The organism is Pannonibacter phragmitetus (genome assembly GCF_050510895.1).
Lineage (GTDB): Bacteria > Pseudomonadota > Alphaproteobacteria > Rhizobiales > Stappiaceae > Pannonibacter > Pannonibacter phragmitetus_B.
Genome location: NZ_JBNINT010000001.1, coordinates 233,187 through 348,529, shown reverse-complemented (window position 1 = coordinate 348,529; position 115,343 = coordinate 233,187). Strand labels below are relative to the sequence as shown.

Genomic DNA, 115,343 nt, shown 5'->3' with positions numbered 1-115,343 from the left:
TCCGGGTCGGTTTTCACACCCGTCACATCCACGCCCTCGCGCTCCAGCTGTTCGCGGATGAAGCGGCCCATGTGCTCATCCCCCACTCGGGTAATGAGGCCAGCCTTGAGGCCAAGCCGCGCAGAACCGGCGGCAATGTTGGTGGGCGAGCCTCCGATATATTTCTGGAAGCTGCCCATATCCTCAAGACGGCCGCCCACCTGGGAGCCATAGAGATCGACCGACGACCGGCCGATGGTGATGAGATCGAGGGTCTTGCTCATCCGCGTTGGTCCTTCAGCCCGTGATTTCCGAGAGGCGCACGGCACGCCCTTCCGCGACCGACTTCAGCGCAGCTTCCGCCAGCGCCAGCGCCTTCAGCCCGTCCTCACCCGTGGTGGGCGGCACGGTGCGGTCCGTCACAGCCTTGATGAAGGCGGTGATTTCGGCGGCATAGGCTGCCGTGTAGCGGGTCATGAAGAAGTCGAGCAGCGGCGGCTTGTGATAGCCGCTAGCATCGGCCACCTCGATGTTGGCTTCGCGCAGGTTCTCTGCAGCCACCATGCCCTTGGCGCCCAGCACCTCGATGCGCTGGTCATAGCCATAGACCGCCCGGCGGGTGTTGGTGATGATCGCCTGACGGCCCGAAGCGGTGCGCAGGATGATGTTGACACTGTCAAAGTCACCGCGCTTGCCGATTTCCGGATCGACCAGAACGGAGGCAGAGGCCATCACCGTTTCCACTTCCTCGCCCAGCAGCCAGCGGGCCACGTCGAAGTCATGGATGGTCATATCGCGGAAGATGCCGCCCGAACGGGAGATATACTCATACGGAGGGGGCGAAGGATCGCGGGAGGTGATCGTCACCATCTCCACATCGCCAATGCGGCCGCTGTCGATAGTGGCCTTGAGCGCGGCGAAATGCGGATCGAAGCGGCGGTTGAAGCCGACCATCAGCGTGGCGCCGGTTTCCTTCACCGTCTTCAGGCAGTCCTTGACGCGCTGGACGTTCAGGTCCACCGGCTTTTCGCAGAAGATGCCCTTGCCGGCGCGGGCGAAGCGCTCGATCAGGTCTGCGTGGGTATCGGTCGGGGTGCAGATGATGACGGCATCCACATCCTTTGCCGCTTCAATCTCGTCGATGGTGCGGATGGAGCAGCCATGCTCCGCCGCCAGCGACTGAGCTGCCGCAGCAACGGGATCGGCCACGGCAATCAGCGTGGCTCCTTCCGTTGCGGCGATCGCCTTGGCATGGACGCGGCCAATCCGCCCTGCCCCCAATACTGCGAAACGCATTGTCATGTCGGTCTTTCCTAAATTAACCCGCAACACCTCAGATCGTGCCGCCGAGCGAACCCTCAAGTTCAGCCAGTTCCTTGCCGCCCGCCATCAGGTCCTGCAATTCTTCCGGCTTGATTTCCCCGCGTTTTGCGGTGCCCAGCGTCTTGCCACGGTTCAGCACGGTGAACCGGTCGCCCACGGCCATGGCATGGCGCACATTGTGGGTGATGAAGACGACACCAATCCCGCGCTTGCGCACCTTGTCGATGGTTGCCAGCACGTTGGAGGTCTGACGCACGCCGAGCGCGGAAGTCGGCTCGTCGAGGATCAGCACCTTGGCGCCGAAGTAGACCGCACGGGCGATGGCCACCGTCTGGCGCTCGCCGCCCGAGAGCGTGCCGACGGCCTGTTCCGGCTCGCGCAGGTGAATGCCCATGTTGGCCATTTCCTCCAGCGTCACCCGGTTTGCCTTTTCGAAGTCGATGAAGCGGAACGGGCCGAACTTCTTCTCCGGCTCACGGCCCATCCAGAAGTTCCGGGTGACCGACATCAGCGGGATCATGGCCAGATCCTGATAGACCGTGGCAATGCCTGCGCCCATGGCGTCACGCGGGCTGTTGAAGACCGTGGCGTTGCCATCCACCAGGATCTCGCCCTTGGTCGGCTTGTGCACGCCAGCCATGGTCTTGATGAAGGTGGATTTGCCGGCGCCATTGTCGCCCAGCAGGCAGTGGCATTCTCCGGCCTTCACGTCGAAGCTGACGCCAGCCAGCGCGATCACGGGGCCGAAGTGCTTTTCAATGTTGCGCAGTTCGATGAGCGGGGCGGACATCAGCGTTCTCCCGTGATCATGCGGCGGATGTAGGTGTTGAGGATCACGGCGAGGATCAGGATCGTGCCGAGGAACACCCGGAAGAGCGAGCTTTCAGCGCCCGAGAAGAAAAGGCCCTGCTGCACCACGCCGAAGATGATGGCGCCCAGCGCGGCACCGATGACCGAGCCATAGCCGCCGGTCAGCAATGCACCGCCGATGACCACGCAGATGATGGCTTCGAATTCCTTCAACAGGCCACGGTCCGCTGCAGCCGAACCGAATTCGATCACCTGGCAGGTGGCAAACACGGTGGCGCAGAAGGCGGTGAACATGAACATGAGCACCTTCACCCGGTTGACCGGCACACCCACATAGCGGGCCGCCTGCGCATCACCGCCAGAGGCGAAGATCCAGTTGCCGAACTTGGTGCGGGTGAGAAGGATGTGACCGAAGGCAACCAAAACCAGCGCCCAGACCACAAGCATCGGCACGCCTTCGACCACCGGCAGCCCGGCCTTGGGACCGGCCACAAACTTGCCGACAAGGCCGAGATCCGCGAACCAGACAAAGAGATCCTTCAGGATGACGCCGCCGAAGAGGAAGGCGAGCCAGTCGTTTGCGGCCAGTTCCTTGACGCCGCCGATGATGGTCTGGCGGGTGGTGAGGATCGACAGCCAGATGGTGAGGCCGCGCAGGATGTAGAGGAAGGCCAGCGTCACGATGAAGGATGGCAGCCCGGTCTTGATCACCAGCATGCCGTTGAGCCAGCCCAGCGCCACACAGATGACGAAGGCAGCAATGATGGCCGCCCAGATGGGCCAGCCCAGCTTGACGCTGAGAATGGCAATCACGATGCCGGCAAAGCCGATCATGGAGCCCACGGAGAGGTCGAATTCACCGGAGATCATCAGCAGGCAGGCGCCCACGGCGATGATGGCAAACTGTGCGGACACCACAGTCCAGTTCATGATGCCTTCCGGCGCAAACATGCCGGAATTGCCCGCGATCAGAAGGAAGAAAAGGAAGACCAGAACGGTGCCGGTGGTCGCACCCAGCTCGGGCCGGATCATGGCACGGCGCAGGGCCGAGACCTGCTTGATGCGCTCGTCCGTCATGAGTTGCCTCGATTTTCAGGAAACGTCAGTTGCAAGGGGCCGGGGCGCTTTCACACCGCCCCGGCCGGGGCTGGAACTTCAGCTCAGGTCAGCCGCTCAGCGGTACTGACCGGCGTACTTCTCAACCAGTGCGATGTTGTCCTTGGTGACAAAGCCCGGGCCCGAGTTGATCGAGTTGCCCGGAACGACGCCATAGCGGGCGTAGTTGGTGAGGATCACCACCGGCAGATACCCCTGCAGATAGGGCTGCTGGTCGATGGCAAAGTTGATGGTGCCAGCCTTGATGGCATTGGCGATTTCCGGCGACAGATCGAAGGTGCCGAAGAAGATCTGGCCAGCCTTGCCCGACTGTTCCAGCGCAGCGAGCGTCGGATGGGCCGAGGTGGGGCCGAGGGCGAGGATCGCACCCGTGTCCGGGTTGGTCTGCAGATAGGCCGAGACCTTGTTCTGGATTTCGGACGGATCCTGACCGGCGTCGATCATCTGGTTGCCGAGTTCCACGCCAAGAGCAGCGGCAAAGCCCTGGCAGCGCTCCACGGAGGCCGGGTTGGTGATGTAATGGTTCACACACAGGAACGACTTGGCACCGGCTGCCTTGGCCTTTTCGCCCGCGCCGAAGCCTGCGTCATATTCCGGCTGGCCCACATGCAGCAGCGCGCCAAGCTTCTTGGACTGCTCGACGGTGCCGGAGTTGATGGTGATGACCGGAATGCCCTTGGCCACCGCGTTGGAAATCGGGCCGGACAGCACGTCATAGTCAGCGATGGTGACAATGATACCGTTCGGGTTGGATGCAGCCGCCTGCTCCACGATACGGGCCATGTCGGCAAGGTCACCGGTCGGCGGGTTGCGGTATTCGACGCTGACCTTCATCTGGTCACCGGCAACGGCGATGGCATTCTTGATGGTGTTCCACCAGCTGTCACTGTCCGGCGCATGGCTGACCAGGACGAACTTTTCGCCTTCAGCAGCAGCCGGAGCAGACAGGCCAGCCACGGCGATGGCCACAGCGGCAATGGCGGTAAGCGCTTTTCTCATCATAACCTCCCAGAGTGCGGATCCGCCGGCTCCCCCGGCGGAGTCCCGGCCCGGATATGTCCGGGCTTCGGGTGTGGAATATTCATTCCATTTTGAGATTTGATGCAACAGTTTTTTTATGGTGCGGCTTTTCGTCCGGCACCAACGGCCACCGCCAGCGTGATGGCGAGCGACAGCGTCGCGGACAATGCGCGGAAGGCGCCGAAATCCACTTCAGCCACACTCAGCACCGTGGCATCCAGCTTTTGCAGAGGGCTCATCACGGTGTCGGTGATGGCGATGACGGGCACATCCTGGCTGCGGGCAAACTCAGCCAGTTCCACCGTTTCCCCGCTGTATGGCGGGAAAGTGATGGCCACCAGCGCATCCCCCGGACGGATGGCATGGCGGTGATCGAGCTTGCCCACGCCATCATGCAGAAATGCCGGAACATCCATTTTTTCAAAGGCATATGCGAGATACGAGGCCACCGGGAAGGCACGGCGCAGGCCGACGAGATGCACCATTCCGGCTTCGGAAAGGATCTTCACCGCCCGGTCCAGATTACGGCTATCGATGCTGCTGGCGAGATTTTCCAGCGACATACGCCCCGCATCAATAAACTCCGCCAATAGAGCAGAAGGACTGCCCGCGCCGCTTTCGCGCAAGTTCCTGAGCCGCGTGGCATAGTCCGGCCAGCCCTGCGCATAGGCATCACGGAAAAGGCGTTGCATCTCCGAATAACCGGAAAAGCCAAGGATCTTGCAAAATCGCATCAGCGCCGAAGGCTGGACACCGGCCGCAAGCGCCATCTCCGCTACGGTGGAGACGGCGATCCGGTCCGTATTCGCCGCCAGATATTCCGCGCATTGGCGCAGGCGTTTTGGCAGCGTTTCTGCCGCTTCCAGCAACCGGGCATGGAAGGCTTCGATGGTGCGCGGGGCCGAGGAGTGCGACATTGTTGTTTTTGCCAGTTATTTGATCCTGCTTGACAAAACAGGATAGCCGCAGGATGACATGAATGGAACAAAAATTCCATTTTGTTTCGGGAGGAATTCGATGACATTGGGGATTGGCCTGATCGGTACAGGCTTCATGGGCAAGGCGCATGCGCTTGCCTGGCGCAATGCCCGCGCCGTCATGGGCGATGTGCAGGATGTGCGGCTGGAGGTGCTGTGCGACACGCCGGAGGACAAGGCCGCCGCCTTTGCCAGCCAGTTCGGCTTTGCCCGCTCCACCGGAGACTGGCAGGCGCTGGTCAATGACCCGAAGGTGGATGTGGTGTCGATCACCACGCCAAACCGTTTCCACAAGGAGATGGCGATTGCCGCTCTGGAGGCGGGCAAGCATGTGTGGTGCGAGAAGCCGATGGGCCTGACGCTTGCGGAAGCTGAAGAGATGGCCGCCGCAGCCGCCCGCTCCGGCAAGCTTACCATGACGGGCTACAACTACACCCGCAATCCCGCCTATCGCCATGCGCAAAAGCTAGTGCAGGAAGGCCGCATTGGCCGCATCGTGCATGTACGCGGCGCGGTGGACGAGGACTATCAGGCCGACCCGGACCTGCCCTGGACCTGGCGGGCGAAGCTCGGCGAGGCGGGCCTTGGCGCGTTGGGGGATATCGGCTGTCACCTGATCAGCCTGCTCTGCGGCATCTGCGGCCCCATCGAAAGCCTCATCGCCGACATGCAGACCGTGCACGAAACCCGCCCCCTGCCCGATGGCACCGGCCGGGGCAAGGTGGAAAACGAGGATACGGCCACGGCCATCCTGCGCTTTGCCAATGGCGCGCAGGGCTCCTTCGCCGCCTCCCGCTCTGCCTGGGGGCGCAAGAACCGGCTTGGCTTCGAGATCCACGGCACCGAGGGCATGATCATCTATGATCAGGAGCGGATGAACGAGTTGCAGCTCTTCGTCAACGAGGGTCCGAAAGCCGAGCAGGGCTTCCGCACCATCCTCACCGGGCCGGACCACGATGTCTACGGCGCCTTCTGCCCTGCCCCCGGCCACCAGATCGGCTTCAACGACCTGAAAATCATCGAGGCTGCCGATTTCTTGCGCGCCATCGAAACCGGCACCCGCCCCTGGCCGGATTTCGCAGCCGCACTGGAATTCGAAAAGGTCATCCACGCTATTGCGGAAGCCGCCCGCAGCGGCACGCGGGTGAGCGTGTAAGATCAACAAAAAGGCCGGAGCAGAGTATGCTCCGGCCCATATCTTTCAGTGGCTTACAGCCCCGTCCACACTCCGCCCGCAGATGACGAGCGGATGCAGGCGCCGATGAAGCGCAGGCCGGCAAGCCCGTCACTGAGGCCCGGCAGATGATCCGGCAGGGCCACTGGCCGGCCATTGCGGGCGGCACGGATAGCAACCGCCGCCTCACGATAGATTGTCGCGAAAGCTTCGAGATAGCCCTCCGGATGGCCCGAGGGCACACGCGTTACGGCAGCCGCTGCCGGTCCCGCGCCCGCCCCGCCGCGTGTCAGCCGCCGGCGCGGCTCGCCGAAGGGGTGAACCACAGATGGTTGGGGTTCTCCTGCTCCCATTCCAGCCCGCCCTTGTCGCCATAGACGCGCAGACGCAGGCCGTTCTCGTTGCCCGGCGCAACCTGACTGGCCCAGAGCATGCCGCGTGCGCCGCCGGCAAACCGCAGCAGCACGTTGACATTGTCATCCACCCGGCGCCCCGGAACGAAGGTGCTGAGATCGGCCAGAACTTGCGAAGGGGCAAGCTGCGTCACGAAAGTGGCCAGCTGGAATGCATGAGTGCCGATGTCGCCGATGCAGCCGCCCGCGCCTGAGCGGGCCGGATCGGTGCGCCAGGAGGCCTGCTTCTGGCCGCTTTCCTCCACCGCTTCGGTCAGCCAGTCCTGCGGATATTCCACCTGCACCACGCGCAAGGTGCCAAGCTCGCCATTGGCGATCATTTCCCGCGCCTGCCGCACCATGGGATAGGCGGAATAATTGTGCGTGAGCACGAACAATCGCCCGCTTGCCTGCCCCAGCTTCACCAGCTCTTCCGCATCCTCCAGCGTGGAGGTCAGCGGCTTGTCGCAGATGACGTGGATGCCTGCATTGATAAAGGCTCGGGCCACCGGAAAATGCAGGTGGTTGGGCGTGACAATAGACACCGCCTCGATACCATCCGGCCTTGCCGCTTCCGCTATGGCCATCGCCTCAAAGCTGGCATAGCAGCGCTCCGGATCAAGCCCCAGCTCGCTGCCGGACTGGCGCGCCCGCTCCGGGTCCGAAGAGAGAGCCCCAGCCACGAGATCAAAGTCACCATCCAGCCTTGCGGCCATGCGGTGGACGGCACCGATGAAGCCGCCCTGCCCGCCGCCAACCATGCCGAGGCGCACACGGGCGCCATGTCCCGTATCGCCCCTTGCTTCAATTGCCATGTTCCCATCCTCCCTCAGCCAGCCGTTGCCGGGGCAAGGCCCAGCATGCGCCGGTTCGCGGCGTCATCCGCACCGCTGGCAGCAAAGTCATCGAAGGCCTTTTCCGTTACCCGGATGATGTGGTCTGCGATGAAAGGCGCACCTTCGGCAGCACCATCTTCCGGGTGCTTGAGGCAGCATTCCCATTCCAGCACGGCCCAGCTGTCATAGCCATGCGCCGTCAGGCGCGAGAAGACGCCGGAGAAATCCACCTGTCCGTCACCCAGCGAGCGGAAACGCCCGGCACGGTTGATCCACGGCTGATAGCCGGAATAGACGCCCTGCCGCCCGTCCGGATTGAACTCGGCGTCCTTCACGTGGAAGGCGCGGATACGCTCGTGGTAAATGTCGATGAACGCCAGATAATCGAGCTGCATCAGCACGAAATGCGAAGGGTCATAGTTGATGCAGCAGCGCGGATGCCCGCCGACACGCTCAAGGAACATCTCGAAGCTGGCACCATCGAAGATGTCTTCACCCGGGTGGATTTCGTAGCACAGGTCAACGCCCGCCTCATCATAGGCATCCAGAATGGGCCGCCAGCGCCGGGCGAGTTCGTCAAAGGCCGTCTCGATCAAGCCCGCAGGCCGCTGCGGCCAGGGATAGACATACGGCCAGGCCAGTGCGCCGGAGAAACTGACACTGGCATTGAGGCCGAGATGGCGCGAGGCCTTGGCCGCCTTCAGCATCTGATCCACCGCCCACGCCTGCCGCGCGGCCGGATTGCCATGCACCGCTGACGGGGCAAAACCATCGAATGGCACATCGTAGGCAGGATGAACGGCGACCAGCTGCCCCTGAAGATGCGTTGAAAGCTCGGTGATCTCAACGCCGGCTTCCCGGCATATGCCCGCTATGTCATCGCAATAACCAGGAGAGGCTGCGGCCTTGTCCAGATCGAACAGGCGGCTGTCCCAGGTTGGAATCTGAACCCCGCGATAGCCGAGGTCCGCCGCCCAGTTCACAATGGACTTGAGCGAGTTGAACGGCGCCGTATCCCCGGCGAACTGGGCCAGAAACAGACCCGGACCCTTCATCGTTTTCATGCGCACCTCCCGAGCGATGACAAAATCCCCTGGTCCGGCACTTCACCTGCTTGCAGGAAGAGCCGGGGTTGGCGTGCTGGAACATGTTTCTGCATTTCATCCGGCAGGGGTAACGCGGATGCAAGCCGTGGATTATCATGCTCCAGACGGCCTACCGGGCTTATGTAAACCTTTTTATTGGCGCTGTAAACATTTACAGACGCAATATTGCAAGGCATAGGTCTGGGGTTGCAGGCGCGCCGTAGAAGACTGCGGATGCGAAAGACCGGGAGCCAGCATGCAGAGCAAGACCGCCACGATCGAGGACGTTGCGCGCCTCGCCGGTGTTTCCATTGCCACCGTAAGCCGTGCACTGCACCATCCGGCAAAGGTGGCGGAAGCCACACGCAAGAAGGTGCTGGCCGCCATCGACAGCACCGGCTTTACCGCCAATGCCATGGCGCAAAGCCTGCGGCTGAAAAGCACGCGCATGATCCTCGTCATCGTGCCCGACATCGGCAACACGTTCTTCGCCAGCATCCTGCGCGGGCTGGAAGCGGTGGCGCAGCAGCGCGGCTATGGCCTGCTCATCGGCAACAGCGAAAACGATCCTGCCATCGAGGAAACCTACGTCTCCTATCTGCGTTCCGGCAAGGTGGACGGGCTGGTCCTTCTCTCCGGCCGCCTTCCCTGGCCTGCGGGCAGCATTCCGGCCAATCCGCCGCCGATGATTTCGGTCTGCGAGGAAATCGAAATGCCTGGCCTGCCCTTCATCGGCATCGACAACATGGCCGCAGCACGGCTCGCCACGGAGCATCTGATTGCTGCGGGTCACCGCCGCATTGCCTATGTGGCAGGCCCGGCCCGCAACATCCTCACGCGCCAGCGGCAGGAAGGTTATGCCGCAGCACTTGCAGCAGCCGGTATTCCGCTCGACCCCGCCCTGCTGCTGCCAGGCGATTTTTCCATCGAAAGTGGCGTCAGCGCCGCCGCCGGCATGGACAGCATGAAGGAGGCCCCGACGGCTTTCTTCTGCGCCAATGACGAGATGGCCATCGGCGTGATCATGGAACTGACCCGGCGCGGCCTGAAGGTGCCGGAAGATGTGGCGGTGATGGGCTTCGATGACATCCAGTTCTCCAGTTGCACCAATCCACCGCTGACCACCGTACGCCAGCCCCGCCGCGAGATCGGCGAGGAAGCCATGGGCGTGCTGCTGGACCTGATCGAAACCGGCACCGCTCCGGCCCTGCACCGGGTTCTGCCGGTGGAACTCATCGTGCGCGGCAGCACGGGAACACCTGACAGCGCAAGGTGACCGCGCAAGCAGACAGCAGGCACTAAGCCGCCCCACACCTATTCGCCAGCAGGCACTAAGCCGCCCTGGCCAAGCGCAGCGCGAGCCGGGCCTGTTTGCTTGCAGAGAGGCGCGTTGCCACAGGCATTTCGGCAAGCTCCCGCCCGAAACCAGAGGCTTCACCGGAGGCAATCTTTACCGCTCGTGGAGTGAGTGGACCCTGGGGGCTGCGCTTCTACATCGGGAGCACCTCAGCTGTCCGCCGCGTTGCTGCGGCCTGCCCCTTGCCGCTACATCAACCCTCCCGGTTGTCCCTCCCCAAATTTACCCTTTCAAGCGGCGCAAGCCTGTGCTATGAATTTTAATGTAAACGATTACAGAAGATCCAAAGAGACAATGAAATCGTTTCAATGGGAGGAGATCATATGAAAAAGTTTCATCGCACCCTAATGGCGACAGCGGTCTGCGTTGCCATGCCCATGGCAGGACAGGCCGCAGAGATGAAGGCGGAAGTGCTGCATTGGTGGACGTCGGGGGAGAGTCCGAAGCCATCAAGGTATTCGCGGACGCCTTCAAAGCAAAGGGTGGCGAGTGGGTGGACTCCGCCATTGCCGGTGGCCCCAACGCACGTACCGCAGGCATTAATCGCATCGTCGGTGGCAATCCCCCGACTGTGATGCAGTTCAACACCGGCCTTCAGTTCGACGAACTGGTCGCAACCGGCATGCTGAGCCCGCTGGACGAGATCGCGGAAGCCAACAAGTGGCGTGACGTTCTGCCGCCGGACATCGTGACCGCAACAACCCGTGATGGCAGCTTTTATGCGGTTCCGGTCAATATCCATGGCCAGAACTGGCTCTGGTACAATCCCGAAGCACTCGCCAAGGCCGGTGTCGAGCCGCCCAAGACCTTTGCCGAAGTGATCGCCGCAGGAACAAAGCTGCGTGAGGCAGGTATTGTGCCCTTCGGCCACGGCGGCCAGAACTGGCAGGACCATCTGCTCTTTGATGCCGTCCTGCTGGCGGAAGCGGGCAAGGACGTGTTCCACAAGGTCTATGCTGACCGCGATACGGATGCTGCAAAAAGCGAAGGCTTCCGCAAGGCTGCCGAAACTTTTGCCGCCCTGCGCGCATTGACCGACGAAGGCAGCCCCGGCCGCAACTGGAACGACACCACCAGCATGGTGATTACTGGCAAGGCGGCCATGCAGGTCATGGGCGACTGGGCCAAGGGCGAATTCACGGCGGCCGGCCTGACGGCCGGCAAGGACTTCGGCTGTACCGTCATGCCCGGCGGCTATGTGATGGGCGGTGACGTCTTCGTCTTCCCAAAAATCAGCGACAAGGGCGCCCAGGAAGCACAGGCCACCATGGCCACGCTGATGCTCGCACCCGAAACCCAGGTCACCTTCAACACGAAGAAGGGCTCGGTTCCGGTCAGACTGGATGTGGATGTGAGCGGCATGGACAGCTGCGCACAGACTGGCATGGCCGCCCTGAAAGACCCGCAACAGCAGGTGCCCAGCATCAACTTCATCGCATCGCCTGACCTTGTCGGTGCGACCCGCGATGTGGTGACCCAGTTCTGGAGCACCCCGTCCATGACCCCGGATGACTTCATCGACCGGTTCATCTCTGCGATGCAATCGGCCGGCTGAACCGGACAAGATTCCGGCGGGCTCCGGCGTGCCCAGGCATCATTGCCGGAGCCTGCAGACCGGAACTCATCAAGGGGTATGTAACCATGACCATAGCTCTACCGGCCGTCCGGCCGGAACGGGTGCGCACGCGCAGGCGGCGGAATCTGGCAGCCACGCTTGCCCTCGTTCCCACGGCACTCATCGTTCTGGTGGTCTTTGTAGGCTGCCTGCTCTGGACCATCCGCCTGTCCTTCACCAGTTCCAAGCTTCTGCCCGTTCTGGACTGGGTGGGCCTGCAGCAGTATTCTCGCCTGTTTGCCAATGAGCGCTTTCTGCTCTCGGTCGAGAATATCGCCGTCTTCGGTGTGCTCTTCATCTCCGGATGCCTGATCCTCGGCTTTTTACTGGCCGTCTTCATTGATCAGAATGTGCGCGGTGAATCCGTGTTCCGCACCATCTTCCTCTATCCCTACGCCATGTCCTTCGTGGTCACCGGCCTTGCCTGGCAGTGGTTCCTCAACCCCACGCTCGGCCTGCAGCAGATCGTCCGCGATTTCGGGTTCACCAGCTTCCAGTTCGACTGGCTCGTCAATCCGGACATGGTCATCTACACGCTGGTGATTGCGGGCCTTTGGCATGGTGCAGGCCTTGTCATGTGCATCATGCTGGCGGGCCTGCGCGGCATTGATGCCGACCTGTGGAAGGCCGCCCGCATCGACGGCATTCCCGTCTGGCGCACCTATCTTTCGGTGGTGCTGCCGCTGCTCGGGCCTATGATCGTCACAGCTGTCGTTCTGCTCGCAACGGGCGTGGTCAAACTCTACGACCTCGTTGTCGCCATGACGCTCGGCGGCCCAGGCATTGCCTCCGAAGTGCCGGCCAAGTTCGTCATGGACCACTTCTTCGAGCGCAACAACATCGGCCTCGCCACAGCCGCCGCAACGGCAATGCTCGTCGCGGTCGCCAGCGTTCTCGCCCCCTGGGTCTATGCCCGCTACATCCGTCCGCAACAGGGGAGGCACGCATGAGCCAGACCGTTGTCCCCTCGGGCTGCAAGCCCCAGCGTCTCACACTCGCCCGCGCCGGCGTCTATGCTTTCCTTGTCATCAGCGCGCTCTACTTCCTGCTGCCGCTGTGGATCATGCTCATGACCTCGCTGAAGGACATGGAGGAGATCCGGCTCGGCAGCATCCTATCCTGGCCGAATGAGCTCACCTTCGAGCCGTGGCTCCACGCCTGGTCCTCGGCCTGTACTGGCCTCGATTGCTCCGGCATCAGCACCGGCTTCTGGAACTCGCTGAAAATTCTCGTGCCGTCGGTGTTCTTCTCGGTCGCCCTGGGCGCCGTCACGGGCTACGCGCTGTCCTTTTGGCGGGTCCGCGGCGCAAACCTGATGTTCGGCATCCTGTTGATCGGCGCTTTCGTGCCCTATCAGGTGTTCCTCTATCCGCTGGTCCGGATCTTCGCCACCACCGGCATCTACAACTCGCTCCTGTGCATCGTGCTGGTTCACGTCATCTTCGGCCTGCCGCTGATGACCCTCCTGTTCCGCAACTATTATGCGGGCCTGCCCATCGAGCTGTTCAAGGCGGCGCGTGTGGATGGCGGCGGCTTCTGGACGATCTTCCTGCGGGTGATCCTGCCCATGTCGACGCCCATCATCATCGTCGCCACCATCCTGCAGGTCACCGGCATCTGGAACGACTTCCTCTTCGGCCTCACCTTCGCCGGACGGGAGAACCTGCCGATGACGGTGCAGCTCAACAACATCGTCAATTCGACCCAGGGCGAGCGCGCCTACAACGTGGACATGGCCGCAACCATGCTCACCGCACTGGTTCCGCTCGCCGTCTATTTCCTCTCGGGACGCTGGTTCGTGCGGGGCATCGCCGCCGGCGCGGTCAAGGGATAACGCCATGTCTGCTGTTTCAGTCCGTGACGTCAGTGTTGCATTCGGCCAGCACCGCGTGTTCAACGGCATGTCGCTCGATATCGAAGCCGGGGAATTCATCGTTCTCCTCGGCCCATCCGGCTGCGGCAAGTCGACCCTGCTCAACGCCATCGCCGGTCTTCTCGATATCAATGAAGGCCAGATCCACATCGGCGGGCGCAATGTTACCTGGGAAGAGCCAAAGGACCGGGGCATCGCCATGGTGTTTCAGTCCTATGCGCTCTACCCGCGCATGAGCGTGCGGGAAAACATGTCCTTCGGCCTGCGCATGGCCAAGACGCCAAAGCCCAAGATCGAGACCAAGGTCAGCCAGGCAGCGGAGATGCTGCAGATCGGTCACCTGCTCGACCGGCGGCCTGACCAGCTTTCCGGCGGCCAGCGTCAGCGCGTCGCCATCGGCCGTGCATTGGTCCGGGATGCGGATGTTTTCCTGTTCGATGAGCCCCTGTCCAATCTTGATGCGCAGCTACGCAATGAACTGCGCGTCGAGATCAAGCGCCTGCACCAGCAGATGCACAACACGACCATGATCTATGTCACCCATGACCAGATCGAGGCCCTGACGCTGGCCGACCGTATTGCCGTGATGAAGGACCAGAAGATCCAGCAGCTCGGCACCCCGGCGGAGATCTATCATCACCCGGCCAACCTCTTTGTGGCCGGTTTTGTCGGCAGCCCGCGGATGAATTTCATCGAAGGCACAGTGCAGCCCGGAGACGGCGCCCCCGTTTTCACCGCGCCGGGCATCCTACAGCCGCTGAGCCAATACCGCTTCCGCGAGCCGGTGCGCTCTCCCATGAAGGCCACACTCGGCGTGAGGCCGGAACATGTGCGCGTCAACACACCCGATGGCCAGCCGGGCTTCCGGGTCGATCTGCTGGAGACCCACGGCGCAGACAACCTGATGTGGTGCGCCAATGACAGCGTTTCGCTGCAGATCCGCCTGCCCGGCACCATCAGCTATCCGCTTGGCACCGGCGTCAGTCTCGCCTTTGACGCGGACCAGCTTTCCCTCTTTGGCGGCGAGGATGGCGAACGCCTCTGACCCTGCCCCTTATTCCCTCATCTCACTGGAGCAATCGACATGCAGGACATCATTTCCATCCAGCTTTACTCCCTGCGGGACTATGGAAACCTTGCCCGCCAATTGGAGACGCTGGCCTCAATCGGCTTCCGCCATGTGGAAACCATCGGCTCACATCTGGCCAATGCCGCTGAAACGCGCGCCCTGCTCGACCTGCATGGCATGACCGCCCCGTCGGGTCACGTCGGGCTGGCGGACTTGCGCGAACGATTCGACTGGGTGGCGGATCAGGCAGCCGCCATCGGCATTTCCCAGCTCTACATGCCCGCCGTTCCCCCGGCGAGCGCGAAGGCATGCCCGCTGACTACTGGCGCAAGCTTGGCGTGGAACTGGGCGAGATGGCCGTGCGCCTCAAGAGCCGCAACATCGACCTTGGCTATCACAACCACCATTGGGAACTGTTCCCCTGTGCCGATGGCGCAATCCCCTTTGATCTGCTGATCGAGGCTTCCGCCGGATCACCGCTGACCATCGAGGCTGATCTTGCCTGGCTGGTGCGCGGCGGTGCGGACCCGCTCGCCTGGATGGCCAAGCACAAAGACCGGCTGTCGGCCATCCACGTTAAGGACATCGCCCCACAGGGCGAGAACCTTGATGAAGACGGCTGGGCCAATGTGGGCGCAGGCACGCTGGACTGGCCGGCGCTGCATAAAGCCGCCCGCAGCCATGGCGTGCGCCTTATGGTGCTGGAACATGACAAGCCGGCCGATGCCGCAGCCTTTGCCCGCGAGAGCTACGCCTATCTCGCCGGACTTTCCGGCGAGCCCGCCAAGACTGCCCGCAGCGCCTGAAGGAACGCCCCCAAATGAAGACCATGAAACTCGGCATCATCGGCTGCGGAAACATCTCCGATGCCTATCTGACCGGAGGTGCCAGATCGCAGATCGTCTCGGTGAAGGCGGTGGCGGATCTCAATGCAGAAGCCGCCCGAGCCAAGGCGGAGGCCTATGGCGTTGAAGCCATGACCGTTGAGACCATGCTGGCCGATCCGGAAATCGAGATGATCATCAACCTGACGGTGCCGCAGGCCCATGCCGCCGTCAGCGGATCAATCCTTGCGGCCGGAAAGCACGTCTATTCCGAAAAGCCCTTTGCTGTGACCTATGCTGAAGCGAAGGAAATGGTCGCTTCAGCCGATGCCAAGGGGCTGAGGATTGGTTCGGCACCGGACACGTTCCTCGGTGCCGCCCATCAGCGCGCCCGCGAACTGATTGATGAAGGCAAGATTGGCAAGGTGGTGGGCGGTGCCGTCACCTTCGCAACGCCAGGCATGGAAATGTGGCATCCCAACCCGTTCTTCTTCTTCCAAAGGGGCGGCGGGCCGGTGCTGGATATCGGCTGCTATCCGATCACCCAGCTGGTCAATTGCCTGGGGCCAGTGGAAAGCGTCGTCGCCCATGCCTCGCGCGGGCGGGAGACGCGCGTCATCACCAGCGAGCCGCACAACGGCAAGGAACTGACGGTGGAGGTGCCGACCACGGTCAATGGCGTGCTCGCCTTCGCCAACGGCGCCAATGTCGCCTTCACCGCCTCATGGGACGTGTGGAAGCATGGGCGCAAGCCGATCGAGTTCTACGGCACGGAAGGCAGCATCCTGAACCCGGACCCAAACTTCTTCGGCGGCGAAGTTCTGCTGTCGGCCCACAACGGCGACTGGGAAGCGCAGGACATTTCGCACCTGCCCTTCGGTGCCCCCAACCGCCCATTGCGCGATGGGCGGGAGGTCGCCGACTACCGCATGGCGGGTGTCTTCGACATGGCGGCCGCCATCCGCAACGGACGGCCGCACCGGGCCAATGGCGCCCTGGCACTGCATGTGCTGGAGATCATGGAGAGCCTTGAGCGCTCCTCGGACGAAGGCCGCCGCGTCACGCTGGAAACCACTTGCGAGCGTCCGCAAGCCGTGCCGCATGGGGCTGGTGAGGCCGTATTCCTCTGAGGCTTGAAAGCAGATGCAGGGGCAGCTTGAACGGCTGCCCCTGCCCCGTCCGGCATTAGCGGAACAGCAGTACCGGCACCTTGCAGGAACGCAGCATCTGCGTCGTTGTGGAGCCGATGATGAGGCTGCGCAGACGCGAGTGGCCATAGGCGCCCATCACGAGAAGACCGATGCCATTGTGCTCGACAGCCGAGGAAATCACCAGCTCGGGGTCGCCCGGCACAATGCTGGTCAACACCTCAAAGCCTGCGGATTTCAGCTTGTCTTCGGCAACACTCAGGCTGGCTTTCTGTGCGGTGGTGGGATCGCCAGCCATGAGAAGATGGATATGCAGCCCGGAGAAAAGCGGGCTCCGGGCCATGTAGTCCACCGCCTTCACAGCACTGGGGCCGCCATCGAACGCGACGAGCACCTTCTCCACAGGACGGAAACTGCGGGCGGCGACCAGCAGCGGGCGGGACACGCTGCGGGCCAGACGCTCCAGATTGGAGCCCAGATGCAGCGTCTCGAAATCGGCTGCTTCTCCACGCTTGCCCACGACCAGCAGTTCGGCACCGGCTTCAACCCCGGTTACGGCTTCCACAACTTCACCATGGCGCAGGCGGCTGGAGACGGCGGCAACACCGCGCTCACGCACCAGCGCCTCTGCATCATCCAGAATGGCACGGCCATGTTCATGGGCCACCCGTGCCCGTTCCTCGTCCAGACGGGCCAGTTCACTCAAAAGCGCGGTACGCGCGCCCAGCGCAATGGAGCCGCTGTAGTCCGCACTGTGCACGGCCTTGCGCACCAGCACATGCACGAGGTCCACGGGCAGGCCAAGGCGGGAGGCTGCCCAGACCGCATGTTCGCAGACACTTGGCGCATAGACTGAAGCATCGAGGAGGGCAGTGATGGTTCTGGCTGTCATGGCTTTGTCCTCCATCAGTGGGCCGTCAGCTTGTCGAGCGCGCCCGGCTTATCATGCAGCGCGAGCTTGTCGACGATGGTTTCACTGGCTTCGTTAAGGCCCGTGATGGTGACGTCCGCCCCTTCCCTTCGGAACTTCATCACCACCATGTCCAGCGCCGAGACACTGGAAATGTCCCAGATGTGCGCGCGGCTGACGTCAATTGTGACCCGGTCCAGCGCCTCGCGGAAGTCAAAGGCGGAAGAAAAATCCTCGACCGAAGCAAAGAACAGCTGGCCTTCCACCACATAGGTGCGGCTGCGGCCATCGGCGGACAGCTCCGACGTGACGCGGAACAGCTGGGAGATCTTCCAGGCAAAGAAGATACCCGACAGCAACACACCCACCAGCACACCGATGGCAAGGTTATGCGTTGCCACAACACAGATGACCGTTGCCAGCATGACAATGGAGGAGCTGCGCGGATGACTGCGCAGATTGAGGATCGACGACCAGCTGAAGGTGCCGACAGAGACCATGATCATGATCGCAACCAGCGCCGGCATGGGGATCTGCTTCACCCAATCCCCCAGCGTCACGATGAGCAAGAGCAGGATGACACCGGCTGCAAAGCAGGACAGACGCCCGCGCCCGCCGGACTTCACGTTGATCATCGACTGCCCGATCATGGCGCAGCCAGCCATGCCGCCGATGAAGCCTGTGGCGAAATTGGCAAGCCCCTGACCGATGCATTCCTGATTGCGGTCCGATGGTGTGTCCGTCAGTTCATCCACGAGCTGCTGCGTGAGGAGAGATTCCAGCAGACCGACAACCGCCACCGCTGCCGAGTAAGGCAGCACGATCAGGAAGGTTTCCAGCGTCAGCGGCACATCGGGCAGCAAGAAGACAGGCAATGTGGATGGCAGCGTGCCGGTATCTCCGACGGTGCGGACATCCAGACCGAACCATATGGCAACGCCAGTCAGCACGAAGATGCAAACGAGCGGCGATGGTACGGCTTTGGTCACATACGGAAACAGATAGATGATCAGCAGGCCGGCTGCGGTCATCACATAGGTTTGCGGCGTTACACCGATGAGCTCGGGCACCTGCGCCATGAAGATGAGGATCGCCAGCGCATTGACGAAGCCTGTCATCACCGAGCGCGAGACGAAGCGCATCACGTAGCCCAGCCGCAGCAGCCCTGCGCCCACTTGCAGAACGCCGGCGAGGATCGTTGCCGCCAGCAAATATTGCAGTCCATGCTCCCTGACCAGAGAAACCATGAGCACGGCAGTTGCGGCAGTTGCCGCAGAAATCATGCCAGGCCGCCCACCTGCAAAGGCAGTGATCACGGCGATGGAGAAAGACGCATAAAGGCCGACCTTGGGGTCGACCTCCGCGATGATCGAAAAGCCAATGGCTTCGGGGATGAGGGCCAGGGCCACAAGCAGGCCCGAGAGAAGATCGGCACGAACGTTGCCGAACCACTGTTTCCGGTAAGCGGAGAGTGAAATCATGGAATATCCGTTCAGATGATCAGCGCAGGCCCGCCAGTAAAAGCCAGGCGGCCAAATGTCCTTGCATGCGCAATCATGTGAATTGTCCGGCGGATCGGCGGCCGGAAGAGCCACCCGGAATTGCACCGGGTCCTGATGACTTATGGGGTTTTACCTAACCCGGCTGACGCTGCGATGCAACATCACAGGCGCGCAAAAATGCTGCGCGATATAAGTCCGTCTGTGCGATCCGGCACACGCTGGCTGCATATGCCGGATCACGGGAGGTCAATGGTTCAAAGGCTCATGGTCGCAGCAACGGCAGACTTCCATGCGCCGTATTTGCGCTGGCGCTCGTCTTCGCCGATGGCGGGCTCAAAGCGCTTTTCGATTGCCCAGCTTTCGGCAAAGCCATCCATGTCGGGATAGACACCCGCCGCCATGCCTGCAAGCCAGGCCGCGCCCAGCGCCGTCGTCTCCAGCACCTGCGGCCGGTCAACCGGTGCGCCGATGATGTCGGAGAGGAACTGCATGGCCCAGTCGCTGGCGCTCATGCCGCCATCGACGCGCAGCACGGGCTTTCCGGCAGCATCCGTCCAGTCCACCTGCATCGCTTCGAGAAGATCGCGGGTCTGGTAACCGACGCTTTCCAACGCCGCCTTGGCAAACTCGGCGGGGCCAGAGTTGCGGGTAAGGCCATAGATCGCACCGCGGCAATCCGGGCGCCAGTAAGGCGCGCCAAGGCCGGTGAAGGCAGGTACCATGATCACGTGCTGGCCGGGATCAGCCTGCTCCGCCAGGGGCTGGGTTTCCTTGGCCTCGCGGATGATCTTCAGCCCATCGCGCAGCCACTGGACCACGGCACCGGCAATGAAGATGGAACCTTCCAGCGCATAGGTGCGCTTTCCGCCAATCTGGTAGGCGATGGTGGTCAGCAGACGGCTCTTCGATACGACCGGCTTGTCACCGGTGTTGAGCAGAGCAAAGCAGCCGGTGCCGTAGGTGGACTTCAGCATGCCCGGCTTGAAACAGGCCTGTCCCACAGTGGCAGCCTGCTGGTCACCGGCAACGCCCATGATCGGGATTTCGTGGCCGAAAAGGTCAGCGCGGGTGTGGCCATAGGCGGCGGCACAATCGCGCACTTCCGGCAGCATCCCCATGGGAATATCGAGAAGCTTGCAGATTTCTGCGCTCCACTCGCCCTTGTGAATGTCGAACAGCAGCGTGCGGGCCGCGTTGGTGGCATCTGTTGCGTGGACGGCACCAGCCGTCAGCTTCCAGATGAGGAAGCTGTCAACCGTACCGAACAGCAACTCCCCTTTTCGGCGCGGGCACGGGCGCCTTCCACATTGTCGAGGATCCACTTCAGCTTCGTGCCGGAGAAATAGGGGTCCAACAGCAGGCCGGTGCGGGCGCTGACCATGGCCTCATGGCCATCGTCCTTCAGCTTGCGGCACAAGTCCGCCGTGCGGCGGTCCTGCCAGACGATGGCGTTGTAGACCGGCTGACCGGTATTCCGGTCCCACACGAGGGTGGTTTCGCGCTGGTTGGTGATGCCGATGGCGGCAATGTCACGGCCCATCCGCCCGGCACGCTCAATGGCGGCGCGGCAGGAACCGGCTGTCGTCGACCAAAGGTCCGCCGGATCATGCTCCACCCAGCCGGACTGGGGATAGATCTGCGGAAATTCCTCCTGCGCGCTCGCAACCACCTTCATGTGCTTGTCGAAGAGGATCGCGCGGCTCGAAGTCGTGCCCTGGTCGATGGCAAGAATATAGGTCAAGTCAGCCTCCTCGATTGCACCAGCCGCAGAAGCCCCATCGCCATGCCGCACGAGGGGAGAATCCTGTTGTTTCATAAGACCGGCTCCATGGCGTTTTTCCGCAGGAACCCGGTCAGCCCAAAGGCGGGACCTTACGGCCCCGCCCCTGTTTGTCGATAGCTAATTACTTATTTCCACGAAGCAATCAGCTCATCATAGGAAACGGTAACCGGCTGTTCCTTCTCGTCCGGGATCTTGCGCTTGGGCGCACCCGGCTGGTCGAACCAGAACTCAGCGCTCTGCTCCTCATTCAGCTTAGGACCGATATCGCCCTGCACGCCTGCACGCTCCAGGCGCTCAAGCACCTTTTCCTGCTCAGCGCAAAGGGCATCCATGGCTTCCTGCGGGGACTTTGCACCGGAGGAAGCATCACCAATGTTCTGCCACCACAGCTGTGCCAGCTTCGGATAGTCCGGAACGTTGGTGCCAGTCGGCGACCACTGCAGACGGGCGGGCGAGCGGTAGAACTCGACCAGACCGCCAAGCTTGGGAGCCCGTTCGGTGAAGCTGTCATGCGCGAGAGTGGACTCGCGGATGAAGGTCAGGCCGACATGGCTCTTCTTCACGTCTACGGTCTTGGAGGTGACGAACTGGGCATAGAGCCAGGCCGCCTTGGCACGGTCAACCGGAGTGGACTTCATCAGCGTCCAGGAGCCAGCGTCCTGATAGCCAACCTTCATGCCCTCTTCCCAGTACACGCCATGCGGCGAGGGAGCCATGCGCCACTTCGGCGTGCCGTCCTCGTTCATGACCGGCAGGCCAGGCTTGACCATGTCGGCGGTGAAGGCGGTGTACCAGAAGATCTGCTGGGCGATTTCACCCTGGGCAGGCACCGGACCGGCTTCGCCGAACACCATGCCGGCGGCAGCCGGAGGCGCGTACTTGTTCAGCCACTCGATATATTTGGTGATCGAGTAGACCGCAGCCGGGCCATTGGTGTCGCCACCACGGGCCACGCAGGAGCCGACCGGCTGGAAGCTCTCGTTGACGCGAATGCCCCATTCATCGACCGGAAGGCCATTCGGCTCGCCCTTGTCGCCGGCACCGGCCATCGACAGCCAGGCATCGGTGAAGCGCCAGCCAAGAGACGGGTCCTTCTTGCCGTAGTCCATGTGGCCATAGACTTTCTTGCCGTCGATTTCCCGGCCGGTGAAGAATTCGGCGATATCCTCATACGCCGACCAGTTCACCGGGACGCCGAGCTCATAGCCATACTTGGCCTTGAAGTCTGCCTTGTTCTTCTCGTCGTTGAACCAGTCGTACCGGAACCAGTAAAGGTTCGCGAACTGCTGATCGGGAAGCTGGTAGAGCTTTCCATCCGGGCCGGTCGTGAACTTGATGCCGATGTAATCATTCAGATCGAGGCCCGGATTGGTGACATCCTTGCCTTCATCCGCCATCCAGTCGGTCAGGTTGCGGGCCTGCTGGTAGCGCCAGTGGGTGCCGATCAGATCCGAGTCATTGATATAGGCGTCGTAGATGTTTTCTCCCGACTGCATCTGGGTCTGCAGTTTCTCCACCACGTCGCCTTCGCCGATCAGATCATGGGTGATCTTGATGCCGGTGATCGCAGTGAAAGCCGGGGCCAGCACCTTGGCCTCGTATTCATGGGTGGTAATCGTCTCGGAGACGACCTTGATCTCCATACCCTTGAACGGAGCAGCAGCGTCAATGAACCACTGCATCTCGGCTTCCTGATCGGCGCGCGACAGCGCCGACATGTCACCGATTTCCGCGTCGAGGAACTTCTTTGCCGCCTCCATGTCAGCAAAGGCGCTTCCGCTTCCGACCAGCATGGCGAGCGCCATAGCGGTGGAGGTGTAAAACACTCTCATTCCATTTCCTCCCGAAGTTTCATGATCGTGAGATCAGGTTGCCTGCCCCGTCAGACCCAGCGGAAAACCGCCAGGGCATAGACCAGACAGGCGATCAGAGCCCCCACAAGGGAGCACCGAAGACGGCGAGCCAGCCAAGCGTGATGAAGGCTGAGCCCAGAAGGCTTATGAAGAGACGGTCCCCCGGGTCGTCTCGATCCGGAGCACACCAGTGCGCGGGGTCTCCGGAAAGCGGATCGCAAGCACGGTGAAGACCACCAGCAGCGACGCTATCGTTGCGAAGAAGATCGCGGTCGGAACAGTCCAGGCCATCCAGTCCATATCTGTCTCCCTCAGATCAGACGCGGCCCAGGGCAAAGCCCTTGGCGATGTAGTTGCGAACGAAGTAGATCACCAGCGCACCGGGGATGATGGTCAGCACGCCAGCAGCGGCCAGTACGCCCCAGTCCATTCCCGACGCCGAGACCGTGCGGGTCATGGTGGCGGCAATCGGCTTGGCATTCACCGAGGTGAGCGTGCGCGATAGCAGCAGCTCGACCCAGGAGAACATGAAGCAGAAGAAGGCTGCCACCCCGATGCCGCTCGCGATCAGCGGCATGAAGATCTTCACAAAGAAGCGGCCGAAGGAATAGCCGTCAATATAGGCAGTTTCGTCGATTTCCTTCGGCACGCCCCGCATGAAGCCCTCCAGGATCCAGACGGCCAGCGGCACGTTGAACAGGCAGTGTGCCAGAGCAACGGCGATATGCGTGTCGAACAGACCCACCGACGAATAGAGCTGGAAGAATGGCAGAGCGAAAACGGCAGGCGGCGCCATGCGGTTGGTCAGCAGCCAGAAGAACAGGTGCTTGTCGCCGAGAAACGTGTAGCGCGAGAAAGCATAGGCTGCCGGCAGCGCCACCGTGATCGAGATCGCCGTGTTCATCACCACATAGATCAGCGAGTTGACATAGCCCATGTACCAGCTCGGATCGGTGAGGATCGTGATGTAATTGGCCAGCGTCGGGTCCTGCGGCCATAGCGAGAAGGTGGACAGGATCTCCGTGTTGGTCTTCAGGCTCATGTTCAGAAGCCAGTAGATCGGCAACAGCAGGAAGACCAGGTAGACAGCCATCACCACAGCGCGGGAGCTGATGCCAATGCGGGCAGAGCTGCGGCGCCGGGCCGGGGTGGAAGCGGTCATGGTTGCGGCACCCATCAGAAGCCCTCCTTTTGTCGAGGTTGGTCATCACGGTGTAGAACACCCAGGAAATCAGCAGGATCACAAGGAAGTACATGATCGAGAAGGCTGCTGCCGGGCCTAAGTCAAACTGGCCGAGAGCCATCTTGACGAGGTCGATGGACAGGAATGTCGTCGAGTTGCCCGGCCCGCCTCCCGTCACCACGAAGGGCTCGGTGTAGATCATGAAGCTGTCCATGAACCGCAGCAGGATGGCGATCATCAACACACCCTGCATCTTGGGCAGCTCGATGTAGCGGAACACGCTCCAGCGGCTCGCCTGATCGATCTTTGCCGCCTGATAATAGGCGTCGGGGATCGACTGCAGACCCGCATAGGCCAGCAATGCCACCAGCGACGTCCAGTGCCAGACGTCCATGACAATGACTGTGGCCCATGCCGCAACACCATCCTGCGTATAGTTGTAGGAGATGCCCAGGCTGTGAAGGGCTGCGCCCAAGAGGCCGATATCGACACGGGCAAAAATCTGCCAGATCGTGCCCACCACATTCCACGGAATGAGCAGCGGCAGCGCCATGAGGACAAGGCAGAACGAAGCCCAGAAGCCCCGCTTGGGCATGTTGAGAGCAATGAAGATGCCGAGCGGGATCTCGATGGCGAGGATCACGGCCGAGAAGATCAGCTGGCGGCCAAGCGCATCCCAAAGGCGCCGGGAATGCAGCATGTCATCGAACCATTCGACGCCGGCCCAGAAGAACTTGTTGTTGCCGAACGTGTCCTGCACCGAGTAGTTCACCACCGTCATCAGCGGGATGACCGCCGAGAAGGCGACAAGCAAAAGCACGGGAAGGACCAGGAACCAGGCCTTGTGATTGACTGTCTTTTCCATCAGGCGGCCTCCCCCGTAACGCGCCAGCTGTCGGCATAGACATTGACATGCGCGGGATCGAACACCACGCGGGTCATGCCGGATGTGACGGGGTCGCTTTCGCCCGCAATGATGTTGATGTCTGCACCGAAGAACTCGGCCCGGACGACCTTGTGCCGCCCTGCATCCTCGACGCGGCGCACCTTCACCGGCAAGCCTTCAGTCTCCGACAAGCGCACGAACTCGGGACGCACACCGATCTGTATCTTGCCATTCAGACCGGAATAGCCGTGACCAAGCGGAATGGTTGCCCCGTTCACATAGGCCGTCTTGCCCTCGACCTTGGCATCCATGAGGTTCATGCCCGGCGAGCCGATGAAATAGCCGACGAAGGTGTGCGCGGGCCGCTCGAACAGTTCCTGCGGCGTGCCGATCTGCACCACCCGGCCATCAAACATCACCACCACCTTGTCGGCGAAAGTCAGCGCCTCGGTCTGGTCGTGCGTCACATAGATCATCGTGTGGCCGAACTCGTGATGCAGCGACTTCAGCTGCGTTCTGAGTTCCCACTTCATGTGCGGGTCGATCACAGTCAGCGGTTCGTCGAAGAGCAGCGCATTGACGTCCTCACGCACCATGCCGCGGCCGAGGGAAATCTTCTGCTTGGCATCTGCGGTCAACCCGCGGGCCTTGCGGTCCAACACCTCTTCCATGCCGATCATGCGGGCAATCTTCTGCACGCGCTCGGCGACATAGGCAGCGCTCGCCCCCGGTTCTTCAGCGGAAACGCCAGGTTTCCGCGCACCGTCATCGTGTCGTAAACGACCGGGAACTGGAACACCTGCGCAATGTTGCGTTCTGCCGTCGCTTTCTCCGTGACGTCGGCATCGTTGAAGAGGATGCGGCCCTGGCTCGGCACCAGCAGGCCGGAGATGATGTTGAGAAGCGTGGACTTGCCGCAGCCGGAAGAGCCAAGCAGCGCATAGGCTTCACCATCGTTCCAGACGTGGTTCAGCTCCTTGAGCGCAAAGTCTTCCTCGCTCTTCGGGCGCGGATTGTAGGAATGGGCGAGATTGTCGAGCGTGATCTTGGCCATGGGTCCCTCCTCACGCTGCCAGTGCATAGGCGGCCGGCGCCACCAGCGAACCGTCCTGTCCGAAGACATAGACATGGGAAGGGTCGAGATAGAGCTTGAGCGCCGTTCCCAGGGTCAGGTCATGCACGCCATGCACAAGTCCGACCCAGCGCTCGCCATGGTGCTCCAGATGCACGAAAGTCTCCGAGCCGGTGATCTCCGTCACCATCAGATGCGCGGTGAATTCCATGGCATCGGCGCTGTGCCGGTGCAGTTCCAGATGGTTGGGGCGGAAGCCTGCGATGTAACGTCCGTCGCTCAGATCCGAGAGTTTTCCGGCGGCCGGAATCGACTGGCCGTCGCCGAACATAAGCTGGGCACCGGCTTTGGCGATCTGCAGGAAATTCATTGGAGGATCGGAGAAAACGCGCGCCGTCGTGGCATCAACCGGGCGCCGGTAGACCTCCGGCGTCGGGCCAAACTGCGTCACCCGGCCCTGCCAGAGCGTCGCCGTGTTGCCGCCGAGCAGCAATGCCTCTTCCGGTTCCGTCGTTGCGTAGACGAAGATCGAACCGGATGCCTCGAAGATCTTCGGGATTTCGACGCGCAGTTCTTCGCGCAGCTTGTAGTCGAGGTTGGCGAGCGGCTCATCAAGCAGCACCAGACCTGCATCCTTCACAAGCGCACGCGCCAGCGCACAGCGCTGTTGCTGGCCGCCCGAAAGTTCGAGGGGCTTGCGTTGCAGCATGGGGGTGAGTTTCATCATCTCGGCGGTCTGACGCACCGCCCTGTCGATTTCCGCAGCAGGCTTGCCCATCAGCCGCAGCGGACTGGCAATGTTGTCATAGACGGTCATTGCCGGATAGTTGATGAACTGCTGATAGACCATGGCGATGGCGCGATCCTGCACCCGCACGCCGGTCACATCCGTGCCGTTCCAGAGGATCTTGCCCGAAGATGGCTGATCAAGGCCGGCCATCAGGCGCATGAGTGACGTCTTGCCGGACAAAGTAGGTCCAAGCAGGACGTTCATGCTGCCCTCACGTAAGGTAAGGTTCGTTGTATGGATGTGCGTCAGCCCACCCACGACCTTGGAGATATTCTCCAGGACCAGGGTCATGTATTCCCTCCTCCCAATTCCTCCTACTGAGCTGCAACCTCCCCAAGCCGCAGCGCGCAGGCATTTTTCATCCACTCGTCCAGTGCCGCCACCTCCGCAGCATTCAGACGAAGTCCCAGTTTCGACCTGCGCCACACCACATCCTCTGCGGTGCGCGCATATTCCTTATCGATCAGCCAGTTGACTTCCCGCTCGGTCAGGTTCCATCCGAAGTGACGGCCAAGGTCCTCCACCTTTGCCGCACCATCCAGAATACCTGCCGCCTCGGTGCCATAGGCCTTCACCAGGCGCGTGGCCCAGCGCTCATCGAGGAACGGATACGCGGCGCGCAGATCCCCGATCAGCTTCGGAACGCCCAGCACCGGGAAGTCGCCGCCCGGAAGCGGCACACGGGCTGTCCAGGCCCCGGCAGCGCCGGGGAAGTAGGGCACGATCTTTTCCAGCGCATGCTCAGCGAGCTTGCGGTAGGTGGTGATCTTGCCCCCGAAGACGTTGAGAAGCGGCGCACCGCCAGTCTCTTCCACCTTCAGCACGTAATCGCGGGTCGCCGCCGTCGCCGACTTGGCACCATCGTTGTAAAGCGGACGCACACCGGAATAGCTCCAGACGATATCATCAACCGTCACCGGGCGCTTGAAATAGCCGGAAGCGAATTTCAGCAGATAGTCTCGTTCCGCGTCCGTGCAAACCGGCTTGACACCCGGCTCCGGATGGTCGGCATCCGTGGTGCCAATGAGGGTGAAGTCCGTCTCATAAGGAATGGCGAAGATGATCCGGCCATCCTCGCCCTGGAAGAAGTAGCACTTGCCGTGATCGAAGAGTTTCTTCGTAACGATATGGCTGCCGCGCACCAGACGCACGCTGTCCTGCGAATTGGAGCGCACAGTGTTACGGATCACGTCTCCGACCCACGGGCCACCAGCATTGACCAGCATCTTCGCCTTGCGGCTGGTGCGGGCGCCGGTGTTGCAGTCTTCCAGCTCAATCGACCAGAGGCCATCCAACCGCTCGGCGGAGATAACGCGGGTGCGCACCATCACCTCGGCGCCACGCGCCTTGGCATCACGGGCATTCAGCACCACAAGGCGCGAGTCCTCGATCCAGCAGTCGGAATATTCATAGGCCTTGGCAAAGCGGTCCTGAAGCGGCTCACCCTCGGGACCTGACTTCAGATCAACTGTCGTCGTGCCGGGCAGAATCTTGCGGCCGCCCAGATTGTCATAGAGGAACAGGCCAAAGCGGATCAGCCACGCCGGGCGGCGGCCCTTCATCCAGGGCATCACCATGTTCAACAGCTTTGACGTAGGCGTCTCGCCCTCAAAGCGCATGTCCTTGTGATAGGGCAGCACGAAACGCATGGGCCAGCTGATGTGGGGCATGGCTTCCAGCAGCGTCTCGCGTTCAATCAGCGCCTCGCGCACCAGCCGGACCTCGAAATACTCGAGATACCGCAACCCGCCATGGAACAGCTTGGTGGAGGCCGAAGAGGTGGCCGATGCCAGGTCGTTCATCTCGGCCAGCGCCACGGACAGGCCGCGCCCCGCTGCATCACGGGCAATGCCGCAGCCATTGATGCCGCCACCGATGATAAAGAGATCGACCACCTGGTCCTGCTGCGACGTCACGGGCAAAGGCCTCCTGAAACCGGACATTTGTGAAAACAAACGAACCACAAGACGCAGGCTTTCGTCAATCGTTGATTTTCGTTTCTGTTCGTTTTTGTTTTCTCACGTAAGGTCAATCACTTGCCTGGTACCGGCCAAGCGAAACGCAGTGCGAAAAGGCCATGCTGCATAACAGCATGTATTTCTTGTGCATCGCACCCTCCTTCCCGCACCGCGGAAAAACCGGCGCATCTCCGGCAAGCATTCGCCCTATCGCCTGAAACTTGAAAAAAGGAACCAAACCGAACATATTGCGCATCCAAAAAGGAATGTGCCGTGTCCCAGAGCTTCCGCCAGCCCGAGATTCTCGAACTCGCCCGCCAGCAGGGGAAAGTCACCGTCGAAGGTCTCGCGGCCCATTTCGGCGTGACTGTGCAGACCATCCGGCGGGATCTTGCCGATCTCGCCGACAGCGGCCGGCTGGAGAGGGTGCACGGCGGGGCGATCCTGCCATCTGGCGTATCCAATATCGGATATGAAGACCGGCGCAGCCTGAACCGCGAAGCGAAAGCCGCCATTGCAGAGGCTTGCGCGAAGGCCATTCCGGAAAACGCTTCCGTATTTCTCAACATCGGCACCAGCACGGAAGCGGTTGCCCGCGCTCTGCTTCACCACCGCAATCTCATGGCGGTGACCAACAACATGAATGTTGCCAATATTCTCGCCGCCAATCCCGACTGTCAGGTCATTGTGGCTGGCGGGGCTCTGCGGCGCACCGACGGCGGTCTGGTCGGCACGCTGACCATGCGCACCATTGAACAGTTCCGCTTCGATTTTGCCGTGATCGGCTGCTCGGCACTGGATGAAGATGGCGATCTGCTGGACTTCGACATTCAGGAGGTCGGCGTCAGCCAGACCATCATCCAGCAGGCGCGCAAGACATTTCTGGTCAGCGACCACTCCAAGTTCCTGCGCGGCGCCCCTGTGCGCATCGCCTCGCTGAGCGAGATCGACACCTTTTTCACCGACCGGCCACTCTCTCCTGCCCTCAACGCCCGCTGCAGGGAATGGGGCACGAAGACAGTGATCTGCGGCGAATAAGACGCCGCTGCGGCTTTTCGCAAGAAAGAGGGTGACAGGCGCCGCCGCTGAGGCTACCCTCGCCTATGCCGCAGTGCGGCAATCCTATCGACAAAGGGCACCAGCCCCGGAACAGGCGAGCAGAAATGCTGGCCATCCTTGTGGAGTGACACCATGAGCCACACCCTGATTGCACCCTCCATGCTGGCCAGCGATTTCTCGCGCCTGCGTGACGAGATCCGCGCCATCGACGGCGCCGGTGCCGACTGGATCCACCTGGACGTGATGGATGGTCATTTCGTGCCCAACATCACCTTTGGCCCGGACATCATCGCCGCCATGCGTCCGCACACCACCAAGGTGTTCGACACCCACCTGATGATCGCCCCATGCGACGCCTATCTGGAAGCCTTCGCCAAGGCCGGCTCAGACATCATCACCGTGCATGCAGAGGCAGGTCCCCACCTCGACCGCTCGCTGCAGGCCATCCGCAATCTGGGCAAGAAGGCGGGCGTATCGCTGAACCCGGCCACGCCGGAAAGCGTAATCGAATATGTGCTCGACCGGCTGGATCTGGTGCTGGTCATGAGCGTCAACCCTGGCTTTGGCGGACAGAAATTCATACCTGCCGTGGTGGACAAGATCGCCCGCATCAAGGCCATGATCGGCAACCGCCCGATTGATATCGAGGTGGATGGTGGCGTCACGCCGGAAACCGCTCCGCTGGTGACGGCAGCCGGTGCCAATGTGCTGGTGGCCGGTTCCGCCGTGTTCAAGGGCGGCACGCCGGAGACTGCCTCCCACTATGCGGCGCAGATCGAAGCCATCCGCAGCGCTGGCAACGCGGCAGCGAAAGCATGAAGGCGGTCATTTTCGATCTGGACGGCACGCTGGTCGACAGCGTGCAGGCCATCGCGGACATCGGCAATGCGCTGATGACCGAGCTTGCCCTTGCCCCGCTCTCCGTTACCGAGGCACGCAGTTACATCGGCAACGGCGCAGCGCGCTTCGTCGAAAGAGCCCTGGCAGCCCGCGGCATCAGCGGCGATGCGGCTCTGCTGGCAGAACGTGTGGAGCGCTTTGAAGAGCTCTATGCCGAGGCCCCTGGCAGCGCCAACCCGCCCTTCCCGGGCGTGGAAGCCGCCCTTCACGCGCTGAAGGCACGCGGCATTCGTCTGGGGCTGTGCACCAACAAGCCCGGCGCACCGACGCACAATCTGGTGGCAGCCCTCGGCTGGAGCGATTTCTTCGACGTGGTCGTAACGGGAGACACCCTGAGCACCCGCAAGCCGGATCCCGCCCCACTTGCCTATGCAGCCAAGGTGCTGGCGCTTTCGCCGGAAGATCCGGGCTTCATCTATGTGGGGGATAGCGAAGTGGATGCCGAAACCGCCGTGGCGGCCAAGGCGCGCTTCTTCCTCTTCACCGAAGGCTACCGCAAGAGCGCGGTGACGGCCCTGCCGCATGAAGCCGCCTTCAGTGACTTCGCCGACCTGGAAAACCTGCTGAACGGCTGATCAATAGCCCCGCTGGCGGTCCACCGCCGGCGGGATCTCTCCACGCTCGAAATAGGCCGCCAGATTGGCCGCCACAATCTTCGCCGCCGTCGCTGGCGTTGTTGGTGCGCTGATGTGCGGCAGCACGGTGATGGATGGATGGCTCCAGCAGGGATTGTCCGCCGGCAGCGGCTCCTGCGCAAAGACATCCAGTACCGCATGGGAGACCTGCCCCTCATCAAGAGCGGTCAACAATGCGGGTTGATCGACGATCGGCCCCCGGCCAAAGTTGATGAGTCCGGCCCCACGCGGCAGCATGGCGAGGCGAGCCGTGTTGAGTAGGCCACGCGTATCCGGCGTCAGCGGCAGCAGCACCACAACGATATCCGAGCGCGACAGTACCCGCTCCAGCCCCGCCTCACCGCTGAAACACGCGACGCCCTCGACTTCTGCCGGGGTACGGCTCCACCCGCTGACCGGGAAACCGTTGGCCACCAGCCGCCGGGCCGCAGCCTTGCCCAGATTGCCCAGCCCGAGGATGCCTATGTGCCGGTCAGCCGCAAGCCGCGGCAGGGCTTCCGCCCAGATCCTTTCGCGCTGTTGCGCCAGATAGAGCGGCATATCCCGATGCAGATAGAGCGAGAAGGCCAGCACTGCCTCGGCCATGGTTTCCGCCAGCTGCGGATCGGTCATGCGGACAATCGCGAAGTCCGTGTCGATCAGCTCCCCCAGCAGCCGCTCCACCCCGGCCCAAAGGCTCTGCACCCAAACAAGGCCAGGCAGTTCATGCAGGTGAGAAGGATCCGGATTGGCGACAATGGCCACGCGTGCCGACAGGCGTTCTGCTGCATCCATGCTCGCCAGCGGGCGCACGTCGATCTGCGGCATCAGCCTTTCAAACTGCACCATCCACTCCGCGCGTTCTTCGGCAGATATGCGGGCAATGAAGGGAACGACGGGTTTCATGACGGCGGCACCTTGGCTTTCACAGTTGCGCCGGATCATGCCTTGCCACAATGCTGCCGCAAAGTGGAAAGTGCCCGCCAGCCGCAAAAATCAGCTCGCCAGCCGCCCAGTCTCAGCCATTTGCACCGCGCCATCAGAACCTCCGGCAGATCCGCCAGAGGAGGCCGCCCGCAACTGCTCGCGCAACATGAGCGTTTGCGCCGACGACAATGGCATGGGCCGCCCGAAAAGGAAGCCCTGCACAGCCGGGCATCCGGCATCCCGCAGATAGGCGAACTCTTCCTCGTTCTCCACGCCTTCGGCCAGAACCGGAATGTTCATGCTCTCGGCAATCAGCAAGGCTGCACGCACGATGGCGGCAGCACGGGGCCGGTTGGCTACATCGGTAATAAAACTGCGGTCAATCTTGATCTTGTCGAAGGGAAAGTGCTGCAGCAGCGCCAGCGAGGAATAGCCGGTTCCGAAGTCATCCATGGCAATGGAAACACCCAACGCCTTGAGCCGGGTGATGGTCGCCAGCGCGCGGGCGTGATCGGCGATCAGCCCGCTTTCGGTCAGCTCGATTTCGAGACGCGCCGGCGCAAGTCCCGTCTCCTTCAACACTTCATCGACAAGAGCGGGCAGGTCGATACGCGTCAGCTGATAGGCTGCGACATTGACCGCGACCTTGTATCCCCCGGCCAGCCAGCCGCATCGGCGCAGGCACGGCGCAGGACATATTCCCCGATCTCCGAAATCAGCCCTGTACGCTCGGCAACCGGGATGAACTCCCCGGAGACACCATGCCAAGGGTGGGATGGTGCCAGCGGACCAGCGCTTCGAAGCCAACGAGAGACCGGGTGCTGGTGCAGTTCTGCGGCTGGTAATAAAGCTCCAGCTGGTCGCCCGAAACGGCGCTCCTCAGGTCAATTGCCAACCGCGCCTGATGGCGCACGTCATCGTCGAGGCCGGCCTTATAGCGGCGAACCTCCCCGCTGCCGCCACGCAGGGCCTCCTGCGCTGCAAGGCTTGCCCTTGTCATCAAAGCCGGAGCATCCAGCCCGTCTTCAGGAAAAAGTGCATAGCCCACGGCACTGCGCAGGGTGAGCGTGCCTGCCGGTGTCATGTGTGGTCCGGCCACCAGCTTCTGCAGCCGCACCGCAGCGGCGCTGGCTTCATGGCGGCCAAAGACCCCTGTCTTGATCAGAAGAAACTGCGCGCCCGGCAGACGGGCGGTGTATTCATCGGCCAGCAGGGCATCATTGAGATGCAAGCCGACTTCCCGCAGCACCGCATCTCCAGTAACCTCGCCATGTGCGGCGTTGATCATGGCGAATTCTTCCAGATCAATGGTGTAGACCGCAACCTTGTCGTTGCCACGTATGGCGCTGCTCAGAAGTTCGGCAAGCTTGCCTTCAGCCCAGAGCTTGTTCGGCAGACCCGTTAGAGCATCAAACTGGGTCAGATGCTGATAGCGCTCCGTTGCCTCCTGCATGGAGAAACGGTCAATGGTGTAGGACGAGCCGACCGTCACCAGCAAGAGGGTGGTAACACCGATCACCGTTGCCAGCATGTACTCATCCGGCATGGCCTGGGGCGGAATATCAATGCCTGCCAGCGGTGTGATCGTCATCGCATCCATGCCTGTGAAGTGCATGGAGACGATTGCCAAAACCATCGCCACCATCGCTCCTGACCGGCAGAAGCGCGTCACGGGCCGGGATGCGCGGTTGAAGGCAAGGCCTCCGAACAAGCCACCGAGCAGCACGGATGACAGCACATAGGATGGCTCCCAGGTGATGATGCCCGGAACGAGAAATGCAGCCATGCCGGTGTAATGCATGATCGCGATGCCAAGGCCAAAAAGCACTCCGCCCAGCTCGATCGTCAGCCCCGCCGGAGAGCGCAGAGACACACTGAACGCAAAGCAGACGCAAAGGAACAAGACTGCAAAGCTGGCTGCGGTCAGGCCAGGCGCAAATGAGCGCTCGAACGGGACGAGGTAGCCCAGCATAGCCGCAAAATGGGTGGTCCAGATCGTGCTGGTCGCGACGAGCGCACCAAGGAACAGCCAGAGCCACCGGCGTGAACCGTCACTCCTGCGCATGCGCGTGTAGATGCGCATCGACAGGAAAGACCCGAAAACACAGACGATTGCGGCCAGCGCGACGTAGCGCAGGTCGTGTTCGACCGCGATACAGGACAAGACGTTCAGCATGCATTGCACCCCTTCACAGGGGAAAATACGTAGTAGCTGAGTAGAGTCTCCTAACGCGGCGGAAATTCCGCATTTAACATCACCAATTCGTTGATCCAGACAACCAAATGCTGAAGCAATCAAAGAACAGCAACTTCTGCCTGTTGCACAGGAACGGCAAGGGAAGCGCTCAAGGCCCAGCCACACCATCAAACAGGAATAAAATTCCACAAGATCTAGAGTTCTGCAAAACGAAAAGAAAACAGATCTTATAAATCGAAATACACCAATTCAAAATCACATATATCAATAATTAAAAGGCAATTTTTTTCTTATAGATATAAAATCTCGAACAATAAAAATATAAAAATTTCAAACTCAGATTACCCCGCCAGAATTGGCAGATTCTAAAATATGTCAAAACCTTGACATAAATATCAAGCAGACTATGTATAGCCTCATCGACCCTAAATTCAGGATCGATATTTCAGAAATGCCAGCGATTTTCAATCGCGGGCGGAACTTGAACCGCCTGGCATGACCTTTTTGCCATCACGTGATCCTGGATCGTGATGGCTTTCGCGCTGCAGGCAAGCCTGCGGATGACGACCAACAGGAGACTGACAATGACAAAGACACTTCTGCTGACGGGCGCAGCCCTGATCGGCCTTGGCATGTCCGGCGCCTCAGCTGCCGAAGAATGCGGCAAGGTAAGTCTGGCCGAAATGAACTGGCCTTCAGCGGGTGCCATTGCCCATATCGACAAGATCATTCTGGAAGAAGGCTACGGCTGCGAGGTCGAGCTCGTGATCGGCGACACGGTGCCGACCTTCACATCGATGACGGAAAAGGGTGAGCCGGACATGGCTCCGGAGCTCTGGGTGAACACCATTCAGGAGCCCCTCGACAAGGCAGTCGAGGAAGGCAAGATGATCGTCGGAAGCGAAGTCCTGTCCGAAGGCGGCGTGGAAGGTTTCTGGATCCCCACCTATCTGGCTGAAGAGCACAACATCAAGACCCTGGCCGATGCGCTGGCAAAGCCGGAACTGTTCCCCGGCGCAGAAGACAAGTCCAAGGGCGCATTCTTCAACTGCCCGTCAGGTTGGGCCTGCCAGACGCTCACCACCAACCTGTACAAGGCCTTCGACGTGGAGAGCAAAGGTTTCGAATTGGTCGACACCGGCTCTGCCGCAGGTCTTGACGGTTCGATCTCCCGCGCCTTCGAGCGCAAGGAAGGCTGGCTCGGCTATTACTGGGCACCGACACCCATCCTCGGCAAGTATGAAATGACGCGGCTTGATCTTGGCGTGAAGCACGACGCTGCCGAGTGGGAGCGCTGCACCGCCATCTCCGGCTGTCTCGACCCCAAGCCCAACAACTGGGACAAGTCACCGGTCTACACCGTTGTGACCAAGGAATTCGCGGACAAGGCAGGCGTGGCCATGGATTACGTCAAGGCCCGCTCCTGGGACAACAAGACCGCTGGCGAAGTTCTGGCGTGGATGACCGACAACCAGGCCACCAATGAGGACGGCGCCTTCTGGTTCCTCGAAAACAAGCCGGAAGTCTGGAGCACCTGGGTTTCGCCGGAAGTGGCGGAAAAGGTGAAGTCCGCCCTCTGAGAAGACACCTGATGAACCGGCAGGAGACGGGTGTCTGCATCAATGCAGCCCGCCCTGCCGGTTTGCCCTGAGCCTCTGCCCGCACCGTCAGGCTGCGGGCAGAAACGGGTGCAAAGAGGAACAAGAAATGGATCTTTTCGACTTTCCCTCGCTCAGCCGCGGCACATTGCGTGCCCTGCGGCAAACGATTGATGCGGGGTTTCTGGACTTCACGCGGAACTATGGCGAGGCGCTGGAACAGGCCTTCGAGCCACTGCGCCTGCTTCTCATCGGCATCGAGAACCTGCTGCTGGACTCCCCTGGCCTCTTGTCATGGCAGGCATTCTGGCTCTGGTGTTCCTGCTTAGCCGCAGTCTGCGCGTCACGGCGGGCAGCCTTGTGGCGCTTGTGCTGATCGGCGTGCTCGGCATGTGGGATGACACCATGCGCACCATGGCAATGGTGGCGGTGTGTACCCTGACAGCGGTCGTGCTCGGCATTCCCATCGGCATCGCCATGGCCCGCTCGGACAGGCTGCAGGCCTTCATCAACCCGGTGCTTGATCTGATGCAGACCATGCCGGTCTTCGTCTACCTCATTCCCGTGGTGATGATTTTCGGCCTCGGCAAGGTTCCCGGCGTGATCGCGGTGGTCATCTACGCCATCCCGCCCATGATCCGCCTCACCAATCTGGGCATCCGGCTTGTCAGCGCCGATGTGCTGGAAGCCGCCGATGCCTTTGGCTCTTCGTCCTGGCAGAAACTGAAGGACGTGCAGCTGCCGCTTGCGCTGCCCACCATCATGGCCGGCATCAATCAGTGCATCATGATGTCCCTTTCCATGGTGGTCGTTGCGTCGATGATCGGCGTGCGGGGGCTTGGCCAGCCGGTGCTTCAGGCCATCACCAACCAGTTCTTCACCATGGGCATTCTCAACGGCCTCGCCATCGTCGCCATTGCCATCATCTTCGACAGGTCCACCCAGGCCTATGGCAAGCGCATGCAGAAACACATGGAGGCCACCCATGGCTGATCAGCTGAACACCACACCGGCCGACGATCCGGATGAGGAGGCGAGCACAGCAGGAATTGAGCTGCGCGGCCTTTACAAGGTCTTCGGCCCGAACCCGGCCAGCGTGATGGACCTTGTACGTCAAGGCATTTCCAAGACCGAGCTGAACGACAAGCACAACCACATCCTGGGTCTGAAGGACATCAACCTGACCATGCCCGCCGGGCGCATTCAGGTGGTCATGGGACTGTCCGGATCGGGCAAATCCACCCTGATCCGGCACATCAACAGGCTGATCGAGCCGACGGCGGGCGAAGTCCTGTTCGAGGGGCAGGACGTGTGCACCATGTCCCCCAGCAGCTGCGCGGCTTCCGCCGCCACAAGACGGCGATGGTGTTCCAGAAATTCGCCCTGCTGCCGCACCGGACTGTGCTGCGCAATACCATTTACGGCCTCGAGATCCAGGGAGTTCCTGAGCGTGAGGCCAAGGAGCGGGCCGCTCACTGGCTGACACGCGTCGGGCTGGAAGGCTATGAGGACTATTACCCCAATCAGCTTTCGGGCGGTATGCAGCAACGTGTCGGCCTTGCCCGGGCGCTGGCCAATGATGCGGGTATCCTGCTGATGGACGAGGCCTACTCGGCCCTCGACCCGCTGATCCGCATGGACATGCAGAAGGTTCTGCTGGACCTGCAGCAGGAGCTGAAGAAGACCATCGTCTTCATCACCCACGATCTGGACGAGGCCCTGCGTCTTGGCGACCGCATCGCCATTCTGCGCGATGGCGAGATCGTGCAGGACGGCACCGGTCAGGAAATCGTGCTGCGTCCGGCTGACAGCTACATCGCCGATTTCGTGCGCGAGGTGAACCGTGGCCGGGTGCTGAAGGTCAACACCATCATGCGCAAGGGCGAACTGGCAGAAACGGATCTGACGATCCCCAGCGGCAGCCTGCTGGAAGATGCCGCAAGGCTCTTCTCTGAAACCAGCGAGACAGCCGCCATCGTGGTGCGCCCCGATGGACGGAAACTCGGCACCATCCAGCTGCACGACATGATCGCGGCCATGGTGTCACCAGCCTGACGCGAGAGTTCAAGCCCGCGAAAGCCCCTTGCGGTGGCGGCCCAAGACGGCGGCCGCCGCAAGGAAAAGCCCAGAGACAGTGGCAATCATCCCCGCCGCGCTGACGGAATTATTAGCCCCCAGCCAAAGCGGGCCATAGCCTGCCAGCACATAGCCGGTGATGGCAGCCAGGGCGGCGATCACAAGGCTCAGCCCCACCTGGGCGGTCAGCCGGTTCGTCATCAGCCGCGCCGTGGCGGGCGGGCAGATGAACATGGCAATGACGATGATCGACCCAACCGCATCAAAGGCGGCGACAGCCGCCACCGCAGAAAGCGTGACCAGCCCGAGACTGAGCAGCGTGACCGGCAGCCCGCGTGCAGCCGCATAACCTTCATCAAAGGTCATCAGCACCAATGGCCGCCAGAACAGGCCCATGAGCAGAAAGACCGCGACCATGACGCCCGCCATGCGCAGAAGCTCCGGCGGCAGACCGGCCAGCGCCTGCGAGTCCAGAAGTGAGCCCCAGCCTTCCGCATCCAGCCAGATCAGGCTTTCCAGATTGCCATAGAGCGCGTGCTCCACATCCAGATGCACCGTGCTGGTGTTGCTCTGTTCCAGCAGCAGAACACCGGCGGCGAACAGCGTGGTAAAGACAACGCCCATCGCGGCGCCTGGCTCCATCCGGCCGTAACGGCGCAGCAGCTCGATCAGCACCACGGCAACAAGCGCCGCCCCGCCCGCACCCAGCATCATTGGCCAGGTGGAAATCTGGCCTGTGATCAGAAAGGCTACGACAATGCCCGGCAGCACCACATGGGAAATGGCGTCGCCAATCATCGCCTCCCGGCGCAGGATGAGGAAATTGCCCGGCAGGGCGCAGGCTAGCGCGGCCAGCGTGCCGATGAGCAGTGGCGTCAGACTGAACTGCACGAACTCTGCACCGAACATTTCACCCCCATGGCGCACCTCCACGGATGAGGAGACAGTGTGCCTGTCCAGCTGCGCGAGTTCGCCTGCGGACAATAAACTGCTGATCAGACGGACACCGTCATAGCGCGACATGACATCCTCGCTCGCGCCGCCTGCCTGCAACGCGGCCCAGCGCGCTTCGTCCTGAGCCAGCATCTGCGCCAGCGCCCGGCCTTCATCGTTGAGCATCCGGTCAGCCGCCAGAAGACCCGCACGGGAAAGAGCCTGCAAAAGACGAGGATCATGGATGATGCCGTGCTGCGCTAGCGTCAGCACACCTTGCCGCAGCAGCAAACGGCGCCGTTGCCTTGCCCGCGCCAGCACAGATGCCACCAATCCCCGGCGCGGGGCCATGAGCAGGGAAGCGGTGAAGAAGGCCGCTGCTGTCAGCACGATCACCGGTCCTGCCGGAACATTCGGTGCGGCCGCAGAAAGTGCCGAGCCAATATAGCCAGCCAGTGCGCCGAATAGGGCTGCAAGCGCAAGAATGACGGTTGCCCGCTCACTCCAGAACCGGGCCGTCGCAGCAGGAATGATCAGCAGGGCGACGATGAGTACCAGCCCGACGAGCTTCAGACCCGTCACGGTCACCGCAAGCATGAGCCCGAGCATCACCCCATCAGCAAGGCCAGTGCGGATGCCTATGGTTTCCGCATGCCCCTGATCAAAGCAGACATGCAGCATGGGCCGGCGGAAGATGAGCATCACCAGCACGCAAATGGCACCGCCGCAGGCAATCAGCACAGCATCACTGAACAGCATGCCCGCCGTGGACCCAAGTAGAAAGCCTTCCAGCCCAGCCTGACGGCCGGTTCCCGTCACCTGAATGACCGTCAGCAGCACGATGCCAAAGCCGAAGAACACCGACAGCACCGCGCCAATCGCCGTATCCTCGGCGAGGCGGGTGTAGCGGGTCAGCGCAGTAACGGCGAGCAGCCCAAGACCAGCGGAGAGCGCCGAACCCACGAGCAATCCCGGCAGTGACCGGCCATCACCGCCCAGAGCCACCATCACCATAAACGCCACTGCAATGCCCGGCAGTGTCGCATGAGCGCTGGCATCGCTGATCAGCGCCCGCTTGCGCAGGAACAGGAACGTGCCGGTACTCCCCGCCGCCGCCCCAAGAAGGCTTGCACCAACACCAACCAGCGCCGCGTTGTAGCCTGCCTGCATCATCAGCGCAGAGAGGAAGCTGGACAGGACCTCAGTCATGAGCAGCCTCCGGCGGGTACTTGGCCGCCTTCAGGCAAGACCTCTCCGCCCCCCTGGTGGGGAGGGGTAAGGGGTGGGGGGCTCTGCGGGAAACAAAGGCAGGGCAAAAACGATCCGCCGCAGCGCCCCTCTCCCCCTTGAGGGGGAGATGTCTGCGCCAGCAGACAGAGGGGGTGGCAGCGCTTCCGCATGACACCACTTCTCAAGCGAACCGGGAGGCCCCTACCCCCTCTGCCCCCTGCCGGGGGCATCTCCCCCTCAAGGGGGAGAGGGGTTAGTGCCAAAGCCACAGCCCGGAATCCGCATTCTCTCCCGAGGTGGGGAGGGGGCTGAGAGGCTATGACGCACACTAGCGAATTTGCCCAACTGGACACCCTCACCTCCCCGTTTCCAGTGCCAGATCAAGCCGGGGCGAAGCGGAGGGTTTGAGCGCCGTTTCATCGAGGCGTCCGCCGTAGGCGCGCTGAAGAATGGCGGGAGTGAAGGCTTCGTCCACCGGTCCTTGCGCGATCAGGCGCATGTTGATGACGAGCACGTGGGAGAAATAGACCGGAACGGTAGAAAGATCATGATGCACGCAGACCACTGTCCGGCCCTCGTCCCGCAGGGCTTTCAAGACCCCGATGATCGCCCGTTCCGTCGCCGCATCCACACCGGCAAAGGGCTCATCCAGCAGATAGAGATCCGCCTTCTGTGCCAGCGCCCGGGCAAGGAAAACGCGCTGCTGCTGGCCGCCGGACAACTGGCCGATCTGACGGTCCGCAAAGCCTGCCATGCCAACCCGCTCAAGGCAGTGCATGACGAAATCCCGGTGGTGCTGGCGGATACGCCCGAGAAGGCCAAGCTCCCGCGACAGGCCCATCATCACAACGTCCTCGGCACGGGCCGGAAAGTCCCAATCGACGGACGCCCGCTGCGGCACATAAGCGACACGCTGGCGAACTTTCGCAAAAGGCTGGTCGAACATGTCCACCGTGCCGGACAGGCGCGGCACGATGCCGAGCGCTGCCTTGAGCAAGGTCGATTTGCCCGCCCCGTTGGGACCGATGATGGCCGTCATGGATGCAGCTTCCACATCCACAGCAATGCCCAGAAGCGCAGGCTTGCCGCCATAGGAGACCGACAGATCCCGGATCGCCACAGCCCGTGGCTCATGCTGCCGCAAACTGCAATTTGCCGTCTTTTCGATCTTCACCGGGATCATCTTGTCCTGTCCTTCCACTCAGCCAGCCGCCTGCAGTTTTCCCAGCCGGCCACGCTCCGGCACCTTGCCCCCAAGGGCTGCCGCAATGGTCGTGACGTTATGGTCGATCATGCCCAGATACGTGCCTTCATAAGTGCCGGATTGCCCCATGGCGTCCGAGAAGAGCTCGCCACCGATGACCACCTTGTGGCCCCGGGCATCGGCGCCTTCGATCAGCGCCTTCATGTTGCGGTCCGGCACGGAGCTTTCGACAAAGACAGCACCGATCTTGCGCTCGACCAGCGTGTCCACCAGTTCGGCAATACGGGAAAGACCGGCTTCGCTTTCTGTGGAGATGCCCTGAATGCCCAGAACCTCGAAGCCATAAGCACGGCCGAAATAACTGAAGGCATCATGAGCCGTCACCAGAACCCTTGCGTTCTCGGGCACGCTGTCCAGCACCTGCATCGCATAGGCATCCAGTGCGTCCAGCTCACCCAGAAAAGCCCCCAGCCGGGCGTCAACATCCCCGGCCTGATCCGGCAGTGCCGTTTTCAGCGCCGCGGCAATGGCGGCAGATACGGTCTTCCAGAGTTCAGGGTCCATCCAGACATGCGGATCATAGCGGCCCGGATAGTCCGCATGGGAAAGCAACTGCGACGGGTCTATGGTCTCCGCCACCGCAACCACCTTGCCCTTGCGGGAGAGGTCCGCGAAAAACTCCTCCATCTGGGCTTCCAGATGGAGCCCGTGGCGCAGCACCAGATCCGCCCGTGCCATGGCGACAATATCGCTGCGCGTCTGCCGGTAACCGTGCGGATCAACCCCCGGCCCCATCAATGCGGAGACAGAGACAAGATCGCCGCCGATCACGGATGCCGTGTCCGATATCATACCGGTCGTCGCGCTTACCGTCAGCTGCGTTGCCGCTCGCGCAGAGCCGGAAAAGCCAGTCACTCCGGAGGCCGCGGCAACCAAGCCGCCCGCAGCAAGAGCCGTCCTCCCGATAAAACCACGTCTTGTCAAAAGCATCGGGGTTCCTTTCATCTCCAGCCTACGCGCTGCACCGCAAAAGGCAAATGCTTTTAAGAACGATTTGCATTTAAGATAGCTACTTGCGAATGAGTTGCAAGAGCAAAATGAGGATGGCTTTTCCGGTTGCCAAAGCAGGCTGCGTGGCGCAGGACTGAAGCGGGACGCGGAAACCCCTTGGATGGAGCAAAAAATGCGCCGGGAAACTGACAGCATGGGTGAAATCAGCGTCGAGAGCGACCGTTACTGGGGCGCTCAGACGCAAAGGTCGCTGACCTATTTCAACATCAGCACCGAGCTGATGCCCGTCGAGATCATCCACGCCTATGGCATTCTCAAGCAGGCAGCCGCCGAGACCAACCGGGACCTGGGCCACCTCAGCCCGGACCTTGCTGCCCTCATCATTGCTGCAGCGCGGGAAGTGAGTGAAGGCAAGCTGGACGAACACTTCCCTTGCATGTCTGGATGACCGGCAGCGGCACCCAGACCAACATGAATGTCAACGAGGTCATCTCCAACCGCGCCATCGAGGTGGCAGGTGGAGCGCTCGGCTCCAAGAAGCCGGTGCATCCCAATGACCACGTCAACATGTCCCAGTCGTCCAATGACACCTTCCCCGCCGCCATGCACATGGCAGCAGCCATTGCGGTGAAGACACGCGTTCTGCCTGCGGTGAAGGCACTGCGCGATGCGCTGGACAAGAAGGCCAAGGCCTGGGACCACATCATCAAGATCGGCCGCACCCACCTGCAGGATGCGGTTCCGCTGACCCTTGGTCAGGAATTCTCCGGCTATGTGGAGATGCTGGACGAGAACCTCGACCGCATCGCCGGCGCCCTGCCCGATGTCTACAAGCTGGCGCTTGGCGGCACGGCTGTGGGCACGGGCCTCAACGCGCCCAAGGGCTTTGCCGAAGGAGCAGCGGCCCGCATCGCGGCGCTGACCGGCCTGCCCTTCATCACCGCACCCAACAAATTTGCCGCTCAGGGCGCCCATGACGGGCTGGTGATGCTGCATGGGGCACTGAAGACCACGGCAGGCTCTCTCTTCAAGATCGCCAATGACATCCGCCTGCTCGCCTGCGGCCCGCGCTGCGGGTTGTTCGAACTGATCCTGCCGGCCAACGAGCCGGGATCCTCCATCATGCCGGGCAAGGTCAATCCCACCCAGTGCGAGGCCATGGCCATGCTCTGCATTCAGGTGATGGCCAATGACGTGGCGGTCGGCATGGGCGGGGCCAGCGGCTATCTGGAGATGAACGTCTATAAGCCGTTGATGATCAACGCCGTGCTCCAGTCCACCCGGATGCTGGCCGATGGCTGCACCAGCTTCCGCAAATTCATGGTGGAAGGCATGGAGGCAAACGAAGCCCGTATCGCCGGCTATGTCGAAAACTCGCTGATGCTGGTCACCGCCCTCAGCCCGCACATCGGCTATGACAAGGCCTCCAAGGCCGCTCATCACGCCTATGAGCATGACATGACCCTGAAAGCCGCCTGCCTCGACCTCGGCTACATCTCCGCCGAAGATTTCGACCGGCTGGTAGACCCCAGGCTGATGCTCAGCGAGGGGTGACAGCGCATAGAGCCGGAAGGATTTGAGGTGTTCGAGACACCTGACACCCATCCATAGTCATCCCGGCCAAACACAACGCGAGCCGGGACCTGTCAGGCGGCCACTGCTTCCCGTCCATAATAGGTCCCGGCACAGGTGGGTAACTCACCGCAAAATCCGGAACTCTCTGCAGGAACAAACGCACACACCGCCCCTTGCCAAAGCTCCTCCTTCTGCTTTAAGTGAAAATGTTATAAAATAACATTACAGGAGTATGCAATGCTCAGGCAGACGACAGCCATTGCGCTGGCGATGATGGCGCTGGCCGCTGGCGGGACGATGGTTCGGGCGAACGAGACCGCCCAGGGCCATTGGCGCGTTTTCGTTGGCGATCATTCCACCGGCAAGATCACGGCTCTGGATCTGGACAAGCCGGATCAGCGCTGGACCTTCGAAGTCAAAAGCCGCGCCCGGCTTTATCCCTTCGGTGATGGGGCAGGCATTGCCGTGGTGCAGGCTGAGGCGAACCGCGCCGATTTCCTGAAAAGCGGCATCACACTGGAAAGCCACGGCGACCACGCGGATATCGAGGTCAGCGATCCGGCACTGCTGAACACCTCCATGGAGGGTGGCAATCCGGTGCATGTGGTTGAGCATTCCGGTGTGCTGGCCATCAATTTCGACAAGGACGCCAAGGCGGCGCTTGCGGATGTGAAGGGCCTGCTCGGCGGCGATCCGCAGATGCGCACCTTCCCGCAGGAGGTTGCGCACCATGGCTTTGTGGCCGTGTTCGGCGATTATGTGCTCTCGACCGTTTCGGCAAAGGAAAAGCCGGAAGGCGCGTCAAGCCTGCCGCGCCTCGGGCTGCAGGCCTTTTCGGCCGATGGCAAACCGGTGTCGGATCTTGCTTCCTGCCCCGGCATTCATGGCGAGGCTTTCTCCGGCGCCTATCTGGCGGCGGGCTGCGAAGACGGCGTCCTGACGGTGAAGACCGATGGCGCAAAGCCCGAATTCGCGCTTCTGCCCTATCCTGCTGATTTCCCGAAGGGCAAGACCGGCACACTGCTGGGCGTGAAGGGCATGCAGGCCTTCCTTGGCAACTATGGCGCTGACGGCCTTGTCGTGGTGGCCCCTTCGGATGCGCCCCACTTCACCCGCGTCACCCTGCCCTTCCGGCGGGTGGACTTCGTGCTTGATCCGGCCAAGCCCCAGAATGCCTATGTGCTGACCGAAGACGGCACCCTGCACCGTTTCAACATCCTGTCCGGTGACATTGAGGTGTCCAGCAAGGTGACTGAGCCCTACAGCATGGACGGCCACTGGCGCGACCCGCGCCCGCGGCTTGCTGTGGCCGGTGATACCGTGGTGATGACCGATCCGAACAAGGGCCTGCTGCGCCTCATCAGCACGTCAGACCTGAAGCAGACCGGCGAAATCCCGGTGGAAGGCATGCCCTACACCATCGCCATCGCCGGTGGCAGCGGCATCAGCCACTAATAACGCAACCGGCTCCCGGCCCCGTCTTGCTCGCAGGATGGGGCCAAGCCCCCTCTCCCCCTTGAGGGGGAGAGGAGTTGATGCCTGACCGGAAGCCTTAAAGTCCCCTCAAGGCGGCCCCTTCGGAAAATCAGCCCCCGTTCACTTGCCCTTGCGGTTCATCGCAGCAGCAAGGGCTGCGGCCATGGCGCTGTTGCCGCCGCTGGCCGGTGCAGGAGCGCCGCCGCCACGGGGGCGCCGCCACCACGCGGGGCACCACCGCCGGGACGGGGGCCACGCGGATCACGAGGGCCATCCTGGCTGGTCCGTTCACGGGCAGCCTGATAGTCGGCGGCCTTCTTCATGGTCAGCGAAATGCGCTTGCGCTTGGCATCCACTTCCAGCACCGTCACCGAGACGATATCGCCCGCCTTGACCACCTTGTGCGGATCATCCACGAACTTGTCGGCCAGCTGAGACACGTGAACAAGGCCGTCCTGATGCACGCCGATATCGACGAAGGCACCAAAATTGGTGACGTTGGTGACCGTGCCTTCCAGCTTCATGCCCACGCGCAGGTCTGAAATCTCTTCCACACCATCCAGCAGCGTTGCGGTCTTGAACTCGGGGCGCGGGTCGCGGCCCGGCTTCTCCAGCTCGGCGATGATGTCGCGCACGGTCGGCAGGCCGAAACGCTCGTCGGTGAACTGGGCCGCATTCAGCGTCTTCAGGAAGGCACTGTCGCCCATGATCTGGCGCACGTCCCGGCCACAGGCCTTCACGATGCGCTCGGCCAGCGGATAGGCTTCCGGGTGCACGGAGGACGAATCCAGCGGATTGTCACCGTCGCGGATGCGCAGGAAACCGGCGCAAAGCTCGAAGGCCTTCGCACCGAGGCGCGGCACATCCATCAGCTGCTTGCGCGTGGTGAAGCGGCCAATGCTGTCGCGGTGTTCCACCACGGCCTTGGCGAGGCTTTCGCCCAGACCCGAAATGCGGGCGAGCAGCGCAGGCGAAGCGGTGTTGAGATCCACACCCACCGCGTTCACCGCATCTTCCACAACGGCATCAAGCGCACGGGCCAGACGGGTCTGGTTCACGTCATGCTGATACTGACCGACGCCGATGGACTTGGGCTCGATCTTGACGAGTTCGGCCAGAGGGTCCTGCAGGCGGCGGGCGATGGAGGCGGCCCCACGCAGGGACACGTCCACATCCGGCATTTCCTTGGCTGCCAGCTCAGAGGCCGAATAGACCGAAGCTCCCGCCTCGTTGACGATGACCTTGATGGGCCGCGCCGCAACCGGAATGTCGGCCAGAACCTCTGCGGCCAGACGGTCGGTCTCGCGGCTTGCGGTGCCGTTGCCGATGGCGATCAGCCCCACCTTGTGGCGGGCGATCAGCGCCAGCAGCGTGTTGCGGGCACCGGCCATATCGTTCTTCGGCTGGAAGGGATAGACGGTGGCCGTCTCCACCAGCTTGCCGGTGGCATCCACCACCGCCACCTTCACACCCGTGCGGATGCCCGGGTCGAGCCCCAGCGTAGCGCGGGCACCGGCGGGTGCGGCCAGCAGCAGGTCCTTGAGGTTGCGGGCAAACACCTGAATGGCCTCTTCCTCGGCGCGGTCGCGCAGGTCGCCCATCAGGTCAAGCTCAAGGTGCAGCGCCAGCTTCACCTTCCAGGCCCAGCGGGCCACATCCATCAGCCACTTGTCAGCCGGGCGGCCCTGCTCGGAGATACCGGCCGCATGTGCCACCATGCGCTCGACCGGCTTCAGCCCCTCGGTCACATCCGTGTCTACCGTCAGCTCGACGGAGAGCACACCCTCGTTGCGGCCACGGAACAGTGCCAGCGCGCGGTGGCTGGGGATCTTGGCCCAGCTCTCGGAATAATCGAAATAATCAGCGAATTTGGCGCCCGGCTCCTGCTGGCCGTCGATGACCTTGGAGACGACAACGCCCTTGGAAGTCAGATATTCACGCAGACGGCCAACCAGTTCAGCGTTTTCGGAGAAGCGCTCCATCAGGATCTGGCGTGCGCCATCCAGCGCGTCCTTCACCGTGGCCACGCCCTTCTCCTCGCTGACAAAGGCGGCAGCTTCGCTCTCCGGCACCTTGCGCGGATCGGACAGCAGCGCATCGGCCAGCGGCTCCAGCCCTGCTTCGCGGGCAATCTGCGCCTTGGTGCGGCGCTTCTTCTTGAAGGGCAGATACAGATCTTCCAGCACCGCCTTGGTGTCGGCCTGCGCGATCTTCAGCGCCAGCTCGTCCGTCAGCTTGCCCTGCTCATCAATCGACTTCACGATGGCGGCACGCCGGTCTTCCATCTCCCGCAGATAGATCAGCCGCTCTTCCAGCTTGCGCAGCTGGGTGTCATCCAGCCCGCCGGTCGCTTCCTTGCGGTAGCGGGCGATGAAGGGCACCGTCGAGCCCTCATCCAGCATCTGCACCGTGGCATTGACCTGGTTCGGCTGACAGCCGATCTCCTCCGCAATCCGCCGCGCAATCCTGAGCGCCACTTCGGGGAGACCTGCGCCTTCTTGCCGGAAGCAGGCGTGGCGGCGAAGCCGGGGGTCTCAGGGCTCAGGTCGGAGAGATCGGACATGGGGTCGTTCCATCGCAAATTGATCGGATAGCCCCCGCCCGCCGGAGGCTGGCAAGGGAGCGCGGACGATAGAGCCCGCAAAGGCGGCGATAAAGAGACACCCCGCCACCGTCCACGGAAATGCAGGGTTTCACACAGGGAGCGGCACTTACGGATTGCCGCCCTTCACCGCACCACGGTGATGCTCTCCGCTGCGCGGGTGACGGCGGTGTAGAGCCAGCGGTCGCGGTGTTCGCGGAAGGCGAAGCTTTCGTCGAAGAGGACGACACGGTCCCATTGCGAGCCCTGGGCCTTGTGCACGGTGAGGGCATAGCCGAAATCGAATTCGTCCGACTTGCGCCGCAGAGCATAAGGAATCTGCTCCGCACCTTCCTCGAAGAGCGCAGGCATGACCTTGATTTCCACCGACTGCTTGCCCGGCTCGTCTTCCGGCATGATGTCGTAGCGCAGGGTGTTGCCCTTGGACTGCTTCTGCCGCTTGACCTGCCACAGGCCGCCATTGAGCAGCCCGCGGGTCTTGTCGTTTCTGAGGCACACCAGCTTGTCGCCAACGGCCGGCATGGGCTGAAGGAAGCCCTTCAGCTCGCGGATGCGGTTGTTGTAGAGGCGGCGGGTGCGGTTGGTGCCGACAAGAACCTGATCGGCGGCCAGGATCTGCTCCTTGTCGATCTCCCGGCGGGAAATGATGCGGCTGGCGCCGAAGGTGCCGTAATCAAGGCTGCCGCCCTCGCGGATGGTCATGGACATGCGCACGATCGGATTATCCTGCGCCTGCCGGTGCACCTCGGTCAGCATCACGTCCGGCTCGGCCTCGGTGAAATAGCCACCGCCCTTCACCGGAGGCAGCTGCGCCGGGTCGCCCAGCACCAGCACCGGCGTGCCGAAGGACAGAAGATCGCGGCCCAGATCCTCGTCCACCATGGAGCATTCGTCGATGACGATGAGGGATGCACGTGCTGCCTCGCTGTCGCGCTTCAGGGCAAACTGCGGCCCGGCGTCCTCCCCTCCTCGACGATCTCTTCTTCCTTGGCCGCACGGGGCCGGTAGATCAGCGAGTGAATGGTGCCGGCATCCGTGCAGCCCTTCTGGCGCAGCACGTGGGCTGCCTTGCCGGTGAAAGCGCCGAAGCACACATCGCCATCAATGCCCTCCGCCAGATGGCGGGCCAGCGTCGTCTTGCCCGTTCCGGCAAAGCCGAAAAGGCGGAACACCTGTTTGTCCCCGCGCTTCAGCCAGCGCGCGGCATCCGACAAGGCCTTTTCCTGCTGAGGCGACCAGAGCATCCGTGCGATTCCCGTTTCGTTCGCTCAAGGCAATAGCGGGTTTTTACCCCATGACCAAGGCTCGAAAACAAAATGCCCCGCGAAACCCTTTCCGGCCTCGCGGGGCATGACAGGCAACCGTTTGCGCTTAAGCCGCCGCAGCCTTCGCCGCGAGGCGGGCGCGGATGCTCTCGACACCGGACTTCGGCGTCGCGCTGAACAGCGTGCGGGTGTATTCGTGCTGCGGGTTCTCGAACACCTCGTCGCGGGTGCCGTATTCCACCACCTCGCCGTAATACATCACCATCACCTTGTCGGCGAGGTAACGCACCACCGACAGGTCGTGGCTGATGAACACGTAGGTGAGGCCCATCTCGTCCTGCAGATCCTTCAGCAGATTGAGGATCTGCGCCTGAACGGAGAGGTCGAGCGCGGAAACCGGCTCGTCCAGCACCAGGAGCTTCGGCTTCAGCATGATCGCCCGGGCAATCGCCACGCGCTGGCGCTGGCCGCCGGAGAACATGTGTGGATAGCGGCCGTAATGCTCCGGCTTCAGCCCCACCTTTTCCAGCATGGACAGCGCCGCATCGCGCCGCTCGGCGGCGGACATGTCCGTGTTGAGCAGCAGCGGCTCTTCCAGAACATGACCGATCTTCTGGCGCGGGTTGAGCGAGCCATAGGGGTTCTGGAACACGATCTGCACCTTGCGGCGCATTTCGCGGGAGATGCCGGTCTTGGCAATGTCGATGGGCAGGCCGTCGATCTCGATGGAGCCGGAGGTCTGCGGGTCGATCATGGTGAGAATGCGGGCAAGCGTGGACTTGCCGCAACCGCTCTCACCGACGATGGCCAGCGTGGAGCCGCGCTCCACGTCGAAGCTGACACCCTTGACCGCCTGCAGGACGCGAGGCTTGGAGAACATGCCCCCGCCGATGACATATTCACGCGTGACATCGCGAACCTTGAGGATTGCGTCACTCATGCGCTGGCCTCCTGGGCTGCAAAGGTCTTGGCAAAGTCGCTCACGGTCGGCAGCCGGTCGCCGGTGGCGTTTTCCGGCAGCGCCGACAGCAGCGCACGGGTGTAGGGGTGCTTGGGCGCCTCGAAGAGGGAGAGCACATCGGACTCCTCCATCTTCCGGCCCTGATACTGCACGATCACCCGGTCAGCGGTTTCGGCCACGACACCCATGTCATGGGTGATCATGATCAGCGCCATGCCGCTGTCCTTTTGCAGCTTCATCAAGAGATCAAGGATCTGCTTCTGGATCGTCACGTCGAGCGCCGTCGTCGGCTCGTCGGCGATCAGCAGCTTCGGAGCGCAGGCAATGGCCATGGCGATCATCACACGCTGGCACTGGCCGCCCGACATCTGGTGCGGGAAGGAGTTGACCCGGCGCTCAGGCTCAGGAATGCCCACCGCCTGCATCAGCTCCAGCACACGGGCCTTGCGGGCGCTGCCGGAGAGATCGGTGTGCACTTTCAGCGCTTCGTTGAGCTGGAAGCCGACGGTAAAGCACGGATTGAGGCTGGCGATCGGCTCCTGGAAGATCATGGAGATGTCCTTGCCGATGACCTGGCGCCGCTCTGCTGCAGAGAGCTTGCGCATGTCGCGGCCTTCAAACTCCATCTTGTCCGCCGTGATGGTGGCCGTGTCCGGCAGAAGACCCATGGTGGCCAGCATGGCCACCGACTTGCCCGAACCGGACTCACCGACGATGGCCAGCACTTCGCCGGCTTCGACCGTATAATCCACACCATCCAGCGCCCGGAACGGGCCCTTGGCGGTGTCGAACTCGACCCGGAGGTTGCGGATTTCAAGTAGCGCCATGGGCTTAGCTCCGCTTCAGCTTGGGATCGAGTGCATCACGCAGGCCGTCACCGACCAGGTTGATGGCCAGAACCGTGATGAGGATGGCAAGACCGGGGAAGGTGACGACCCACCAGGCGCGCAGGATGAATTCCCGCGCTTCCGCCAGCATCGTGCCCCACTCCGGGGTAGGCGGCTGGGCCCCCATGCCGAGGAAGCCGAGGGCAGCCGCATCCAGGATGGCGTTGGAGAAGGAGAGCGTCGCCTGCACGATCAGCGGTGCAAGGCAGTTCGGCAGAATGGTCTTGAACATCAGCCGGAAATGCCCTGCCCCGGCCACACGCGCCGCCACCACATAATCGCGGTTGCGCTCGGCCAGCACCGCCGCACGGGTGAGACGGACGAAATGCGGCTGCAGCACCAGTGCAATGGCGATCATTGCATTGGTCAGCCCCGGCCCGAGGATGGCCACCAGCACGAGAGCCAGCAGAAGCGACGGGAAGGCGAGGATGATATCCATCACGCGCATGATGAATGTATCGACCGCGCCGCGCACATAACCGGCGACAAGGCCGAGTGCGATGCCGCCGACAAGGGCAATCACCACCACAAGCACGCCGATAAAGAGGGAGAACCGGGCCCCGAAGATCAAGCGTGAAAGGATATCGCGGCCCACAGCATCTGTGCCGAGCAGGAAGCGCCAGTCGCCCCCTCAACCCAGACCGGCGGGACAAGGAAGCTCTCCCGGTACTGCACCTGCGGCGCATGCGGAGCGATGAGCGGCGCGAAAACTGCTGTCAGCACCAGCAGCACAAAGATGGCGAGGCCAATAACAGCTCCGCGGCTCTGCGAGAAGTAGTACCAGAATTCGGCCAGCATGGCGCGTGTGGCGTTGCGGCTTTCCTGGGCGAGCTTTTCCGCCGAAACGGGTGCAGCCTCTGAAGTCTTGGTCATGGTCTGTCCTCCGCGCTCAGTGATGCCGGATACGCGGGTTGATGAGCCCGTAAAGCAGGTCAACGATCAGGTTTACCAGCATGATGATGCCGGCAACCAGCAGCAGGCCACCCTGCACGGCGAAATAATCGCGCCGCAGAATGCTGTCGACGAGCCACTTGCCAATGCCCGGCCAGGAGAAAATCGTTTCGGTCAGGATTGCGCCTGCCAGCATCACGCCGATCTGCAGGCCGATGGTCGTGATGACGGGAATGAGCGCATTGCGCAAGGCATGCAGACCCACGACACGCAGGGGCGGCAGACCCTTGGCACGGGCAGTGCGCACGTAATCCTCGCCCAGCACTTCCAGCATGGCAGAGCGGGTCTGGCGCGCGATGACCGCCAGCGGAATGGTCGCAAGCACTACGGAAGGCAGGATCAGGTGGCTGACAGCGGACATGAAGGCCCCCTTCTCACCCGACAGCAGGCTGTCGATCAGCATGAATCCGGTCACCTGCGGGAAGAAGAACATCAGCGAGATCCGGCCCGAGACGGGTGTCCACTGCAGAATGCCCGAGAACAGGATGATCAGCAGAAGGCCCCACCAGAAGATCGGCATAGAGTAGCCGACAAGTGCGGTCCCCATGATGGCCTGATCGGCCACAGTGCCGCGTTTCACCGCCGCCAGAATGCCAAGAGGAATGCCGAGAAGTACAGCGATGAGAATGGCGCAGAAGGCCAGTTCCATGGTCGCCGGGAACAACTGAAGAAACTCGTCCAGAACCGGCTTCTTCGAGGCAAAGGAGACGCCAAGATCACCCTGGAAGATCTTGACGAGGAAATCGAGATATTGCTCCCACAGCGGCTTGTCGAAACCCATCTGCTGGAAAAGCATGGCCTTACGCTCGGGATCGATGCCGCGCTCCCCGCCAGCAGCTCGACCGGATCACCCGGGAGCAGGCGGATAAAGCTGAAGGAGATCAGCGTCACACCGAGAAAGGTCGGAATGAGCAGGCCAAGACGGCTCAGAAGAAATCGTATCATGGTCCGGTTCCGGATGAGGGGCAGCGGCACGCGCGGCTTGACCTTGCGCGCCGCCACCCGGGAACAGCAAAGGGCAGCGGCGCCCGAAAGCCCCGCTGCCCCGTGAGGTTTACTGATTACTCAGCGATGTCCACGCCTTCGAAGGAGTGCTTGCCGAGCGGGTTCATGACATAGCCGGAGACCTTCTTCGACATCGGCATGAACACGACCGAGTGAGCAATGGTTGCCCACGGAGCCTGATCCTTGAAGACGACCTGAGCCTCTTCATAGAGCTTGGTGCGCTCTTCCTTGGTGGAGACCGTCTTTGCCTTCTGGATGAGGGCATCGAAGTCCTTGTTGCACCACTGGGCGCGGTTCGCACCGCCGACAGCGTCGCAACCCAGCAGCACGGCCAGGAAGTTGTCCGGGTCACCGTTGTCGCCGGTCCAGCCCAGAAGCACGGCACCGTCACGGTTGGTGTCGCTGGAGCGCTTCAGGTACTCGGCCCATTCGTAGGACACGATCTCGACCTTGACGCCAACCTTGTCGAAGTCGGCCTGGATCAGCTCGGCCATACGGCGGGCGTTCGGGTTGTACGGACGCTGCACCGGCATCGCCCAGATCTTCATGCTCAGATCCTTGACGCCAGCAGCCTCAAGCATCTTCTTGGCCGCTTCCGGATCGTAGGCATCGTCCTTGATGGACGTGTTGTAGGACCACATGGTCGGCGGAATCGGGTTGGTGGCCTTCTCGCCGGAACCCTGGAACACGCCGAAGATGATGGCATCCTTGTTGATCGCCATGTTGAGTGCCTTGCGCACTTCCGGCTTGTCGAACGGAGCCTGCTGGGTGTTGTAGGCCAGGTAGCCCACGTTCAGGCCCGGCTGCTCCATCATCTGCAGGCTGTCGTCAGCCTTGATGGCTTCGATATCGGCAGGAGCCGGATACGGCATGATGTGGCACTCGCCAGCCTTCAGCTTCTGCAGGCGAACGGCAGCATCCGGCGTGATGGCGAAGACGAGGTTATCAACCTTCTGCTTGCCATCCCAGTAGTCGGCGAAAGCCTGATAGCGGATGACCGCGTCCTTCTGATAGGCAACAAAGGCGAACGGGCCAGTGCCGACCGGCTGCTGGTTCAGCTGATCCATGGTGCCAGCCTTCTGAAGCTGGTCAGCATATTCAGCGGACAGGATCGAGGCGAAGTCCATGGCCAGATTCGCCAGCATCGGCGCTTCCGGACGGTTCAGCACGAACTTGACCGTGTAATCGTCAACCTTGACGATTTCCTTGATCAGGTCGGGCATGGACATGCCGTCATAATATTCCCAGGAAGCACCGGCGGTGTACTGGTTCCAGGGATTGTCCTTCTGGCCCTGACGGTTGAAGGAGAACAGAACGTCGTCGGCGTTGAAATCGCGCGACGGCGTGAAATAGCTGGTGGTATGGAACTTCACGCCCTTGCGCAGGTTGAAGGTGTACTCCAGCCCGTCATCGGAAACGGTCCAGCTTTCGGCGAGGCCCGGAATGACTTCCGTGGTGCCCGGCTTGAACTGCACGAGGCCGTTATAGACGGCCTGAGAAGACGCATCGAACGTGGTGCCGGACGTATAGAGCGCCGGGTCAAAGCCTTCCGGAGAGCCCTCGGAGCAATAGACCAGCGTCTTTGCCTGCGCGCCGGTTGCCGCCACGCCAATGAGGGTTGCACCCAGAAGCGCAGCCTTGAGGGTTTTACGCATCATCATCAAACTGTTCTCCCCTTTGATGAAAGGGCCGCGACCCCGCCGTTAACGTTTGGCGGGCTGGAACACGGCCTTGAGCGAAATAAGGCCGCTTTTTCGCCCGAAATCAACAGCCAAAAAATTTCTTCTTCGGGGGAATAACGGAAGATTTTTTCCAAAATTGTTCATTCGCTTAACATGCGAAGCTCAGTACTTGAAAATTCATGCAAAATACAACCGCGATCACCAAGTCACATCAAAAGACACGAAGAACCGAAAAAGAAAATTTCCGAAAAAACACGCGCACCAACACACTTTGGAATAGTCATACAAATTCAAAGTCTAATGCACACGGACAACCTCACGAGGAAGACCTTGACCATTTGATCAAAAAACATAACCAGGAGGGAAATTCGCCCAAAAGCACCAATCCCGGCTAAGTTAATCATTTCAGCTGGCAGGCTCGCTGAAAGAGTGCGCGAGGCGTGTTATCCAGTGCCAGCCAATGGCGCCCGCAGAGTAATCCGCAAAAATGACAGTATCATAATGCGTGGACCGGCCCTGAAACAGCGTTCCACGGCCGGAAGTTCCCAACTGGCCGTGGAATAGGGTCAGAAGGTCTCGCGCCCGAAGCTCTACTTCCCATCCTCGTGGGGTGTAGCAGAAGCCACCTCCTGCTGCGGCGCTGGCAGGGATCCCGGCGCCACGTGATAGGTCACCTGCGGGAACGGAATCTCGATCCCCTCCTCGTCAAAGACGATCTTGAGCTGCTCGTTATAGGCTCGGCCGGTAGCCCATTGCGCACCGGGGAAGGTCTTGATGCGCGCACGCACGGTGATGGCGGAATCACCGAAGGCAGTTACGCCATGCATATCCAGATCGCCGATGATACTGCCGCCAGCCGGCGAGCTCTTGAGCCTGTCAAACGCCAGATGCATCGCCGCCTTGGCCTTGGCGATATCGGTGTTGTAGGCCACCCCGATCTCCGCGACGTGGAAAGAGAAATCGCGCATGAAGTTCGACACCATATCGACCGACGAGAACGGGATGATATGCGTGGTGCCATTCACATCGCGCATGCGTACGGAGCGCACGGTGAGCCGTTCCACAGATCCCGTGATCCCGGCGACGGTGACCACATCGCCCTCATTGATCGCATTCTCGATCTGAATGAAGGCACCGGTGATGATGTCCTTCACCAAAGTCTGCGCACCGAAGGAGACGGCAAGACCCAGAACACCGGCACCAGCGATCAGCGGACCGATATCCACACCCAGCTCAGAGAGCGCCAGCAGGCCCGCCATAACGATCACAATCACGGTGAAAGCGTTGCGGAAAAGCTGGAACAAGGTCCGTTCACGCGCCGAAATGATGGAGTCGTTGCGGCCTTTGAGGCGCAGGTCCGTCCAGGACATGACCGCCAGCCAGATCCCGAAGCAGATGAGCACGATCACCAGGGCGGAAGTCAGACGGCCAATCAGGCCGCCGCCAGATCCCTCAAAGAGCCAGCCGGTCACATCCAGAACCGACCAGACCTGAAGCAGGATAGCACCAGCCAGCAGGCCAACCACCACCCGCAGCACCTGCAGCACATGAGGAATGAACCGGTTCACCCGGCCCTCCAGCTCGGGCAGTGTTTCCTTAACGTCCTGCGGCAGGCGGATGCCGCCAGAAATGGCCCTTGTCATCATCAGCGAAAGAAGCATGGCACCAAGCACCGTCAGCATGGTCAGGCCAGTGCCTGTCACCACCACACGGGTTGCCTCGAACGGACGGGTGATCCAGATGCCAAACACCACGAGGATGTAAAGCAGGGCCAGCGGCGCCCAGACACGCGAGAGTGCCAGCAAGGCATGGCGCCCGATCTCGCCTTCCAGCGAATGGGCATAGGCTGCCATGGAGGTTTTGACATCATTGCGGTTGATCAGGACGATGATGGCCGCAATTGCCGTTGCCAGCAAAACGACCAGAACCCGCAAGGCATTGCCCACCGCGATCGAAATCGTCAGGTTAGCCACAGGCACCGCAAGCATCACGCCATAACCGATAAAGGACACAACAAAGCCGAGACGGCTCGACCAGTAACGCGCATGCGCCGTCGACACGGGCAGCAGCCGCAGCTTGTCGCGCGCAGGTGAGAAGGTGATGCGAACTGCGAGACGCGCAAGCCCGGTGATGACAAAGGCATTGAGGGCCAGTGTCTCAAACAGAGAGAGACCGCTCTGCAACGGCCCCAGCCGGATCAGCGCAGCCGCATAACCGGCCATAGTGCCCAACAGAAGTGCAATCACGTCGGCGAAGGCAAGAAGCAACAGCAGACCTGCGCGCCAGAGCCAGCCACGCTGTCCTGCGCGCTTCTCAAGCCTGTCCGCGACCGGACGGCCCATCAGGCGCAGCAGCCAGTAGACGGCAAAAGCGAAGCCGAAAACGACAAGCAACTCAAGGGCGGTATGGCGGATACGATCCCACTTGACCGTCACCTCTCCTGTTGCAAGCAGCTGAAATCCGCGCAGGGAGATCGTCATCCGCTCGGCAACCCTGAGAAAGTCGTCGACCATATATTTGGTGTAGGCGCCAACTCTCACAGCAAATGTGTCATCCTGCGGCTCAGACTCGGCCGCTGCGGCGTTGGAGGTGGAGCCATTTGCTGCACCGGACGCACCCGTGCCGGCCTGTTCCGCCTGACCCAGCCCTTCCAGAAGCCCGATCAGCGCCGCCCGCCCAGCGGGATCCTGCAGCACCTTGACCAGTGCATCGCGGGCCTCCGCCATGGATTGCCGTTCACCGGCAGCAGTTGTCACGGCTGCGGCACCGGCCTGTTGCGCGCCTTGAGAGGGCTCCTGCGCTGCGGGCTGAGATGCGGGGGCGGACTGGACTGAGTGGATGTTTGCGCCGGGTTGCCAGCGTCGGAAGCTGGCCGGGATTGCAGCACAGGCTGGTCCTGCTGAGCGGCAGGCACACTCTGTGGCGCGCCATTTTGTGCAGCTGCGGGCGTGAGCGCCCCTGCAATCAACAAAAAGGCCAGAATGGGACCGCGGATGCGGCCAAGCGAAGCAGTGAGTCGGGCAATCGTGGATTTCATGCGGTAAGTCATAGCAAACAATGCGGCAATATCCAGACTGGCAACACGGCAGAGGCGGCTGGCGGAGCTTTTTGATGAGGCCAAGGGATACGGCCGCTCCAGTTGCAACGATACACCGGTCCGGGACGGTGATGATCGACAACGCAGGTCACTAACTCTTTGCTAACAGTAAGAACACTAGATTGCAGTCCGGAAACAGACGGAAAAATCATGGCCCAAGAGCTGATCAGTCTAGCCATGAACCCTTCTTCAGACGCTCGAAGCGAGCTGATGCAGAAGCTGGCAGACATCTTTCTGCTTCGTGCAGAACAAAATTCCGTCGAGGAACTGCTGCTTTTCGATGAAGTGATCCAGCGCCTGCTTGACAGCAGCCCTCTGGACGAAAGGGTGCGGTTCGCGGAAAAGATTGCTCCCTTCGCAGGAACCCCCGCGGGCCTTGCGGTCCGGCTGGCGCAAGACGAAGTTCAGGTTGCCCGGCCCGTTCTGGAACATTCTCCGGCCCTGGGCCCTCAGGAACTGGCTGCTCTCGCGGAGTATCTTGGAGAAGATCACCTTGAGTGGATGACCCACCGGGCAGATCTTCCAGTCGCAGTCTCCGACACTCTTGTCCGCCGCGGTCAGATGCGGGTCCGGCGCCGCCTGGCAGGCAACCGCCGCATCAGGCTCTCCGAAGAGGCATTGGCGACACTTGCCCGCGCGGCCCAGGAAGACTCCTTCCTGCGGGAAGAGATGACGCTGCGCTCCGATCTGACTCCCCGTATCTGCCGGACCCTGATGCCCTTCGTCGACGCGGTAACCCAGGAGCGCCTCAAGGAACTGGCAGCGGGCAGACTGACAGCCGAAGACCTAGAGGGCATTGCCCGCCGGCGCAAGATCCGCCGCAAGCTGGGAACGCTGCTGGACACGTCCAACACCAGCCAGCTATGGCGGGCGATCACCCTCGGATCCGCGGCGCTGGACGATGTCCTTCTGCTTATGCTTGAAGATGACCGGCTGACCAATGCCGCAGATCTCATGGCTTTGGCCTGTAACACACACAAGGCACATGTGCGCTCCGCCGTGTTCAGCATCGAGGGGAAAGGCTGCTCCACTTTGCCCGCCTCGCCGGGCTCTCGGTCCCGAGCTTTGCCCAACTGGTCCGGGCGCGCAGCAAACACATGCACATCCAGGCCGAACATGCCGACGCCCTGATTGAACGCTTTGCAAGCGAAACAGAGAGCGAACTGGAACGCAAGCGGGCGCGCAGCGACTTTGCCGCACACCGTCAGCGCCGCCCCCTGTCCAGCTCTCCGTCATAATACAGAGCAGCCCTGAAGCCTGGGGCTGAAACGGCACGAGGCCCGCGCATCCACGCGAGCCCCGTGTCCGTTCTGAAAATTCCGATCAGCGGGCGCGTGCGCGTCCTGCGACTTCATCCAGCTGATCCTGCTCTGCCTGCTCCTGCGCTTCCCGTTCCCGCTGATGATCGCGCTCTTCGAGCTGCTCGAATTTCTTCAGCTCTTCAATTGCTTCACTCAGCTCGTCACGGGCCTTTTCCAGCTGGTCATCCAGCTCATGCGCGGAGTTGCGCAGATTGTCACGCCGCGTTGCCGCAGCCTTGGCAAAGGTCGGATAAGCAAAATGCGTGACGTCGGTGATGCCGACACGCTCCTGCTCGGTCCGGATCTGATCGTCGAGTTCATCCGCCATGCGGTGGAATTCGGCGATCATCGATTCAATCTGAGTTACCTGGCGGCGCTTTTCGTCCACCTGGAACCGCTTCAGACGAATGAGGCTTTCTCGGGACTTCATTACTCGGTACTCCCCTTACAAGGCGCACTCTAACCCGGAGTCATTTCCAAAAGGTTGGCAAGCTCCATGTAGCCCTCATCCAGAGGCGTCGCCTCGCCCTTGCCCTGTGTCAGAAATGTCTCAAGCGCATCATGACGCGAAATAGCTTCGTCCACCAAGGGGTCCGATCCGCGCCGGTAGGCACCAAGGCGAATGAGTTCCTCCATGTCCGCAAAGGTTGCCATCAGGGCCTTGGCCTTGCGCAGGATTGGCAGATAATCCTGAGGAACGCAGCGCGGCATGGTTCGTGAAACGGACTTTAGCACATTGATCGCCGGATACCGCCCTCTTTCGGCAATCGAGCGTTCCATCACCACGTGCCCATCCAGAATGCCGCGCACGGCGTCCGCAACGGGTTCATTGTGATTGTCACCTTCCACCAGAACCGTGAACAGTCCGGTGATGGAACCGCTGCCGGCCTTGCCCGGGCCGGCACGCTCCAGCAGGCGTGGCAATTCGGTGAAGACAGTCGGCGTGTAGCCTTTGGAGGTGGGCGGCTCGCCAATGGACAGTCCGATCTCGCGCTGCGCCATGGCAAAGCGGGTGATCGAATCCATCATGCAGAGCACCTTCTTGCCCTCGTCACGAAAATATTCCGCAACCGTCATCGCCAGATAGGCCGCCTGGCGGCGCATGAGCACACTTTCATCCGACGTGGCAACGACCACGACCGAGCGGGCCAGGCCCTCCTCGCCCAGGTCATCCTCGATAAACTCCTGCACTTCGCGCCCGCGCTCTCCGATGAGGCCGATCACCGACACATCACAGTCCGTATTGCGCGCCAGCATGGACATGAGCACCGACTTGCCGACGCCGGAACCTGCAAAGATGCCGATACGCTGGCCTTCGCAGCAGGTGACAAAGGTATTGAGTGCCCTCACCCCCAGATCCAGCGGCGGACCGACGCGGGCCCGGTCAGCGGCCGGAGGTGGCGCAGTGCGAAGACGTTTTGCCGCATCGCCCCCAGGCAGCGGCCCCTTGCCGTCGATTGGCTCTCCCATCGCGTTGATGACACGTCCCAGCCAGCTGGCAGCCGGGTGCACGACGCTGTCGCGCGAGGCGAGAAGGGCACGGCATCCCATGCGCACGCCCTCAAGGCCAGAGAACGGCATGCACAGTGCGTGGCCGGACCGGAATCCAACCACCTCGGCAAAGACCGGCGGAATGCCATCGCCGATGTCGATGGCCAGCCGCGCGCCAACGCTCATTTCGTGAATGGGACCGGCAATTTCGACAAGGAGACCCTGCACCGCCACAACCCGGCCCCATATCTGAGCGGGCATCAACGATTCAATCTCGGCAAAAAGTGCCTTCACACCAAACTTCCTCTCGATCCGTGGCCCGCTGGTAACCGAACGTTTACATCTCTGCTTAATGTTAATGAACGAAGCGTTGAGAGGCGAGAGCCATTTCAGGGCGTGATGGTAAGGTCAAAAGAGTCCAACTGGAATCAGCTAGCCTGATTTCCTGATGTGAAACGTTAACGCATTTGAAAGCCCAAACTGCACGGGCTCTCATATGTCTGTGCGCTTTTTCACAGTTTTGGACTATTGGTGCTTGCTGCGGGGAATCAGAATTTGTTAACCATAATTCACGAAGTGAGTCGGGGTTGACATCAGTCCTACGTAGCGCACGCACCGGCTGAACTGTTGCGATATGCCCAGAACAGGCAGCACAAGGGGATTGACATGCGTGTATTGTTGATTGAGGACGATAGCGCGACTGCGCAGAGCATCGAATTGATGCTGAAGTCCGAGAATTTCAACGTCTACACGACAGATCTTGGCGAGGAAGGCATCGACCTCGGCAAGCTGTACGACTACGACATCATCATGCTGGATCTTAACCTGCCCGACATGTCAGGTTACGAAGTCCTGCGGACACTGCGCGTTTCCAAGGTGAAGACGCCGATCCTGATCCTCTCCGGTCTTGCCGGCATTGAGGACAAGGTGCGCGGCCTTGGGTTTGGCGCTGACGACTACATGACCAAGCCGTTCCACAAGGACGAGCTGGTTGCCCGTATCCACGCTATTGTCCGCCGCTCGAAGGGTCACGCCCAGTCTGTGATTGTTACCGGCGACCTGCGCGTCAACCTCGACACCAAGACGGTGGAAGTCGCTGGCCAGCGCGTCCACCTGACCGGCAAGGAGTACCAGATGCTGGAACTCCTGTCCCTGCGCAAGGGCACGACCCTGACCAAGGAAATGTTCCTGAACCACCTCTACGGCGGTATGGACGAGCCGGAACTGAAGATCATCGACGTGTTCATCTGCAAGCTGCGCAAGAAGCTCGCCTCGGCCACGTCCGGCAAGAACTACATCGAAACGGTCTGGGGCCGCGGCTATGTGCTGCGCGAGCCCGACATGGAAGTGGCTGCCTGATACAGCCTCCCCGCGTCATCCGCTTCAGAAAAACCTCCGTCCGCAAGGCCGGGGGTTTTTCTTTGTCCTGTCAGCAGTCTTGCAATTTGCAAAAACCCACGCCCAGCTTCCCGGGCGTGGGCTTAACGGCATTTCACTGCATTTTGTTTACAGGTTCAGCTGATAGGCGGCCGGAACGTAGCGGAAGCCATCTCCATTGGCCTCGACAAAGCCAACAGTGGGGAACGGCATGTGATAGCCGGCGAAGGCCACCCGGTCGGCGGCAATCATGCCCAGCACCTTGCGGCGCGTGGCTGCGGCAGCGGCCTTGTCCATGTCGAACCGCACTTCCCAGTCCGGATGGGCCAGAGACCACACAAAGTGGTTGGTCATGTCGGCGGTCAGCACAAGGCGGCGGCCTTCCGACTCCAGATTGTAGATCATGTGGCCTGGCGTGTGCCCGGCGGCGGACATGCCGGTGATACCGGAAACCACGGAGCCACCGTCACCGATGAAGGTCATCTTTTCGGCAAAAGGCTTGATGTGGGTTTGCATCAGCTTGGCCACGCCATTGCCGGCCGGGTCCTGCGCCGCCCAGAAATCATACTCGGCCTGACCGGTCACATAGGCCGCATTCGGGAAAGCCGGATTGCCGCCCTCCAGCATGCCACCGATATGGTCCGGGTGCATGTGGGTCAGCACCACGATATCCACCTGCTCGGGCGTGTAGCCGGCTGCCTGAAGCGCAGCACGCATGTTGCCCCGGTCCGGGCGCCCGCCCTCGCCTACGCCCGTATCAAACAGCACCAGCTTGTCCCCGGTATTAACCAGAACAGGCGTGAAGGAATTACGGAACTTGTCCACGGGCAGGAAGTTGGCCTCAGAGACCTTGTTGAACTCCTCCGCAGGCACATTCATGCCGAAGGTCTTTTGCGGTTCCTCGTTGACGACAGCACCATCCAGAAGGGCAGTCACCTCGAAGGCGCCAACCTTGAAGCGGGAGGCGGAGGGAAGTGTAGCTATTTGCATCGGTGCGGCCGCCTGTGCCTGAAGTGGCGCAAGCCCGAGGCCAAAGCCTGCCGCTCCCGCAGCCGTCAACCCTGCTGCGCCCCCGGCCAGAACATGGCGCCGGCTGAGTGAAACTGGCTGATCCGTCATCCTGTGTCTCCCTGTGGTCAGTCATCCGGAACCTGAGACAGAATGCCTCAGGCATCTGGAGCGAAGGTGGAGCGCAGGCGCAGAAGATCAAGCAATTGGGCTCATTCTGACATGATCGTGAAGTGCATACGAAAATGGCCGCCCCACACGGGAGCGGCCATTTTCGTATTGGTTGGATGAAGCAGCTTACTTCAGTCCGAAGGAAGACGTGACACCCGCCGTTGCAAAGCGCGAAACCGGTTTGGCAGCAGCCGCCTGCTTGAGCTGGTAAAGGCCACGCTGGCCCGGAACCGGCTGGAAGGCATCGGTCAGACCCACCACGGTCTCAGCCGCGCCGAGCACCAGATATCCGTCATTCGGCATCATCTTGGCGATGCGGTGAAGGATGTCCACCTTGGTCTGCTGGTCAAAATAGATCAGCACGTTCCGGCAGAACACGATGTCGAACTCACCGAGGTGGTTGAAGTTCTCCAGAAGGTTCAGCTTGCGCCACTCGATCATGGCGCGCAGGTCCGGGTTGATCTGCCACAGATCACCCTGCTGCGAGAAGTACTTCAGCAGCATCTGGATCGGCAGGCCGCGCTGCACCTCGAACTGGCTGTAGATGCCGGTCTTGGCCTTCTCCAGCACTTCCGAGGACAGGTCGGTGCCGAGAATGCGGAAGCGCCAGCCCGCAACCTTGGCGGCATTCTCCTTCAGGCAGATGCCCAGAGAATAAGGCTCCTGACCGGTGGAGGCGGCGGCACACCAGATGCGCACGCTCCGGCTGCTTACGCGGCTCTGCAACATCGCAGGCAGCATGATGTTGGTGAAGTGGTCGAACGGCGTCTTGTCGCGGAAGAAGAACGACTCATTGGTCGTCATCGCTTCGACAACGGCATTTGCCAGCATGGCGTTTCCGCCGCGCTGCAGCGAGCCGACAAGCGCGGACAGACCGTCAATGCCATTCTTGCGCGCCACCGGCACCAGACGGCTCTCGACCAGATACTGCTTGTCATCAGACAAGACCAGACCGGACCGCTCTTTTAGGAAGCGCTTGAGGAATTCATATTCGGCCGGTGTCATCGGATAGTCCCCTTCAACACGCGCACTATTTTGGGTCCAATTTCCATGAGCGGCAGAATGTCGCTGCACAGGCCCGTATTGGCAGCTGCCCCAGGCATGCCCCAGACAACGCTGGAAGCCTCGTCCTGAGTAATGATGCTGCCTCCGCCGGCTGAAATGGTCTTCACGCCATTTGCACCGTCTGAGCCCATGCCCGTCAGGATGAGCGCCAGCGTTGCAGAGCCATAGGCCTTGGAAACGCTGTCAAACATCGGATCGACGGCAGGTTTGCAGAAATTCACCGGAGGATCGTCCGTCAGACGGATCTTCACCGCTGCACCGTCCTTTTCCAGGATCATGTGCTTGCCGCCGGGTGCAACGTAGATATGACCAGGCTGCAGCACATCCCCCGTCTGCCCTTCCTTGGACGGACGCATCGCAGCCTTGCCGATGTGCTCGGCCAGGATCGCGGTGAAGGTAGGCGGCATATGCTGGGTCACGACCACGGGAATGTCGCCAATCACCGGGCCAATATCGCGCATGACCTGCTGAAGCGCCTGGGGGCCGCCAGTCGAGCTGCCGATCGCCAGAATCCGGGGCCGGGCCGAGGAGTAAGGCTTGGTCTGCAAGCCCTGTTTCGGCGCTTCGGCACGGGCTGCCAACGCCGGACGGGTTGCCAGAGAGCCCACGGGCGCCTGAGAAGCCGTCCGCCCAGCCGCCGTTTCCGCACGCATGACGCGAGCACGGCTGTTGATGCGGCGGGCACGCTCCCCGAGAGCCTTGACCTTGTCCAGAAGCTCCCGGCGGAAATCGACCGAAGTGGTCAGTTCCGAGGTGCTTTCCGGTTTCGGCACGTAGTCCGCAGCGCCCAGCGACAGCGCCTTCAACGAAATTTCTGCGTTGCGGCGTGTCAGCGTCGAAGCCATGACCACGACGAGATCACGTTTCTTGGCCAGCATGAGCGGCAGCGCCGTCAGACCGTCCATTTCCGGCATTTCAATATCAAGCACAACAACATCGGGGTTGCTGCGCAGAATATCATCAACAGCCAGCTTGCCGTTACGGTGGGAGGCGACAACGGCAAGTGCCGGGTCAGCGTCCAGCCAACGGCCGAGAAGTCCACGGATCACGACCGCATCATCAACCACCATCACACGGATGGGGTCGGTGTTGGGCGTCGATCCCGTGGTAAGATTTGTCTGTGCAAATGCCATCCTGGCTGCCCTGTGAAAGGGTTAGATCAGACCGACTTCCTGGAACTTCGCCTCGACGATTTCCCGGTCGAAGGGTTTCATGATGTACTCGTTCGCACCGGCTCGGATGGCACGGGCAATATGCGCTACATCGTTTTCCGTCGTGCAGAAGACCACAACGGGCTTGTCGCCGCCGGGCTCGCGGCGGAGGCTGGTCAGAAACTCAAGGCCGTCCATGACCGGCATGTTCCAGTCGAGCAGGATGGCATCAGGCATCTGGTTGCGGCAGGCGTCGAGCGCCTGCTGCCCATCCTCGGCTTCCGTGATCTCGAAATGGAGGTCCTCAAGAATCCGGCGTGCAACCTTTCGGATCACGCTGGAATCATCCACTACAAGACACTGTTTCATCTGCCTGTTCTCCATAGTACCCGGGTTCTGAGCATCCATGGCCTTAAGCGGCCATGGGCTCATTCATCATCGCCCCGAGCAGGCGTTCTACATCAAGGATCACCATCAGCTGACCATCCAGGCGGTGTACACCGCCGGAGATTTCCGACCAGCGCTTGTCGAGGTTCTGCGGGTTCGGTTCGGCCGTCTTGGCAGACAGCGTCAGCACTTCACCAACCGTATCAATCACAAGCCCGTAGGATTCGTGCTTGTACTCGATGCCGACAGCCATCATCTGGCCGTCCTGGCGGGGCGGCAGATGCAGGCGGCGGCGCATGTCGATGGCGGTGACGATGCGGCCGCGCAGGTTCAGCACGCCAGCCACTTCCGGAGCGGAAAGCGGCACGCGGGTGACGCTCTCCGGCACGAAAACGTCGTGCACCTGGGAGATCGGCAGACCGAACAGCTGGCCACCGATCACCACGGTGACGTACTGGATCATGTCGCTGCCGGAACCGGCGAGATTGTGATCAATGGCACTCATGCTGCCACTCCCATTTCACCAGAGAACACATCCTTGAGGGCTGCAATCAGGCCCGGACGGTCGAACTTCGCCACATAGTCATCGAACCCTGCCTGACGGCCGCGCTCGATGGACGCCGGAGTGACCATTGCCGAGAGGGCCAGGATCGGGATCTTGCGGTAGCGCGGATCACGGCGCAGGGCTTCGCAGAACTCAAAGCCGTTGACACGCGGCATTTCGATGTCGCTGACGATGGCCTGGAACTCGGCACCGCTCTCCAGCAGTTCGAACGCTTCGTCCGGACCGATGCAGGTGGTGACGTCGTAACCGGCGGCCTTCAGCACTGGCGTCAGCATGTTGCGGAAGAAGGCCGAGTCGTCGACGAAAAGGATCTTCTTCGTCAGCGAGCGGATATCCATCTCCTTGCGCATGAACCAGTCCTCGAAGGCCTGCGGCAGGTAGTAGCCAAGGTCGAGGATTTCGGTTGCACGGTCCTTGATAACTGCCGACCCCAGGATGCCCGGACGCTCCGAGCCGACCTCGATGTTCAGGCGGTCTTCAACGATGTCCACGATCTCGTCGACGACGAGGCCCATGGAGCGGCCACTGTCGGAGAACACCAGCATCGGCTGGGTGCCTTCCGTCTTGTGGTGATCGCCTTCGTTGACGTAGACGAGCGGCATGAGTGCACCGCGGTACTGCACCAGATCGCGGCCGTTGGAGCGCTCGATCTTGGAGACCTCGAACTCTTCAAGACGCGTAACCAGCGACAGCGGCACGGCCTTCGGCTCGGGGGCCCCGGCGCGGAACAGCAGCAGCGAGATCGGCTTCTGGCCTTCGCCGATGCGGTTGCGGGCATCTTCCTGCTCTTCGTTCTGCTCGGCAACCGCGCTGGAAGCGTGGCTGGCCATGGCAGAAGCGATGCCGTTCGGATCAATGATCATGATGACCGAGCCGTCACCCAGAATGGTGTTGCCGGAGAACATGTTGAGGTTGCGCAGCATCGAGGACATGGGCTTGACCACGATTTCCTCGGTGTGGAAGACGCCGTCCACCACAACGCCGAAGGTCTGGCTGCCAACCTGCATGACGACGATGAAGCCATTGTCTTCGTCGATCGCCTTTTCGGCATTCTCGCCTTCGTAGATGCCCAGCAGCTGCGACAGATGCAGCAGCGGCAGCAGCTTGTTGCGCAGGCGCAGAACCGGCGTGTCCTTGATCCGCTCGATGCGGTGTTCGGAGTTGGTCTGCACGCGGACCAGTTCGACCACCGAAAGCTGCGGGATCGCGAAACGGTCACCGCTGGCCTCGACGATAAGGGTCGAGACGATGGCGAGCGTCAGCGGGATCTTGATGATGAAGCTTGAGCCCTTGCCCGGCGTGGAGCGAAGGTCAACCGTACCACCGATCAGCTCGATGTTGTTGCGCACCACGTCCATGCCCACACCGCGTCCGGAGACGCTGGTGACGGCAGCAGCGGTGGAGAAGCCAGCCGCAAAGATGAAGCGATGAATCTGCGCATCGGTCATCTTGTCGAGTTCAGCTTCGGTCGCAAGACCGCGCTCAACGGCCTTGGCCTTGATCTTGTCGACGTCGAGGCCCTTACCGTCGTCCTTGACCTCGATGATGATGTGGCCGCCTTCATGGTAAGCGGACAGGGTGATTACGCCCTTGTCCGGCTTGCCAGCTGCACGGCGGGCCGCAGGCATTTCGAGACCATGGTCGGCGGAGTTGCGGACCATGTGGGTCAGCGGATCCTTGATCATTTCAAGGACCTGACGGTCAAGTTCCGTCTCGGCGCCGATCATCTCCAGTTCGATCGGCTTTTCCAGTTCCTGGCTCAGGTCGCGCACAATGCGCGGCAGCTTCTGCCAGGCGTTGCCGATCGGCTGCATGCGGGTCTTCATGACGCCTTCCTGCAGCTCGGCCGTCACGTTGGACAGACGCTGCAGAGGCACCTTGAACTCGCTGTCTTCGTGACGGCGCACGATTTCCAGGAGCTGGTTACGGGTCAGCACCAGCTCGGACACCATCGTCATCAGGTGTTCAAGCGTCTCAACCGCAACACGGATGGACTGGTTGGACACGCCACCACCGGCGGCAGCAGCCTTCTTGTCGGCCTTGTCCTCGCCGTCCTCATCACGGGCTGCAGGTGCACGCGGAGCTTTGGCGGGCTTTGCTTCAGCGGCAGCAGGTGCGGCAGCGGCAGGAGCCTTCGGCGCAGGTGCAGGCTCGGCTTCGGCAGTCTCGAGCTCGACCTCGATCTCGGTCTCTGTCTCGCGGAAAGCACGCTCCAGCTCATCAAGCGACACTTCACCAGGGCGCAGAGGCCGCTCGAGGATCTGCAGCGGCATATCTTCGGCAGCCGTTTCCGGCTCCGGTTCCGGCGCAGCAGCGGCAGGCGTCTGCGCGCTCATCGACATGCGCTCCAGTTCGGAGATCAGGTCGCTGTCATCCCCTGCGGCTCTTCCCCTTCTGCAGCCTCCAGATCGGCCAGGATCTCCTTGATCCGGTCGATCGAGCTGAGAATGAGCGACACCGCTTCAGGTGTTACCGGCACACCGTCACGGAACTTGCCCATGAGGGTTTCGGCAGCATGTGCAATACCTTCAAGACGCGGCAGTCCGAGGAAGCCGCATGTACCCTTGATGGTGTGTACCAGCCGGAAGATGTTATCCAGGATGGTCGCGTTGTTTGGCTCTTGCTCGAACTTGACGAGCTCAACGTCCACAACATCGAGACTCTCACTGGTCTCGGTCAGAAATTCCCTGAGGAGGTCGTCCATGGCCTGCACTCACCCGACTAGTTACTGGTTCCGCGCCCCCGAAGGAACGGCTGGACCGGGATGTCCATGTCGTGAGGTTGGCCCTAAACAGTTAAGATAGACTGAAGCGGATTCAGCTTCTTTCCGGCGACTTCTATGCCTGAGTTGCGGTAAGCCTTACACCATCGTCGTCTTTGACAATATCAATCTTCATGCCACATTCACGTGCCAGCAAAACAGTATAGATCGGCTGGACAGAATGAGCATCGATGCGCTCGGGCTCTTCACCCGACAAAGTCGCCTGCATACCCAGAGGAATCCGCGGATTTACGCCCTTTGCAGTCAGTTCGAAAGATGGGCTGGCGGGCTGACCGGTCATCGAAACGGTGATCTCACCGCCGCGAGGTACGCACTGATTTGCAATCAGAAGCAAGTTTAGCAAAAGCTTAACCAAGTTCTTCGGCATCAGCTGCCGGTCGACCTGCCAGTTAAGATTTGACTTCTCGTTCTCCATAAGCGCGCCTGCCACGGACTGGGCATCGCCCAGATCGATCTCGGCGCCAGCTGAACCAGCCGCACCAAAGGCAAGGCGGGCAAACTGCAGCTTTGCGGAGGCCTGACGCGCACTCTTGCGGATCAGCTCCATGGCAAACTCGCGCATGTCGCCGGAGCCGTCCTCGTCCAGCACTTCCAGCCCGTTGATGATCGCCCCCACCGGCGAGATGATGTCATGGCAAATACGGCTGGACACCAGGGCGGAAAGGTCGAGGGAGGTGAGATCTTTCATTTCGGACATGGACGGACAAAGCTCCAGATCTGGCCAGCTGCAGACATGATTCGAGAAAATGTACCAAAGCGTTACACAGGCGGGCAGCCCCTGCCAAGGGAATGCAGCCCTTTCAGGGCCGCAAACAGCCAGTTTTAAGGGCATTTGCCGCCGCCGCTTCGACGGAGGTCTCGCGCGAGGTCAGGAACAGGTAGCGGTTTACCGCCGTGTGAAAGAAATAAAGCCGGTTCTCAAGCACCGCAAAAATGGCCGGATTGCCTGCGGTCGCATAGCCTTCCACCAATGCATAGGCGCCGCAGGCACCATACTGCGGGGCGTAGACTTCCGGATCGCGCTCAAAGGCAGCCTTGTTGCCCTCATTGACAAACAGCCATCGCACGCCGCGCCAGGACAATTCGATCCGCCGGTCCCCAAGCCGCGGATATCCGTCGACGAAGAATGCAACGGGATCGTGGCCGCCGATGGCATAGGCAGTCACAGGATCAGCCAGATAGAACTCCGGACGCGCTGACGCTCCGCACGCACTGGCGGCAACGAAAACCGCCGCGATGGCGAATTGCTTGGCTGGAAGCCATAACCTTGTCAGATTCAAGGTAAATTCTGACATTGATTCGGGTCCTGCTGCCATGATTCGAGCGCTCAGTCTTCATACTACGAAATGTCTGTTCCGTTCCAACCGGGACGCGCACCGGGTGAGACTAAAGCGAAATCAGTGACGGCGGCACGGACAATAAAGCTGGAACTGCAAAGGTGATTGCGCGTTTGTCCGGCATACCCTCTGGCCTCCCGCCTTCCCGTGCCGTGTGCGGCGCAAGCGTCAGGTCAGGCTTTGAAGAGAGAATGGCTTCAGCCGCATGGCTGTGAATTTCAGTTTGGAGAAACACCAAGATGGCAGACAACAAGGCTTCCGGAACCAGCTCCAGCGAAGGCCGCCCGGTCAGCCGGCGCACGTTGATGGGCTTCATGCTCGGCTCGGTCGCGAGTGCTGCCCTCATGGGCCGTTCAGGGACCGCTTTGGCGCAGGGCTCTCCTCCGGGCGGCAGCTATAACCAGCAGGAAATTCTGGACGCTGGCCATCGTTTCTTCGGAGAGATCTCCGGCGGCCTTGCCTCGGTCATCGAGAAGGCGGTCGGCCAGTATGGCGAGCCGAACGGCTACATTCTGGGTGAGGAAGGTTCAGGCGCGATCGTTGCCGGCGCCCGTTATGGCGAGGGCGACCTCTACACCCGGAACGCTGGCACTCACAAGATCTTCTGGCAGGGCCCGTCGATCGGGTGGGACTTCGGCGGCGACGGCGCCCGCGTCATGATGCTGATCTACAATCTGCCGGTCGTCGAGGAGATCTACCACCGTTATGTCGGCGTCAATGGTTCGGCCTATCTCGTCGGCGGCTTCGGCATGACGGTGCTCGCCTACAACAACATTTATGTCGTGCCCGTAAGGGCCGGGGTCGGCGCCCGCCTCGGCGTCAACATGGGCTACCTCAAATTCACCCAGCGCCCGACCTGGAATCCGTTCTGATCTGCGGAGATTATCTGAACGGCAGCTTTTAAGGGCAGGCCTCTTGGCCTGCCCTTTGTGCTGCGGTATTGATGAAGGCGTCTGGCGGCAGCACAGACTTCAGAACCAGCGAGACGGCGTGTGATCGAAGCGGCAATGTACGGACTTCTGGGGTTCCTGGCAGCCAGTCTGCTGGGCCTTGCTGTTCTATCTGCTGTGTGGAAGCGCGCCGTGCGCCTGACACGCGAAGCCGTGCTGGCCACCACGCCAACGAGTTACCGCGAGATCATGGCCGCGCGTGACACGCTGCGCGCCGAGCATGCGGTGGAATTGCGCCGCCTGGGGCGTGAGCTTTCAAAGCTCAAGGAAGAGAACACGCGGCTTCGTGCCGATGCAGGACGCGCACTTCCTGCCCAGTTGGAACTGGAGCGCGAGCATCAAGCTCAGCTGCGCCAGGACAAGGCGCTGGAAGAGCAGCTTGAAGCCGAACGCCGTGATTCAGCGCGCCTGAAAGACGCCCTATCCGAGCTGGGTGCCCGCTATTCCGCGCTCCTGGAAAAGACCTTCGAGGCCGAAGCGCCCGAGCTCACCGGCTCGGCAGACACGGCAGCGCTGGCCAACATCACCGCGCTCGAGGCGCAAATCGCAACGTTGAAGCGCCAGCTGGAAGACTTCCGGGGTGGCGCGCTCGCCAGCCAGATGGAGCCGGGCAGCAACACCAATGCGCTGCGCAAGACGATCGCCCAGCTTGAAGCCCGGCTTCTCGACAAGGAGACGGACCTGATCGCTGCACAGGCTGACATTGCGCGCCTGAGCCTGCATCTGGACATGGCTGGTGCGGAACCCGAAACGCTGATGACACGGCTCGACACGGAACTTCAGGCAGCTGCGGCGGAGAAGGCCAAACTGGCGGCGCGGACCGCAGCACAGGAGCGGGCACTTACCCGCGTGCGCAGCGAGAACCTGAGGCTGCGCAACGAACTGGCGTCCAGCACGACCATACAGGATCTTCGCAGCGAGCTTAAATCCATCACCAAGGCCATGACGGGTGGCGCTGCCACTCCCGGCGCGCTCCCTGCAGGGCAGCCCGCCGCTGCACAGCAGACGGCAAAGCCGCGCAAGAAGGCCAACGCAGCATCTGCCCAGTCAACACAGCTCAGCCCCGCGCAACTTGCCAGCAAGATCGTGCGCGCCAGTGCAGCGGCCGCCAGCCAGCAGCAGGCGGCACAAGCAGCCGCCGCCACGGCTGCAACGCCGCCAGCAGCCCCCGCAGACCCGAAAACCAAGGTCGTCGCCTAAGCTGGCGCCATAAGCTGCGTCCAGGGCGCGCCGCAAGAACCGCAGGACCGGCCTGCTGCATTCAGAACTGAAAAGCTCTCCACCCTGACGAATACACAAATGCCACCAGCCAGCACAGAGCGCTGTGGTGTTCCTGTTTCATCATGTGCGATAGAAAATTGGTACTCCCAAGGGGAATCGAACCCCTGTTTCCGCCGTGAGAGGGCGGCGTCCTGACCGCTAGACGATGGGAGCGCCAGCAGCAATCTTGCTGCGAGGCCGCTCATATAGGCTCAACAGCCGAGCCATGCAAGGGCAAAGTTCTGACAAGCCGGGGAAAAACACCTTCCCCGGCTTCAGAAGCGGCGGGATCACTCCGCCAGAAGCTTCGTGCGGCCCAAAATTTCGCCGGATGAGGCGTCCAGATGCACAAGCTGTGACGCGCCTTCCTGCCGCACCAGCAGGATGAGACGCCCGTCCGCCCCTTGAGAAAGACCAAGCACTTCGGCCCCTGCCCCCAGTTTCACCGTCTCCGGCAGGGCAACGCCGCTGTTTTCCTTGCCCACGGAATTGACCTTGTAGACGATTACTGCGAAGAGAGCGGCAAATCCGGCGAACATGATCAGCGTGGAGCCCGCCATGAGGCGGCGCAGGCGCGTCTGAACCCGCAGCACGGCGGGGTCCAGAGGAGCTTCCTCCTCATGTGTGCTGGTCTCCACATCCCGGTCTTTGAAGGCGGAATTGGTCATGAACGATACTTCTCCTCAGGCGCCGCAGGGGCAGGATGGGGCATCCGGCTTTATCGCTTCTGAAGAAGACGCAGGCAAGCGCCTCGATGCCGTCATGGCCGCAAGGCTGGAAGGCCTCAGCCGCAACCGGGTGCAGGCCCTTATCAAGGGCGGCGAGGTGCAGGTCAACGGCAAGACCGTCGAAGAGCCCAAGCACAAGGTGCATGAAGGCGACCGGCTGAGCCTGACCATGCCAGAGCCGGAGGACCCGGAGCCGCAGGGCGAGGACATCCCGCTCGACATCGTCTACGAGGATGATGCCCTCATCGTCATCGACAAGCCGGCCGGCCTCGTCGTCCATCCGGGCGCGGGCAACTGGACCGGTACGCTGGTCAACGCGCTGATTGCCCATTGCGGCGACAGTCTGTCCGGCATTGGCGGGGTCAAGCGCCCTGGCATCGTCCACCGGCTCGACAAGGACACATCGGGTCTTCTGGTTGTCGCCAAGACCGATATTGCCCATCAAGGTCTGTCGGAGCAGTTTGCCGACCATGGCCGCACCGGCCCGTTGGAGCGGGCCTATCTGGCACTGGTCTGGGGCGGTCCGGGTGCCTTGCGCGGCACCATAGAGGCCAATCTTGCCCGCTCGGAAAGCAACCGGCAGAAGATGACCGTGGTGCGCAAGGGCGGCCGTGAAGCCATCACCCACTGGCAGGTGATCGAGCGTTTCGGCCCGGTTGACCAGCCGCCACTGGCCTCGCTGATGGAATGCCGTCTGGAGACCGGACGCACCCACCAGATCCGCGTCCACATGGCGCATATCGGCCTGCCTCTGATCGGCGATCAGGTGTATGGCGCAGGTTTCAAGACCAAGGCCAACCCCTTGCCCGAGCCATTGCGCAGTGCTGTTGTTGAGTTTCCCCGCCAGGCGCTGCATGCGGGAGTTCTCGCTTTCGAGCATCCGGTCAATGGCGAAACGCTGTATTTTGAAAGCGAGATGCCCGAGGATTTCGCTGCCCTTCTCGAAGCATTACGAAAATTTTAGGTTCCAGCCCCTTTACGGTCCTGTTTTCGGCAAGATCTTACTTATATCTTGAAACTGACGGTGATCCGGGAACGGATGCCGAAGTGAAGCGTTTGCCCTGAGTGGCTGCACACACGGTGCTGCCAGACGTCCGGTAGGGGAACGCAGAAGGTTTTAGGAAAGGGGGCGCATTTCATGGCCCAGAACATTCCAGTGCTGACGGCAGGCGAAGGCGGCTTGAGCCGCTATCTCGACGAAATCCGCCGTTTCCCCATGCTTGAACCGCAGGAAGAATACATGCTCGCCAAGCGCTACCGCGAGCATGAAGACCCTGCTGCCGCCGAAAGGCTCGTGACGTCGCACCTGCGCCTCGTCGCCAAGATTGCCATGGGCTACCGTGGCTATGGCCTGCCGCTGGGCGAAGTGGTTTCGGAAGGCAACGTTGGCCTGATGCAGGCCGTCAAGCGCTTTGAGCCCGAGAAAGGCTTCCGCCTCGCCACCTATGCCATGTGGTGGATCAAGGCCGCGATCCAAGAATACATCCTGCGGTCCTGGTCGCTTGTAAAAATGGGCACGACCGCCAATCAGAAGCGCCTATTCTTCAACCTGCGCCGCCTCAAGGGCCGCATTCAGGCGCTGGAAGAAGGTGATCTGAAGCCGGATCAGGTGCAGGCCATCGCCACAAAGCTCGGCGTGCCGGAAGAAGACGTGATCTCCATGAACCGCCGCCTTGCTGGCGACGCTTCGCTGAATGCGCCGATCCGGGCTGCCGAGGCTGATTCCGGTGAGTGGCAAGACTGGCTGGTGGACGAAAGCGAAAGCCAGGAGACGATCCTCGCCGACCAGGAAGAACTGGACATGCGCCGCAAGCTGCTGGGCAACGCCATGTCGGTGCTCAATGACCGTGAGCGCCGCATCTTCGAAGCCCGCCGCCTGTCGGAAGATCCGATGACGCTGGAAGACCTCTCCACCGAATTCGGTGTCAGCCGCGAACGCGTGCGCCAGATCGAGGTGCGCGCCTTCGAGAAGGTGCAGAAAGCCGTGCAGCAGAGCGCGAAGGAAATGGAAACGGCGGCTCTGGCCTGAGCCATTTCCAGCATCAATGGCATTTGATGAAACGGGACGCGCACTTGCGTCCCGTTTTTTGCTTTTCTAACGTGGCAGACTGCGGCCGGACGTGCCGCTGAGGGCGGAGGCTGCATAAGCGTGGGGTTTGGGCACTTTATGGGCAAGCGGGCGCGGGTTGCGCTCGTCGCGCTGGCGGCATTGGCCGGCCTTGCGGGCATTCGCGCCATTGATCCGCCATTTCTGCAGGCGGTGCGTGAGCTCAGCTTTGATTATTACCAGCGGCTCGCACCGCGCGGTTACCAGGATAGCCCGGTGCGGGTGGTGGATATCGACGATGCATCTCTGGCGCTCTACGGTCAGTGGCCATGGCCACGGGACAGGATGGCGGAGATCGTCAACACCCTCAACAGCATGGGCGCCGCCGCCATCGCCTTCGACGTGATCTTTGCCGAAGCCGACAGATCGTCACCGCGCCAGCTGGCACTCAGTCTGCCAGAAAGCTCCATCGCCGCCTCGCCCGATCTGAAGGCCGCGCTGAAATCGTTGCCGGATACGGATGAGCTGTTTGCGCAAGCTCTTGCAGACGCCCCTTCCATCCTGGGCTTCGCAATTCTGCCTTCGGCCACACCGCAGCAGCCGCAACTGAAGGCCGGCATGGCCCACGTGGGCCCCTCCCCCGCCGGTCTCCTCACGCCCTATACCTCGGCTCTTGGCGCCATTCTCCCTCTGCAGGACGCTGCCAGTGGTATCGGCAGCGTGTCGCTGAGTGCCGGCGATACAGGGGCATCGTCCGCCGCATCCCGCTGCTGGTGACGGATGGGACAAACGTATTTCCCAGTCTGACGGTGGAGGCCCTTCGCGTGGCGCAAGGGGCAACCGGCTTGATCACGCGGGCCGATGAAACCAGAGGAGGCGGCACCCTCAACGGGATCAGGGTCGGCAGCTTCTCCGTTCCAGTGACGGAAACCGGTGAGTTCTGGGTTTATTACGACTGGAACCGGCCCGAGCGCTACGTCTCCGTCGCCGACCTACTCGACCCGCAGAAACGGTCCAAGGTGCAGCCGCTGATCGACGGCCAGATCATCTTTATCGGCACCTCTGCAGCTGGCCTGTTCGATATCCGCTCGACGCCCCTTGGCGAACAGGTGCCGGGTGTCTCGATCCACGCGCAGGCCGCAGAGCAGATCATCTCCGGCAACTTTCTCGCCCGGCCTGACTGGGCGGAGGGCGCGGAAATCATCGCCGTTCTGCTCGCTGGTCTCGTCCTTGTGGCGCTCCTGCCTCTGACTGGCGGGCTCATCACCGGCGCGGCAGCCGTTTGCCTGACGGTTCTGATGTTCGGCGGCTCTCTTCTGCTTTTCGTGCAGAAGGGCCTTCTGATCGACGGGCTCTATCCCTCAATCACCGCCTTCGTCGTCTTCGCCATCGGTACGGCCATGCTCTATGTCATGACGGACCGGGAAAAACGCTTCGTGCGTCAGGCCTTCAGCCAGTATCTTTCGCCGGATCTTGTCAGCCAGCTGGAGCAGCAGCCGGATCAGCTGGTTCTGGGCGGAGAATTGAGGCCCATGACCATCCTCTTCATGGATGTGCGCGGCTTCACCCCCATTTCCGAACAGCTGACGCCGACCGAACTCGTGCATTTCCTCAATACACTGCTGTCCCCCTCAGCGATGCCATCCAGGCCCATGGCGGCACCATCGACAAGTACATCGGCGACAGCATCATGGCTTTCTGGAATGCGCCGGTCCGGGTGGAAAACCATGCGGCGCTGGCCTGCGCGGCCAGCCTGAAGATGCTGGACGTGGTGGACCAGCTGAATGCGGAAGATGCCTTCGGCTTCAAGGCGCGCAATTTCAAGACACAGACCGTGCAGATCGGCATTGGCCTGAACACCGGCGAGGCCTGCGTCGGCAACATGGGCTCATCCCGCCGCTTCAACTACTCGGTGATTGGAGACGCGGTGAACGTGGCAAGCCGGATCGAATCCAGCTGCAAGAGCGTTGGTGCCGATCTCGTTGTCTCGGAAGACACCCGTACGCAGGTGCCCGGTCTTGCCTATCTGGAGGCAGGTGCCATTCCACTCAAGGGCAAGTCCCGGCCCGTCAAGCTCTTCGCGCTGATCGGCGATGAGGAGCTGCGGCGCAGCGAGGCCTTCCGGACACTCGAGCTGCATCACATGAAGCTGATGGATGCCCTCGACAACCGCAAACCGGAAGCCGCTGCGGCCGCCCTTGCCGCCTGCCGCGACGCCGCCCCGCCGGAACTCACCGCCTTCTACGACCGGTTCGCCGAAAAGGCGGAAAAGCTCGACACAGAAGCGGCCTGAGCTGCGGGAAGGTTTGGCGGGTGCAAACAAACTTAAGCGTCCCGAACACCTCTCCATCGTCATCCCGGACGCGCACCGCTCGATCCGGGACCGGTGAGCCAGGGCCTGCAGGCTCTGGCTCTCGGGCGCAACCAACTTTCGCCCCGGCTCTCCGGTCCCGGCTCAAGGCCGGGATGACGACGGATAGATAGCCGTTTTCTTGGCTGTCACCGCAGCTCCGCCGTATAGTCCTCAACCGGCGGCACGCTGGTGATCAGCTTGTTTTCATGCAGGAACTCAGCGAAGCGCTGATAGCGGCCAGCATCCAGAGCTGCCGGGCGCTTGGCAAAACGCGGCAGCGTGTCACCCCAGGCGCGGCGGTTCAGCTCGTCATCAAGGTTTGGATAGGCCGCAATGAAAGCCTTCCACGAGTCCTCTGGGTGATTGGTGAGGTAGACTGTCGCCTTTTCCACGGCTGCCAGGAAGCGGAGATAGCGCGGGTCGCCGGTCTTGTCTTTTGCTGCCACGTAGATCAGCTCGTCAAAGACCGGCACGCCATTCTCTTCCGGATAGAAGGCCTTGCCCTTCTTGCCCTCCAGCTCGATCTGAGTGAGCTCGAAATTGCGGTAACCGCCGATCACCGCATCCACCTGCCCCGCCATCAGGGACGGCGACAGGGCAAAGTTGACGTTGATGAGCTCCACGTCCTCGATCGAAAGCCCCTGCGAGCGCAGCATCTGGCCGAGCATGGCATCCTCGAAGCCCGAGACAGAGAAGCCGATCTTCTTGCCCTTGAGGTCCGCCAGCGTTTTGATGGGGCCATCCTCCAGCACGATCAGGCTGTTTAAAGGCGTTTCCACAAGCGTGCCGATCCACTTCAGCGGCAGGCCTTCACTGATCTGCGCATGGAGCGTTGGCTGGTAGGACACCGCAATATCCCCTGCCCGGCGGCCACCAGCTTCGGCGGCATGGCCGGATCGGCGGGCTCGATCAGCTCCACATCCAGCCCCTCGGCTTCAAAGAACCCCTTCTGTTTCGCCACCACCAGCGGCGCATGGTCGGGATTAACGAACCAGTCGAGCAGAACGGTCAACTTGTCAGCCGCCGAAGCGGGGGCAGCGGCAGCCAGAACAGCGGCCAGCGACAGCGCGAGAATGCGTTTCATGCGGATCTCCCAATAGACTGTGTTGGATGAAGTTTGAGCCGGCCCCGCCTCTGCTGGACCGGTAGATGCGAGCGCGGATCAGTCTTCGCGCTGCCAGGGCACCATGCGGCGGGTCAGGCGCTCGACAACGAAGCGCAGGGCCAGAACCATGGCTGCGAGCAAGGCAAGAGCAGCAAACATGGTGTCCGTCTGCATCCGGGCATTGCTCTGCAGCATGATGAAGGCGAGCCCGCCCTTGGCCCCGACCCACTCTCCAACGATGGCACCGATGGGAGCGAAGACGGCAGCAATCCGCACACCGGAGGCCAGAGCAGGCATGGCAGATGGCAGACGGAAGTAACGCAGTTCCTGCCAGCGGCTGACACGGTAAAGCTGCGCCAGATCCACCAGGCCCTGATCCATCCGTCTGAGGCCATCAAAGAAAGTGGAGGTAACGGCAAAGAAGATAACCAGCACCGCCATCACGATCTTGGAGGCAAGGCCGAAACCAAGCCACAACACCAGAATGGGGGCAATGGCAAAGACCGGGAGCGCCTGCGTCACCAGAATGACAGGCAAAAGCCCGCGCCGCGCCAGCGGCGACAGCCACATGACGAAGGCAAGCATGACACCGGCCGCAATGCCGAAGACAAAACCCAGCAGGGTTTCGCTCAAGGTGATGCTGGCGTGATAAAGCAGAAAGCCGCTCTGCCGCTGGAAAGCCTCCACCACTTTCAGGGGGCCGGGCAGCATGTAGGGCGGAATCTCCAGGAACCGCACCGCCAGATCCCAGATCAGCAGCAGCGACAGACTGACCGCAACGCCTGGTACGATGCCGCGCAGGAGAGAAGCAGCACGGGCCGGAAACCCATTCCGGTCAGGGGGCTGGATGGAAGGGCTTGCCTTCCTGAAAGAAGTTCTATCGACACAAAAGGATCTCCCGTCACCGGCGAGCCGGTCAAGACATTGGAGATCCGGGATATGGCTAAAGGTTTCCGTCCCTTCGCCGGCATGACCCGGATCAGGTTCTAAGGGTTCGGCTTTGCGCCATCTCAGCTCACGTCGGAGCACCCCTCGGACCAGCCCAAAACATGCCGCCAGAATACCGGCTTGGCAAGCAAAACTTGCCAGCACGCCATGAAAAGCGGAAGGCCCCGCGCATCTGGATCAGATGCCGGGGCCTTGCCGATTGCATTTCCGGTTCGCGTTATGCGCCGCTTCAGCCCTTCTGCCAGGCGGCAATCGCCTGTTCCAGAGCGCGGGCGCCAGGTGTGCCCTTCTCGATGGTGAAGATGGCACGCTTGCCGTTTTCATAGAGCATCGGAATATCGATCCAGCCACGCTCACGCAACAGGGCAAGGTTACGGTCCCGCTCGCTGTCAACGCTCGACAGCGCAATCCAGAAATACCCCGGAGAGACCTTCACCGAGGCGCCCAGAAGGGCATCTCCGCGCGCTTCCTCAGTCGGCTTCATCACGAGGCCCGGCACGTTGGAAACATCCCCTCCGGTGAAACCTTCAGGAAGCTGGAACTGGATCTCGACCAGGTGGCTGGCAGGCAGCGAAGAATCCGTGTTTGGCTTGATTCGGAGCGTCACATTGATGTTCCGGTCCGGAATCTGGGCCTGGGCCACAAGCACCGTTTCAGTCTTTCCGCCGGAGCCGCTTTCCTCCGACACCGACCAGGCCACATTGCCCGCAGATGCGGTGCCAGAGCCGCTGGCATCTTCACCCTCCTCATAGAGGAAGGCCTTTTGCGCAACAATGGCGCCGGGCGTCTCTGCGGTCTGGGCCGGAGCCGTGCTTGCAGGCGGGACCGCGGTCTCGGGCACGGCAGGCGCTTCCTGCGGCGGCGCAGAAGGTGTGATGAGCGTCGTCGTCACAGTTCTGGCATCAGGGGCAACCGCAGGCTCGCCCGTATCGGTCAGCAGGCGGTCGGTGTTCTTGCCGCCACTCTCTCCATTTGCAGCAGCCTCACCAGCAGGCGCACCCGCCTCGGGAGCCGGGGAGCTCGTTTCTGCCGTCTCTTCGCGGGAGGAAAAGATCCCCGCAATCAGCGAACGCTGGGAGTAGATGAATGCGCCAATGCCAATCAGAACCAGCACAAACCCGCCCAGGAACACGTAGGACATGAAGGGCGAGTTGCTGCCAGACGTGCGGGCACGGCGTGGTGCACGTGTCCGGACCTTGCGCGGCTCATCTGCCCCAGCGCCCTTGCCTCCTGCACTGGCAGCCGCAGGTGCGGATGGGTCCGGGCGCAGGCTCTCAGCAGCAGACGCCGGGCGCGGGCTCGGCGTGGGGATGGCGTAGGAAGATGGCGCAGGAGCGGCCGGTTCAACGGACGGCTTTGCAGGCGCCGCATCGAAGGCGGGCTCCATGCGTGGCTGGCTGCGCTCAACGGCCGGCTCTGCCGGAGTGCTCTCGTTGCGGAAGGCATCGCGGGCGGTCTGCACAGCGCTTGAGGACGCATCCCCCAGCCTTTCGGCTTCCTGCACGGCAGAGCCCAGCGGCCCGCGCGGCGCGGGCGAAGACGGCGGATAGGGTTCGGCGCGGGGTGCGGCCGGAGCGCTGTTGCCCGCCGGAGGGGCCATCGGCGCAGGCGCTGCGGGCGCCGGGCGCGTCGCCATCAGCGTTTCACGCGCAGCCTCGGCTTCAACCTTGCGGATTGCCTCCTCAAGGCGCAATTGCTCGGCCGTGATCTCGGACGGGGAAAGTGGCGGCTCATAGGCCTTGAGCTGACTGACAATCGCGTTTCGGGCGCGGCTGTAGACGTTGCGCCGCGCAGAACCATTGTTCTCCGGCAGTGACGCAATCGTTTTCTTCAAAATCGAATAGTAATCAGCCATTGGCTCGCTCGTGAGGGGTGCCAGCCTGAACCCGGCGCACCGGAAGCTCCGTATTCATGCCATCCCATTTGTAGGCGCAACACCGGCGGGCGCAAGAGGTGTTCGGCAAAGATAGGATGTGCAATCAGGTTTTTACATGACTTTCGGGCGGAATGGGCTGCATTCCGCCCGATAAATTTCACGTCAGTCCTGGAAGGGATTCTGCACCAGGATGGTGTCGTCACGCTCCGGGCTGGTGGAAAGCAGCGCAACCGGTGCGCCGATCAGCTCTTCCACATGGCGGACATATTTCACGGCCTGCGCCGGAAGATCAGCCCAGCTGCGGGCGCCTTTGGTGGATTCCTGCCAGCCTGGCAGGGTCTCATAAATCGGGACCACACGTGCCTGCGCACCCTGGGATGCCGGCAGATAGTCGATCCGCTTGCCGTCCAGCTCATAGCCGACGCAGATCTTCAGTTCCTCAAGACCATCCAGAACGTCCAGCTTGGTGAGCGCGATGCCGGTGATGCCGGAGGTGCAGACCGTCTGGCGCACCAAGACCGCATCGAACCAGCCGCAGCGGCGCTTGCGGCCCGTCACGGTGCCGAACTCATGGCCACGGGTGCCAAGAAATTCGCCGACTTCGTTCTGCTGCTCGGTCGGGAACGGGCCTTCGCCCACGCGGGTGGTGTAGGCCTTGGTGATGCCCAGCACATAGCCCACGGCATTGGGGCCAAGACCCGAGCCGGTGGCAGCCTGACCGGCGACCGTGTTGGACGAGGTCACAAACGGATAGGTGCCGTGGTCGATGTCGAGCAGCGCGCCCTGTGCGCCTTCAAACAGCAGGCGCTTGCCTTCGCGGCGCTGGCCGTCGAGCAGCTTCCACACCGAATCCATGTAGGGCAGCACGGTTCCTGCCACAGAGGACAGTTCCTCGAAGATCGCCTGCGCAGAAATTTCGCTCTCACCAAGGCCCCGGCGCAGCGGATTGTGGTGCGCCAGCAGCCGGTCGATCTTGGCCGGCAGCGTCTCCAGATTGGCGAGATCCATCAGGCGGATGGACCGGCGGCCCACCTTGTCCTCATAGGCCGGGCCAATGCCGCGGCCCGTGGTGCCGATGCGCGTGCCGGTGCTGGAGTTCTCGCGCAGCGCATCCAGCTCGCGGTGCAGCGACAGGATCAGCGTCGCGTTCTCGGCGATGCGCAGGGTTTCCGGGTTCACGGTCACGCCCTGATCACGCAAACGGCCGATTTCCGAAACCAGCGCATGCGGATCTAGCACCACGCCGTTGCCGATCACCGACAGCTTGCCCGGGCGCACAACGCCGGAGGGCAGCAGGGACAGCTTGTAGCTGACGCCGTCGATCACGAGCGTATGGCCGGCATTATGCCCGCCCTGGAAACGGACAATCACATCGGCCTGCTCCGAGAGCCAGTCGACGATCTTGCCCTTGCCTTCATCGCCCCATTGCGAACCGACGACAACAACATTGGCCATGGGTGTCATACCCTCCTGAAAAGGAACCACCTGCCGGTGCCGCATTTTCCGGGCACCAACACACAAAACCCCGGTACATGGCCGGGGCAAACGCGCGGACTATAGCCACTTCCGCCAAGAGTTGCGAGCCCGAAACAGAAGAAATCGACGGAAGCTCCCCCTCGCATTACGGGTGGCGCAGCAATCCCGTCAGATGATACAGCTCACGCTCTCCTGAAGGCGCTGGTCTGCCTCAAACATCCGGACACACTCATGTCATTCGCCGCCTGGCTGTTGCTGTTTTTCCTCAGTGCCCTGTGGGGTGGCTCCTTCCTTTTTGCCAAGGTGGCGGTCGCCGAAATCCCGCCCCTGGTGCTGGTATTTCTCAGGGTGTTGATTGCTGCCAGCGTCCTGCATGTGGTGCTGCGCTTCAGCCCCCACCGCTTTCCCCGTGACCCCAAGGTGCTGGCAAGCTTCCTCGTCATGGGGCTGCTCAACAATGCGATTCCCTTCTCCCTGATCTTCTGGGGCCAGACAGGCATCGCGGCGGGCCTTGCCTCGATTCTCAATGCCACGACGCCGATTTTCACCTTCCTGATCGCTGCCGTGGTGCTGCATCAGGAGCCGGTGACAGCCAACCGGATAGCTGGCGTTCTTCTGGGATTGTCAGGCGTGGTGCTGATGCTGTCCTCCAGCCTTGCCGGGCTCAGCTCGGATCCACTGTGGGCTCAGGCCGCCTGCCTGGGTGCCGCCCTCTCCTACGGCTGTGCCGGAGCCTTCGGGCGCCGCTTCAAGGGCACGCCGCCGCTGGTGACAGCAACGGGCCAGATTACTGGCTCCACCTTGCTGATGCTGCCGCTTGCGCTGTTCTCGGCAGGAAGCTGGTCACCGGCGGATGTCAGTATGCTCGTCTGGGGCAATGTGCTGGCGCTGGCCGTGCTTGCCACAGCGCTCGGCTACATGATCTTCTTCCGGCTACTGGGTGAGGCAGGAGCAACAAACACCTCGACGGTGACCCTGCTGGTGCCCGTCTGCGCCCTTGGTTTCGGATATCTGCTGCTGGGCGAAAGGCTTTATCCGGTGCAGTTTGCCGGGCTCGGCATTCTGCTCTGCGGCCTTGTGCTGCTCGACGGGCGCGTACTGAAACTGCTGCGCCGGTAAGGTAAAGAGCGGCACCCTGGGATGCCGCTCTTCTTCTCATCAGAACTTCAGCGCTTTTGCCTGTTTCACCAGCGGCAGCGATCTCGATGGCTGTCAGCGTGGCGGAGGGCACTTCGCCATCCACCTCGAGCAGCGCGATGGCGTCTCCGCCCGGCTCAGTGCGGCCGAGGTTGAAGGTCGCGATGTTGATGCCGGCTTCACCCAGAAGGCTGCCGAACTTGCCGATGAAGCCCGGCTTGTCCTCGTTGGTGATGTAGAGCATGTAGGGGCCGAAACCGGCTTCCATGTTGATGCCCTTCACCTGGATGATGCGCGGCTTGCCATCGGCAAACACCGTGCCAGCGACGGAGCGTTCCTGCCGGTCGGTGACGATGGTCAGGCGCATGTAGGTCTCGTAGGCGCCCATCTGGCCGCGCCGCACCTCCTCCACCTGAATGTCCCGCTCCCGGGCGATGGCCGGGGCCGACACCATGTTGACAGTCTGCAGCACTGGCGTCAGCACGCCGGTCAAAGCCGCCGCCGTCAGGGCGCGGGTGTTCATCTCCGCAATCGTGCCTTCGTATTCGATCCGGATCTTGCGGATGCCGGTTTCGGTCAGCTGGCCCGCAAAGGAACCCAGCTGCTCCGCCAGCCGCACGAAAGGCGTCAGGCGCGGGGCTTCTTCCGCCGAGATCGACGGCATGTTGAGCGCGTTGGTGACGGCACCGCTCGTCAGATAGTCCGAGATCTGCTCGGCCACCTGCAGGGCAACATTCTCCTGCGCCTCTTCGGTCGAAGCGCCCAAATGCGGGGTGCAGACCATGTTCGGTGCTCCGAACAGCACGTTTTCCTTCGCAGGTTCCTCGACGAACACGTCAAACCCGGCACCGGCCACATGTCCGGTATCGAGTGCCGCCCGCAGCGCCACCTCATCGACCAGCCCGCCACGAGCGCAGTTGATGATATAGACGCCGCGCTTCGTCTTCATCAGCGCATCGGCGGAGATGATGTTGCGGGTCTTGTCGGTGAGTGGCGTATGCAGCGTGATGAAATCGGCCCGCGCCAGCAGTGTGTCCAGCTCGACCTTCTCGACACCCAAATCCCTTGCCCGCTCTGCGGAGAGGAACGGATCGAATGCGAGCACCTTCATCTTCAGGCCGATGGCCCGGTCCGCGACGATCGAGCCAATGTTGCCGCAGCCGATGAGACCCAGCGTCTTGCCGGTGATCTCCACACCCATGAAGCGGGACTTCTCCCACTTACCGGCCTGCGTCGAGGCATCAGCCGCCGGGATCTGACGGGCCAGGGAGAACATCATCGCAATGGCATGTTCCGCCGTGGTGATGGCATTGCCGAAAGGCGTGTTCATCACGATGATGCCCTTGGCGGTGGCGGCCGGGATATCGACGTTATCGACGCCGATGCCCGCACGTCCAATCACCTTCAGCCGCGAGGCGGCGGCGATGACCTTCTCGGTGACCTTCGTGGCCGAGCGGATGGCAAGGCCGTCATACTCGCCGATGACGGCAAGCAGCGCGTCCTTGTCCTTGCCCAGGTCCGGGCGGAAATCCACGTCAATGCCGCGATTCTTGAAAATCTGGATGGCTGCTTCCGACAGTTGATCCGAAATAAGCACTCTGGGAGCCATGAAACTCTCCTGTCTTCAGAGCGCCTCAGGCAAGGCAGCACCGTCTGCGGTTCAGCCGGTGAACCGCAGCAGGCGCCTCACACGGGCGCAGAAATTGGGTGAAGTGCAAGGCCCGGAGACTTGGGATCACCGGGCCGCTGCATCAGGCAGCTGCCTGCAAGCGGGCCTTCTGGGCCGCGAAAGCCCAGTCGAGCCAGGGCAAAAGCGCCGCAACGCTGTCCGGGTCCACCGTCGCGCCGCACCAGATACGGAAGCCCGTCGGAGCATCACGGTAGGAGCCGATGTCGTAAGCGACACCTTCAGCTTCCAGCGCTGAAGCCATGGCCTTGGCAAAGGCAGCCTGTCCCGCATCATCCAGCGCCGCCACGTCCGGATCAACGATCTTCAGGCAGACGGAGGTGTTGGACCGGGTTGCCGGATCAACGGCAAGGAAGTCCACCCACGGCGTTTCCTCCACCCAGCGGGCAATGTGCCCGGCGCTGGTGTCGGCGCGGCCGATCAGGGCCTTGAGGCCGCCGATGGACGATGCCCATTCCAGCGCGTCGATATAGTCCTCGACGCAGAGCATGGACGGGGTGTTGATCGTCTCGCCCTTGAAGATGCCTTCGATCAGCTTGCCCTTGGAGGTCAGGCGGAAAATCTTCGGCAGCGGCCAGGCAGGGGTGTAGCTCTCCAGCCGGGCAACGGCGCGCGGGCTGAGGATCAGCATGCCATGGGCACCTTCACCACCGAGCGCCTTCTGCCAGGAGAAGGTGACGACGTCGAGCTTGGCGAAATCCAGATCCTGCGCGAAAGCGGCGGAAGTGGCGTCACAGATGACGAGGCCTTCCCGGTCTGCCGGGATCCAGCTCGCATCCGGCACGCGCACGCCAGAGGTGGTGCCGTTCCAGGTGAAGACCACGTCGCGGCTGAAATCGACGCTGCCAAGATCCGGCAACGCGCCATACGGCGCTTCGATGGTGCGCGCATCCAGCTTCAGCTGCTTGACCACATCGGTCACCCAGGTGGAGCCGAAGCTTTCCCAGGCGAGCATGTCGACGCCGCGTTCGCCGAGCAGCGACCACAGGGCCATCTCGACAGCACCGGTGTCCGAGGCCGGGACGATACCGATGCGGTAGTCTGCCGGAACCTCAAGAACCTCACGGGTCTTGTCGATGGCGAGTTCAAGACGGGTCTTGCCGATCTTGGCGCGGTGGGAGCGGCCAAGGGACGTTACATCCAGCGCGGCGGCAGACCAGCCGGGGCGCTTGGCGCAAGGACCAGACGAAAAATGGGGATTGGCCGGGCGCTGTGCCGGCTTTGCAGTCGCTGTCATATGCTATCCTCTCAGATAGGCGCTCCTCGTTGGGGAGGAGTGTCCCACTGATCTGGATATGCCCTTCCTGCGAAGTGGTCAAGCCGGATGAAGCTTTGCTGCCACGCAAAGCAAAAGGCCGGTGCTTGTGGCACCGGCCCCAGAACTGATCCGCGGGGAAGAGGATCAATAGCGGGCAGAGATCGCGTCGCCCGAATAGAGCACCGGACGGCTGACCGGGCCAGCTGTGTTGAAGTTGTAGCGTACGCCGAGCCGGACTTCGTGGGCAGCCAGATCCTTGTACTTGATCCGGCTCTGACCGGTGCCGACATTGTTCAGGCGAACGGAACGGGCTTCACCCAGGTTCTTGTAGCGGTAGCCAAGATCGATGTCCCAGTTCGGAGACACCGCATAGGAGGTACCGGCCATCAGGGCCCAGGCGAAGTTCCACTTGCCGCTCGACCCGTCATAGGACGTGTTCACGCCATTCGGATTGAAGGACTTGGTGTCGTTCACGTTGACATATGCCGCACCAACGCCCGCACCCACATAAGGTGTGAAGCCATTCCAGGTGCCAACATCCAGATAACCGTTCAGCATCAGCGTCCAGACATCAATATTAGATGTCTCACGCGAGGAATTCGAGCCCGTGCAGAGATTGCAGGGAGCGTAACCGGTGTATTTCGCCGAGGGCTCGTAGTCCAGCGTCAGATCAGAACGCAGATAGTCGTTGAACTTGTAGCCAACGCCCGCACCAATGACCACCGTATCGTTCATGCCATTACGGTTGAACCGCAGGTCCCCAATCACGGGATCACTGAAGCTGCCCTTCGGTGCCTGATAGATCTTGTAGCCGATATCGCCGCGCAGGTACCAGCCGCCAGTGGCCGGAACTTCGGGGATGTGCTCAATCACAGGGGGCGGCAGATCCATTGCAAGATCTGCGGCCAGTGCTGCCTGCGAGATGAAGATCACACAGCTTGCCAAAGATAACTGCTTGAAAACGCTGCCCATGTCCTCGTCCTTCGAAACAAGCGTCCGCACCAGCCATGCTGCGGGGCGCACTTTGGAACATGTCTTAGATCTAGGGCAAAAGATTTAAGGGGTACTTAACCGTATTTTTTTACCAGGATTTTTTACCTTAACCTAAGGTAAACAAGAGAAATGACATTAAGATTCCATTAACAAAAAAGGCATCCACCTTTGACGGCAGACGCCTTGTTCTTTTACTTGCGCTTGCTGAGCTCCCACCTTCACCGGCAGGTCAGCTCATGGCGATGTTTGTGCCTGACGAGGCGCTGGCGAAGTCAGGCTGCCGAGCGTGCGACAACTCCGGCGATCTCATCCACCACGTCATTAACGAGAGAAGCGTCGTCTCCTTCGGCCATGACACGGATCAGCGGCTCAGTCCCGGACGGACGGATGACCAGACGGCCGCTCGTGCCAAGACGCTCGCGCCCCGCATCGATGGCTGACTTGACCACGTCACTCTCCAGCGGCTTCCCGCTCTTGTAACGCACGTTCTTGAGCACCTGCGGAACCGGCACGAACTTGGAACAGACTTCAGAGACCGGGCGGTCCTGCTCGCGGACGCAGGCCAGAATCTGCAAGGCTGCAATCAGGCCATCACCCGTCGTGGCAAAATCGGACAGCACCAGATGACCGGACTGCTCGCCGCCCACATTGAACCCATGAGCGCGCATGTGTTCAACAACATAGCGGTCGCCCACTTTGGTGCGGGCAAGCTCCAGCCCCCGCGCGCCCAGGAAACGCTCAAGCCCGAGGTTGGACATGACCGTCGCCACAATGCCGGGGCCCGAAAGCTTGCCGGCCGCATGCCAGCTTTCGGCAACGGTTGCCATCAGCTGGTCGCCATCGACCACCTGGCCGCGTTCATCAACGATGATCACCCGGTCCGCGTCGCCGTCCAGCGCAATGCCGATATCGGCCCGCACTTCGTGCACCTTGCGCGCCAGCGCATCGGTGGCGGTGGAACCGCAATCCTGGTTGATGTTGTAGCCGTCCGGATTGACGCCGATGGAGATGACTTCGGCGCCCAGTTCCCACAGAACGGCAGGCGCAACCCTGTAGGCAGCGCCGTTGGCACAGTCGACAACAATGCGCAGACCTTCCAGGCTCATGTCGCGCGGCAGGGTGCGCTTGGCAAATTCGATGTAGCGGTCGTGCACGCCGTCAATGCGCTTGGCCCGGCCCAGCTGATCGGCACTGGCCAGACGCGGCGTCAGATCACTGTCCACGAGGCGCTCGATTTCGAGTTCGATTTCATCACTGAGCTTGAACCCGTCCGGACCGAAGAACTTGATGCCATTGTCGGCAAACGGATTGTGCGACGCAGAGATCATGACGCCGAGATCGGCGCGCAGCGAACGCGTCAGCATGGCAACAGCCGGTGTGGGCATCGGCCCGAGCAGGAACACGTCAAGGCCCACGGACGTGAAGCCCGCAACCATGGCGTTCTCCAGCATGTAGCCGGACAGGCGCGTGTCCTTGCCGATTGCCACGCGGCTGCGGTGATGGCCATTGCGGAACATGAGGCCTGCCGCCATGGCGACCTTGAGTGCCACTTCCGCTGTCATCGGATGGGTGTTCGCCTTGCCGCGAATGCCGTCGGTTCCGAAATACTTGCGCATGGGTGAATCACTGCCTTTGCGATTGGTCTTGTGCGTCCCTCATACAGCGTTCTGCCGTAGAAGGCCGGTCAAAATTTGTGATCGACTGTTACGATGAAAAACGCCCGGCCTGTAAAGACCGGGCGTCAGGTTATCAAGAAGGAATTACAGCTCAGGCGAGTGGCTGCGGCTCCATGCCTGACGGAGCCCCACCCTCCCCGCCGCGCTTGGCGCCGGCGGAGGGAACGGCAGAGCTGCGGCCCACGGGCTGGTCATCATCCTCATCACGGACGGGCGGCTTGCCTGCGAGCAGGTTCTTGATCTCTTCGCCGGACAAGGTTTCGTACTCGATGAGGCCCTTGGCAAGCGCTTCAAGATCATCCGCACGTTCGGTCAGGATACGGCGGGCTTCGTTGAACCCATCCTCAACGAAACGGCGCACTTCGGCATCAATGATGCGGGCGGTTTCTTCCGACACGTTCTGCTGGCGCGCAACAGAGTGGCCGAGGAACACCTCTTCCTGATTGTCGCCATAGGCCACCTTGCCGAGCTTGTCGGAGTAACCCCACTGGGTGACCATGGCGCGGGCCAGACGTGTCGCCTGCTGAATGTCCGAGGACGCACCGGAAGTGACGTTCTCGAGGCCGAAGATCAGCTCTTCCGCCACGCGCCCGCCCATGATGATCGCGAGGCGCGAGGTCATCTGGGTGTAGCTCATGGAGATTTCGTCACGCTCGGGCAGCTGCATCACCATGCCAAGCGCACGGCCGCGCGGGATGATGGTTGCCTTGTGGACCGGATGCGCCTTGGGCACGCTGAGCGCAACAAGGGCATGGCCAGCCTCATGATAGGCAGTGCAGCGCTTTTCCTCTTCGGTCATCACAAGCGTGCGGCGCTCGGCGCCCATCATCACCTTGTCCTTGGCGTCTTCGAACTCTGCCATGGTCACGAGGCGCTTGGAGCGGCGTGCCGCCAGAAGCGCAGCTTCGTTGACGAGGTTCATCAGATCCGCACCGGAGAAGCCGGGCGTACCGCGTGCCAGAACCTTCACATCCACATCCGGAGCCAGCGGCACCTTGCGCATGTGCACCTTGAGGATCTTTTCGCGGCCAGTCACATCCGGGTTCGGCACGACGATCTGGCGGTCGAAACGGCCCGGACGCAGCAGCGCCGGATCAAGCACGTCCGGGCGGTTGGTCGCGGCGATGATGATGATGCCTTCGTTCGGCTCGAAACCGTCCATCTCCACGAGGAGCTGGTTCAGCGTCTGCTCGCGCTCATCATTGCCGCCGCCGAGTCCGGCGCCGCGATGACGGCCGACCGCATCGATTTCGTCGATGAAGATGATGCAGGGCGCATTCTTCTTCGCCTGCTCGAACATGTCGCGCACGCGGGACGCACCCACACCGACGAACATTTCCACGAAGTCCGAACCGGAGATGGTGAAGAACGGCACATTCGCCTCACCTGCCACCGCACGGGCGGTCAGGGTCTTACCGGTGCCCGGAGGGCCAACAAGCAGCACACCGCGCGGAATGCGGCCGCCGAGGCGCTGGAACTTCTGCGGATCACGCAGGAATTCCACGATTTCCTGCAGGTCTTCCTTGGCTTCATCAATACCGGCAACGTCATCAAAGGTAACGCGTCCGTGGGCTTCGGTCAGCAGCTTGGCCTTGGACTTGCCAAAGCCCATCGCCTTGCCGCCGGCACCGCCCTGCATCTGGCGCATGAGGAAGATCCAGACGCCGAGAATGATGATCATCGGCAGCCAGGAAATCAGCGCACCGGCGAGCGAGAAATTCTCTGAAGGCGGACGGGCCTTGATCAGCACGCCCTTGTTGCGCAGCTCATCCACATACTGGGTGCCATTGGGCGCATAGGTCTGGAACTGGCCGCCATTGGTGAAGTTGCCGGTGATCAGCTGATCCTGGATCGTAACATCACGAATCTCACCCTGATCCGCCTGGTTCAGGAACTGCGAGAACGGAATGTCATTGGACGATGTTCTCTGGGAAGAGCCTTGGAACAGCTGGAACAACGCGATCAACAGGAGCGCGATGATCACCCAGAGGGCAAGATTGCGGAAATTTGCGTTCATTTCGATCCCTTGTCCGCCATCAGGCGTCCATAAACGTCGAGCGGTTGCCGGCTACTGTCCCTCAAGATAGGTCGGCATAGTGCCCCTGCCAAGGAGTAGCCGCAGTGTTGCGCGGATCAGCTCACTTTTTTATTAAGCCCGCGCCGGTTTTCAGCAACATCAGCCTCCCTTAGGGCATGTTGCCTTAAGGTGCAATGACGCACCGCCCACCACTCTTTGCACAGCGCGTCAATTATCTGCGATTGCTGCAGACAGGGCCAGATCCCCGGAGCGCCGCAGGACCAGCCCCGGCTCCCGTGGCAAGGTCCATGCAAGACAGACAGGGCCGCCTGTGCCGCCATCCTGAAGGCGCATGACGGCGGGAAGACGAGCAAAAGCGGCGGTGGGGAACCCACTGGCCCTGGCAAGGGCGCGGACATCTTCCCGCAGCGCTTCATCTTGCCGCAGCCGCGCCACCGGCACGATCCTGAGGCTCCCCCAATATCCGGCTTGAGGCAGATCCGGTAACGCCCATCCCAATGGATACACTGACCCGGCAGAAGCTCCACAGTGTCCGGCAACGCGCGGCCTGGTTCCGGCCAGAGCCGCAGGCGCCCGCCCGCCGAAAGGTCAAAAACCGTCCCAGCCAGTGTTACGCGCAAGGCACCGCCTGCAAGAAGGCGGGCATCCAGCGCCTCCAGACGGTCGAGCCGGGGCGGATGAAGGCTGCCGCTGACATGCTGCGCCAGCCGGGCCAGAAGCCGCAGGCGCACCTCTTCAGGAAGCAATGCCAGGCGCGCAAGGTCTAGACGGGCAAAATCCGGCACATCACCGACGCTGGCATCCTTCAGCAGCACATCTGCCGCCGCATCAATCGCCTGCGCCGCCCGGGCCATCCTGTTGATCGTGGAATTGATGCGGGCAGGGTCAAGCCCCTCGATGAGAAGACCCGCCTGAAGCTGACGCAGCCGCACCCGCTTGTAGGCCGGATTGCTGTTGGAAGGATCATCCACCCAGGCAAGACCGCGGGCGGCAAGGGATGCCTTGAGGCGGGCACCGGGAACCGTCAGGAAAGGCCGCAGAAGACGCAGACCGAAGGGGCCACCGGGCTGATCCGCCGCCATCGCCGCCAAGCCATAAACTCCGCTGCCGCGGGTCAGCCGGTCAAAGAATGTTTCGATCTGGTCATCGAGATGATGGGCCAGCACCAGCGCCTCCACGCCGGAGAGATCCATGGCATCTGCCAGCAGACTGTAGCGGGCCATACGGGCTTCCGCCTGCAGATTTGCGAGCCCCTCCGGCGCCTGCCAGGTGAGGATTCTCGCAGGCAGCTGCAGGGCTTCAGCCTGCTGCAAGACAAAGCGGGCCTCAGAGGCAGCCTCAGGCCGCAGCCCATGATCAACGGTCAAGACCAGAAGGCTTGGCGCTGCAAGTCCGGCAGAACGCCTTGCACGGGCCCACCCTGCGGTGAGGTGCAGAAGGGCAAGCGAGTCGCCGCCTCCCGAGACGGCCAGCGCAAGCGAAGAGAACTGTTCCAGCGGCGCGAGAAGCCGCGCGGCTTCGTCATCTGAAACCGGCAATGCGCTGGAAAAATCAGGAGCAGCTGGCACGCTGCTGTTCGGCGCGGGCCTGATCACGCACCGCCTTTGCCGCATTGGGATATTTCGTCAGAAGTTCGGCATAGGTCGCGCAAGCTGCGCTTGTCTCGCCGAGGCCCTTGAGGGAAAGGCCGAGTTTCAGAAGGCTGTCCGGCGCCTTCGTGTTCTTCGGGTGCTCGGTATAGGTCTTCAGGAATGCGTCTGCCGCGCCGCGAAAGTCGCCCTGTCCATAAAGGCTCTCTCCCAGCCAATACTGGGCATTGGGCACCTGATCGCTCTTCGGGTAGGCTTCGAGGAAGGAACGAAAGCCCTGTTCGGCAGAGACGTAATCACCCTGAAGCGCAAAATTGTAGGCGTTGTCGTAGTCGGTTCTGGGATCACCGGTCATGCCAAGACTGGCGATCTGCCCCGAAGGCTGTCCGGGAAGCTGGTTTCCGCCACTGTTGACACCCGGAGGCGTACCACCCGGAGAAGCTGGCTGCTGGGGCTGGCCAAACTGGCCACGCGCCAGCGCAGAAAGATCCAGCGGCCCGCTGCCGGACGCAGCTCCATCCTGATAGTTTCCGTCCTGATAGCCGCCGCCAGTTGCAAACTCGGCATCACCTGAGCCACCTGCTGCATTGCTGCCTGCTGCCATCTGCCCGAGCGTGCCCTCTGCGGGTGCCAGACCGGCACCCGCAGTTGCTGCATTGTTGGTCGCGTGCTGCGGCTCCTGCACAGGCGCGGCAGGCCCCGCATCAGAACGCTTGCCCGGCTGCTTCTTCGCGCCTTCCAGCTGCTGGAAACGGTATTCGTTGTCTTCCTGCATCCGGCGCAGCTGATCCTGCAACTCACGCAGCTGATAGCTCAGTTGCTCCACCTGACCGTTCAGGCGGCGCATCTGGTCTTCCACCTCGTTGAGACGCACCTGCGCGTCGTTACCGCCACCGCCGCCGAAAAGCTGCGCATTTGCGGACGGCACGGCTGATGCCATCATGCAAATGGCGGCCAAGGCCGCGAAAAGCGTCTTCCATTTTACCATGCTTTACCTCCGGTCTGCCTTCATGGCATCCGATGGATAGCACAGGGCGCGCTGACTTCGGCCAAAATTTGACAGAGAGACTGCTCAACCACCAGTTCATACAAAAACAGGCGCGAAGGAAGCCTTCGCGCCTGTCAAAACTCTAATGGCAGACCAGGATCAGCTGCCGGCGCTGTTCAGAACAGTCACAGCGCGGCGGTTCTGGGACCAGCAGCTCTCGTCGTCACACACAGCAACCGGGCGCTCCTTGCCGTAGGAGATGGTGCGGATACGCGAGGCCGAAACGCCGCGCGAGACGAGGTAGTCACGAGCCGCGTTTGCACGGCGGGCGCCAAGTGCAATATTGTACTGACGGGTGCCGCGCTCATCCGCATGGCCTTCCATCGTGATGCTGTAGCGGCTGTAGCTGTTCAGCCACTGAGCCTGCTTGTCGAGGGTCGCCTGCGCCTGACCGCTCAGGGTCGACTGATCGTTCAAGAAGAACACGCGATCGCCGACATTCACCACAAAGTCCTGGCTCGAGCCCGGGGTGGCGTTGGCGCTGCCGTCAAGCCCGTCGGTATTGGTGTTGGAGCAGGCAGCCAAGGTCAACGCAAAACCAATGACAGCCGCCATGCGCGCACCGCGCGCCATCATAGCCGTATTCAACATTCGATAACTCCTCGTCCCGCCGGTTCCGGCAAGGTGAACGCATTCTATACAACAGTGGTTAACAACCGGTTGGCGGCCAGCCCTAGCACATAAAAAGAGCAGGACACCTCACGTTTTTCTACGATACCGGATCATCCACACAGCCATACTGCCGCCAATGGCGGCAGCAGCTGCAATTCATCAGTCCAGCGTGGGCGACCAGGCCGGGTCCGAGCCGAAGGCCGGCGTCGTGATCCGCTGCTCGTTGTAGCCGGTCAGATCCACGGTCCAGACCTGCGGACCGCCATTGGGGCCCGGCGTATCGCGGAAGAACGTCAACACCCGGCCATTCGGCGCCCAGGCCGGACCTTCGTTATGGTAACCTTCCGTGAGGATGCGCTCACCGCTGCCATCCGGCTTCATCACACCAATCATGAACCGTCCCTGGTTCTGCTTGGTGAAGGCGATCAGATCCCCGCGCGGTGACCAGACCGGCGTCGAGTAGCGGCCCGGACCAAAGCTGATGCGCTGCGGATTGGAGCCGTCTGCGCCCATCACGTAAAGCTGCTGGGTGCCGCCACGGTCGGATTCAAACACCACCTGACTGCCATCCGGGGAGAAGGACGGGCTCGTGTCAATCGCAGGCGTGTTGGTCAGCCGGGTCGTGGCACGCGAGCGCAGATCCATGACGAAGATGTTCGCGTTACCGCCCTGCTGCAGGCTCATGATGACCCGCTGCCCATCCGGCGAGAAACGCGGCGCAAAGGTCATGCCGGGGAAATTGCCAACGATCTCGCGCTGGCCAGTCTCGATGTTGAGCAGGAAAACGCTCGGATCGGTCCCGGTGTAGGACATGTAGGTGATTTCTTGCGTCGTCGGCGAGAAGCGCGGCGTCAGCACCAGTTCATCACCGCGGGTCAGATACCGCAGGTTGGCGCCATCCTGATCCATGATGGCCAGACGCTTGACGCGCTTCTGCTTCGGACCGCTTTCATCGACGAAAACGATACGGGTATCGAAATACCCCTTCTCACCGGTCAGCCGCTCATAGATGGCATCGGAAATGATATGGCCAAGGCGGCGCCAGTTTTCCGGCGTGGTGAAGAACTGCTGTCCGAGCATCTGCTCACCGGCAAACACGTCCCACAGGCGGAACTCGGCGCGCAAGCGGCCATCCGGCTGGCGGGTGACAGAACCGGAGACAAGCGCCTGCGCCCCGATGGTGCGCCAGTCACCAAAACGCGGGGTCGTCTGAGCGCTTACGTTCTTCTCAATGAAGCTTGCAGGATCCAGAGGACGGAACAGGCCGGAGCGGCGCAGATTGTTGGAGATCACCTCCGTCAGCTGACGCGCAAGCTGGGCGTCACCGCCTTCCGGTGAGAAATCCGGCAGGGCGATCGGCATCGGCTCAATCGTGCCCTGCGTAATATCGATTTCGATCAAGGCATTGGCCGGCGCAATCATTGCCGCGCCAGATACCGAGATGGCGCAGACTGCAAGGGCCGCACGCAGGGCCGAGGCAAGGCGCCGTTTAATCTGGAAGGCTCTCATCTTCATCGAGGCTCCGGTTTTCCTGAAGTCCATCTGTCCGTCATGGATGGACAAAATTGATGACAATTTCACGCCAGGCCTCGTATTTGGCCTTCGGCAACGAATAGGGCGCGCATCGCTGCACAGCCCGGATGGCGCTTTGGCCGAGCACCTGCCCGGACGCACCGTCTGCCGCCTCTACAACCTGCGGCGTTCCATCCAGTTCCCCGGACGGTGTTAATCTGAAACGCACCTTCACTGCGGCGCTGCTGCCGGCCTGCGGCTGAGGGGGCGTCCAGCAGCGCAGCACCGCCTCACGCAAGCCAGCGATTTCCTCTCCGGTCAGCCGCGGCGTATCCGCCGCCTTCCCCACCTGCGGCAGGGCCAGCGCACCAAGAAGCAGCGCAGTCTGCATCAGCTGCAAGCCCTGCCCGCAATGCCCTGCTCCGCCGAACCGCCTCATCCGTCAGCCCCCAGCATCTGACTTGGATCGAAGTTGATGATGACCTCACGCCAGGCATCATACTTCTCTGCGGGCAGCGAATAGGGCTGGCAGCGCATGACGGCACGCACGGCACTGTCGGACGCAGCCCGGAACGAGGGGTTGCCACTCGAGTTGATCACCCGGGGAGACCCTTCCACTTCACCAGCCATGCTCAGATTGAACTGAAGCCGCACGGCAAGATCCGCAGCGCCTGCTGCACCAACCGGCGGGTTCCAGCACTTTGCGATCTGGCCACGCAGCGCGTCCAGCTCAGACACCGTCATCTTGACGTTGTTGTTGCCCGTGCGGCTGCCGAGCGAAGCAGCTTCCTTCGCACCGGTGGTACCACCGCCGGAAGGATCAACCTTGTTCAGCAGTGCGCTGATCTCGTTCGGGTTGAACTTTTCTTCCTTTTTGGGCTGCTGCTGTGCTGTCTGCTGTTGCGGCTTCGGCGGCGTCGGCTTGGAGCGCGGCGTCACCTTCACCGGCTCGGACATGAGCGGCTTGGGCGCTTCTTCAGCGGGGGCAGCTTCTGCTACCGCCTGCTTGACCGGCTCCGGTTCAGCCTTCGGTGCAGGTTCCGCAGCCGGTTTGGCAGGTGCGGGCTTCACCGGTGCGGGTTCCGGCGTAGGCGGCGGTGACGATGACTCTTGTGCTGCAACAGACTGGTTGGTCGGCCGTGGTGTAGGCGGCGTCTGCAACTCAGCCTTCGCCTCCCCTGCCGTCTTGTCAGGCTCAGGAGCCTTGTTGTTGGCTTCCTTGGCCGTGGACTCGTTCGGCTTTTCCTTGAGCTCGGCGGTCTTTTCACCCTTGTTCAGCTGGGTAAACTCACCGATCGGCACCAGGTCAACCGGCAGGGACTCCATCGGCTTGGAATCAAACGGTTCCGTTCCCGGAAGCGCAATGAGCCCCCAGAGCACAAGAGCCATGTGGCCCGAAACGGAAACGATCAAGCCTGTGCGCATGATGCGTCAGGTTCCCTATTCAGCAAGAGTCACCAGGCCAAGGCGCTTGAAGCCGGCGGCGTTGATCCGGCCCATGATCTGCATCATCGTGCCATAGGCGGCAGTCTGGTCGCCCTTCACGAAGATCCGCTCCTCGTAGCCGTTCTCGGCAATGGCCGTCAGCTTCGGCACAACCTCATCCAGCGCGATCTCGGTGTTCTGGATGAAGATCTTCCCCTCCGACGTCACCGAAATCGTGATCGGTTCATTGTCGCCCTGCAGGGCTTGGCCGCAGTCTCGGGCAGATCCACCGGCACGCCGGAGGTCATCAGCGGCGCGGCAACCATGAAAATGATCAGAAGCACCAGCATCACGTCCACGAAAGGCGTGATGTTGATCTCGTTTACGGGCGCTGCGCGGCGTCCGCCACGTCTGCGCCGTCCGCTGCCACCGCCACCCGCTCCAACACTCATGCCCATGGATCAGATCCGTTCGTCAATCTGGCGGGACAGGATGGCCGAGAACTCGTCCGCAAAACCTTCCATGCGGGCCGAGAGCTTGGCCACATCGGTCTGCAGCTTGTTATAGGCAATAACCGCCGGAATTGCGGCAAGCAGGCCAAGCGCTGTTGCAAAAAGCGCTTCAGCGATACCCGGCGCCACAACGGCAAGCGACGTGTTTTCAGACTGGGCGATGGACTGGAAGGCCGTCATGATGCCCCAGACCGTACCGAACAGGCCGATAAAGGGGGCTGCCGAACCAACTGTCGCCAGAACAAGCAGGCGTGATTCCAAACGCTCTGTTTCACGCGCGATCGTCACATCCATGACCCGGTCAATACGCTGTTGCAGGCTTGCCAGAGCCGGCTTTGCGCCCTCGTGACTTCGTTTCCACTCGCGCATGGCAGCCACGAACAGGGCAGCCATCGAGTGATTGGCACGGCTCGACAAGGTCTTGTAGAGTTCCTCGAGCGACTGGCCCGACCAGAAGACGGTCTCAAACCGGGTCATCTGGCGCTTGGTGCGCGTGTAAAGCATTGCCTTGTCGACGATGATCGCCCAGCACCAGACAGATGCAGCAATCAGTCCAAGCATCACCAGCTTGACGATGATGTGGGCCTGCCAGAACAGGCCAATGAACGACATGTCGCCATGCGGGGCCGCCATGGTCGTCTGGGCGATTTCATTCATCTAAAAGGGACCTCTTGCCCGTGGAGTTGTTATCATCAGTTAAAAAGCACACCAGGAAACCTGCTGTGTCCCGGCGGCTTCGGTTTCCTCCCGGACCTTTGGTCTTCCTGACCGCTGAATTTGGCAAAACTGGGACTGCGCAACGCACGCAATCTGCCTTAAACAAAAGGATTAAGGTTACTGCCCTGTTAATGACGTTGCGTCGCACAAATTGATTTGATGCGAAAGGCTCAAAAAGCTTCCGGAAAAGATGCAAAGAGGCGGGTAGCGTTTCTTAATCCGGCTGTACCGGCAGCCTCGCCGCCAGCTCAGGTGGCAAACGCACCGGGCGTCCGGACGGCAGGATCACGGCAACCACCACCTGGGCCGAGACCAGCAGCGCGCCGCCACACCAGATTTCCTGTTCCAGCACGAGACGGGCGCCACGTGCTTCACCGAGACGGGTGCGGACCTCAAGAAGATCGTCGATACGGGCCGGTTTCACAAAGCGGATTGTCATGTCCCGCACGGCAAAGACAATCGGCTGGCCGTGGCTGCCGCTGGCAAGCGCCGCATGATGCAACCCACTGGCCCGCAGCAGTTCCGTGCGGCCGCGTTCGAAGAACCGGACATATGACCCGTGATAGACGAGCCCGCTGAAATCCGTGTCCTCGTAGTAAATTCGGACAGGAAGGACGTGCACACCCTCTACGATCCGGCCATCGGTGGTGCTGTCTTGCTGCGTCATGATATCATCTGAACTCCCTGCCCGGCCGCATATGCGCGAAACGCCCGGCGCTTGCAAGCCCGCAATGGACCGGCCAGCGCCGGGCGTCCCGGAACCGTATTCAGATATTCTCAGGTCAGGCGGCCGCCACCTCGCGCAGGAAGCGTTCGACTGACTGCCGCAGCGTATCGGCTTGCTGCTTCATTGTCAGTGTGGCTTCCTGCATGGCCGAAGCCGAGCCGGAGTTCTCTGAAATATCCGCATTGAGTGCAGCCACTGCGTTGGCGACAGCCATGGTGCCATGAGCTGCTTCGGCTACATTGCGGGAAATCTCCCCGTTGCCGACCCCTGCTCGCGCACGGCGCCGGCAATCGAAGCCGTGTAGGTGTTCACCTCTTCCATCGAATTGGTGACATCGGCGATCTCCTCGACGGCTTCTGCCGTGGAGTTCTGGATGGCGGAGATCTGGGCGGAAATCTCTTCCGTCGCCTTGGAGGTCTGTGTGGCCAGTTCCTTCACTTCCGCAGCCACGACTGCAAAGCCCCGTCCGGCCTCACCGGCGCGTGCCGCCTCGATGGTGGCATTGAGCGCAAGGAGGTTCGTCTGTTCGGCGATAGCACGGATCAGATCCACGACTTCACCGATCTTGTTTGCAGCATTGGCAAGCCCGGCAATCTTCTGGTTCGACGACTGGGCATTGGCCGTTGTGCGCCCGACCACATCTGCCGTGGTCGCAACCTGACGGGCGATTTCCTCGATGGAGGCATTCAGCTCTTCCGTCGCGCTCGCAACTGCCTGCACGTTGGAAGACGCATTCTCCGCATCACCGGCAGCCTGCGCGCCGCGATGAGAGGCCGTGTCGGAACGGCTGCTCAAAATCGTTGATGTTTCCTCCACGCGGGCAAGATTGCTTTCCACCTCGGCCAGCAGAGCTTGCGCTTCTTCGCGGAAACCGGCGATCAGGCCATCAATATGCTTCTCGCGCTGCTCACGGGCCACCTGCCCGGCGCTGCGCTCTTCGGCCAGCCTTTCGCGCTCAACCGAATTCTCCTTGAATACCTCGATGCAACGGGCCATCTGGCCGATTTCATCCCCCTATCCAGGGCATTGACTGCAACCGAAAGATCACCATCCGCAATCTGCCGGGCCGTCACGGACAAGGACTGAAGCGGCGCGAACATCCGGCTTGTCAGCCACCACATGACAGCGACAATCGGCAACAGGCAGGCAATGCCCGCAATGACCGCGCCCCAGGTGATCTGGCGGGCAGCCGCATCCAGCTCTGCGCTCTCGACAGCCGCGCCCACGCCAAAGGGCTTGTCCACACTCATTCCGTCCGTGACGGTGTAGCGGAAGTCGCTTCCGCCCAGGGTGACGAGGCCGTCACCATCGCGGATGTCATCAAAGCGGTAAGCCTCGGGGGCCTTGTCACCATCGAATACGGCGACATTGCCGGCCGTATCAACCAGGAGGGCACGTTCGGTTTCGCCGATACCGCCTTTGGCAGCAATCAGACCGGCGAGCTTGCTCATGTCGACCGTGTAGCCAATGACGCCGAAAAAGCGGTCGTGCGAGAATACCGGCGTTGCCAGCGTCAGCAGAACGCTGCCGTCATCCGCAACGAGGAACCCTGAGGACGAGACCTTCGGCAGGGCCGTATCTGTCTTCTCGGGCGTGTCAAGAATAGGCTTTGCTGCGGCCGTCAGCGGGCCGCCCTGCAATTCAGGCGAGCTCAGGTTGCGGGCGAACTCCTCACCCTTCATGTAGCTGTAGATGACATTGCCATCGAGATCGATGAGCTGAATGTCCTTGAACAGCCCCTGATCCACGAAAGAGCCAACCGCCATATGAATGGGCTTGTGGTTGTTTGCGTAGAAATTGCCGGCACCTGAATCCACCAGCAGATGCCGCTCGTCCGGACCATGCGGGTTGTCATCGACGAAGATCTTGCGGAGTTGTTCGGTCTGCTTCTCTTTCAAGACCTTCCAGCCGGCAGTCATTTTCATGACCGCGTCCTTGGCATCAGACACCGATGCAAAGAAACGGGCCGCATCGATACGCTGTTCGAGGGCAAGTTCCAGCGTGCGGTATTTGCCCAGTGTTGCGCTTGAAAGTGCCTTGCTCGCCTGACTGTCGGCGACGTCCCCCGCGAGCCGGGCCGTGACAATGACAATGGCAAGGCACATGATGGCTGCGCCTGCGAAGAACATCGCAGCCACCTTGTTGGACAAGCGATTACGGATCATATGGGGTTCCTCCCTGAACTGGGAGGATCGTGAGCACAGTTCCCGAAAAAGCCTTAATCTGTCCGGGGAATAAGATACCCAACGACGAAAAACTACCTAGATAAAAACTTGGGATTGCAATTTCTGGAAGCGCACAACGTGCTTGTTTGATTTCTCTAGGTCACGTTTCTGTATCATCCGCGAACAGGCCAAGTTGCGGCGCAGCCGAACTTTGCGGCACCGCAAGGCCCAGATGCCGGAAGGCCTGTGCCGTCAGCACACGTCCGCGCGGTGTGCGCTGGAGAAAACCGTTCTGAATGAGATAAGGCTCGACAATCTCTTCAATGGCATCGCGCGGCTCGGACAGGGCTGCTGCAATTGTCTCAATGCCTACAGGCCCGCCGCCGAAGTTAAGCGCGATCTGGTTGAGATAGCGCCGGTCGAGACTGTCCAGCCCCGCACCGTCCACTTCCAGCTGAGACAATGCCCGGTCCGCCATGGCCCGGTCCACAGTGTCATTGCCCGCAAAGACGGCAAAGTCCCGCACCCGGCGCAAAAGCCGCCCGGCAATGCGCGGCGTGCCACGGGCACGCTTGGCAATTTCCCTCGCCCCATCAGGCGCCATGCCGATGCCGAGAATGCGTGCCCCGCGGTTGACGATCAGTTCCAGTTCTTCGACCGTATAGAATTCCAACCGCACCGGAATGCCGAAACGGTCCCGCAGCGGTGTCGTCAGCAGACCAAGGCGCGTGGTGGCAGCCACCAGCGTGAACTTCGCCAGATCAATCTTCACCGAGCGGGCTGCAGGCCCCTCACCGATGATCAAATCGAGCTGAAAATCCTCCATCGCGGGATAGAGCACTTCCTCCACTGCAGGATTGAGGCGGTGAATTTCGTCGATGAAGAGCACGTCCCGCTCTTCCAGATTGGTCAAAAGCGCAGCCAGATCGCCTGCCTTGGCGATGACCGGACCGGACGTAGCACGGAAGTTAACTCCCAGTTCGCGGGCCATGATCTGCGCAAGCGTCGTCTTTCCAAGTCCCGGAGGGCCAACGAACAGCACATGATCCAATGCCTCGCCGCGCGCTTTCGCCGCGCCGATGAAGACCTTGAGATTGGCTCGCGCCTGCGCCTGGCCGACGAAATCATCCAGCGCCTGCGGGCGCATGGTGGTGTCGATTTCGTCACCGCGAATTTCCGGCGTGACGAGGCGTTCGGTCTTCTCCATACGCTTTCAACTCCAGACCCCGCCCGTGGCGGAGTGATTGGCACAAGCCCAAACGGTGCTTGAGCAGATCGGGGGCGCGGTACGTCAGCACCTCATCGTCCCGGCATCCCTTGCCGCTTTCTTACTGGGCCAGTTCCTTGAGGCCAAGGCGAATGAGCGTTTCGGTTGTCGCATCCTCGCCAGCGGACTTTACGGCACGCGCCACAGCCGCACTGGCCTGCGCCTGGGCATACCCCAGATTGGTCAGCGCCGAAACGGCTTCCGCGACGGGGCGGGCGGCCACATTCTCGCTCACCGTCTGCGCCACCGCCAGAGTGTCCGCATCAAGGCTTGAGTAGCCCGGCGCCTTGTCCTTCAACTCGATCACCAGACGCTCTGCCACACGTTTGCCGACACCCGGCGCACGCGCCAGCGCCGCCTTGTCTCCCAGCGCGATGGCGGTTGCCACTTCGCTGGCCTTGAGCACGCTGAGCACGGCAAGCGCCACCTTGGCTCCGACGCCCTGCACGGTCATCAGCAGCCGGAACCACTCACGCTCGGCCTCAGAGGAGAAACCGTAGAGCCGGATCATGTCTTCACGCACGATGGTTTCGATGAAGAGCACCGCCGCCTCACCTGCGCGCGGCAATCCCTGCAGCACCCGCGAAGGGCAGAACACCTGATAGCCCACGCCGTGGACATCGAGAATGAGGTGGTCGTCACCATAACTGTCGACCGTACCCTTGAGCTTGCCGATCATGCTGCACCCCGCGCCAATGCCTCAGCCTTTGCCCGCACCGCCGAGGTCTTGCGATGGTGCGCGTGACAGATGGCGATTGCCAGGGCATCCGCCGCATCATCCGTATCAAACTGCGCCTTGGGCAGCAGGATCTTCACCATGTGCCGGATCTGATCCTTTTCGGCATGTCCCGTGCCCACCACCGTCTTCTTCACGAGGTTGGGCGCATATTCGGCCACTTCCAGCCCGTGCAGCGAGGGCACCAGCAGCGCAATGCCGCGCGCCTGACCAAGTTTCAGCGTTGCCCCGGCATCCTTGTTGACGAAGGTCAGCTCAACGGCCGCCTCTTGCGGCGCATTTTCGTCGATGACTTTCTGCAGCCCGTCATGCAGCTGCACCAGCCGGGCTGCAAGCTCCCGCTTGTCATCCGACGTGACGGTGCCCGCAGCAACAAAGGTCAGCCGGTTGCCCAGCGCCTCAATGAGGCCCCAGCCAGTGCGGCGCAGGCCGGGATCAATCCCAAGGATTCGAATCGGATGCATCATAGAACAAACCGGTAACAAAACTCCGGCTCTGGCGCCAGCCTGCTTGACCCCAGGCACCGCCAGGATGCTGCTTTTTCCCGCCTGAACAGTCTCAGCCCCGCCACGCTGGCTCAAATAGCGTGGGGCCGGAGTGGTAAATCCGCTCCGGCCCCACTGATGCGTAGCCTTCATCATCAAGCGGCGTGCCTGCCGCCGCCCCCTCAGAACTTCAGGGACATCTGCGCCGAGAAGGAGTTCTCGACAGCTTTGGACGAAATCTGGCTCTTGTAGTTCACCTGCACGGAAGCACGGTCCGTAAAGGAATGGGACAGGCCCAGGCCAATCAGAGCCGTATTCCGGGCAACAGGAACGCCCTTCACCTCAAACGGCGACGTGCTGCTGGCAAAACGCATGGCTGCGACTGGTGCCATCTCCCCGAAGGCATGCTGCCAACCGAGCGATACGGACGGAGTGAAGGTGCGGCCCATGATGTCCACCTGGGTGGCCGCGCGCATGCCCAGCGAGGTGTAGAAGGTGTTCTGGTCTTCAAGGCGAACGGTCAGAGCAGCCGGACCGCCGTTTTCCTGCGCTGAGGCGCCAGCCAGATGGACAAATGCCAGACCGGCGAAGGGCTCGATGGCGACCTGCCCTGCGGAGAACCCGTAGGAAGCCTCACCGAACACCTGTGCAGCTTCCTGCCTGTAGCCAGACTGTGCGCTGGCGGAGAAGCCGCGGATGGCGATGGAGCGGTCCAGCGACACGTCATGCAGGCCGTAGGACGCACCGCCATTCAGGGCAAAGCCGCCGAAGCGGGCACCGCCGTAGACGCCAACTTCGTAATTGTCCATGTCACCTGACGAATTGCGGCTCGTCACATCAAAGCGGGACTGGCTGAAGCCTGCCACGACACCGGCCCGGGCATTTTCTCCGATACCAGCATCCACACCAGCGAGGAAGCCAGCCAGACTGGACGAGACGGTCCCGGCATTGCTGCCGTCAAACGCACGGCCCCAGCCGCCATGACCCTGTGCCCAGATCGTGACACCGTGTTCGCCGCCGGTGCTGGACTTGCGCGGCCCTGCAGCATCTGCAGCCGAAGCAAGCGCATCATGTGCTGCCAAGCCCTGACGCAGGCGGGCGCCGACAGCATCACGCAGGTACGAGGACTGCTGCTGGATGACGGTGCCGGCCGATGCATAGGCCTCACCGGACAATTGGTCGAGCGCCGGGGCGATCCCCGGACCGGAAAGAATAGCCAGCGCATCATAGAGCGTATCGCCGACCGGCAACGCCATGACGGCGCGGGCAGTGCTGCTCTGATTGTCCGTCCGGGCGAAGTCAGCGAATGTGAGGCCGTTGTAGTTCAGCGTCAGATAGACGTTCTTCGCATCATAAGTCAGCGTAGGCGACAGAAGCGCGAAGTTGGAGGATACGCTGCCGAACTTGCCGTTCACTGCATCCGCGCTGGTGATGATGGCATAGGTTGTCTGCGGCCGGTAGAAGCCGTTCTCACCGAGCACCTGCACAGAGGCAGCGGAGTCAATCGTGACAGCACCCGAGGCAATGATCAGGTCATGCCGTCCTGTCGGTGTTGCATCCACCTGATAGACAGATCCACCAAGGAAGCTGACAGCGCCCGTCACGACCAGCGTGCCCGGTGAATAACCCGGTGCCACGACTGAGCCAGACTTGGCGACAATACCGCCAATCGTGCCGGAACCACCAAGGCTGCCGCCATTTTCGATTGTGAAGACGGATGTGGTCTGAATGCCACGTTCCAGAGTCACGGTCGAATTCTCGACGGTCACCGCGCCCTGATAGGGAGACGCAAAGGCAACCTTGCCACCACCCTGGAACAGAACTGCGCCATTGCCACTGATTGAGCCCGAGAATGTGTAGTTGTCGGCGCGGTTGAAGATGAGCGTCGCGTTGTTCACGACATCGCCCACGATAGAGCCTGAAGTACCACCGTTACCGAGCTGCAGCGTGCCATCTGCAATGGTGGTTACGCCGGTGTAGGTGTTCGTGCCAGTCAGCACCAGTGTACCAGTGCCCGACTTGGTGATGCCTGCCGCGCCTGAAATGGTTCCGGAAACCGTCAGCGTCTTGCCGCCAGCCACCTCCACGGCATTCTGCCCGCCCTCGAGAGCAATGTTGCGTGCGGTCGAGATGGTCTCGCCAGCGGACAAGGTGCCGCCTGCCAGAGCAATCGCACCGGCGGCGGACCCCAGCGCGGAGTCGCTCGCAAAGCTGAGCGTGCCGCCCTGAATGCGCGTGCCCCCGCCGTAGCTGTTCGTGCCCGTCAGCACCAGAGTGCCAGAGCCCGACTTGGTGAAGCCGGCCGCGCCCGAAATGGTTCCGGAAACTGTCAAGATCTTGCCGCTGGCAACATCAAGAGCATTGCTGCCGCTCTCAAGGACAAGATTACGGGCAACAGTCGTTGTGTCAGCTGCAGAAAGCGTGCCGCCCGCGAAGGTTACAGCGCCTGACACCGCGCCCAGCGCTACATCAGACGCGAAACGAAGAGTACCGCCCTGAATGCGGGTTCCGCCGGTGTAGGTGTTGTTGCCAAGGAGGAAAGTGGTTCCACCCGCTGCATTTACCGCGCCATTGCCGGAGATGACCTGAGACATCAGGTAGTTCTGGCTGGTGTGATTGAACACAAGCGACCCGCCGGCAGTGCCGAAGACGATCCGTGCCGTGTCCACGCTGCCAGCCGCCACTGCGGCCGACCCGGCATCCGCACCGATGATCAGCTTGCCGGAGCCTTGGGAATCATATCCGACGCGAATTTCATTGTCGGCCTTGATGACGGCTCCATCAGAAACCGTGACCGTGGCATTGCCATTGTAGCCAACGTAGAAGTTACCCGGGGCATTGTAGGTGTTGTTTGCCTTGGCCCAGAGCTGTGTGCCCTGACCCGTAACGGTCAGAACGCCCTGCGATTTGGGGTCCATGCCGACCCCAAGGGTCGCGGTGGTGACAACGGCCCCGCCGGAGATGGTGAGGTTGCCGTTTCCATTCACCGGATCAACGTCCCGGCTGCCGTTCTGGCCACCGACATAGATCCGCTCCGCAACGTCCACGACCGTGCCCGCACCAGTGATCGTCATGCTGACGAGATCGCTGCCAGCGGGACCAGCGTAAATGCCGCTTGCAAACAGATAGGCACCGTCCGACACGGTAACCGAACCGCCTGCCGGGCTCAGCCAGGCCGCTTCGGACGTGTCGTTGGGATTGCCGATCTCCACACGGGTGTTCTGCCCGGTGATCAGGATGCTCGAACCCGCGCCCGTATAAATGCCGGTACTGCGGATAAAGGCCGAAGCACCTCCGGAAATGGTAAGGGAGCCCGTGGAGCCGGCTGAGCGGGCGATATCGACACCGCCTGTGTTGGTCCAGGTGGTCCCGGCACCGGAGACCGTCAGGGACCCGTTGCCGCCGGAGCCTGCCTCCCAGGAGCCGGTTGAGAGCGAGAAGCGGCGCGACGTGAGGCTCGCGCCATCTGAAACCGAGATGCTGCCTGTCCCGCCGTTCTGACCGACTGTCAGTTCGCCGGTGCTGGTCCAGCTTGCAGCAGCGCCGGAAAGCTGCACGGTTCCAACGCCGCCACCTGCACCGCCGATGACACCGTTGGCGTTTGTAAGCGCGCCATTGCCGCTGATGGAAAGCGTGGCGGCGGTGGAAGAGCCCACCGTCACGGCACCGGCCGTAAATGCACCGCCGAGCGCGAGGGTCCCCTCATTCACCGCGAGACTACCGCTCACGCTGCCGCCCGAGCCGGTCAGCGTCCAGGCTCCGGAACCCGACTTCGTCAGATCTGTGAAGCCCTGATACTGGCCGGAAGAGGACAGCTGGCCTGCGTTGAAGGTGCCTGCTCCGGTGCCGGTCAACTCAAGCGTGCTGCTGGAGCCGGAAGCAGACACAATACCGGTGATGGAAGAAGTTTCCGTCAGCACAAGCCGGTTCGTGCCACTGCCCATGCTGATGGCATAATCGGTGGCGGAAGCTGCTGCGATCGTGCCGGAGTTGATGATCGTCGTGTCACCGCTTCCGGTCACAACGCCCATACCAAACTGATCCGTCGACCTGATGGTGCCGCTGTTCTCCAACCGGTTCGTCGTGCCGTCGAGCGAGACCGCATACAGTGTAGCTGTCACCGTGCCGCTGTTGGTGACGGAGATGTTGCCATCTACGGCAGCGGAGGTCGCGTTGGTGTGGCCACTGACCTGGCCGCTATCGACATAAATACCCATCTGGCCGGTGAGTGCTCCGGCATTGATGATGGTAACATCACCGCGCGGCGTCTCAGCCCGGATGGCAGCATCGCGGTTGGCTGTGACGTTGCCAGTGGCTTGGTTCGTGATGACGATATTGCCTGATGTTGACGCAGACCCGATAAGGCCAGCGTAGCCAGCAGGCGCGCGAATGGCCGCCCTGTCACCATCAAGTGAACTGTCACCCGTTGCTGTCACCATCCCGCTGTTGGTGATGGTGGCAGTGCCGTTTTCCGTCGTGGCATAAACGGCATTGTCCGTGTTGCTGGACACGATGCCGGTGTTGGTGATCGTCGCATCGCCATTGGCAGACCATGCTATCAGGCCCTGAAACAGGGTCGAACGCGCCTCACCCTCGTTGAAAATATTGGCAAGCCCATTGTAGGCGATCACGCGGATCGCTGCGGTGGTGGCATTCACCGTGCCGCTTGCCGTGTTCGTAACCGAGATCGTAGCCGGATCCGTGCCGTTGAAATTTCCATCGGCATAGATGCCACGTCCACCCGTGGAGGTGACGGCTCCGCTGTTTGTAACCGTCACGGCACCCAGATTGGTCGTCGCACTGATAGCTGCCGTGGACGAATCCGGGGCTTGAAGCGAGACTGTGCCGGCATTGTCTATGACAATGTTACCGGCGTAGTCGTTCTTCACCCAGATCGTGCCAAAGCCGCCGGAGGGGCCAGAACTTGCCGTGACGCTGGAAGCGATGTTGACCGTCGCATTGACCGTGACAGGAATGTACTGCGGCGGCGTGCTGTTGTCCGTGCCGAACTGCATGACCAGGCCGCTGTAGTCCGCCCGGTTGATTGCCGTCGCGCCAATGAGATTGACTGTCTGATTGTAGGTGCCGGTTACCTGCGGCGAAGCATAAATGACAGACGCTACACTCTCGCCATCAACAGTCAGCGAGCCGTCACCCGCCGTCATGTTCACACTTGCACTGGTTGCGTCACAAGATACGAGCACCGTCGTCCCAGTTACAGAACAGGCAGCTTCTGCAGGCTGAGAGTAAATTGACGAAAAGGCCATTATTGCACCAGCAACAGGCATGCCCATCAAGCGCAATGGAGCAACAATGGCAGATGTGAGTAACAGATTCTTTTGGAGCAGACTGGACCGGCGGCCTCCAGACAGCTTTGTGGCAAGGTGACTATAATCAAAATCACCCACAGAAACTATCTTACCCATCATCATTGCCCCAGACATAAAAGTAATACAATCAAGGCACGAGCCCCACAGCTCCCTTGCCCCATACATGAACGGAAGCTTGCACAGATGCCTATCGAGGCACAATCACTCCCCGTGGATCAAACATGCAAGCAAAGCAGGATTCTGCACTTTGCTGCATTTTGGCATCACCAGAACAAAAGAGAACATCCAAAGATAAGGAGAAAAGCATGATCAATATCGATAATTTATTTTGACCAAAATTAATTTACTCAATCAAGAACAACGAAGAATATTCACTTGAATAAAGCATATATTAACAAAAATTACTAACACGAACAACAAGTTCAAAAGAGACAATCATAAATGGAAAGCCGTATTTTCGATGATTTTTTGCAAGCACATCACACTTAAAATGGGAGAGATTCAGCAGTGTGTAAGCGGCAACGGCGGAGTTCCCACCTGCCGGGCGGGTATCCTCCATCTATCGACCCTGAAGAACTTGGCAGCCAAGACATTAGCTGCAGGCACAGCCCTGACGACAGAGCCCCTGAAGCCAGCGGATTGCGCCCTGAAATCTTCATTGCAGCACGGGCTTGACCAATCCCGATGTGCCAGACTCACCAGGAACTGGTATTGAAGGACGATGGATAGTCTGATCACCGCCTATGGCTGGCCCACCCTGATCACGGGCCTTCTGGCCCTTTTCACTGGAGGTGTAGTTCGTGGCTTTGCCGGTTTTGGCGCGGGCATGATCTTCATGCCGGTGGCTTCTGCGCTGTTCTCGCCGCCGGTAGCGGCGGGCGCCTTCCTGCTGCTGGATTATTTCGTTGCCCTGCCGCTGCTGCCGCGCGCCCTGCGCCTGTGCGACTGGCGCACGGTGCTGCCTGCCGTTCTGGCCGCAGTTGTCTCAGTGCATCTGGGGGCCTGGCTGCTGGTGAGCACTGATCCGCTTGTCCTGCGCTGGGTCATCTGCCTTGTGGTGCTGGCTCTTCTGGGGCTGCTGATCTCGGGCTGGCGCTACAATGGCACACCTTCACCTGCCACATCCGCAGGCGTCGGCGTGGCAGCCGGCATCATGGGCGGGGTTTCGCAGGTTTCCGGCCCGCCTGTTGTTGCCTTCTGGCTGTCGAGCCCGCATCCTCCGCACGTGATCCGGGCGAATCTCATCGTTTTCTTCGCGCTTGCGGGAACAGGAAGCCTGCTCGCCTATCTGCTTGCGGGCGTGTTCAACGGCGAGGTACTGGCGCTCGCGATTGGCGGCATCGCGCTCTATGGGCTCGGACTTTATCTGGGCGCCAGAGGCTTCGTCCGGGCCGATCCGCAGATCTACCGCCGCATTGCCTACAGTCTCATTGCCCTTGCGGCGCTGACAAGCCTGCCCGTGCTGGATGGCTGGCTCGGGCGCTGATCAGTCATGCAGGATTACTCCTGAGGTAGAGATCCCTGCCACTTGGCACATTTGCCGCTGACAAGCCGTTGCCATTCGGCGTGGAAGGTTTCCTCATCTGGGCAGGCTTGCGCCAGTATGGCGAGGGCGACGATGGCCGCATCGACGGCCTCCTCGCGAACATCTTGCAGCGTCAATCCCTTGTAGGCAGACCCCGGCGCACCGGTGGCGGACAGGACCGCCTGCGCAACCTCGCCGGCTTCCTCGCACAGCTTCAGGGTGCGTTCCTGCAGGGTTTTCGGATCAAGCCGGCTGAGACGGAAAATTTCCTGCAAGACATGGCTCCAAAGAAAAATGGCGCCGGAGAGACCGGCGCCATGAAGGGCTTGATCCTGGCTTCAGCCTGCGAGGCTCGCCATTGTCTCCTCGTCGATGTCGAAGTTGGCGTAGACGTTCTGCACGTCATCGTCATCTTCCAGCATGTTGACGAGTTTCATCAGCGTCTGGGCCTTGTCCGCATCCACCGGCGTCAGGTTCTGCGGCTTCCAGACGATCTTGACCGATTCCGGCTCACCCAGCGTTGCCTCAAGGGCCCTGGACACATCGCCCAGATCTTCAAAAGCACAGATGATGATGTGGTTATCCTCATCCGACTGCACGTCTTCGGCGCCAGCCTCGATGGCTGCTTCCAGAACCGCCTCGGCACCACCCGCCTTGGCCGGGTAGATGATCTCGCCGACCCTGTCGAACATGAAGGACACCGAGCCGGTTTCGCCCATGGCGCCACCGCATTTGGTGAAGTAGGAGCGCACGTTGGAGGCGGTGCGGTTGCGGTTGTCGGTCAGCGCTTCGACGATGACTGCAACGCCGCCCGGGCCATAGCCTTCGTAGCGGATTTCGTCGTAGGACTCAGCGTCACCGCTCTGCGACTTGTTGATGGCCCGCTGGATGTTGTCCTTGGGCATCGACTGGGCCTTGGCGTTCTGGACAGCCAGGCGCAGGCGCGGGTTGGAGGCGGGGTCCGGATCGCCGTGCTTGGCCGCAACGGTGATTTCCTTCGACAATTTGGAGAAAAGCTTCGACCGGGCAGCGTCCTGGCGGCCCTTGCGATGCATGATGTTCTTGAACTGTGAATGTCCGGCCATGGTCTTCCCGGCAGTTGAGACGGCCAGAGCCAAGGCCCGTCAGGACCAGACAACGCTCCGGCGCATGAAGAATGGGCAGCTTATATGCAATGACGCGGCTAAAATCCAGACACCCTGCCGCCTCTCTTGCACGCCAAGGTCCGGATCTGCACCGTTGTCATGCCAAGGTGCTGAAATACTGATGCATCAAGCCTTGAAATTGCTCAGCCGCCGCATGGGTTTGGCCAGTTCCCGGCCACGCGTTGCCGCTTGGAATTGTTGTCAGCGCCAGAAGTGGGGGATCACCGGTTCCAGACGCCCACCCAGACGCAGCGGGGCGACCGCAACGGCAAGACCTGTCCGGTCGTCCGTTTCCACAGCAACACCGCAGACCGTTGCCTCGCCCAGCGCCGGGGTGAACCGGCTGGACGGCACCTTGCGCAGGAAGCGCTGCACCGGCTCTTCCTTTTCCATGCCCAGCACGCTGTCGTAGTCGCCGCACATCCCTGCGTCCGACATATAGGCCGTGCCGCCGGGCAGTATCTGGTGATCAGCCGTCGGCACATGGGTGTGCGTGCCCACCACCAGACTGACGCGGCCATCAAGGAAGTGGCCCATGGCCTGTTTCTCACTGGTGGCTTCCGCGTGCATGTCGATGATGATGGCATCCACCACATGGCCCAGCGGACAATCGGCAATGGCCCGCTCAACGGCGGCAAACGGATCATCCAGCGGGTCCATGTAGACCCGGCCCATCACGTTGACGACCGCCACTTGCGCGCCGTTGCGGGCTGAATAGATGTTGACGCCCCGGCCCGGCGTACCGGCCGGAAAATTGACCGGGCGCAGCAGGCGCGGCTGGCGGTCGATATAGACGAGCGTCTCGCGCTGGTCCCAGATGTGGTTGCCCGTGGTCACCACATCGGCTCCCGCATCCACCACATCCTGAAGGATCTGCTCGGTGATCCCGAAGCCGGAGGCAGAGTTTTCGCCATTCACCACGACGAAATCGAGGCCGTTGTCCTCGATGAGGCCCGGCAGAGCCTCAATGGCAGCAGTGCGGCCAGCGCGGCCGACCAGATCACCCAGAAACAGAAGCTTCATCAGTCCTCTCGTGTGTGAAACCAGCGCAGCCCGGTTTCAGTCAGGATGCCATGAAGAAGCTGGTCATGCGGTTCTGTGGGCACGTGATCCACTTCCTGGACGGAAAAGGCAAGCCCGATGCGCAGGACCCGGGCGTCTTTCTCCAGCGCGGCAATCGCAGTGTCATAGTGCCCCTTGCCATAACCCAGCCGGCCGCCACGCGCATCAAAAGCCGCCAGCGGCACCAGCATCACGTCCGGGCGCATGAGCGGAGACGCTTCATCGGGCACCGTCGTGCCAAAGCCGGCGGACACCAGTTTCGTCTCCCGGTCGAGCTTGCGGAACAGGAGATGCGGTTTTGCCACTACGGGGAGGCACAGGGGATGCCCGCGTCCAGCCAGTTCATGCATCAGCGGACGTGGATCAATCTCGTCACGAATCGGCCAGAAGCCGGAAACTGTTGTGCCGGACCGCAACTTCAGCCCATCCACATGGGCCGTCAGGGCAAGGGAAGCCTCGATCCGCTCGACCGGCGCCAGTGCTGCCCGGCGCGCCAGCGCTTCGGCACGGACCTTCTGCTTGGCCTGAACAAGAGTGGTGAGACTGTTGCTGGCTTCAGTGGCGGGCATCAAACCTCGCTGGGAACCGGTTCGGCACGCCGATGGACGGTCGCCAGCCTCTGCACTCGCAGAAGCGAACCGCAAGTGCGCCTGCAAGAATGGTAAAGTGCAGCCACGGCGACCGTTGGAATTGCAATCCCGGGAAACCTACAGTGTAGGTGGGCGCCGTGTGTTCCAGCCCAGGGGCCGGATCAGGGACAGCTCCCTAGGGAATGCGTAAGGCCCCGGGGATAATGTTTCCTGACGGGAAGCGCAGCTGCTGCTTCAGATATAGAGCCAGAGCGCTGCATTTGAAAGCCCTTCGCGCAACAGCATCCGTCATCATCCCCGGCCGCGCATTACTCAATCTGTCTTGAGGCTGCGGGTAAGGCCTTCGGCAAGCGCTTCGATCTTGCGGGCGGCCTCGTCAATGCGCTGCACCACCGTGGCTTCGTTGCGGTTGATGTGGTCAAGCGCCGCCTGGCGGGCGTCGCGCACCATGGCAAGCTCCTGCTCCAGCTGCTCCACGCGCTTTTCCAGCTCGACCAGCTCATCAATCACCATGATGCCGGCCATGACGGTCAGCCGCTGGTCGCCGATTTCGCCGAAGCTGCCGCGCAGCTGGTTGATGCAGCCATCGAACCGCTCGGCAAGACCAATCAGCCGGTCTTCCTCGCCGTCGTCGCAGGCCATGCGGAAGGCCCTGCCGTTGATGGTGACTGAAATCTGCGCCATCCGCCCTCAGCCTCCGTGCGCTTCGAGAACGGAACGGATCGTCTCCATGGCGGAGACGAGGCGGCGGGAAACCTCGCGGTTGGCCTCTTCCAGGCTCTGCGCCCGGGCCTCTGCCTTGTCCAGGTTCATGGCCAGCTGCGAGCGGTCCTCGCCGAGGCGCTGAATGTCATCGTGCAGGGCATTGAGGGAATGGTCGCCATCCAGCCGCCGGCCAACCGACGTTTCCAGATGGGAAATGGCAGTCGCAAGGCGCGTCAAGG

Annotated in this window: 84 protein-coding genes, 1 tRNA gene, 1 other RNA gene, 16 pseudogenes, 1 riboswitch and 1 other annotated feature (2 of these 104 cut by a window edge); of the genes and pseudogenes, 28 read left to right on the top strand and 74 right to left on the bottom strand. The window is 61.6% G+C overall.

What is annotated here, in order from left to right; genetic code table 11:
• From ACQB61_RS01610 to ACQB61_RS01585, 6 genes are all read right to left on the bottom strand, one after another.
• Positions 1-263: the 5' portion of a bifunctional 5-dehydro-2-deoxygluconokinase/5-dehydro-2-deoxyphosphogluconate aldolase gene (locus ACQB61_RS01610; protein WP_430511209.1), read on the bottom strand. It extends 1,648 nt beyond the left edge of the window; 263 of the gene's 1,911 nt are visible here — the first part of the coding sequence; the start codon lies at positions 261-263; its stop codon lies off the left edge, out of view.
• 13 nt (positions 264-276) lie between these two features.
• Positions 277-1,281 (bottom strand): inositol 2-dehydrogenase, encoded by a 1,005-nt coding sequence (gene iolG, locus ACQB61_RS01605; RefSeq protein ID WP_430511208.1) that lies wholly within the window; start codon positions 1,279-1,281, stop codon positions 277-279.
• A gap of 31 nt (positions 1,282-1,312) precedes the next feature.
• Complete coding sequence (locus ACQB61_RS01600) at positions 1,313-2,092, bottom strand: ATP-binding cassette domain-containing protein (RefSeq protein WP_430511207.1); 780 nt, start codon at positions 2,090-2,092, stop codon at positions 1,313-1,315.
• Entirely contained in the window at positions 2,092-3,189 is a 1,098-nt protein-coding gene (locus ACQB61_RS01595) for an ABC transporter permease (RefSeq protein ID WP_430511206.1), read from the bottom strand. Before ACQB61_RS01595 ends, ACQB61_RS01600 begins: the two co-directional genes overlap by 1 nt.
• 96 nt (positions 3,190-3,285) lie before the next feature.
• A complete protein-coding gene (locus tag ACQB61_RS01590) occupies positions 3,286-4,227 on the bottom strand; it encodes a sugar ABC transporter substrate-binding protein (protein ID WP_430511205.1) in 942 nt (313 codons plus the stop codon).
• 116 nt (positions 4,228-4,343) lie between these two features.
• Positions 4,344-5,165 (bottom strand): MurR/RpiR family transcriptional regulator, encoded by an 822-nt coding sequence (locus ACQB61_RS01585; RefSeq protein WP_430511204.1) that lies wholly within the window; start codon positions 5,163-5,165, stop codon positions 4,344-4,346.
• Between the two features lie 100 nt (positions 5,166-5,265).
• Between ACQB61_RS01585 and ACQB61_RS01580 the strand changes: the two genes are divergently transcribed.
• The gene (locus ACQB61_RS01580; protein WP_430511203.1) at positions 5,266-6,381 is read left to right on the top strand and encodes a Gfo/Idh/MocA family protein; all 1,116 of its coding nucleotides are present in this window, start codon (positions 5,266-5,268) and stop codon (positions 6,379-6,381) included.
• Between the two features lie 53 nt (positions 6,382-6,434).
• On the opposite strand, the pseudogene ACQB61_RS01575 reads toward ACQB61_RS01580, so the two are convergent.
• Positions 6,435-7,606, bottom strand: a pseudogene (locus ACQB61_RS01575) (Gfo/Idh/MocA family protein).
• 14 nt (positions 7,607-7,620) lie between these two features.
• Positions 7,621-8,691, bottom strand: a complete 1,071-nt coding sequence (locus ACQB61_RS01570) for a sugar phosphate isomerase/epimerase family protein (RefSeq protein WP_430511202.1) — start codon at positions 8,689-8,691, stop codon at positions 7,621-7,623.
• A gap of 277 nt (positions 8,692-8,968) precedes the next feature.
• Between ACQB61_RS01570 and ACQB61_RS01565 the strand changes: the two genes are divergently transcribed.
• From ACQB61_RS01565 to ACQB61_RS01530, 8 genes are all read left to right on the top strand, one after another.
• Entirely contained in the window at positions 8,969-9,988 is a 1,020-nt protein-coding gene (locus ACQB61_RS01565; RefSeq protein ID WP_430511201.1) for a LacI family DNA-binding transcriptional regulator, read from the top strand.
• A 502-nt stretch (positions 9,989-10,490) separates the two neighbouring features.
• Positions 10,491-11,624, top strand: coding sequence for an ABC transporter substrate-binding protein (locus tag ACQB61_RS01560; protein WP_430514258.1), 1,134 nt, complete (start codon positions 10,491-10,493; stop codon positions 11,622-11,624).
• A gap of 86 nt (positions 11,625-11,710) precedes the next feature.
• Positions 11,711-12,634: a carbohydrate ABC transporter permease gene (locus tag ACQB61_RS01555; RefSeq protein WP_430511200.1), complete on the top strand. Its 924-nt coding sequence runs from the start codon at positions 11,711-11,713 to the stop codon at positions 12,632-12,634.
• Positions 12,631-13,518 (top strand): carbohydrate ABC transporter permease, encoded by an 888-nt coding sequence (locus ACQB61_RS01550; RefSeq protein WP_430511199.1) that lies wholly within the window; start codon positions 12,631-12,633, stop codon positions 13,516-13,518. Before ACQB61_RS01555 ends, ACQB61_RS01550 begins: the two co-directional genes overlap by 4 nt.
• 4 nt (positions 13,519-13,522) lie before the next feature.
• Positions 13,523-14,602: an ABC transporter ATP-binding protein gene (locus ACQB61_RS01545; protein ID WP_430511198.1), complete on the top strand. Its 1,080-nt coding sequence runs from the start codon at positions 13,523-13,525 to the stop codon at positions 14,600-14,602.
• Between the two features lie 39 nt (positions 14,603-14,641).
• Positions 14,642-15,082, top strand: a complete 441-nt coding sequence (locus ACQB61_RS01540) for a sugar phosphate isomerase/epimerase family protein (RefSeq protein WP_430511197.1) — start codon at positions 14,642-14,644, stop codon at positions 15,080-15,082.
• Complete coding sequence (locus tag ACQB61_RS01535; RefSeq protein ID WP_430514257.1) at positions 14,965-15,432, top strand: sugar phosphate isomerase/epimerase family protein; 468 nt, start codon at positions 14,965-14,967, stop codon at positions 15,430-15,432. Before ACQB61_RS01540 ends, ACQB61_RS01535 begins: the two co-directional genes overlap by 118 nt.
• Positions 15,433-15,446: 14 nt before the next feature.
• Complete coding sequence (locus ACQB61_RS01530; RefSeq protein ID WP_430511196.1) at positions 15,447-16,580, top strand: Gfo/Idh/MocA family protein; 1,134 nt, start codon at positions 15,447-15,449, stop codon at positions 16,578-16,580.
• Positions 16,581-16,635: 55 nt separating this feature from the next.
• Here ACQB61_RS01530 and ACQB61_RS01525 read toward each other — a convergent pair whose 3' ends face one another.
• The 10 genes and pseudogenes from ACQB61_RS01525 to glpD form a co-directional block, all read right to left on the bottom strand.
• Complete coding sequence (locus tag ACQB61_RS01525; RefSeq protein ID WP_430511195.1) at positions 16,636-17,490, bottom strand: universal stress protein; 855 nt, start codon at positions 17,488-17,490, stop codon at positions 16,636-16,638.
• Between the two features lie 14 nt (positions 17,491-17,504).
• Entirely contained in the window at positions 17,505-18,989 is a 1,485-nt protein-coding gene (locus tag ACQB61_RS01520; RefSeq protein ID WP_430511194.1) for a SulP family inorganic anion transporter, read from the bottom strand.
• Between the two features lie 80 nt (positions 18,990-19,069).
• Positions 19,070-19,125: a sequence feature (sul1 is cis-regulatory element that is thought to sense ions involved in sulfur or methionine metabolism; They are found in Alphaproteobacteria), on the bottom strand.
• A 139-nt stretch (positions 19,126-19,264) separates the two neighbouring features.
• Positions 19,265-20,751 (bottom strand): annotated as a pseudogene (gene glpK, locus ACQB61_RS01515) (glycerol kinase GlpK).
• A gap of 167 nt (positions 20,752-20,918) precedes the next feature.
• Positions 20,919-22,625 (bottom strand): ABC transporter substrate-binding protein, encoded by a 1,707-nt coding sequence (locus tag ACQB61_RS01510; protein ID WP_430511193.1) that lies wholly within the window; start codon positions 22,623-22,625, stop codon positions 20,919-20,921.
• Between the two features lie 50 nt (positions 22,626-22,675).
• Positions 22,676-22,946: pseudogene (locus tag ACQB61_RS01505) on the bottom strand (DUF2160 domain-containing protein).
• Positions 22,947-22,962: 16 nt separating this feature from the next.
• The gene (locus ACQB61_RS01500) at positions 22,963-23,739 is read right to left on the bottom strand and encodes a carbohydrate ABC transporter permease (RefSeq protein ID WP_430514256.1); all 777 of its coding nucleotides are present in this window, start codon (positions 23,737-23,739) and stop codon (positions 22,963-22,965) included.
• 100 nt (positions 23,740-23,839) lie between these two features.
• Positions 23,840-24,694, bottom strand: a pseudogene (locus tag ACQB61_RS01495) (carbohydrate ABC transporter permease); the annotation flags it as partial.
• Positions 24,694-25,769: pseudogene (locus ACQB61_RS01490) on the bottom strand (ABC transporter ATP-binding protein). The pseudogenes ACQB61_RS01495 and ACQB61_RS01490, both read right to left, overlap by 1 nt.
• A 10-nt stretch (positions 25,770-25,779) precedes the next feature.
• A complete protein-coding gene (locus tag ACQB61_RS01485; protein WP_430511192.1) occupies positions 25,780-26,868 on the bottom strand; it encodes an ABC transporter ATP-binding protein in 1,089 nt (362 codons plus the stop codon).
• Between the two features lie 23 nt (positions 26,869-26,891).
• Complete coding sequence (glpD, locus tag ACQB61_RS01480; RefSeq protein WP_430511191.1) at positions 26,892-28,493, bottom strand: glycerol-3-phosphate dehydrogenase; 1,602 nt, start codon at positions 28,491-28,493, stop codon at positions 26,892-26,894.
• 315 nt (positions 28,494-28,808) lie between these two features.
• Here glpD and ACQB61_RS01475 point away from each other — a divergent pair, with 315 nt between their 5' ends.
• The 3 genes from ACQB61_RS01475 (at position 28,809) to gph (ending at position 31,069) form a co-directional block, all read left to right on the top strand.
• Positions 28,809-29,573, top strand: coding sequence for a DeoR/GlpR family DNA-binding transcription regulator (locus tag ACQB61_RS01475; protein WP_430511190.1), 765 nt, complete (start codon positions 28,809-28,811; stop codon positions 29,571-29,573).
• A gap of 153 nt (positions 29,574-29,726) precedes the next feature.
• Complete coding sequence (rpe, locus tag ACQB61_RS01470; RefSeq protein WP_430511189.1) at positions 29,727-30,413, top strand: ribulose-phosphate 3-epimerase; 687 nt, start codon at positions 29,727-29,729, stop codon at positions 30,411-30,413.
• Complete coding sequence (gph, locus tag ACQB61_RS01465; protein ID WP_430511188.1) at positions 30,410-31,069, top strand: phosphoglycolate phosphatase; 660 nt, start codon at positions 30,410-30,412, stop codon at positions 31,067-31,069. The genes rpe and gph overlap by 4 nt, the downstream gene beginning before the upstream one ends.
• Here gph and ACQB61_RS01460 read toward each other — a convergent pair whose 3' ends face one another.
• From ACQB61_RS01460 to ACQB61_RS01450, 3 genes are all read right to left on the bottom strand, one after another.
• A complete protein-coding gene (locus ACQB61_RS01460; protein ID WP_430511187.1) occupies positions 31,070-32,014 on the bottom strand; it encodes a 2-hydroxyacid dehydrogenase in 945 nt (314 codons plus the stop codon). It abuts the gene before it with no gap.
• Positions 32,015-32,104: 90 nt separating this feature from the next.
• Positions 32,105-32,803, bottom strand: coding sequence for an EAL domain-containing protein (locus tag ACQB61_RS01455; RefSeq protein ID WP_430511186.1), 699 nt, complete (start codon positions 32,801-32,803; stop codon positions 32,105-32,107).
• On the bottom strand, positions 32,751-34,211 hold the full coding sequence (locus ACQB61_RS01450; RefSeq protein ID WP_430511185.1) for a bifunctional diguanylate cyclase/phosphodiesterase: 1,461 nt from the start codon (positions 34,209-34,211) through the stop codon (positions 32,751-32,753). The genes ACQB61_RS01455 and ACQB61_RS01450 overlap by 53 nt, the downstream gene beginning before the upstream one ends.
• A 605-nt stretch (positions 34,212-34,816) precedes the next feature.
• Between ACQB61_RS01450 and ACQB61_RS01445 the strand changes: the two genes are divergently transcribed.
• From ACQB61_RS01445 to ACQB61_RS01435, 3 genes and pseudogenes are all read left to right on the top strand, one after another.
• A complete protein-coding gene (locus ACQB61_RS01445) occupies positions 34,817-35,812 on the top strand; it encodes an ABC transporter substrate-binding protein (RefSeq protein WP_430511184.1) in 996 nt (331 codons plus the stop codon).
• A 127-nt stretch (positions 35,813-35,939) separates the two neighbouring features.
• A pseudogene (locus ACQB61_RS01440) lies at positions 35,940-36,823 on the top strand (ABC transporter permease).
• A pseudogene (locus tag ACQB61_RS01435) lies at positions 36,816-37,885 on the top strand (quaternary amine ABC transporter ATP-binding protein). The pseudogenes ACQB61_RS01440 and ACQB61_RS01435 overlap by 8 nt, the downstream one beginning before the upstream one ends.
• A 9-nt stretch (positions 37,886-37,894) precedes the next feature.
• Here the strand turns inward: ACQB61_RS01435 and ACQB61_RS01430 are convergent.
• From ACQB61_RS01430 to ACQB61_RS01420, 3 genes are all read right to left on the bottom strand, one after another.
• Positions 37,895-40,048 (bottom strand): metal ABC transporter permease, encoded by a 2,154-nt coding sequence (locus tag ACQB61_RS01430; RefSeq protein WP_430511183.1) that lies wholly within the window; start codon positions 40,046-40,048, stop codon positions 37,895-37,897.
• A 376-nt stretch (positions 40,049-40,424) separates the two neighbouring features.
• Positions 40,425-41,270 carry a metal ABC transporter ATP-binding protein gene (locus ACQB61_RS01425; protein WP_430511182.1) on the bottom strand — a complete coding sequence of 282 codons (846 nt, stop codon included), beginning with the start codon at positions 41,268-41,270 and terminating at the stop codon, positions 40,425-40,427.
• Positions 41,271-42,263, bottom strand: coding sequence for a metal ABC transporter solute-binding protein, Zn/Mn family (locus ACQB61_RS01420; protein WP_430511181.1), 993 nt, complete (start codon positions 42,261-42,263; stop codon positions 41,271-41,273).
• A gap of 193 nt (positions 42,264-42,456) precedes the next feature.
• Between ACQB61_RS01420 and fumC the strand changes: the two are divergent.
• Both fumC and ACQB61_RS01410 read left to right on the top strand, forming a co-directional pair.
• Positions 42,457-43,838 (top strand): annotated as a pseudogene (gene fumC, locus ACQB61_RS01415) (class II fumarate hydratase).
• A gap of 258 nt (positions 43,839-44,096) precedes the next feature.
• Complete coding sequence (locus tag ACQB61_RS01410) at positions 44,097-45,314, top strand: hypothetical protein (RefSeq protein ID WP_430511180.1); 1,218 nt, start codon at positions 44,097-44,099, stop codon at positions 45,312-45,314.
• A 158-nt stretch (positions 45,315-45,472) separates the two neighbouring features.
• On the opposite strand, the gene ACQB61_RS01405 is transcribed toward ACQB61_RS01410, so the two are convergent.
• From ACQB61_RS01405 to ACQB61_RS01370, 8 genes and pseudogenes are all read right to left on the bottom strand, one after another.
• Positions 45,473-47,812: a Tex family protein gene (locus ACQB61_RS01405; protein WP_430511179.1), complete on the bottom strand. Its 2,340-nt coding sequence runs from the start codon at positions 47,810-47,812 to the stop codon at positions 45,473-45,475.
• Between the two features lie 251 nt (positions 47,813-48,063).
• Positions 48,064-49,181 (bottom strand): annotated as a pseudogene (locus ACQB61_RS01400) (ATP-dependent DNA helicase).
• A gap of 127 nt (positions 49,182-49,308) precedes the next feature.
• Positions 49,309-50,142, bottom strand: coding sequence for a dipeptide ABC transporter ATP-binding protein (locus tag ACQB61_RS01395; RefSeq protein ID WP_430511178.1), 834 nt, complete (start codon positions 50,140-50,142; stop codon positions 49,309-49,311).
• Complete coding sequence (locus tag ACQB61_RS01390) at positions 50,139-50,990, bottom strand: ABC transporter ATP-binding protein (protein WP_430511177.1); 852 nt, start codon at positions 50,988-50,990, stop codon at positions 50,139-50,141. Before ACQB61_RS01390 ends, ACQB61_RS01395 begins: the two co-directional genes overlap by 4 nt.
• Positions 50,991-50,994: 4 nt before the next feature.
• Positions 50,995-51,848: pseudogene (locus tag ACQB61_RS01385) on the bottom strand (ABC transporter permease subunit).
• A 91-nt stretch (positions 51,849-51,939) separates the two neighbouring features.
• Positions 51,940-52,946: pseudogene (locus tag ACQB61_RS01380) on the bottom strand (ABC transporter permease subunit).
• A gap of 116 nt (positions 52,947-53,062) precedes the next feature.
• A complete protein-coding gene (locus ACQB61_RS01375) occupies positions 53,063-54,667 on the bottom strand; it encodes an ABC transporter substrate-binding protein (protein WP_430511176.1) in 1,605 nt (534 codons plus the stop codon).
• Positions 54,668-55,278: 611 nt separating this feature from the next.
• A complete protein-coding gene (locus ACQB61_RS01370) occupies positions 55,279-57,444 on the bottom strand; it encodes a mechanosensitive ion channel domain-containing protein (RefSeq protein ID WP_430511175.1) in 2,166 nt (721 codons plus the stop codon).
• 491 nt (positions 57,445-57,935) lie between these two features.
• Here ACQB61_RS01370 and ACQB61_RS01365 point away from each other — a divergent pair, with 491 nt between their 5' ends.
• Complete coding sequence (locus ACQB61_RS01365; RefSeq protein ID WP_430511174.1) at positions 57,936-58,916, top strand: DUF2336 domain-containing protein; 981 nt, start codon at positions 57,936-57,938, stop codon at positions 58,914-58,916.
• A gap of 192 nt (positions 58,917-59,108) precedes the next feature.
• On the opposite strand, the gene fliJ is transcribed toward ACQB61_RS01365, so the two are convergent.
• Positions 59,109-59,516, bottom strand: coding sequence for a flagellar export protein FliJ (gene fliJ, locus ACQB61_RS01360; protein ID WP_430511173.1), 408 nt, complete (start codon positions 59,514-59,516; stop codon positions 59,109-59,111).
• A gap of 29 nt (positions 59,517-59,545) precedes the next feature.
• Positions 59,546-60,871 (bottom strand): flagellar protein export ATPase FliI, encoded by a 1,326-nt coding sequence (gene fliI, locus ACQB61_RS01355; RefSeq protein ID WP_430511172.1) that lies wholly within the window; start codon positions 60,869-60,871, stop codon positions 59,546-59,548.
• A gap of 372 nt (positions 60,872-61,243) precedes the next feature.
• Between fliI and ctrA the strand changes: the two genes are divergently transcribed.
• Positions 61,244-61,936 carry a response regulator transcription factor CtrA gene (gene ctrA / locus ACQB61_RS01350; RefSeq protein ID WP_019965068.1) on the top strand — a complete coding sequence of 231 codons (693 nt, stop codon included), beginning with the start codon at positions 61,244-61,246 and terminating at the stop codon, positions 61,934-61,936.
• Between the two features lie 147 nt (positions 61,937-62,083).
• On the opposite strand, the gene ACQB61_RS01345 is transcribed toward ctrA, so the two are convergent.
• The 8 genes and pseudogenes from ACQB61_RS01345 to ACQB61_RS01310 all read right to left on the bottom strand — a co-directional run bounded on the left by ACQB61_RS01345 (position 62,084) and on the right by ACQB61_RS01310 (position 70,378).
• Positions 62,084-63,073 carry an MBL fold metallo-hydrolase gene (locus tag ACQB61_RS01345; RefSeq protein WP_430511171.1) on the bottom strand — a complete coding sequence of 330 codons (990 nt, stop codon included), beginning with the start codon at positions 63,071-63,073 and terminating at the stop codon, positions 62,084-62,086.
• Between the two features lie 186 nt (positions 63,074-63,259).
• Positions 63,260-64,138: a CheR family methyltransferase gene (locus ACQB61_RS01340; protein WP_430511170.1), complete on the bottom strand. Its 879-nt coding sequence runs from the start codon at positions 64,136-64,138 to the stop codon at positions 63,260-63,262.
• Entirely contained in the window at positions 64,135-65,331 is a 1,197-nt protein-coding gene (locus ACQB61_RS01335; protein WP_430511169.1) for a protein-glutamate methylesterase/protein-glutamine glutaminase, read from the bottom strand. Before ACQB61_RS01335 ends, ACQB61_RS01340 begins: the two co-directional genes overlap by 4 nt.
• Positions 65,332-65,352: 21 nt before the next feature.
• Complete coding sequence (locus ACQB61_RS01330; RefSeq protein ID WP_026355815.1) at positions 65,353-65,718, bottom strand: response regulator; 366 nt, start codon at positions 65,716-65,718, stop codon at positions 65,353-65,355.
• A 43-nt stretch (positions 65,719-65,761) separates the two neighbouring features.
• Entirely contained in the window at positions 65,762-66,241 is a 480-nt protein-coding gene (locus tag ACQB61_RS01325; RefSeq protein WP_019965073.1) for a chemotaxis protein CheW, read from the bottom strand.
• Positions 66,238-69,005: pseudogene (locus ACQB61_RS01320) on the bottom strand (chemotaxis protein CheW). The gene ACQB61_RS01325 and the pseudogene ACQB61_RS01320 overlap by 4 nt, the downstream one beginning before the upstream one ends.
• A 133-nt stretch (positions 69,006-69,138) precedes the next feature.
• The gene (chpT, locus tag ACQB61_RS01315) at positions 69,139-69,780 is read right to left on the bottom strand and encodes a histidine phosphotransferase ChpT (RefSeq protein ID WP_430511168.1); all 642 of its coding nucleotides are present in this window, start codon (positions 69,778-69,780) and stop codon (positions 69,139-69,141) included.
• 103 nt (positions 69,781-69,883) lie between these two features.
• Positions 69,884-70,378, bottom strand: coding sequence for a YHS domain-containing (seleno)protein (locus ACQB61_RS01310; protein WP_430511167.1), 495 nt, complete (start codon positions 70,376-70,378; stop codon positions 69,884-69,886).
• Positions 70,379-70,659: 281 nt separating this feature from the next.
• Here ACQB61_RS01310 and ACQB61_RS01305 point away from each other — a divergent pair, with 281 nt between their 5' ends.
• Together ACQB61_RS01305 and ACQB61_RS01300 are read left to right on the top strand one after the other, a co-directional pair.
• Complete coding sequence (locus tag ACQB61_RS01305; protein ID WP_430511166.1) at positions 70,660-71,292, top strand: DUF1134 domain-containing protein; 633 nt, start codon at positions 70,660-70,662, stop codon at positions 71,290-71,292.
• Positions 71,293-71,412: 120 nt separating this feature from the next.
• Positions 71,413-72,570: a hypothetical protein gene (locus ACQB61_RS01300; RefSeq protein ID WP_430511165.1), complete on the top strand. Its 1,158-nt coding sequence runs from the start codon at positions 71,413-71,415 to the stop codon at positions 72,568-72,570.
• 159 nt (positions 72,571-72,729) lie between these two features.
• Here the strand turns inward: ACQB61_RS01300 and ACQB61_RS01295 are convergent.
• Positions 72,730-72,804: transfer RNA gene (locus ACQB61_RS01295), tRNA-Glu, on the bottom strand.
• A 116-nt stretch (positions 72,805-72,920) separates the two neighbouring features.
• Entirely contained in the window at positions 72,921-73,298 is a 378-nt protein-coding gene (locus tag ACQB61_RS01290; protein ID WP_430511164.1) for a DUF6476 family protein, read from the bottom strand.
• On the opposite strand from ACQB61_RS01290, the gene ACQB61_RS01285 reads away from it, so the two are divergent.
• The 5 genes from ACQB61_RS01285 (at position 73,297) to ACQB61_RS01265 (ending at position 77,698) form a co-directional block, all read left to right on the top strand.
• On the top strand, positions 73,297-74,322 hold the full coding sequence (locus ACQB61_RS01285; RefSeq protein ID WP_430511163.1) for an RluA family pseudouridine synthase: 1,026 nt from the start codon (positions 73,297-73,299) through the stop codon (positions 74,320-74,322). The two genes, ACQB61_RS01290 and ACQB61_RS01285, sit on opposite strands and share 2 nt — an antisense overlap.
• 174 nt (positions 74,323-74,496) lie before the next feature.
• Positions 74,497-75,387, top strand: coding sequence for an RNA polymerase sigma factor RpoH (gene rpoH / locus ACQB61_RS01280; RefSeq protein WP_430511162.1), 891 nt, complete (start codon positions 74,497-74,499; stop codon positions 75,385-75,387).
• 120 nt (positions 75,388-75,507) lie between these two features.
• Positions 75,508-76,182: a CHASE2 domain-containing protein gene (locus ACQB61_RS01275; protein ID WP_430511161.1), complete on the top strand. Its 675-nt coding sequence runs from the start codon at positions 75,508-75,510 to the stop codon at positions 76,180-76,182.
• On the top strand, positions 76,179-77,162 hold the full coding sequence (locus ACQB61_RS01270) for a CHASE2 domain-containing protein (RefSeq protein ID WP_430511160.1): 984 nt from the start codon (positions 76,179-76,181) through the stop codon (positions 77,160-77,162). Before ACQB61_RS01275 ends, ACQB61_RS01270 begins: the two co-directional genes overlap by 4 nt.
• On the top strand, positions 77,096-77,698 hold the full coding sequence (locus ACQB61_RS01265) for an adenylate/guanylate cyclase domain-containing protein (protein ID WP_430511159.1): 603 nt from the start codon (positions 77,096-77,098) through the stop codon (positions 77,696-77,698). Before ACQB61_RS01270 ends, ACQB61_RS01265 begins: the two co-directional genes overlap by 67 nt.
• Positions 77,699-77,904: 206 nt before the next feature.
• Here ACQB61_RS01265 and ACQB61_RS01260 read toward each other — a convergent pair.
• The 4 genes and pseudogenes from ACQB61_RS01260 to ACQB61_RS01245 all read right to left on the bottom strand — a co-directional run bounded on the left by ACQB61_RS01260 (position 77,905) and on the right by ACQB61_RS01245 (position 83,142).
• Positions 77,905-78,842, bottom strand: a pseudogene (locus ACQB61_RS01260) (ABC transporter substrate-binding protein).
• Positions 78,843-78,920: 78 nt separating this feature from the next.
• Positions 78,921-79,601, bottom strand: a complete 681-nt coding sequence (locus tag ACQB61_RS01255; protein WP_430511158.1) for an ABC transporter permease — start codon at positions 79,599-79,601, stop codon at positions 78,921-78,923.
• Positions 79,602-79,802: 201 nt separating this feature from the next.
• A riboswitch (TPP riboswitch) is annotated at positions 79,803-79,906 on the bottom strand.
• A gap of 134 nt (positions 79,907-80,040) precedes the next feature.
• Entirely contained in the window at positions 80,041-81,666 is a 1,626-nt protein-coding gene (locus ACQB61_RS01250) for a hypothetical protein (protein ID WP_430511157.1), read from the bottom strand.
• 183 nt (positions 81,667-81,849) lie between these two features.
• Positions 81,850-83,142, bottom strand: coding sequence for an adenylosuccinate synthase (locus tag ACQB61_RS01245; RefSeq protein ID WP_058898796.1), 1,293 nt, complete (start codon positions 83,140-83,142; stop codon positions 81,850-81,852).
• A 252-nt stretch (positions 83,143-83,394) separates the two neighbouring features.
• Here ACQB61_RS01245 and ACQB61_RS01240 point away from each other — a divergent pair, with 252 nt between their 5' ends.
• Entirely contained in the window at positions 83,395-84,282 is an 888-nt protein-coding gene (locus ACQB61_RS01240; protein WP_430511156.1) for a DMT family transporter, read from the top strand.
• 39 nt (positions 84,283-84,321) lie between these two features.
• Here ACQB61_RS01240 and serA read toward each other — a convergent pair.
• From serA to ACQB61_RS01145, 19 genes and pseudogenes are all read right to left on the bottom strand, one after another.
• Positions 84,322-85,909, bottom strand: a pseudogene (serA, locus tag ACQB61_RS01235) (phosphoglycerate dehydrogenase).
• A gap of 142 nt (positions 85,910-86,051) precedes the next feature.
• The gene (locus tag ACQB61_RS01230) at positions 86,052-87,224 is read right to left on the bottom strand and encodes a phosphoserine transaminase (protein ID WP_430511155.1); all 1,173 of its coding nucleotides are present in this window, start codon (positions 87,222-87,224) and stop codon (positions 86,052-86,054) included.
• A 165-nt stretch (positions 87,225-87,389) separates the two neighbouring features.
• Positions 87,390-88,217 (bottom strand): outer membrane protein, encoded by an 828-nt coding sequence (locus ACQB61_RS01225; protein ID WP_430511154.1) that lies wholly within the window; start codon positions 88,215-88,217, stop codon positions 87,390-87,392.
• Positions 88,218-88,510: 293 nt separating this feature from the next.
• Positions 88,511-89,854, bottom strand: coding sequence for a phosphoglucosamine mutase (glmM, locus tag ACQB61_RS01220; RefSeq protein WP_430511153.1), 1,344 nt, complete (start codon positions 89,852-89,854; stop codon positions 88,511-88,513).
• A 151-nt stretch (positions 89,855-90,005) separates the two neighbouring features.
• A complete protein-coding gene (gene ftsH / locus ACQB61_RS01215; protein WP_430511152.1) occupies positions 90,006-91,931 on the bottom strand; it encodes an ATP-dependent zinc metalloprotease FtsH in 1,926 nt (641 codons plus the stop codon).
• Between the two features lie 116 nt (positions 91,932-92,047).
• The gene (tilS, locus tag ACQB61_RS01210) at positions 92,048-93,520 is read right to left on the bottom strand and encodes a tRNA lysidine(34) synthetase TilS (protein WP_430511151.1); all 1,473 of its coding nucleotides are present in this window, start codon (positions 93,518-93,520) and stop codon (positions 92,048-92,050) included.
• Entirely contained in the window at positions 93,504-94,529 is a 1,026-nt protein-coding gene (gene ybgF / locus ACQB61_RS01205; RefSeq protein ID WP_430511150.1) for a tol-pal system protein YbgF, read from the bottom strand. The genes tilS and ybgF overlap by 17 nt, the downstream gene beginning before the upstream one ends.
• 159 nt (positions 94,530-94,688) lie before the next feature.
• Complete coding sequence (gene pal, locus ACQB61_RS01200) at positions 94,689-95,180, bottom strand: peptidoglycan-associated lipoprotein Pal (protein ID WP_334251922.1); 492 nt, start codon at positions 95,178-95,180, stop codon at positions 94,689-94,691.
• A 180-nt stretch (positions 95,181-95,360) separates the two neighbouring features.
• Complete coding sequence (tolB, locus tag ACQB61_RS01195; RefSeq protein WP_430511149.1) at positions 95,361-96,716, bottom strand: Tol-Pal system beta propeller repeat protein TolB; 1,356 nt, start codon at positions 96,714-96,716, stop codon at positions 95,361-95,363.
• Between the two features lie 34 nt (positions 96,717-96,750).
• Entirely contained in the window at positions 96,751-97,104 is a 354-nt protein-coding gene (locus ACQB61_RS01190) for a hypothetical protein (RefSeq protein ID WP_430511148.1), read from the bottom strand.
• A 44-nt stretch (positions 97,105-97,148) separates the two neighbouring features.
• The gene (locus tag ACQB61_RS01185) at positions 97,149-98,138 is read right to left on the bottom strand and encodes a cell envelope biogenesis protein TolA (protein ID WP_430511147.1); all 990 of its coding nucleotides are present in this window, start codon (positions 98,136-98,138) and stop codon (positions 97,149-97,151) included.
• 15 nt (positions 98,139-98,153) lie between these two features.
• Positions 98,154-98,596 (bottom strand): annotated as a pseudogene (tolR, locus tag ACQB61_RS01180) (protein TolR).
• Positions 98,597-98,599: 3 nt separating this feature from the next.
• Positions 98,600-99,307, bottom strand: coding sequence for a protein TolQ (tolQ, locus tag ACQB61_RS01175; protein ID WP_430511146.1), 708 nt, complete (start codon positions 99,305-99,307; stop codon positions 98,600-98,602).
• A 274-nt stretch (positions 99,308-99,581) separates the two neighbouring features.
• The gene (gene ybgC / locus ACQB61_RS01170) at positions 99,582-100,034 is read right to left on the bottom strand and encodes a tol-pal system-associated acyl-CoA thioesterase (protein ID WP_430511145.1); all 453 of its coding nucleotides are present in this window, start codon (positions 100,032-100,034) and stop codon (positions 99,582-99,584) included.
• Positions 100,035-100,149: 115 nt separating this feature from the next.
• A pseudogene (locus ACQB61_RS01165) lies at positions 100,150-102,259 on the bottom strand (methyl-accepting chemotaxis protein).
• 160 nt (positions 102,260-102,419) lie between these two features.
• Positions 102,420-103,466: a Holliday junction branch migration DNA helicase RuvB gene (gene ruvB, locus ACQB61_RS01160; protein WP_430511144.1), complete on the bottom strand. Its 1,047-nt coding sequence runs from the start codon at positions 103,464-103,466 to the stop codon at positions 102,420-102,422.
• A 121-nt stretch (positions 103,467-103,587) separates the two neighbouring features.
• Entirely contained in the window at positions 103,588-104,205 is a 618-nt protein-coding gene (gene ruvA, locus ACQB61_RS01155; protein ID WP_050472472.1) for a Holliday junction branch migration protein RuvA, read from the bottom strand.
• Positions 104,202-104,729, bottom strand: coding sequence for a crossover junction endodeoxyribonuclease RuvC (gene ruvC, locus ACQB61_RS01150; protein ID WP_050472471.1), 528 nt, complete (start codon positions 104,727-104,729; stop codon positions 104,202-104,204). Before ruvC ends, ruvA begins: the two co-directional genes overlap by 4 nt.
• A 200-nt stretch (positions 104,730-104,929) precedes the next feature.
• Positions 104,930-109,912 carry an autotransporter outer membrane beta-barrel domain-containing protein gene (locus ACQB61_RS01145; RefSeq protein WP_430511143.1) on the bottom strand — a complete coding sequence of 1,661 codons (4,983 nt, stop codon included), beginning with the start codon at positions 109,910-109,912 and terminating at the stop codon, positions 104,930-104,932.
• Between the two features lie 886 nt (positions 109,913-110,798).
• On the opposite strand from ACQB61_RS01145, the gene ACQB61_RS01140 reads away from it, so the two are divergent.
• Positions 110,799-111,563, top strand: coding sequence for a sulfite exporter TauE/SafE family protein (locus ACQB61_RS01140; protein ID WP_430511142.1), 765 nt, complete (start codon positions 110,799-110,801; stop codon positions 111,561-111,563).
• A gap of 14 nt (positions 111,564-111,577) precedes the next feature.
• Here ACQB61_RS01140 and ACQB61_RS01135 read toward each other — a convergent pair whose 3' ends face one another.
• The 7 genes from ACQB61_RS01135 to ACQB61_RS01105 all read right to left on the bottom strand — a co-directional run.
• Positions 111,578-111,877, bottom strand: a complete 300-nt coding sequence (locus ACQB61_RS01135) for a MazG-like family protein (protein WP_430511141.1) — start codon at positions 111,875-111,877, stop codon at positions 111,578-111,580.
• A 63-nt stretch (positions 111,878-111,940) separates the two neighbouring features.
• Positions 111,941-112,687: a YebC/PmpR family DNA-binding transcriptional regulator gene (locus ACQB61_RS01130; RefSeq protein ID WP_430511140.1), complete on the bottom strand. Its 747-nt coding sequence runs from the start codon at positions 112,685-112,687 to the stop codon at positions 111,941-111,943.
• 261 nt (positions 112,688-112,948) lie between these two features.
• Complete coding sequence (locus tag ACQB61_RS01125) at positions 112,949-113,770, bottom strand: TIGR00282 family metallophosphoesterase (RefSeq protein ID WP_430511139.1); 822 nt, start codon at positions 113,768-113,770, stop codon at positions 112,949-112,951.
• A complete protein-coding gene (locus tag ACQB61_RS01120; RefSeq protein ID WP_430511138.1) occupies positions 113,770-114,378 on the bottom strand; it encodes a 5-formyltetrahydrofolate cyclo-ligase in 609 nt (202 codons plus the stop codon). Before ACQB61_RS01120 ends, ACQB61_RS01125 begins: the two co-directional genes overlap by 1 nt.
• A 96-nt stretch (positions 114,379-114,474) precedes the next feature.
• Positions 114,475-114,631: non-coding RNA, 6S RNA (gene ssrS, locus ACQB61_RS01115), on the bottom strand.
• 80 nt (positions 114,632-114,711) lie between these two features.
• Positions 114,712-115,083: a cell division protein ZapA gene (locus ACQB61_RS01110; RefSeq protein ID WP_430511137.1), complete on the bottom strand. Its 372-nt coding sequence runs from the start codon at positions 115,081-115,083 to the stop codon at positions 114,712-114,714.
• Positions 115,084-115,089: 6 nt separating this feature from the next.
• Positions 115,090-115,343, bottom strand: the 3' portion of a protein-coding gene (locus ACQB61_RS01105) for a DUF4164 domain-containing protein (protein ID WP_019965114.1). It continues 43 nt past the right edge of the window; 254 of the gene's 297 nt are visible here — the last part of the coding sequence; the start codon falls outside the window, past its right edge; the stop codon is at positions 115,090-115,092.

Bases quoted from the DNA above. Each gene is read 5' to 3' on its own strand.
- ACQB61_RS01555 (WP_430511200.1), top strand. From the start codon at position 11,711: ATGACCATAGCTCTACCGGCCGTCCGGCCGGAACGGGTGCGCACGCGC.
- ACQB61_RS01125 (WP_430511139.1), bottom strand. From the start codon at position 113,770: ATGAAGCTTCTGTTTCTGGGTGATCTGGTCGGCCGCGCTGGCCGCACT.
- ACQB61_RS01145 (WP_430511143.1), bottom strand. From the start codon at position 109,912: ATGACGGCGGGTGACGGCTCGCTGACTGTTGATGGCGAGAGTGTAGCG.
- ACQB61_RS01345 (WP_430511171.1), bottom strand. From the start codon at position 63,073: ATGACGGATCAGCCAGTTTCACTCAGCCGGCGCCATGTTCTGGCCGGG.
- ACQB61_RS01250 (WP_430511157.1), bottom strand. From the start codon at position 81,666: ATGGCTGATTACTATTCGATTTTGAAGAAAACGATTGCGTCACTGCCG.
- ACQB61_RS01430 (WP_430511183.1), bottom strand. From the start codon at position 40,048: ATGACTGAGGTCCTGTCCAGCTTCCTCTCTGCGCTGATGATGCAGGCA.
- ACQB61_RS01265 (WP_430511159.1), top strand. From the start codon at position 77,096: ATGGCTTTCTGGAATGCGCCGGTCCGGGTGGAAAACCATGCGGCGCTG.
- ACQB61_RS01590 (WP_430511205.1), bottom strand. From the start codon at position 4,227: ATGAGAAAAGCGCTTACCGCCATTGCCGCTGTGGCCATCGCCGTGGCT.
- ACQB61_RS01190 (WP_430511148.1), bottom strand. From the start codon at position 97,104: ATGCAGACTGCGCTGCTTCTTGGTGCGCTGGCCCTGCCGCAGGTGGGG.
- ACQB61_RS01390 (WP_430511177.1), bottom strand. From the start codon at position 50,990: ATGGCGCTACTTGAAATCCGCAACCTCCGGGTCGAGTTCGACACCGCC.
- ACQB61_RS01570 (WP_430511202.1), bottom strand. From the start codon at position 8,691: ATGAAAACGATGAAGGGTCCGGGTCTGTTTCTGGCCCAGTTCGCCGGG.
- ACQB61_RS01330 (WP_026355815.1), bottom strand. From the start codon at position 65,718: ATGAAACAGTGTCTTGTAGTGGATGATTCCAGCGTGATCCGAAAGGTT.
- ACQB61_RS01230 (WP_430511155.1), bottom strand. From the start codon at position 87,224: ATGACAGCGACTGCAAAGCCGGCACAGCGCCCGGCCAATCCCCATTTT.
- rpoH (WP_430511162.1), top strand. From the start codon at position 74,497: ATGGCCCAGAACATTCCAGTGCTGACGGCAGGCGAAGGCGGCTTGAGC.
- ACQB61_RS01410 (WP_430511180.1), top strand. From the start codon at position 44,097: ATGCTCAGGCAGACGACAGCCATTGCGCTGGCGATGATGGCGCTGGCC.
- glmM (WP_430511153.1), bottom strand. From the start codon at position 89,854: ATGCGCAAGTATTTCGGAACCGACGGCATTCGCGGCAAGGCGAACACC.
- fliJ (WP_430511173.1), bottom strand. From the start codon at position 59,516: ATGAAGTCCCGAGAAAGCCTCATTCGTCTGAAGCGGTTCCAGGTGGAC.
- ruvB (WP_430511144.1), bottom strand. From the start codon at position 103,466: ATGGAGAAGACCGAACGCCTCGTCACGCCGGAAATTCGCGGTGACGAA.
- ACQB61_RS01185 (WP_430511147.1), bottom strand. From the start codon at position 98,138: ATGCGCACAGGCTTGATCGTTTCCGTTTCGGGCCACATGGCTCTTGTG.
- ACQB61_RS01500 (WP_430514256.1), bottom strand. From the start codon at position 23,739: ATGGCTGTCTACCTGGTCTTCCTGCTGTTGCCGATCTACTGGCTTCTG.
- ACQB61_RS01240 (WP_430511156.1), top strand. From the start codon at position 83,395: ATGTCATTCGCCGCCTGGCTGTTGCTGTTTTTCCTCAGTGCCCTGTGG.
- ACQB61_RS01585 (WP_430511204.1), bottom strand. From the start codon at position 5,165: ATGTCGCACTCCTCGGCCCCGCGCACCATCGAAGCCTTCCATGCCCGG.
- rpe (WP_430511189.1), top strand. From the start codon at position 29,727: ATGAGCCACACCCTGATTGCACCCTCCATGCTGGCCAGCGATTTCTCG.
- ACQB61_RS01565 (WP_430511201.1), top strand. From the start codon at position 8,969: ATGCAGAGCAAGACCGCCACGATCGAGGACGTTGCGCGCCTCGCCGGT.
- ACQB61_RS01335 (WP_430511169.1), bottom strand. From the start codon at position 65,331: ATGGCATTTGCACAGACAAATCTTACCACGGGATCGACGCCCAACACC.
- ACQB61_RS01460 (WP_430511187.1), bottom strand. From the start codon at position 32,014: ATGAAACCCGTCGTTCCCTTCATTGCCCGCATATCTGCCGAAGAACGC.
- ybgF (WP_430511150.1), bottom strand. From the start codon at position 94,529: ATGGTAAAATGGAAGACGCTTTTCGCGGCCTTGGCCGCCATTTGCATG.
- ACQB61_RS01130 (WP_430511140.1), bottom strand. From the start codon at position 112,687: ATGGCCGGACATTCACAGTTCAAGAACATCATGCATCGCAAGGGCCGC.
- ACQB61_RS01550 (WP_430511199.1), top strand. From the start codon at position 12,631: ATGAGCCAGACCGTTGTCCCCTCGGGCTGCAAGCCCCAGCGTCTCACA.
- ACQB61_RS01525 (WP_430511195.1), bottom strand. From the start codon at position 17,490: ATGACAGCCAGAACCATCACTGCCCTCCTCGATGCTTCAGTCTATGCG.
- ACQB61_RS01510 (WP_430511193.1), bottom strand. From the start codon at position 22,625: ATGAGAGTGTTTTACACCTCCACCGCTATGGCGCTCGCCATGCTGGTC.
- ACQB61_RS01290 (WP_430511164.1), bottom strand. From the start codon at position 73,298: ATGACCAATTCCGCCTTCAAAGACCGGGATGTGGAGACCAGCACACAT.
- ACQB61_RS01545 (WP_430511198.1), top strand. From the start codon at position 13,523: ATGTCTGCTGTTTCAGTCCGTGACGTCAGTGTTGCATTCGGCCAGCAC.
- ybgC (WP_430511145.1), bottom strand. From the start codon at position 100,034: ATGACGCAGCAAGACAGCACCACCGATGGCCGGATCGTAGAGGGTGTG.
- ACQB61_RS01375 (WP_430511176.1), bottom strand. From the start codon at position 54,667: ATGATGATGCGTAAAACCCTCAAGGCTGCGCTTCTGGGTGCAACCCTC.
- ACQB61_RS01225 (WP_430511154.1), bottom strand. From the start codon at position 88,217: ATGGGCAGCGTTTTCAAGCAGTTATCTTTGGCAAGCTGTGTGATCTTC.
- ACQB61_RS01365 (WP_430511174.1), top strand. From the start codon at position 57,936: ATGGCCCAAGAGCTGATCAGTCTAGCCATGAACCCTTCTTCAGACGCT.
- ACQB61_RS01140 (WP_430511142.1), top strand. From the start codon at position 110,799: ATGGATAGTCTGATCACCGCCTATGGCTGGCCCACCCTGATCACGGGC.
- ACQB61_RS01120 (WP_430511138.1), bottom strand. From the start codon at position 114,378: ATGCCCGCCACTGAAGCCAGCAACAGTCTCACCACTCTTGTTCAGGCC.
- ACQB61_RS01340 (WP_430511170.1), bottom strand. From the start codon at position 64,138: ATGACACCGGCCGAATATGAATTCCTCAAGCGCTTCCTAAAAGAGCGG.
- ruvC (WP_050472471.1), bottom strand. From the start codon at position 104,729: ATGATGCATCCGATTCGAATCCTTGGGATTGATCCCGGCCTGCGCCGC.
- chpT (WP_430511168.1), bottom strand. From the start codon at position 69,780: ATGTCCGAAATGAAAGATCTCACCTCCCTCGACCTTTCCGCCCTGGTG.
- pal (WP_334251922.1), bottom strand. From the start codon at position 95,180: ATGTTGAATACGGCTATGATGGCGCGCGGTGCGCGCATGGCGGCTGTC.
- ACQB61_RS01310 (WP_430511167.1), bottom strand. From the start codon at position 70,378: ATGTCAGAATTTACCTTGAATCTGACAAGGTTATGGCTTCCAGCCAAG.
- ftsH (WP_430511152.1), bottom strand. From the start codon at position 91,931: ATGAACGCAAATTTCCGCAATCTTGCCCTCTGGGTGATCATCGCGCTC.
- ACQB61_RS01245 (WP_058898796.1), bottom strand. From the start codon at position 83,142: ATGGCCAATGTTGTTGTCGTCGGTTCGCAATGGGGCGATGAAGGCAAG.
- ACQB61_RS01325 (WP_019965073.1), bottom strand. From the start codon at position 66,241: ATGAGTGCCATTGATCACAATCTCGCCGGTTCCGGCAGCGACATGATC.
- gph (WP_430511188.1), top strand. From the start codon at position 30,410: ATGAAGGCGGTCATTTTCGATCTGGACGGCACGCTGGTCGACAGCGTG.
- ACQB61_RS01530 (WP_430511196.1), top strand. From the start codon at position 15,447: ATGAAGACCATGAAACTCGGCATCATCGGCTGCGGAAACATCTCCGAT.
- tolQ (WP_430511146.1), bottom strand. From the start codon at position 99,307: ATGAATGAAATCGCCCAGACGACCATGGCGGCCCCGCATGGCGACATG.
- ACQB61_RS01285 (WP_430511163.1), top strand. From the start codon at position 73,297: ATGAACGATACTTCTCCTCAGGCGCCGCAGGGGCAGGATGGGGCATCC.
- ACQB61_RS01450 (WP_430511185.1), bottom strand. From the start codon at position 34,211: ATGCTGAACGTCTTGTCCTGTATCGCGGTCGAACACGACCTGCGCTAC.
- ACQB61_RS01540 (WP_430511197.1), top strand. From the start codon at position 14,642: ATGCAGGACATCATTTCCATCCAGCTTTACTCCCTGCGGGACTATGGA.
- ACQB61_RS01420 (WP_430511181.1), bottom strand. From the start codon at position 42,263: ATGCTTTTGACAAGACGTGGTTTTATCGGGAGGACGGCTCTTGCTGCG.
- ACQB61_RS01595 (WP_430511206.1), bottom strand. From the start codon at position 3,189: ATGACGGACGAGCGCATCAAGCAGGTCTCGGCCCTGCGCCGTGCCATG.
- ACQB61_RS01520 (WP_430511194.1), bottom strand. From the start codon at position 18,989: ATGATTTCACTCTCCGCTTACCGGAAACAGTGGTTCGGCAACGTTCGT.
- ACQB61_RS01485 (WP_430511192.1), bottom strand. From the start codon at position 26,868: ATGACCCTGGTCCTGGAGAATATCTCCAAGGTCGTGGGTGGGCTGACG.
- ACQB61_RS01445 (WP_430511184.1), top strand. From the start codon at position 34,817: ATGACAAAGACACTTCTGCTGACGGGCGCAGCCCTGATCGGCCTTGGC.
- iolG (WP_430511208.1), bottom strand. From the start codon at position 1,281: ATGACAATGCGTTTCGCAGTATTGGGGGCAGGGCGGATTGGCCGCGTC.
- tolB (WP_430511149.1), bottom strand. From the start codon at position 96,716: ATGAAGATGAGAGCCTTCCAGATTAAACGGCGCCTTGCCTCGGCCCTG.
- ACQB61_RS01395 (WP_430511178.1), bottom strand. From the start codon at position 50,142: ATGAGTGACGCAATCCTCAAGGTTCGCGATGTCACGCGTGAATATGTC.
- ACQB61_RS01580 (WP_430511203.1), top strand. From the start codon at position 5,266: ATGACATTGGGGATTGGCCTGATCGGTACAGGCTTCATGGGCAAGGCG.
- ruvA (WP_050472472.1), bottom strand. From the start codon at position 104,205: ATGATCGGCAAGCTCAAGGGTACGGTCGACAGTTATGGTGACGACCAC.
- ACQB61_RS01600 (WP_430511207.1), bottom strand. From the start codon at position 2,092: ATGTCCGCCCCGCTCATCGAACTGCGCAACATTGAAAAGCACTTCGGC.
- ctrA (WP_019965068.1), top strand. From the start codon at position 61,244: ATGCGTGTATTGTTGATTGAGGACGATAGCGCGACTGCGCAGAGCATC.
- ACQB61_RS01110 (WP_430511137.1), bottom strand. From the start codon at position 115,083: ATGGCGCAGATTTCAGTCACCATCAACGGCAGGGCCTTCCGCATGGCC.
- ACQB61_RS01305 (WP_430511166.1), top strand. From the start codon at position 70,660: ATGGCAGACAACAAGGCTTCCGGAACCAGCTCCAGCGAAGGCCGCCCG.